Origin of the sequence: Nonomuraea aurantiaca, assembly GCF_020215705.1 — a bacterium.
Lineage (GTDB): Bacteria > Actinomycetota > Actinomycetes > Streptosporangiales > Streptosporangiaceae > Nonomuraea > Nonomuraea aurantiaca.
This window is the reverse complement of the sequence record NZ_JAIWNB010000004.1, coordinates 56,272-168,173: the sequence shown is the minus strand read 5'-3', so window position 1 is coordinate 168,173 and position 111,902 is coordinate 56,272. Positions and strand designations below refer to the sequence as shown.

Annotated in this window: 109 protein-coding genes and 5 pseudogenes (2 of these 114 only partly in view); 48 read left to right on the top strand and 66 right to left on the bottom strand. The window is 71.4% G+C overall.

Annotation, left to right across the window (positions count from 1 at the left end; translation table 11 throughout):
• The 7 genes from LDL49_RS12615 to LDL49_RS12585 all read right to left on the bottom strand — a co-directional run.
• Window positions 1-9, bottom strand: the start of a protein-coding gene (locus LDL49_RS12615) for a penicillin-binding transpeptidase domain-containing protein (RefSeq protein ID WP_225291184.1). 1,569 nt of this gene lie to the left of the window's left edge; the window shows 9 of its 1,578 coding nt (coding positions 1-9); the start codon lies at window positions 7-9; its stop codon lies beyond the left edge, outside the window.
• Between the two features lie 73 nt (window positions 10-82).
• Window positions 83-742 carry a lysophospholipid acyltransferase family protein gene (locus LDL49_RS12610; protein WP_225291183.1) on the bottom strand — a complete coding sequence of 220 codons (660 nt, stop codon included), beginning with the start codon at window positions 740-742 and terminating at the stop codon, window positions 83-85.
• Window positions 743-990: 248 nt separating this feature from the next.
• A complete protein-coding gene (locus tag LDL49_RS12605; RefSeq protein WP_225291182.1) occupies window positions 991-1,587 on the bottom strand; it encodes an NUDIX hydrolase in 597 nt (198 codons plus the stop codon).
• A 36-nt stretch (window positions 1,588-1,623) separates the two neighbouring features.
• Entirely contained in the window at window positions 1,624-2,367 is a 744-nt protein-coding gene (locus tag LDL49_RS12600; RefSeq protein ID WP_225291181.1) for a siderophore-interacting protein, read from the bottom strand.
• An 82-nt stretch (window positions 2,368-2,449) separates the two neighbouring features.
• Window positions 2,450-2,974, bottom strand: a complete 525-nt coding sequence (locus tag LDL49_RS12595) for a PadR family transcriptional regulator (RefSeq protein ID WP_225291180.1) — start codon at window positions 2,972-2,974, stop codon at window positions 2,450-2,452.
• Between the two features lie 39 nt (window positions 2,975-3,013).
• Window positions 3,014-5,170, bottom strand: coding sequence for a polysaccharide lyase family 8 super-sandwich domain-containing protein (locus LDL49_RS12590; protein WP_225291179.1), 2,157 nt, complete (start codon window positions 5,168-5,170; stop codon window positions 3,014-3,016).
• 8 nt (window positions 5,171-5,178) lie between these two features.
• Window positions 5,179-5,790 carry a TetR family transcriptional regulator gene (locus LDL49_RS12585; RefSeq protein WP_225291178.1) on the bottom strand — a complete coding sequence of 204 codons (612 nt, stop codon included), beginning with the start codon at window positions 5,788-5,790 and terminating at the stop codon, window positions 5,179-5,181.
• A 65-nt stretch (window positions 5,791-5,855) separates the two neighbouring features.
• On the opposite strand from LDL49_RS12585, the gene LDL49_RS12580 reads away from it, so the two are divergent.
• On the top strand, window positions 5,856-7,832 hold the full coding sequence (locus LDL49_RS12580) for a HelD family protein (RefSeq protein ID WP_225291177.1): 1,977 nt from the start codon (window positions 5,856-5,858) through the stop codon (window positions 7,830-7,832).
• 115 nt (window positions 7,833-7,947) lie between these two features.
• Window positions 7,948-8,301 carry a hypothetical protein gene (locus tag LDL49_RS12575; protein ID WP_225291176.1) on the top strand — a complete coding sequence of 118 codons (354 nt, stop codon included), beginning with the start codon at window positions 7,948-7,950 and terminating at the stop codon, window positions 8,299-8,301.
• A gap of 75 nt (window positions 8,302-8,376) precedes the next feature.
• Here the strand turns inward: LDL49_RS12575 and LDL49_RS12570 are convergent, their stop codons facing one another.
• Together LDL49_RS12570 and LDL49_RS12565 are read right to left on the bottom strand one after the other, a co-directional pair.
• Window positions 8,377-9,348, bottom strand: coding sequence for a tyrosine-type recombinase/integrase (locus LDL49_RS12570; protein WP_225291175.1), 972 nt, complete (start codon window positions 9,346-9,348; stop codon window positions 8,377-8,379).
• Between the two features lie 21 nt (window positions 9,349-9,369).
• Window positions 9,370-10,575 (bottom strand): cysteine desulfurase-like protein, encoded by a 1,206-nt coding sequence (locus LDL49_RS12565; protein ID WP_225291174.1) that lies wholly within the window; start codon window positions 10,573-10,575, stop codon window positions 9,370-9,372.
• A gap of 18 nt (window positions 10,576-10,593) precedes the next feature.
• Here LDL49_RS12565 and LDL49_RS12560 point away from each other — a divergent pair, with 18 nt between their 5' ends.
• The 3 genes and pseudogenes from LDL49_RS12560 to LDL49_RS12550 form a co-directional block, all read left to right on the top strand.
• Window positions 10,594-11,646 carry a winged helix DNA-binding domain-containing protein gene (locus LDL49_RS12560; RefSeq protein ID WP_225291173.1) on the top strand — a complete coding sequence of 351 codons (1,053 nt, stop codon included), beginning with the start codon at window positions 10,594-10,596 and terminating at the stop codon, window positions 11,644-11,646.
• Between the two features lie 31 nt (window positions 11,647-11,677).
• Window positions 11,678-13,102: a WS/DGAT/MGAT family O-acyltransferase gene (locus tag LDL49_RS12555; protein ID WP_225291172.1), complete on the top strand. Its 1,425-nt coding sequence runs from the start codon at window positions 11,678-11,680 to the stop codon at window positions 13,100-13,102.
• A 427-nt stretch (window positions 13,103-13,529) separates the two neighbouring features.
• Window positions 13,530-14,480, top strand: a pseudogene (locus tag LDL49_RS12550) (RNA polymerase sigma factor); the annotation flags it as partial.
• A gap of 29 nt (window positions 14,481-14,509) precedes the next feature.
• Here LDL49_RS12550 and LDL49_RS12545 read toward each other — a convergent pair.
• On the bottom strand, window positions 14,510-15,181 hold the full coding sequence (locus tag LDL49_RS12545; protein ID WP_225291171.1) for a class I SAM-dependent methyltransferase: 672 nt from the start codon (window positions 15,179-15,181) through the stop codon (window positions 14,510-14,512).
• 239 nt (window positions 15,182-15,420) lie between these two features.
• On the opposite strand from LDL49_RS12545, the gene amcB reads away from it, so the two are divergent.
• Window positions 15,421-15,675: a cispentacin biosynthesis acyl carrier protein AmcB gene (gene amcB / locus LDL49_RS12540; RefSeq protein WP_225291170.1), complete on the top strand. Its 255-nt coding sequence runs from the start codon at window positions 15,421-15,423 to the stop codon at window positions 15,673-15,675.
• A complete protein-coding gene (locus LDL49_RS12535; RefSeq protein WP_225291169.1) occupies window positions 15,672-16,595 on the top strand; it encodes an aminotransferase class III-fold pyridoxal phosphate-dependent enzyme in 924 nt (307 codons plus the stop codon). Before amcB ends, LDL49_RS12535 begins: the two co-directional genes overlap by 4 nt.
• A 25-nt stretch (window positions 16,596-16,620) precedes the next feature.
• Here the strand turns inward: LDL49_RS12535 and LDL49_RS59150 are convergent.
• Together LDL49_RS59150 and LDL49_RS12525 are read right to left on the bottom strand one after the other, a co-directional pair.
• A pseudogene (locus LDL49_RS59150) lies at window positions 16,621-16,764 on the bottom strand (hypothetical protein); the annotation flags it as partial.
• Window positions 16,765-16,867: 103 nt separating this feature from the next.
• Window positions 16,868-17,470 carry a TetR/AcrR family transcriptional regulator gene (locus tag LDL49_RS12525; RefSeq protein ID WP_225291168.1) on the bottom strand — a complete coding sequence of 201 codons (603 nt, stop codon included), beginning with the start codon at window positions 17,468-17,470 and terminating at the stop codon, window positions 16,868-16,870.
• A 79-nt stretch (window positions 17,471-17,549) separates the two neighbouring features.
• On the opposite strand from LDL49_RS12525, the gene add reads away from it, so the two are divergent.
• Window positions 17,550-18,503, top strand: a complete 954-nt coding sequence (add, locus tag LDL49_RS12520) for an adenosine deaminase (protein WP_225291167.1) — start codon at window positions 17,550-17,552, stop codon at window positions 18,501-18,503.
• 33 nt (window positions 18,504-18,536) lie between these two features.
• On the opposite strand, the gene LDL49_RS12515 is transcribed toward add, so the two are convergent.
• Complete coding sequence (locus tag LDL49_RS12515) at window positions 18,537-19,154, bottom strand: PepSY domain-containing protein (protein ID WP_225291166.1); 618 nt, start codon at window positions 19,152-19,154, stop codon at window positions 18,537-18,539.
• Window positions 19,155-19,362: 208 nt separating this feature from the next.
• On the opposite strand from LDL49_RS12515, the gene LDL49_RS12510 reads away from it, so the two are divergent.
• Window positions 19,363-19,740, top strand: a complete 378-nt coding sequence (locus LDL49_RS12510) for a DUF5335 family protein (RefSeq protein WP_225291165.1) — start codon at window positions 19,363-19,365, stop codon at window positions 19,738-19,740.
• A gap of 34 nt (window positions 19,741-19,774) precedes the next feature.
• Here the strand turns inward: LDL49_RS12510 and LDL49_RS12505 are convergent, their stop codons facing one another.
• From LDL49_RS12505 to LDL49_RS12495, 3 genes are all read right to left on the bottom strand, one after another.
• Window positions 19,775-21,613 carry an alpha/beta fold hydrolase gene (locus tag LDL49_RS12505; RefSeq protein ID WP_225291164.1) on the bottom strand — a complete coding sequence of 613 codons (1,839 nt, stop codon included), beginning with the start codon at window positions 21,611-21,613 and terminating at the stop codon, window positions 19,775-19,777.
• Window positions 21,614-21,685: 72 nt separating this feature from the next.
• Window positions 21,686-22,261, bottom strand: a complete 576-nt coding sequence (locus LDL49_RS12500) for a TetR/AcrR family transcriptional regulator (protein ID WP_225291163.1) — start codon at window positions 22,259-22,261, stop codon at window positions 21,686-21,688.
• 37 nt (window positions 22,262-22,298) lie between these two features.
• Entirely contained in the window at window positions 22,299-22,622 is a 324-nt protein-coding gene (locus tag LDL49_RS12495) for a zinc-binding dehydrogenase (protein ID WP_225291162.1), read from the bottom strand.
• 95 nt (window positions 22,623-22,717) lie between these two features.
• Between LDL49_RS12495 and LDL49_RS12490 the strand changes: the two genes are divergently transcribed.
• A complete protein-coding gene (locus LDL49_RS12490) occupies window positions 22,718-23,041 on the top strand; it encodes a FadR/GntR family transcriptional regulator (RefSeq protein ID WP_225291438.1) in 324 nt (107 codons plus the stop codon).
• 6 nt (window positions 23,042-23,047) lie between these two features.
• Here LDL49_RS12490 and LDL49_RS12485 read toward each other — a convergent pair whose 3' ends face one another.
• Window positions 23,048-23,266 (bottom strand): putative antibiotic biosynthesis monooxygenase, encoded by a 219-nt coding sequence (locus tag LDL49_RS12485; RefSeq protein WP_225291161.1) that lies wholly within the window; start codon window positions 23,264-23,266, stop codon window positions 23,048-23,050.
• 102 nt (window positions 23,267-23,368) lie between these two features.
• Here LDL49_RS12485 and LDL49_RS12480 point away from each other — a divergent pair, with 102 nt between their 5' ends.
• The 3 genes from LDL49_RS12480 to LDL49_RS12470 all read left to right on the top strand — a co-directional run bounded on the left by LDL49_RS12480 (window position 23,369) and on the right by LDL49_RS12470 (window position 25,575).
• The gene (locus tag LDL49_RS12480; protein ID WP_225291160.1) at window positions 23,369-24,283 is read left to right on the top strand and encodes a LysR family transcriptional regulator; all 915 of its coding nucleotides are present in this window, start codon (window positions 23,369-23,371) and stop codon (window positions 24,281-24,283) included.
• Window positions 24,284-24,652: 369 nt separating this feature from the next.
• The gene (locus LDL49_RS12475) at window positions 24,653-24,970 is read left to right on the top strand and encodes a hypothetical protein (RefSeq protein WP_225291159.1); all 318 of its coding nucleotides are present in this window, start codon (window positions 24,653-24,655) and stop codon (window positions 24,968-24,970) included.
• A 215-nt stretch (window positions 24,971-25,185) separates the two neighbouring features.
• A complete protein-coding gene (locus LDL49_RS12470; RefSeq protein ID WP_225291158.1) occupies window positions 25,186-25,575 on the top strand; it encodes a hypothetical protein in 390 nt (129 codons plus the stop codon).
• A gap of 240 nt (window positions 25,576-25,815) precedes the next feature.
• Here LDL49_RS12470 and LDL49_RS12465 read toward each other — a convergent pair whose 3' ends face one another.
• A complete protein-coding gene (locus LDL49_RS12465) occupies window positions 25,816-26,949 on the bottom strand; it encodes a winged helix DNA-binding domain-containing protein (RefSeq protein WP_225291157.1) in 1,134 nt (377 codons plus the stop codon).
• A gap of 54 nt (window positions 26,950-27,003) precedes the next feature.
• Window positions 27,004-27,612 carry a TetR/AcrR family transcriptional regulator gene (locus tag LDL49_RS12460; RefSeq protein ID WP_225291156.1) on the bottom strand — a complete coding sequence of 203 codons (609 nt, stop codon included), beginning with the start codon at window positions 27,610-27,612 and terminating at the stop codon, window positions 27,004-27,006.
• Between the two features lie 72 nt (window positions 27,613-27,684).
• Here LDL49_RS12460 and LDL49_RS12455 point away from each other — a divergent pair, with 72 nt between their 5' ends.
• The 4 genes and pseudogenes from LDL49_RS12455 to LDL49_RS59850 all read left to right on the top strand — a co-directional run.
• Window positions 27,685-29,169, top strand: a complete 1,485-nt coding sequence (locus LDL49_RS12455; protein WP_225291155.1) for an FAD-dependent monooxygenase — start codon at window positions 27,685-27,687, stop codon at window positions 29,167-29,169.
• 93 nt (window positions 29,170-29,262) lie between these two features.
• The gene (locus tag LDL49_RS12450) at window positions 29,263-29,847 is read left to right on the top strand and encodes an ArsR/SmtB family transcription factor (RefSeq protein WP_225291154.1); all 585 of its coding nucleotides are present in this window, start codon (window positions 29,263-29,265) and stop codon (window positions 29,845-29,847) included.
• Between the two features lies 1 nt (window position 29,848).
• Window positions 29,849-30,610 (top strand): SRPBCC family protein, encoded by a 762-nt coding sequence (locus tag LDL49_RS12445; protein ID WP_225291153.1) that lies wholly within the window; start codon window positions 29,849-29,851, stop codon window positions 30,608-30,610.
• Between the two features lie 5 nt (window positions 30,611-30,615).
• Window positions 30,616-31,200, top strand: a pseudogene (locus LDL49_RS59850) (alpha/beta fold hydrolase); the annotation flags it as partial.
• On the opposite strand, the gene LDL49_RS12435 reads toward LDL49_RS59850, so the two are convergent.
• Window positions 31,181-32,668, bottom strand: a complete 1,488-nt coding sequence (locus tag LDL49_RS12435) for an FAD-dependent monooxygenase (protein ID WP_372470356.1) — start codon at window positions 32,666-32,668, stop codon at window positions 31,181-31,183. The pseudogene LDL49_RS59850 and the gene LDL49_RS12435 sit on opposite strands and share 20 nt — an antisense overlap.
• Before the next feature lie 139 nt (window positions 32,669-32,807).
• Between LDL49_RS12435 and LDL49_RS12430 the strand changes: the two genes are divergently transcribed.
• Window positions 32,808-33,455 carry a TetR family transcriptional regulator gene (locus LDL49_RS12430; RefSeq protein ID WP_225291152.1) on the top strand — a complete coding sequence of 216 codons (648 nt, stop codon included), beginning with the start codon at window positions 32,808-32,810 and terminating at the stop codon, window positions 33,453-33,455.
• 44 nt (window positions 33,456-33,499) lie between these two features.
• Here the strand turns inward: LDL49_RS12430 and LDL49_RS12425 are convergent, their stop codons facing one another.
• A complete protein-coding gene (locus LDL49_RS12425; RefSeq protein WP_225291151.1) occupies window positions 33,500-34,300 on the bottom strand; it encodes an aminoglycoside phosphotransferase/kinase family protein in 801 nt (266 codons plus the stop codon).
• Between the two features lie 325 nt (window positions 34,301-34,625).
• Between LDL49_RS12425 and LDL49_RS12420 the strand changes: the two genes are divergently transcribed.
• Window positions 34,626-35,033 carry a PIG-L deacetylase family protein gene (locus LDL49_RS12420; RefSeq protein WP_225291150.1) on the top strand — a complete coding sequence of 136 codons (408 nt, stop codon included), beginning with the start codon at window positions 34,626-34,628 and terminating at the stop codon, window positions 35,031-35,033.
• A 44-nt stretch (window positions 35,034-35,077) separates the two neighbouring features.
• On the opposite strand, the gene LDL49_RS12415 is transcribed toward LDL49_RS12420, so the two are convergent.
• Genes LDL49_RS12415 through LDL49_RS12405 form a run of 3 tightly spaced genes read right to left on the bottom strand, consistent with a single transcriptional unit; the run spans window position 35,078 to window position 36,782 of the window.
• Window positions 35,078-35,887 (bottom strand): TetR/AcrR family transcriptional regulator, encoded by an 810-nt coding sequence (locus tag LDL49_RS12415; protein WP_225291436.1) that lies wholly within the window; start codon window positions 35,885-35,887, stop codon window positions 35,078-35,080.
• Window positions 35,888-35,933: 46 nt separating this feature from the next.
• A complete protein-coding gene (locus tag LDL49_RS12410) occupies window positions 35,934-36,158 on the bottom strand; it encodes a hypothetical protein (protein WP_225291149.1) in 225 nt (74 codons plus the stop codon).
• A gap of 36 nt (window positions 36,159-36,194) precedes the next feature.
• A complete protein-coding gene (locus LDL49_RS12405; RefSeq protein ID WP_225291148.1) occupies window positions 36,195-36,782 on the bottom strand; it encodes a winged helix-turn-helix domain-containing protein in 588 nt (195 codons plus the stop codon).
• A 297-nt stretch (window positions 36,783-37,079) separates the two neighbouring features.
• Between LDL49_RS12405 and LDL49_RS12400 the strand changes: the two genes are divergently transcribed.
• Genes LDL49_RS12400 through LDL49_RS12385 form a run of 4 tightly spaced genes read left to right on the top strand, consistent with a single transcriptional unit; the run spans window position 37,080 to window position 41,737 of the window.
• On the top strand, window positions 37,080-38,399 hold the full coding sequence (locus LDL49_RS12400; protein ID WP_225291147.1) for an NtaA/DmoA family FMN-dependent monooxygenase: 1,320 nt from the start codon (window positions 37,080-37,082) through the stop codon (window positions 38,397-38,399).
• A 43-nt stretch (window positions 38,400-38,442) separates the two neighbouring features.
• The gene (locus LDL49_RS12395; protein ID WP_225291146.1) at window positions 38,443-39,597 is read left to right on the top strand and encodes an LLM class flavin-dependent oxidoreductase; all 1,155 of its coding nucleotides are present in this window, start codon (window positions 38,443-38,445) and stop codon (window positions 39,595-39,597) included.
• Window positions 39,594-40,628 carry an LLM class flavin-dependent oxidoreductase gene (locus tag LDL49_RS12390; RefSeq protein WP_225291145.1) on the top strand — a complete coding sequence of 345 codons (1,035 nt, stop codon included), beginning with the start codon at window positions 39,594-39,596 and terminating at the stop codon, window positions 40,626-40,628. Before LDL49_RS12395 ends, LDL49_RS12390 begins: the two co-directional genes overlap by 4 nt.
• On the top strand, window positions 40,625-41,737 hold the full coding sequence (locus LDL49_RS12385) for an LLM class flavin-dependent oxidoreductase (RefSeq protein ID WP_225291144.1): 1,113 nt from the start codon (window positions 40,625-40,627) through the stop codon (window positions 41,735-41,737). Before LDL49_RS12390 ends, LDL49_RS12385 begins: the two co-directional genes overlap by 4 nt.
• 216 nt (window positions 41,738-41,953) lie before the next feature.
• On the opposite strand, the gene LDL49_RS12380 is transcribed toward LDL49_RS12385, so the two are convergent.
• Window positions 41,954-44,194, bottom strand: coding sequence for a helix-turn-helix transcriptional regulator (locus LDL49_RS12380; protein ID WP_225291143.1), 2,241 nt, complete (start codon window positions 44,192-44,194; stop codon window positions 41,954-41,956).
• Between the two features lie 187 nt (window positions 44,195-44,381).
• On the opposite strand from LDL49_RS12380, the pseudogene LDL49_RS59140 reads away from it, so the two are divergent.
• Window positions 44,382-44,810, top strand: a pseudogene (locus LDL49_RS59140) (pyridoxal-phosphate dependent enzyme); the annotation flags it as partial.
• A 177-nt stretch (window positions 44,811-44,987) separates the two neighbouring features.
• Here the strand turns inward: LDL49_RS59140 and LDL49_RS12365 are convergent.
• Window positions 44,988-45,353 (bottom strand): VOC family protein, encoded by a 366-nt coding sequence (locus LDL49_RS12365; RefSeq protein WP_225291142.1) that lies wholly within the window; start codon window positions 45,351-45,353, stop codon window positions 44,988-44,990.
• Between the two features lie 17 nt (window positions 45,354-45,370).
• Between LDL49_RS12365 and LDL49_RS12360 the strand changes: the two genes are divergently transcribed.
• Window positions 45,371-46,621 (top strand): RNA polymerase sigma factor, encoded by a 1,251-nt coding sequence (locus LDL49_RS12360; protein WP_225291141.1) that lies wholly within the window; start codon window positions 45,371-45,373, stop codon window positions 46,619-46,621.
• Between the two features lie 29 nt (window positions 46,622-46,650).
• Here the strand turns inward: LDL49_RS12360 and LDL49_RS12355 are convergent, their stop codons facing one another.
• From LDL49_RS12355 to LDL49_RS12330, 6 genes are all read right to left on the bottom strand, one after another.
• On the bottom strand, window positions 46,651-47,295 hold the full coding sequence (locus tag LDL49_RS12355; protein ID WP_225291140.1) for a response regulator: 645 nt from the start codon (window positions 47,293-47,295) through the stop codon (window positions 46,651-46,653).
• Window positions 47,286-48,398 (bottom strand): sensor histidine kinase, encoded by a 1,113-nt coding sequence (locus tag LDL49_RS12350; protein ID WP_225291139.1) that lies wholly within the window; start codon window positions 48,396-48,398, stop codon window positions 47,286-47,288. The genes LDL49_RS12355 and LDL49_RS12350 overlap by 10 nt, the downstream gene beginning before the upstream one ends.
• 70 nt (window positions 48,399-48,468) lie before the next feature.
• Window positions 48,469-48,750, bottom strand: a complete 282-nt coding sequence (locus tag LDL49_RS12345; RefSeq protein ID WP_225291138.1) for a hypothetical protein — start codon at window positions 48,748-48,750, stop codon at window positions 48,469-48,471.
• Window positions 48,681-49,517, bottom strand: coding sequence for an MFS transporter (locus tag LDL49_RS12340; protein ID WP_225291137.1), 837 nt, complete (start codon window positions 49,515-49,517; stop codon window positions 48,681-48,683). Before LDL49_RS12340 ends, LDL49_RS12345 begins: the two co-directional genes overlap by 70 nt.
• 25 nt (window positions 49,518-49,542) lie before the next feature.
• Window positions 49,543-50,073 carry a cupin domain-containing protein gene (locus tag LDL49_RS12335; RefSeq protein WP_225291136.1) on the bottom strand — a complete coding sequence of 177 codons (531 nt, stop codon included), beginning with the start codon at window positions 50,071-50,073 and terminating at the stop codon, window positions 49,543-49,545.
• Complete coding sequence (locus tag LDL49_RS12330; RefSeq protein ID WP_225291135.1) at window positions 50,070-50,954, bottom strand: NmrA/HSCARG family protein; 885 nt, start codon at window positions 50,952-50,954, stop codon at window positions 50,070-50,072. Before LDL49_RS12330 ends, LDL49_RS12335 begins: the two co-directional genes overlap by 4 nt.
• Before the next feature lie 111 nt (window positions 50,955-51,065).
• Here LDL49_RS12330 and LDL49_RS12325 point away from each other — a divergent pair, with 111 nt between their 5' ends.
• A complete protein-coding gene (locus tag LDL49_RS12325; protein ID WP_225291134.1) occupies window positions 51,066-51,974 on the top strand; it encodes a helix-turn-helix transcriptional regulator in 909 nt (302 codons plus the stop codon).
• Here the strand turns inward: LDL49_RS12325 and LDL49_RS12320 are convergent.
• Both LDL49_RS12320 and LDL49_RS12315 read right to left on the bottom strand, forming a co-directional pair.
• Window positions 51,962-53,116, bottom strand: a complete 1,155-nt coding sequence (locus tag LDL49_RS12320) for an RtcB family protein (RefSeq protein WP_225291133.1) — start codon at window positions 53,114-53,116, stop codon at window positions 51,962-51,964. The genes LDL49_RS12325 and LDL49_RS12320 overlap by 13 nt on opposite strands.
• A 94-nt stretch (window positions 53,117-53,210) precedes the next feature.
• Window positions 53,211-53,489: a pentapeptide repeat-containing protein gene (locus LDL49_RS12315; protein ID WP_225291132.1), complete on the bottom strand. Its 279-nt coding sequence runs from the start codon at window positions 53,487-53,489 to the stop codon at window positions 53,211-53,213.
• A gap of 202 nt (window positions 53,490-53,691) precedes the next feature.
• Between LDL49_RS12315 and LDL49_RS12310 the strand changes: the two genes are divergently transcribed.
• The 5 genes from LDL49_RS12310 (at window position 53,692) to LDL49_RS12290 (ending at window position 58,289) form a co-directional block, all read left to right on the top strand.
• Window positions 53,692-54,303, top strand: coding sequence for a biotin transporter BioY (locus LDL49_RS12310; RefSeq protein ID WP_225291131.1), 612 nt, complete (start codon window positions 53,692-53,694; stop codon window positions 54,301-54,303).
• A 7-nt stretch (window positions 54,304-54,310) separates the two neighbouring features.
• Window positions 54,311-55,777 carry a class I adenylate-forming enzyme family protein gene (locus LDL49_RS12305; RefSeq protein WP_225291130.1) on the top strand — a complete coding sequence of 489 codons (1,467 nt, stop codon included), beginning with the start codon at window positions 54,311-54,313 and terminating at the stop codon, window positions 55,775-55,777.
• Window positions 55,777-56,928, top strand: a complete 1,152-nt coding sequence (locus LDL49_RS12300) for a thiolase family protein (protein ID WP_225291129.1) — start codon at window positions 55,777-55,779, stop codon at window positions 56,926-56,928. The genes LDL49_RS12305 and LDL49_RS12300 overlap by 1 nt, the downstream gene beginning before the upstream one ends.
• An 84-nt stretch (window positions 56,929-57,012) precedes the next feature.
• The gene (locus tag LDL49_RS12295) at window positions 57,013-57,687 is read left to right on the top strand and encodes an energy-coupling factor ABC transporter ATP-binding protein (RefSeq protein WP_225291128.1); all 675 of its coding nucleotides are present in this window, start codon (window positions 57,013-57,015) and stop codon (window positions 57,685-57,687) included.
• The gene (locus tag LDL49_RS12290; protein WP_225291127.1) at window positions 57,684-58,289 is read left to right on the top strand and encodes an energy-coupling factor transporter transmembrane component T family protein; all 606 of its coding nucleotides are present in this window, start codon (window positions 57,684-57,686) and stop codon (window positions 58,287-58,289) included. Before LDL49_RS12295 ends, LDL49_RS12290 begins: the two co-directional genes overlap by 4 nt.
• Window positions 58,290-58,455: 166 nt before the next feature.
• On the opposite strand, the gene LDL49_RS12285 is transcribed toward LDL49_RS12290, so the two are convergent.
• The 4 genes from LDL49_RS12285 to LDL49_RS12270 all read right to left on the bottom strand — a co-directional run bounded on the left by LDL49_RS12285 (window position 58,456) and on the right by LDL49_RS12270 (window position 64,102).
• Window positions 58,456-59,514 (bottom strand): YopA family protein, encoded by a 1,059-nt coding sequence (locus LDL49_RS12285; protein WP_225291126.1) that lies wholly within the window; start codon window positions 59,512-59,514, stop codon window positions 58,456-58,458.
• A 515-nt stretch (window positions 59,515-60,029) separates the two neighbouring features.
• Window positions 60,030-60,554: an NUDIX domain-containing protein gene (locus tag LDL49_RS12280; RefSeq protein WP_225291125.1), complete on the bottom strand. Its 525-nt coding sequence runs from the start codon at window positions 60,552-60,554 to the stop codon at window positions 60,030-60,032.
• Between the two features lie 40 nt (window positions 60,555-60,594).
• Window positions 60,595-61,941, bottom strand: a complete 1,347-nt coding sequence (locus LDL49_RS12275; RefSeq protein WP_225291124.1) for an NsdA family TPR-like regulatory protein — start codon at window positions 61,939-61,941, stop codon at window positions 60,595-60,597.
• Window positions 61,942-62,953: 1,012 nt separating this feature from the next.
• Window positions 62,954-64,102 (bottom strand): PucR family transcriptional regulator, encoded by a 1,149-nt coding sequence (locus LDL49_RS12270; RefSeq protein WP_225291123.1) that lies wholly within the window; start codon window positions 64,100-64,102, stop codon window positions 62,954-62,956.
• A 217-nt stretch (window positions 64,103-64,319) separates the two neighbouring features.
• Here LDL49_RS12270 and LDL49_RS12265 point away from each other — a divergent pair, with 217 nt between their 5' ends.
• The 3 genes from LDL49_RS12265 (at window position 64,320) to LDL49_RS12255 (ending at window position 67,583) form a co-directional block, all read left to right on the top strand.
• On the top strand, window positions 64,320-64,922 hold the full coding sequence (locus LDL49_RS12265; protein ID WP_225291122.1) for a hypothetical protein: 603 nt from the start codon (window positions 64,320-64,322) through the stop codon (window positions 64,920-64,922).
• 165 nt (window positions 64,923-65,087) lie between these two features.
• Window positions 65,088-65,615, top strand: a complete 528-nt coding sequence (locus tag LDL49_RS12260; RefSeq protein ID WP_225291121.1) for an MFS transporter — start codon at window positions 65,088-65,090, stop codon at window positions 65,613-65,615.
• A 99-nt stretch (window positions 65,616-65,714) separates the two neighbouring features.
• Complete coding sequence (locus tag LDL49_RS12255) at window positions 65,715-67,583, top strand: bifunctional copper resistance protein CopD/cytochrome c oxidase assembly protein (RefSeq protein WP_225291120.1); 1,869 nt, start codon at window positions 65,715-65,717, stop codon at window positions 67,581-67,583.
• A 21-nt stretch (window positions 67,584-67,604) separates the two neighbouring features.
• Here the strand turns inward: LDL49_RS12255 and LDL49_RS12250 are convergent, their stop codons facing one another.
• Entirely contained in the window at window positions 67,605-69,905 is a 2,301-nt protein-coding gene (locus LDL49_RS12250; RefSeq protein WP_225291119.1) for a beta-xylosidase/alpha-l-arabinosidase, read from the bottom strand.
• A gap of 234 nt (window positions 69,906-70,139) precedes the next feature.
• On the opposite strand from LDL49_RS12250, the gene LDL49_RS12245 reads away from it, so the two are divergent.
• Window positions 70,140-71,150 (top strand): LacI family DNA-binding transcriptional regulator, encoded by a 1,011-nt coding sequence (locus tag LDL49_RS12245; protein ID WP_225291118.1) that lies wholly within the window; start codon window positions 70,140-70,142, stop codon window positions 71,148-71,150.
• Window positions 71,151-71,162: 12 nt separating this feature from the next.
• Here LDL49_RS12245 and LDL49_RS12240 read toward each other — a convergent pair whose 3' ends face one another.
• Window positions 71,163-71,900, bottom strand: coding sequence for a phytanoyl-CoA dioxygenase family protein (locus tag LDL49_RS12240; protein ID WP_225291117.1), 738 nt, complete (start codon window positions 71,898-71,900; stop codon window positions 71,163-71,165).
• A gap of 93 nt (window positions 71,901-71,993) precedes the next feature.
• Here LDL49_RS12240 and LDL49_RS12235 point away from each other — a divergent pair, with 93 nt between their 5' ends.
• Window positions 71,994-72,899, top strand: a complete 906-nt coding sequence (locus tag LDL49_RS12235) for a helix-turn-helix transcriptional regulator (RefSeq protein WP_225291116.1) — start codon at window positions 71,994-71,996, stop codon at window positions 72,897-72,899.
• On the opposite strand, the gene LDL49_RS12230 is transcribed toward LDL49_RS12235, so the two are convergent.
• The 3 genes from LDL49_RS12230 to LDL49_RS12220 form a co-directional block, all read right to left on the bottom strand.
• Window positions 72,871-74,952, bottom strand: coding sequence for an alpha-galactosidase (locus LDL49_RS12230; protein WP_225291115.1), 2,082 nt, complete (start codon window positions 74,950-74,952; stop codon window positions 72,871-72,873). The two genes, LDL49_RS12235 and LDL49_RS12230, sit on opposite strands and share 29 nt — an antisense overlap.
• A 172-nt stretch (window positions 74,953-75,124) precedes the next feature.
• Entirely contained in the window at window positions 75,125-75,775 is a 651-nt protein-coding gene (locus tag LDL49_RS12225) for a TetR/AcrR family transcriptional regulator (protein ID WP_225291114.1), read from the bottom strand.
• 99 nt (window positions 75,776-75,874) lie between these two features.
• Window positions 75,875-77,089, bottom strand: coding sequence for an MFS transporter (locus LDL49_RS12220; protein WP_225291113.1), 1,215 nt, complete (start codon window positions 77,087-77,089; stop codon window positions 75,875-75,877).
• A gap of 136 nt (window positions 77,090-77,225) precedes the next feature.
• Between LDL49_RS12220 and LDL49_RS12215 the strand changes: the two genes are divergently transcribed.
• The gene (locus LDL49_RS12215) at window positions 77,226-77,711 is read left to right on the top strand and encodes an RDD family protein (protein WP_225291112.1); all 486 of its coding nucleotides are present in this window, start codon (window positions 77,226-77,228) and stop codon (window positions 77,709-77,711) included.
• A 48-nt stretch (window positions 77,712-77,759) separates the two neighbouring features.
• Here LDL49_RS12215 and LDL49_RS56865 read toward each other — a convergent pair.
• Together LDL49_RS56865 and LDL49_RS12200 are read right to left on the bottom strand one after the other, a co-directional pair.
• Window positions 77,760-78,306 (bottom strand): annotated as a pseudogene (locus LDL49_RS56865) (alpha/beta fold hydrolase).
• A complete protein-coding gene (locus tag LDL49_RS12200) occupies window positions 78,297-79,499 on the bottom strand; it encodes an MFS transporter (protein ID WP_225291111.1) in 1,203 nt (400 codons plus the stop codon). The pseudogene LDL49_RS56865 and the gene LDL49_RS12200 overlap by 10 nt, the downstream one beginning before the upstream one ends.
• A gap of 80 nt (window positions 79,500-79,579) precedes the next feature.
• Here LDL49_RS12200 and LDL49_RS12195 point away from each other — a divergent pair, with 80 nt between their 5' ends.
• Window positions 79,580-80,446 (top strand): LysR family transcriptional regulator, encoded by an 867-nt coding sequence (locus tag LDL49_RS12195; protein WP_225291110.1) that lies wholly within the window; start codon window positions 79,580-79,582, stop codon window positions 80,444-80,446.
• Between the two features lie 31 nt (window positions 80,447-80,477).
• On the opposite strand, the gene LDL49_RS12190 is transcribed toward LDL49_RS12195, so the two are convergent.
• Window positions 80,478-80,951 carry a hemerythrin domain-containing protein gene (locus tag LDL49_RS12190; RefSeq protein WP_225291109.1) on the bottom strand — a complete coding sequence of 158 codons (474 nt, stop codon included), beginning with the start codon at window positions 80,949-80,951 and terminating at the stop codon, window positions 80,478-80,480.
• A gap of 87 nt (window positions 80,952-81,038) precedes the next feature.
• On the opposite strand from LDL49_RS12190, the gene LDL49_RS12185 reads away from it, so the two are divergent.
• Window positions 81,039-81,581, top strand: a complete 543-nt coding sequence (locus LDL49_RS12185) for a cysteine hydrolase family protein (RefSeq protein ID WP_225291108.1) — start codon at window positions 81,039-81,041, stop codon at window positions 81,579-81,581.
• Window positions 81,582-81,584: 3 nt separating this feature from the next.
• Here LDL49_RS12185 and LDL49_RS12180 read toward each other — a convergent pair whose 3' ends face one another.
• Complete coding sequence (locus tag LDL49_RS12180; RefSeq protein WP_225291107.1) at window positions 81,585-82,616, bottom strand: helix-turn-helix transcriptional regulator; 1,032 nt, start codon at window positions 82,614-82,616, stop codon at window positions 81,585-81,587.
• Between the two features lie 77 nt (window positions 82,617-82,693).
• Window positions 82,694-83,680, bottom strand: coding sequence for a LuxR C-terminal-related transcriptional regulator (locus LDL49_RS12175; RefSeq protein ID WP_225291106.1), 987 nt, complete (start codon window positions 83,678-83,680; stop codon window positions 82,694-82,696).
• A 148-nt stretch (window positions 83,681-83,828) separates the two neighbouring features.
• Here LDL49_RS12175 and LDL49_RS12170 point away from each other — a divergent pair, with 148 nt between their 5' ends.
• A complete protein-coding gene (locus LDL49_RS12170) occupies window positions 83,829-87,800 on the top strand; it encodes a S8 family peptidase (protein ID WP_225291105.1) in 3,972 nt (1,323 codons plus the stop codon).
• 60 nt (window positions 87,801-87,860) lie between these two features.
• Here LDL49_RS12170 and LDL49_RS12165 read toward each other — a convergent pair whose 3' ends face one another.
• From LDL49_RS12165 to LDL49_RS12135, 7 genes are all read right to left on the bottom strand, one after another.
• Window positions 87,861-88,802, bottom strand: a complete 942-nt coding sequence (locus tag LDL49_RS12165) for an esterase/lipase family protein (RefSeq protein WP_225291104.1) — start codon at window positions 88,800-88,802, stop codon at window positions 87,861-87,863.
• 116 nt (window positions 88,803-88,918) lie between these two features.
• On the bottom strand, window positions 88,919-91,969 hold the full coding sequence (locus LDL49_RS12160; RefSeq protein WP_225291103.1) for an ATP-binding protein: 3,051 nt from the start codon (window positions 91,967-91,969) through the stop codon (window positions 88,919-88,921).
• An 81-nt stretch (window positions 91,970-92,050) separates the two neighbouring features.
• A complete protein-coding gene (locus LDL49_RS12155) occupies window positions 92,051-92,527 on the bottom strand; it encodes a hypothetical protein (protein WP_225291102.1) in 477 nt (158 codons plus the stop codon).
• A gap of 329 nt (window positions 92,528-92,856) precedes the next feature.
• Window positions 92,857-93,492: an SRPBCC family protein gene (locus LDL49_RS12150; RefSeq protein WP_225291101.1), complete on the bottom strand. Its 636-nt coding sequence runs from the start codon at window positions 93,490-93,492 to the stop codon at window positions 92,857-92,859.
• A gap of 66 nt (window positions 93,493-93,558) precedes the next feature.
• The gene (locus LDL49_RS12145; protein ID WP_225291100.1) at window positions 93,559-94,455 is read right to left on the bottom strand and encodes an AEC family transporter; all 897 of its coding nucleotides are present in this window, start codon (window positions 94,453-94,455) and stop codon (window positions 93,559-93,561) included.
• A gap of 162 nt (window positions 94,456-94,617) precedes the next feature.
• Window positions 94,618-95,523 (bottom strand): CHRD domain-containing protein, encoded by a 906-nt coding sequence (locus LDL49_RS12140; protein WP_225291099.1) that lies wholly within the window; start codon window positions 95,521-95,523, stop codon window positions 94,618-94,620.
• A 195-nt stretch (window positions 95,524-95,718) separates the two neighbouring features.
• On the bottom strand, window positions 95,719-96,081 hold the full coding sequence (locus tag LDL49_RS12135; RefSeq protein ID WP_225291098.1) for a nuclear transport factor 2 family protein: 363 nt from the start codon (window positions 96,079-96,081) through the stop codon (window positions 95,719-95,721).
• 173 nt (window positions 96,082-96,254) lie between these two features.
• Here LDL49_RS12135 and LDL49_RS12130 point away from each other — a divergent pair, with 173 nt between their 5' ends.
• Together LDL49_RS12130 and LDL49_RS12125 are read left to right on the top strand one after the other, a co-directional pair.
• The gene (locus tag LDL49_RS12130; RefSeq protein WP_225291097.1) at window positions 96,255-96,800 is read left to right on the top strand and encodes a hypothetical protein; all 546 of its coding nucleotides are present in this window, start codon (window positions 96,255-96,257) and stop codon (window positions 96,798-96,800) included.
• Window positions 96,801-96,862: 62 nt separating this feature from the next.
• On the top strand, window positions 96,863-97,492 hold the full coding sequence (locus tag LDL49_RS12125; RefSeq protein ID WP_225291096.1) for a TetR/AcrR family transcriptional regulator: 630 nt from the start codon (window positions 96,863-96,865) through the stop codon (window positions 97,490-97,492).
• 69 nt (window positions 97,493-97,561) lie between these two features.
• On the opposite strand, the gene LDL49_RS12120 is transcribed toward LDL49_RS12125, so the two are convergent.
• From LDL49_RS12120 to paaA, 8 genes are all read right to left on the bottom strand, one after another.
• Window positions 97,562-98,413: a 3-hydroxyacyl-CoA dehydrogenase family protein gene (locus tag LDL49_RS12120; protein ID WP_225291095.1), complete on the bottom strand. Its 852-nt coding sequence runs from the start codon at window positions 98,411-98,413 to the stop codon at window positions 97,562-97,564.
• A complete protein-coding gene (locus LDL49_RS12115) occupies window positions 98,410-99,150 on the bottom strand; it encodes an enoyl-CoA hydratase/isomerase family protein (RefSeq protein WP_225291094.1) in 741 nt (246 codons plus the stop codon). Before LDL49_RS12115 ends, LDL49_RS12120 begins: the two co-directional genes overlap by 4 nt.
• On the bottom strand, window positions 99,147-99,296 hold the full coding sequence (locus tag LDL49_RS12110; RefSeq protein WP_225291093.1) for a hypothetical protein: 150 nt from the start codon (window positions 99,294-99,296) through the stop codon (window positions 99,147-99,149). Before LDL49_RS12110 ends, LDL49_RS12115 begins: the two co-directional genes overlap by 4 nt.
• A 71-nt stretch (window positions 99,297-99,367) precedes the next feature.
• Entirely contained in the window at window positions 99,368-100,459 is a 1,092-nt protein-coding gene (gene paaE, locus LDL49_RS12105; RefSeq protein WP_225291092.1) for a 1,2-phenylacetyl-CoA epoxidase subunit PaaE, read from the bottom strand.
• 1 nt (window position 100,460) lies between these two features.
• Window positions 100,461-100,973, bottom strand: a complete 513-nt coding sequence (paaD, locus tag LDL49_RS12100; protein WP_225291091.1) for a 1,2-phenylacetyl-CoA epoxidase subunit PaaD — start codon at window positions 100,971-100,973, stop codon at window positions 100,461-100,463.
• Window positions 100,970-101,887, bottom strand: a complete 918-nt coding sequence (paaC, locus tag LDL49_RS12095) for a 1,2-phenylacetyl-CoA epoxidase subunit PaaC (RefSeq protein WP_225291090.1) — start codon at window positions 101,885-101,887, stop codon at window positions 100,970-100,972. The genes paaD and paaC overlap by 4 nt, the downstream gene beginning before the upstream one ends.
• Window positions 101,888-101,945: 58 nt before the next feature.
• Complete coding sequence (paaB, locus tag LDL49_RS12090) at window positions 101,946-102,239, bottom strand: 1,2-phenylacetyl-CoA epoxidase subunit PaaB (protein WP_225291089.1); 294 nt, start codon at window positions 102,237-102,239, stop codon at window positions 101,946-101,948.
• Window positions 102,236-103,234 carry a 1,2-phenylacetyl-CoA epoxidase subunit PaaA gene (paaA, locus tag LDL49_RS12085; protein ID WP_225291088.1) on the bottom strand — a complete coding sequence of 333 codons (999 nt, stop codon included), beginning with the start codon at window positions 103,232-103,234 and terminating at the stop codon, window positions 102,236-102,238. The genes paaB and paaA overlap by 4 nt, the downstream gene beginning before the upstream one ends.
• 174 nt (window positions 103,235-103,408) lie before the next feature.
• Here paaA and paaZ point away from each other — a divergent pair, with 174 nt between their 5' ends.
• Together paaZ and LDL49_RS12075 are read left to right on the top strand one after the other, a co-directional pair.
• Window positions 103,409-105,463 (top strand): phenylacetic acid degradation bifunctional protein PaaZ, encoded by a 2,055-nt coding sequence (gene paaZ / locus LDL49_RS12080; RefSeq protein ID WP_225291087.1) that lies wholly within the window; start codon window positions 103,409-103,411, stop codon window positions 105,461-105,463.
• Window position 105,464: 1 nt separating this feature from the next.
• Complete coding sequence (locus LDL49_RS12075; protein ID WP_225291086.1) at window positions 105,465-106,298, top strand: enoyl-CoA hydratase/isomerase family protein; 834 nt, start codon at window positions 105,465-105,467, stop codon at window positions 106,296-106,298.
• 123 nt (window positions 106,299-106,421) lie between these two features.
• Here the strand turns inward: LDL49_RS12075 and LDL49_RS12070 are convergent, their stop codons facing one another.
• Entirely contained in the window at window positions 106,422-106,832 is a 411-nt protein-coding gene (locus LDL49_RS12070) for a zinc-binding metallopeptidase family protein (protein ID WP_225291085.1), read from the bottom strand.
• A gap of 449 nt (window positions 106,833-107,281) precedes the next feature.
• Window positions 107,282-107,806, bottom strand: a complete 525-nt coding sequence (locus LDL49_RS12065) for an aldehyde dehydrogenase family protein (RefSeq protein WP_225291435.1) — start codon at window positions 107,804-107,806, stop codon at window positions 107,282-107,284.
• Between the two features lie 57 nt (window positions 107,807-107,863).
• On the opposite strand from LDL49_RS12065, the gene LDL49_RS12060 reads away from it, so the two are divergent.
• Window positions 107,864-108,361, top strand: coding sequence for a GbsR/MarR family transcriptional regulator (locus tag LDL49_RS12060; protein ID WP_225291084.1), 498 nt, complete (start codon window positions 107,864-107,866; stop codon window positions 108,359-108,361).
• A gap of 1 nt (window position 108,362) precedes the next feature.
• Here LDL49_RS12060 and LDL49_RS12055 read toward each other — a convergent pair whose 3' ends face one another.
• Window positions 108,363-108,872: an Lrp/AsnC family transcriptional regulator gene (locus LDL49_RS12055; RefSeq protein WP_225291083.1), complete on the bottom strand. Its 510-nt coding sequence runs from the start codon at window positions 108,870-108,872 to the stop codon at window positions 108,363-108,365.
• Window positions 108,873-108,992: 120 nt separating this feature from the next.
• Between LDL49_RS12055 and pdhA the strand changes: the two genes are divergently transcribed.
• The 3 genes in view from pdhA to LDL49_RS12040 are tightly spaced (at most 1 nt apart) and all read left to right on the top strand, a layout consistent with a single transcriptional unit that may run on beyond the window.
• Window positions 108,993-110,099 (top strand): pyruvate dehydrogenase (acetyl-transferring) E1 component subunit alpha, encoded by a 1,107-nt coding sequence (gene pdhA, locus LDL49_RS12050; protein WP_225291082.1) that lies wholly within the window; start codon window positions 108,993-108,995, stop codon window positions 110,097-110,099.
• Between the two features lies 1 nt (window position 110,100).
• Window positions 110,101-111,117 (top strand): alpha-ketoacid dehydrogenase subunit beta, encoded by a 1,017-nt coding sequence (locus tag LDL49_RS12045; protein ID WP_225291081.1) that lies wholly within the window; start codon window positions 110,101-110,103, stop codon window positions 111,115-111,117.
• Window positions 111,114-111,902, top strand: partial view of a dihydrolipoamide acetyltransferase family protein gene (locus LDL49_RS12040; RefSeq protein WP_225291080.1) — the start only. 804 nt of this gene lie beyond the right edge of the window; the window shows 789 of its 1,593 coding nt (coding positions 1-789); its start codon is at window positions 111,114-111,116; the stop codon falls past the right edge of the window. The genes LDL49_RS12045 and LDL49_RS12040 overlap by 4 nt, the downstream gene beginning before the upstream one ends.

Sequence of the window (111,902 nt, the reverse complement as noted above, 5' to 3'; positions counted from 1 at the left end):
GCAGGACACGATCGCGATGGTGCGGCCACGCGCCACTGGTCAGCCCCCAGGTCATCGACAGGTTGCAGAGCTTAGCGACAAATTAGGACATATTGCTGGCAGCTTTGAAGCTCGACGCATAGGTCGGCACGTATTCCTGGCCGGACAGTTCCCGGATCGCGGCCATGATCTCGTCGGTCACCCGGCGCCGGTCGCGGGCCTTGGTGTGGTCGCCCTCGAACCGCATCGGCGCGCCGATCGTGATGCCGATCCTGGCCGGACGCGGCACCTTGGCGCCGACCGGCAGCACGCGTTCGGTGCCGCTGAGGGCCACCGGCAGCACGGGCGCGCCCGTCTTGAGCGCCAGCCAGGCCACACCGATCTTGCCGCGGTAGAGGCGGCCGTCGGGGGAGCGGGTGCCCTCGGGGTGGATGCCGAACAGTTCGCCGCGGTCCAGCAGGTCGGCGGCGGCGTCGAGCATCTCCTGCGCGGCGTGCGCGCTGTCGCGGTCGGTGGGCAGGCTGCCACCCAGGCGCATGAACCAGCCGGAGACCGGGTTGCCGGAGAAGTACTCCTTCTTGGCGGCGAACGTCACGTGCCGCGGCAGCAGCGCGGGCAGCAGGTAGGAGTCGAGCACCGACAAGTGGTTGGCGGCCAGAATCGCCGGTCCCGTCCTCGGCACGTGCGCCGCGCCGGAGATGTGCGGGCGGCACATCGCATGGGCGATCGGCGTAGCGGCGAACTTGACCACTTGATACAGCAACGGGCTCTCCTGGATGATCGGCGGTCCGGCCACCCACCCTAGAGCAGGCGCCCCGGCCGGAGCCGGGGCGCCTGAAAAGCCTAAGGCCGATGTGGCGGTCGCCTCCTCGGCGAGATGCACAACACGGCTCCAGCCGAACGGTATTCCGTGAAGGCGGTAATTTGCGGCCCGGGGGACACAGACCACATCGGCCATTCGATGCTAACGGACATCCGGCGGCACGTATTCCACCGGGCCAAAAGAATCGGTCAGGTTCTGGTCCAGTGTGGCTGGGCGACGTCGAAGACCCGCAGCTCACGGCCACGCAGGGCGACCTCCGCGAACTGCCACAAAATCGCCCCCGTCGGCGCGTGAACGACGATCGAGGGCCCGAGCGGCATCTGCAGCAGCCCGCCGCGCCAGCGCGGCACCCCCGGCGCCAGGAACCGCTCCAGGGGCACCGCGTGCACCGAGGCCACCTCGTGCGCGTCGGCGACCGGCCGCTGCTCCCCGCCGAAGGCCACCACCGGCGTGATGACGAACCCCGAGTCGGTGACGAAGTCGTCGAGCAGCCCGGCCACCTCGACGCCGGTGACGGCCGTCTCCTCGGCCAGCTCCCGCAGCGCCGCCTCGACCGGCTGCTCGCCGTCGTCGAGCCGCCCGCCCGGCAGCGCCCACTGCCCGGGATTGCGCCCGCGCGGCGCCCGCCTGATGAGGACCGTGTACGGCAGGCCGGCCGGGTCCCTGAGCACGCACACCGTCACGGCGGCCCGGCGCACCCCCTCGGCCGGAGGCACCTCCCGGCGGTCGAAGTCGGTCAGGCGGGTGGTGACCAGCTCACGCAACTCATCGATCGGAGGAAGCACCAGCCCAGGATCTCACGCCCGCTGTATACACCTATGTCAGTCGAGGCCGCGCTTGCCGGGCGTCCAGAAGGGCTTCGTCCGGACGTCCCCGCGCTGCCAGCCCCGTTCGCGTACGAGATGCGCGCGGACGGCCTGAATCGTCCTGGCCTCCCCGGCGAGGTAGGCCACCCCGGGCTCGTCCGGCAGGTCGAGCTTCCTGACGGCCTCCACCAGCAGTTCGGAGCCCGCGGCGGACGCTCCGTCGCGGCAGACCCGGGTGAGCTCGCGCGGCAGGTCCAGGTGGTCACCGGGCCCATCGGCCTCCACGGCCCCGAACACCGTCTCGCCCAGCGGCAGCGCGCGCAGCATCGCGCCGAACGCGACCGACGCCGTCTCCTCCCCGGCGAACAGATGGTAGGGCGCGGGGCGTACCACAAGGCTGCCTTCCGGCTTGGTGAAGGCGATCTCCTGGCCGGGGCGGGCGTTCCTGATCCAAGTGGTGCCAGGTCCGTCGCCGCCGTGGTCGAAGCCGATCAGCTCGATGGTCTGCCAGCTGGGGTCGTGGTGCCAGACGGAGTACGTACGCAGGGCGTCGGTGATCTCGCCGCGTAACCACGTACGGGCGGCGAAGATGTCGTTGATCGCCAGCCGGACGTGCTGCCCCGGGGTCCACTTCAGCCCGTCCAGGGCCTCGCCGCCGATCCTGATCTTCCGCATGCGCGGCGTCACCTGCTCGGTCTCCAACACCTCCCCGACGACGAACAGCCGGTCGCGCAGCGCGCGGGTGATGGTCGTCTTCATGTCAACTCCTGTCTGAGCGCGGACGCGGGCTGAGCTCGTACGGGCTGAGCGAGAACGTGCGGACGGGTTCGAGCGCGGACGGTCAGCGGCGGCGGGGGTCCAGTTGCTCGATCCGGCGGCGGGCCTCGATGAAGATCGTCTGGATCTCGTCGACCACCCGGGGGTCGCCGTGCGCGTGGGCGAGCGTCTTGACCGCGGCCTTCACCAGGCGCAGGGCCGGGCCGATGATCTCGGCCGCCTCGGGCTCGCGGAACATCCCCCACTCGCCCCGGCTGGCCGCCCGCGCCCAGAGCCGGTCGATCTCCTCGGCCTGCTCGCCGACCACGCTCTGGCCCGCCTCGGTGATGTGGTGCACCTTGCGTCCCTCGGCCGCCTCGACCCGGACGAGGCCCTCGTCCTCCAGCAGTTGCAGCGTCGGGTAGATGGAGCCCGCGCTGGGCTCGTACGTCCCGTTGAACCGGTCGGCGAGGCGGTTCATCACCTGATAACCGTGGCCGGGCTGCTCGGCGAGCAGGGCCAGGATCGCCAGGCGCAGCTCACCGGGCCCGAAGAAGCGCCCGGTCGGCCCGAGACCGCCCCCGCCGGGGGCGCGCCGTGCGTTCATCATGGCTCGGATGCTATATCGAACGATATAACGAAGTAAACATCAACTCCGCGTGAAGGCCAGCCCTCGGGCGTCGTGGCGGGCGGTGAGGGTCACGCCGCTGCGGTCGCAGCGGACCGCCTGCAGCAGCGGAGTGTTGGCCAGCACGGTGACACCGGGGTCTGCCCAGCGCGCGGCCGTGTCCGCCGCGTCGGCGCCGGGCAGGACCAGGCACGCGTACGTGGCGCCGGTCGGCCGCGGGCCGTGGTCGAAGCCGACGGTGAACACCTCGGCGGCCAGCGTCTCGGTGGACCCCGTCGCGGTGATGTCCGACCAGCTGCCGCTCCGGCGCTCGACTCGCGCCGACAGGGATTCCCGGCCGGACAGCGGCAGGTAACCGATCCGCCCCTGATGCACGAAGTGCCCGGTGGTCAACGGCCCGGTCGTCAAGGGGCCGGTCGCCAGGCGTTGGTCGATCGTCGTCACCACCGGGTACGCGGCCGACGGCGCGGTGATCCCGGCCCCGAGCGCGACGAAGACGTCATCGAAGCAGAACCACGCCTTCCAGCCGTCCGCGATCCGGTCGGTCCCCGCCAGGCGCATCACGGCGATGCCGTGGCGGCCGTCCGTCCAGCCGCCGACGTCCGGCGACGCGCCGTGCTGACCGTTGGGACGCGGGAGGGGCGCCGCCGGGTCCGGGTGCTGCTCGGCGGTCACGCCGGGCAGCCGCGCCCAGTCCCACAGCGGGATGACGGCCCGGTAGCCGTCCTCCGGCCCGTCACCGACCCGGATGGGGGCGACGCCGTCGCCGAGGTGGCGGCCACGCAGGTTCTCGCCGTTCATGCTCTCGGTGGGCGCGGTACGGGTGGACGACATACGCACGGACACCGACCAGCCGGGCCGCCGATGGACGAGGTAGTCGGAACGCGGGTAATAACGACATCCAACGGGCCCGGCAGCGGGCCGTGCGGTCCTGGTCGTGGCAGTGGGCCGTGCGCCTCCGGCCCCGGTAGTGAGCCGTGCCGCCTTGGACCCAGCAGCGGCCCCCGGAGCGGACCTGGGAGCGGTTCCGGCAGCCGTTCCGGCAGCGGTCCTGGTAGCGGACCCGAGAGCGGTCCCGGCAGCGAGTTCCGCAGCGGACCCGGCAGTGGGTCCCGCAGTCGGCCGCTCGGCCTTGGTCAAGTGCTGTTCGAACGCCGCCAGCTCGGCCTGCCGAGGCGCTCCAGCCGCGCGCAGGCGGCGGATCGCGGTCCGCAGATCGGGAGTAGGGCGGTGGGCGTCCGCGCGGGTGATGTTGCGGCCCATGGCGGTGAAGTCGAAGGCGCCCCCATGGATCGCCCACCGCAGGCCGTCCAGCAGGAAATCGGTGAAGAAGCCCACCTCGGCCGCGCCGAACGCCCACGGCGTCCCGTACACCACATAGATCCACAAGCCCAGGTCGGCGGCCAGCGCGAAGCCGTAGCCGCCGGAGTAGAGCTGCGCGCCGTGCTGGTGGAAGCTGAAGTCGTCCTGGATCCCCTCGCCGCGGGTCGGCCGCAGGGTCGTCGCCATCCGTGCGACCGCCGAGGCGACCAGGCCGGCGTCGTCCACCAGCAGGCCGTGGCGCAGGACGACCGCCTGGGTCCAGACGAGGTTCTGGCCGGTCATCTCCGCGGGGCCCGCGCAGCCCGCGAGCCAGGCGCCCCAGGCCGCGCGCTCGGCCGGGCCGAGTCGGTCGGCGAGCAGCAGGAGGGCGTCTCCGGCCAGCTGGGGTGCGGCGATCTCGTTGTACCACCAGTTGGCGCTGCGCGGCCCGCGGCGGCGCCAGGCTTCGAGGGCGGTGAGCGCGGTGGGCCGGTGCTGCGTTGAGAGCGCCAGGGTGAGGGTCCTGGACAGGTGTTCCAGCGGCGCCCAGTTCCGGCCGTCGCCCCGGTCGGCGTAGTCGAGGTCCGGCCATGTGCCATCGGAGCCGGGCCGGTCGTCGCGATCCGCCAGGTCGTGGGGGTCAGTCGAGACGTCGGGACCGGTCGGGAGGGCGGCCCTGGTCAGGAGGCCGGGGTCGGTCAGGCCGGTGGCCGCGCCGACGGCGGTGGTGCCGGAGGCCGTGTCCAGCAGCTCGTGCCGCAGCCGGGCCCTGGCCGTTTCGAGGGCCGTTTCGAGGGCCGTTTCGAGGGCCGTTTCGAGGTCTGTTTCGGGGTCTGTTTCGGGGTCTGTTTCGGGGTCTGTTTCGGGGTCTGGCATGTCGCTCCTCAATCGTGGCGCAGCAGGGCGAAGGCGCGGTCGGCGCGGCGTACGGCCTCCGGCTCGACCTCCGCCAGCGCGCGCCCGTCGGCCAGGGCCTGCCAGTTGTGCTTGGCCAGTACCCGGTGCACGGCCAGCACCTGCGCCGCCAGCAGCGAGGCGGTCAGGGCGTCGGGGATCTCCGGAGCCTCCGCGAGCGCGTCGGTCAGGGCGTCCTCGTCCATCGACATGTGGTGCAGCAGGCGGGCGGCCACGCTGGGCGTGCCGAACACCATGCGGCGAAAGGCCACCACCTCCGGCTGGTCGTTCAGCCCGGTGACCGGGTCGTGCCGGGCCAGGGCGTCGAGGAAGTGCCGGTGCAGCGCCGTCAGCGGGTGCTCGCCGGCGGCGCGCTGCCGCACCACCCGCGCGAACTCGCCCTGGTGGTCGCTGATGCGGTGCAGGACGAGGTCCTCCTTGGCCGGGAAGTACTTGAACAGCGTCGGCTTCGACACCCGCGCGGCGGCGGCGATCTCGGTGACGGGAACCTCGTCGAAACCACGCGCCAGGAAGAGCGAGATGGCCGCCGTAGAGATGGCCTCGCGCACGTGTTCCCTCTGCAACTGCCGAAGTCCTGTCATGAGCCCCACTCTACCAAGGTGTTAACCTGGTAAAGATATTAACCGAGTTAACGCTGGAGGCGGGGATGGCCACGCTCGACGAGGAGAGACGGTACGTCGAACAGTGCGGAGCCGGGCTGCGCAGGATGCTCGACGCGGCACGGGACAACGTGATCGTCGGCGAGAGCGTGGCGGGCGACCGCTACAGCGCCGAACGGCTCGGCCGCCACCTCAAGAGCCTGGCCAAGGAGCTGAGTGAGGAGCCGGAGGGCCCGCCGTTCTTCGGACGGCTCGACTTCGGCGGCGACTCCGCCGAACACCGGGGGCGCAGCTACCACATCGGCAGGCGGCACATCACCGGCGAGCACGGTGGCCCGCCGGTCGTCATCGACTGGCGGGCGCCCGTCTCGCGGGCCTTCTACCGGGCCAGCGCCCGTGACCCGCTGGGCGTCGAGGTACGCCGCCGATTCGGCTGGGCCGGCACCACGCTGACCTCGTTCGAGGACGAACGGCTCGCCCAGGGCCAGGAGACCGAGAGCCGGATCCTGGCCGCCGAGATCGAACGGCCCCGCGTCGGCCCCATGCGCGACATCGTCGCCACCATCCAGCCCGAGCAGGACGACCTGGTCCGTGCCGGGCTGGAGGAGTCGATCTGCGTGCAGGGCGCGCCCGGCACCGGCAAGACGGCCGTCGGCCTGCACAGGGCGGCGTTCCTGCTGTACGCGCACCGGCAGCGGCTGGAGCGCTCGGGGGTGCTGGTGCTGGGGCCGAACCGGGCCTTCCTCGGATACATCTCGGCGGTGCTGCCCGCGCTGGGCGAGGTCGACGTCGAGCAGACCACGCTGGAGCGGCTGCTGGGCAGGGTCGCGGTCACGGCCACGGACAGCCCGGCCGCCGCGCTGGTCAAGCATGACGCGCGGATGGCCGAGGTCCTGCGCAAGGCCCTGTACGGGCGCATCGGCAAGCCGGTCGAGCCCGTCTCCGTCGCCGACGGCTCCTACCGGTGGCGGGTCGGTGAGGACGAGCTGCGCCGCATCGTCGACGACACGCGGCGCGAGGCCATGCCGTACGCGATCGGGCGTGAACGGGTGCGCGCGAGGATCACCGAGCTGATGCGGCGCCAGGCCGAGCTGCGCGGCCACACGGGCAACGCCGTCTGGACGCGCAAGATCGGCAAGGCGCTCACGCCGTTCCTGGACGAGATCTGGCCGGCCGTACGCCCTGAGGAGCTCCTGTGCGCTCTGCTGAGCGACCCGAGTCCGGCCGCCCCCATCCTGACGGCCGACGAGCGGACGGCCATCACCTGGGCCCGGCCGCCGCGCGGCTACAAGAGCGCCAAGTGGTCCGAGGCCGACCTGGTGCTGCTCGACGAGATCGCCGGGCTGCTGGAACGGCCGCGCGGCTACGGCCACGTCATCGTGGACGAGGCGCAGGACCTGTCGCCGATGCAGTGCAGGGCGGTGGCCAGGCGCAGCGAGCACGGCTCGATCACCGTGCTCGGCGACCTGGCCCAGGGCACCACGCCATGGGCGGCCGCGTCCTGGCCGCGACACCTGGAACTGCTCGGCAAACCGGAGGCCGGGATCGTCGCGCTGACGACCGGGTTCCGGGTGCCTGCGGTGGTGGTCGGCCCGGCCAACCGGCTGCTGGCGGCGCTCGACGTGGACGTGCCCGCCACCACGTCGTACCGCACCGACGGCAGGCTGCTCCTCACCCAGGTGACCGAGCTGGAGAAGGGGGTCGTCGCGGCCGCACGTGAGGCGCTGACCTTCGAGGGGTCGATCGGCGTGATCGCGGCCGACGCCGCCGCCGGCCCGCTCACCGACGCCCTCTGGAACGGCGGCCTCGACATCGGCGAGCGGCTGAGCGTGGTGCCCGCCTCGATGGCCAAGGGCCTGGAGTACGACCACGTCGTGCTGGCCGAGCCCGCCGCCATCGTCGAGGCTGAGGCACGCGGCCTCAACCGCCTGTACGTCGCGCTCACCCGCGCGGTCTCCCGGCTGGACGTGGTGCACTCCCGGCCGCTACCTCTTGATGTCTTTGCAGCCGCCGAAATCGCCTGAGTCACCAGATGTCGTAGCCTGATCCGCTCGACAGGACGACCGGCTTCGGTGTGTGATGTCCTCACGTCAGGAACGGGCCGCCGACTTGGTTGTGTTCTCGAGAGGAGCCCAGATCGTGACCTCCCCCCAGGATCCGCCCCCCGGCGACGATCCGTCCCGCCGTGAGGCCCAGTGGGCGTCGCAGCAGCCGCCCCCCGGGCCTCCGCTTCCACCTCCCTACGAACAGGCGCCGTACGCGCAATCCGGTCAGAAGCCGGCCGGGCAGTTGCTGTCGATCATCGCGTTCGTCTGCGCGGCGATATCCCTGCTCTTCATTCCCATTCTGTTCGGCCTGGCCGGGATCGGGCTGGGCATCGCGGGCCACACGCGCGGCGAGACGCTGGGCAAGTGGGCCGCGATCACCTCGGGTGTGACGATGATCCTCGGCATGGTCATCGGCTTCATCGTGGTGTCCAACATGAACGCCTGACCCCGCCGTCCCCTGCCTGCCGCCCGGTCATCGGACGGCAGGCAGGGACAGCGGAAGACGCGCCACCACGAAGGCTCAGCGGAGCGGCCGCGCGGCGGGCAGGCGGAGCCGGTCGACGGCCTCGCGGCGGGTCTTCTCCGGGCGGCGGTCATAGCGGGCCGTGGTGGCCGGTGACGAGTGGCCGACCAGCGCCTGGGCGGTGGCCAGGTCGACGCCCGCGTCCAGCAGCTCACCGATGAAGGTGCGGCGGAAGTCGTGCGCCGTACGCCGGGACGCCCCCGCCTCGCCCAGCCGCCTGGCCAGGATGTCGGCGATGCCCTGCCCGGTCAGCCCGACGGGGCGGCCCTCGCGCAGCCGTACGCGGCCCATCCTGCTGATCGGGCTGAACAACGCGCCCGCCTCGTCGCCCCGCACCGCCAGCCACCGCTCGACCAGCCCGATCGCGTCGGTCGTCAGGTAGACCATCCGCTCCTTGTCGCGCTTGCCGCGGACCCGGAGCGAGCGGGCGCCCGGGTCGTAGTCCGACAACGACAGCCCGCCGATCTCGGCGCGGCGGCAGCCGGTGGAGTAGAGCACCGCGATCAGCGCCGCGTCGCGGATCCCGGCAGGGGAGTCGTCGCACGCCGACAGGGCCGCCCCCACGACCTCGGGCGGCACGTGGTGACCGGTGGGCAGGCGGCTCTGGCGTACCGGAGCCAGGTCGGAGGCGCGCGCGTAGTCCTCCGCGCTGCTCTGCCCGAGCCGCCACGCCTCTTTCAGCACCCGGCGCAGCGCCACCAGGTGCTTGTTGACGTAGGCCGCCGACCACCCCTGATCGGTCAGCAGGGTGCGAATGCGCACCGTGTGCTCGTAACGCAGCAGATGCCACGGCTGGCCCGCGCCGCTGGCCGTCTCGTCACCGGTGAGCAGGCGGGCCAGCCGGTCGAGGCAGCCGCGCATCGTACGGCGCGACTCGGGGCTGGTCAGCGAGTCGAGATAGACATGATAGGGATCGCGGGCCGGCTCGACGAGCGTGGTCGGCAGGCCCGGCACGGCGGGCAGGCTCACCCGGCGATCTTAGCCCCGCGCTCAGTTCTCGAGGCGGGTCACGGCCTTCAGCAGGCGGTCGACGTCCGAATGGTCGTTGTAGTGCACCAGCCCGACCCGCACCGCGCCGCCGGAGTCGCGGATGCCCAGCGCGCCGGTCAGCTCCCAGGCGTAGTTGTGACCGTTCCACACGTTCACGCGACGCGCGGCCAGCGCCTCCGCGACCTCGCGGGGAGTACGCCCGGCGACAGTGAAGTAGGCGGTGGCCGTACGCCTGGCGGGCTTGCCGTACAGCGTCACGTGCGGCATTGCCTCCAGGCCCGCGATCAGCACGCCGAACAGCTCCTGCTCGTACGCCTCGGCCGCGGACAGCGAGGTGAGCAGCCGCTCCCTGCGCGTTCCGGTGCCGGGGACCATGGTGGCCAGGTGGTTCACCGCGGCCGTCACGCCGGCCAGGTCGGCGAAGGGGGAGGTGCCCCTCTCGAAGCGCTCCGGCACCGTGTCGGGCGAGGAGGCCAGCTTGTCCGGCCGGATGGTCTCCAGCAGCGCCGGATCGGCGACGACCGCGCCGATGTGCGGGCCCGACCACTTGTAGGCGCTGGTGGCGTAGAAGTCGGCGCCCAGCTCCGCGATGTCCACCGGGCCGTGCGCGGTGGCGTGCACCCCGTCCACGTAGGTCAGCGCCCCCGCCGCGTGCGCCAGCGCGGCGATCGCGGCCACGTCCGGGCGGGTGCCCAGCACGTTGCTCGCGGCGCTCACCGCCACCAGCCGGGTGCGCTCGCCGATCAGGTTCGCGTACTGCTCCACCGGCAGCTCCCCGGTCGCCGGATCCACCTCGGCCCAGCGGACCGTCGCCCCGGCCCGCGTCGCGAGCTGTATCCAGGGCCGTACGTTGGCGTCGTGGTCGAGCCGCGAGACCACCACCTCGTCGCCGGGACCCCAGCTCTGGGCCAGCGCCCCGGCCAGGTGATAGGTCAGCGTCGTCATGTTCGGTCCGAGGATCACGCCGTCCGGCCGGCCGCCGAGCAGGTCGGCCACGGCCGCGCGGCAGGCCGCCACGATCTCGTCGGTGCGGTGGCTGGCCTCGAAGGCGCCGCCCGCGTTGCCGATGCCCGTACGGTAAGCGCCCACGATGGCGTCGATCACCGATTGCGGGGTCTGGGTGCCCGCGGCGCCGTCCAGGTAGGCGTAGCCGTCGTCCAGCGCGGGATAGGTCGCGCGCACCGACTGAACTGGAAATTTAGTCACAAAGGGCATGATGTGTTCATGCTCACCCTGAGAGAGCTCAACCGGGCCACCCTGGCGCGGCAGCATCTTCTTCGCCGCCACCAGGGCGGCGTGGCCGCCGTCGCGCACCGCCTGGCCGGGCTGCAGGCGCAGGAGCCGCGCCCGCCGTACCTGGGACTGTGGACCCGGCTCGACGGGTTCGCCCGCGGCGACCTGCACGCGGCGCTGCGCTCACGGACGCTCGTGCGCGCCACCATGATGCGTGCCACCCTGCATCTGGTGACGGCGGCGGACTTCGCCGAGTTCCGGCCCCTGTTGCAGCCGCTGCTCGCCGCCGCGGCGCGGCGCTTCCCGGAGGTCGACTTCGCCGCCGTCGCGGCGGCGGCGGAGCGGTTGCTGGCCGAGGGACCGCACACGTTCAACGAGCTGCGGCCGAGGCTGGAGAGGGAGTTCCCGGGCGCCTACGACCGGGCACTGGGCTACGCGGTGCGCATGATGGTCCCGTTGATCATGGTGCCGACCGAGGACCGGTGGAGCTTCCCGCGCGAATCCGCCTTCGCCCTGCCGGGTATCCAGCTCGCCGCGGAGCCGGACATGGGGACGCTCGTCGAGCGGTACCTGGCCGCGTTCGGGCCGGCCACCGCCGCCGACATGCAGACGTGGTCGGGGCTGAGCGGGCTCAAGGCCGTGCTGAACGGCATGCGCGACCGGCTGGAGGTGCTGGTGGACGAGCGCGGCCGGGAGCTGTACGACCTGCCCGAGGCGCCCAGGCCGGAGGGGGACGTGCCGGTGCCGGTCAGGTTCCTGCCCGACTTCGACAACCTGATGCTCGGCCACGCCGACCGCACCCGCGTGCTGGCCGAGAAGCATCGCGGCGAGGTCGTCACCAAGAACCTGCGCGTGCGCGCCACCTACCTGGTCGACGGCTTCGTGGCCGGGACCTGGCAGATCAGGCGCACGGGCAAGCAGGCCAAACTGCTTCTCACACCCTTCACCCCGGTCTTGCCCGAGGCGCTGGAGGAGGAGGCGATGGCCCTGCTGGCCTTCGCCGAGCCGGACGCGGAGGCCTGCTCACTTGAAGTAATAGGCTGAGTCTGATTTGTTCAGGGCGGAGGTGTGAGCCATGCCGCAGCTGACCGCCCTGGATGCCCAGTTTCTCCATTTCGAGACGGCGACGAACATCGCCAACATCGCCGGCCTGGCCATCCTGGACGGCGATCTCAACCGCGCCGACCTCCAGGCTCTGCTGGAACGGCGCCTGCCGTACGTGCCCGCGTTGCGGCGCAAGCTCGCCTTCGTGCCCCTCGGGCTGGACCACCCCTACTGGGTGCAGGAGGACGACCTCGACCTCGACTATCACGTACGGGAGATCGGGCTGCCGCCGCCCGGCGACGACCGGCAGCTGGCCGACCAGGTGTCCCGGCTGCACGCCCGCCGCCTGGACCGCCGCCGGCCGCTGTGGGAGATCTACCTGATCCACGGCCTGTCCGGCGGCCGCATGGGGCTCTACACCAAGATCCACCACGCGGCCGTGGACGGCATCGGCGGCGCCGACGTCCTGGCCGCGCTCCTCGACGTGGGTCCCATACCCGCGCCGTCGCCCGCGGTCGCGCCCGAGCGCGACTCGGAGCCGCCGGGAGCGGCCGAGATGGTCCTGCGCGGGCTCGCCAGGTTGGCCGGCAATCCGGCGCAGGCGGTGCGGTTCGCCGCCCGGGCGATGCCGCACCTGGACGAGATCCCCGTCGTGTCGTCGCTGCCGGGCAGCCGGATGGTGTCGGGGCTGGCCCGCCGGGTCGCCGGCTCCGGGCAGGCTCCGGAGCTGCCGTCGCTGCCCGCGCCCAAGACGCCGTTCAGCGGGCCGGTCTCCGAGCACCGGCGTTTCGCGTTCGTCTCGCTGCCGCTGGAGGAGATCAAGCAGGTGCGCAAGGCGTTCGGGGTGACGGTCAACGATGTGGTGATGGCCGTGTGCGCGGGCGCGCTGCGCCGGTGGCTGGCCGCGCACGGGGGCGTCCCGCGTCAGCCGCTGATCGCCGGGGTGCCGTTCTCGCTGCGGGAGGCGGGGACGGGCGGCAACCAGGTGACGTTCATGACGGCGCCGCTGGCCGTCCACCTCGAGGATCCCGTGGCGCGGCTGCAGCAGGTGCGGCTGGCCATGCAGCGGATCAAGGACAGGTTCTCGCTGGCGCCCGCGCGGTGGCTGCGCGAGCTGAGCGAGTCGATGCCCGCCGCCCTCATGGGGCTGGCGTCCAGATCGGCGTTCGGCCTGGTCGGGCAGACCGCGCCGCCCATCAACGTGGCCATCTCGAACGTGCCGGGCCCGCAGTTCCCCCTGTACGTGTGCGGCGCCCGCCTGCTCACCCACTACCCGGTCTCGGTGATCACCAACGTGAGCGGCGGGGTGAACATCACCGCCTTCTCCTACGACGGCTCGCTGGACATCGGCGTGGTCACCGACCGGGAGATGGTGCCCGACGCGTGGGAGCTGGCCGACGATCTGCGCGGGGCGCTGGACGAGCTGCTCAACGCGGAAAGGAACCTGCCGCAATAGCGCGTCGCACGCTGACCCGCTCTTCACCGGCGGCATTTACCGGCCGCCGGGCGGGCGCCGAGCATGGCCGGGCAGCGGGTAGCGTGGATGACGATGGTGGGATCGAGGCCGGACACGCGTCTCGTCGCCTTAACGACTATGGCGGCGAGTTCACTCTCGCCCTGCCCCGCGCAGCCACGGCGAACCTCTTACGACGGACAGGTGCCGAACCACCCGCGCGCGGGAAGTAACAGATGATGGCCATCTTCGCCCCCCGGGCCGCGGTCGTCCAGCCGGACCCCCGCATCAGGAGCAGCCGGACAGCGTGGTCGGCGACGACCCGCCCCGTCTCCCGCTTCCTCGCCCCCGAGGGTCTTCTTGGTCCGAGATCGATATTCGCCAGTCGAACGACCCGAGCGAGGAGAGTGTCTTGTCCCAAGCAGCAGAGGTTCTCGAGCTAGACGAAAACATCGCCGACGGCGCATCAGTCGTCGGCGCTGACTCGGTCAAGGCGTACCTCAAGGAGATCGGGCGGGTGCCGCTGCTCAACGCCGAGCAGGAGATCGACCTCGCCAAGCGGATCGAGGCCGGACTGTTCGCCGCGGAGCGCCTCAGCACGGAGCCCGATCTGCCCGGTCAGCTCCGCGCCGACCTCGAATGGATCGCCGGCGACGGCCTGCGGGCCAAGGAGCGCATGCTGGAGGCCAACCTGCGCCTGGTGGTGTCGATCGCCAAGCGCTACACCGGCCGCGGCATGCTCTTCCTCGACCTGATCCAGGAGGGCAACCTGGGGCTGATCCGGACGATCGAGAAGTTCGACTACCGGCTCGGGTTCAAGTTCTCCACCTACGCCACGTGGTGGATCAAGCAGGCCATCACTCGGGCGATGGCCGACCAGGCGCGGACGATCCGCATCCCGGTCCACATGGTCGAGATGATCAACAAGGTGGCGCGGGCGCAGCGGCGGCTGTCCGGCGAGCTCGGTCGCGAGCCCACGCCCGAGGAGATCGCCGTCGAGACCGAGCTGCCCATAGACCGGGTCGCCGAGGTGCAGGGTTACGGCCGCGAGCCGATCTCCCTGCACACGCCGCTCGGTGAGGAGGGCGACAGCGAGTTCGGCGACCTCATCGAGGACACCGAGGCCGTCTCCCCGGCCGACGCGGTCTCGTTCACCCTGCTGCAGCAGCAACTGCGGGCCCTGCTCGACGAGCTGTCCGAGCGTGAGGCGGGCGTCATCTCCATGCGGTACGGCCTGAACGACGGCAAGCCGATGACCCTCGACGAGATCGGCAGGATCTACGGGGTGACGCGCGAGCGGATCCGGCAGATCGAGGCCAAGACCATGTCCAAGCTCCGCCACCCGTCGAGGGCTCTGGCACTGCGCGAATACCTCAGCTAGGACGTGCGGCTCAGCTGGGGGCGGGCGGCTCAGCTGGGACGGGCGGTCAGCCACGTCCGGTCGGGGGTCAGGAAGCGGTCCACGACCAGCCCGGACTCGGCCAGAGCCGTGGTGAGCTGGTCGTCGCTGAGCGGCCGCTCGACGATCGACTGGGTCCAGACGCGGCCGTCCGTCTCGTACCTCAGGGTGAGGTTCACCAGGCCCCGCCCTGACGGGGCGAACTCGGTGATCGTGGTGGTGAACCCGGACCGCCCGAAGGTCGTCCCCACTGACCAGGTGGCGCGTACGTCCAGCGGAATCCACTGGATCACCACCACACCGTCGTCGCGCACGTGGCGGCGGCAGCAGTCGAGGAAGCGCCGCCTGGTCGAGACCGGCGGCACGTGTACGAGCAGCGAGGCCAGCAGCACGGCGTCGAAACGGCGCCCGAGCGCGAGGTCCTCGATCCGCGCCTGGACCCGCTCCGCGCCCTCGACCCTGGCCAGCATCTCGGCCGACTCATCGACGGCCACCACGTCGTAGCCGAGGGCGATGAGGGCGTGCGTCACCCGGCCCGCCCCCGCGCCCAGTTCGAGGATCGACCCGCCCGCGGGCACGCCCCGCTGAATGATCTCCGGTTCGCCCGCGGCGTCGATCGCGGCATAGAACTCCACCGGTGAGCCGTCGGCGGTGAACACACCCGGTCCAGTGCCCGTGTTCATATGCGTCACTGTAGATCGGAAAGGCGGCTCGCCGGGGTAATTCCCATTTCCGCTTCGCCCGCTGGAATTCCTGTGAACTCCGTGACGCCGGATGCAATTGACGAACAACATCGGTTGGTTCATGCTGGGCGGTGTTGGCGGCCCACGGCCCCGAGAGTTCGCGGCCGACCTGCTATTCCGTGACGAAGCTGCCACGTCCTGTGCTGTTCTCTTTACCATACGCTTTGTCCGGAGGTGTAATGGAAATCGAGGGCACGATAAAGAAGATTCTGGCGACCGAATTGTTCGTCGAGACGCCGGCCGAGGAAATCAGCGACCAGGAGAGCCTGCGCGACATCTATGGGCTCGATTCTCTGGGATTCACCGAACTCCGCGTGCAATGTGAGGACATCTTCGACGTCCGCGTCTCCGACGAGGACTTCGTACCCGAGAACTTCCGTACCATCGCCGCCCTGGCCGCGCTCATCCGGCGTCTGCAGGGCGGCGGGACATGAGCCACGCGGGCCTGACCGCCGCCTCGCCGTCCCACGGCCTCGACGGAGATCTGCATCTGGATCACTACGGCGGCGGCCGGCTTCCGTTCGTCTCGCTCGGCGGCAGGGGCGTGCGGCTGCGGCTGGCCGAGCGCGGCGGCGCGGGGGAGCCGTTCGAGGTCATCGACGCCTCCGGCGGTTACGCCAGCGCCTGCCTCGGGGCCGGGCACCCGGCCGTGCTGCGCGCGTTGACGCGCGCGGCGACGGATCTCGGGTACGCGACGGACGAGATCGAGGTCGCCGAACGCACCCGCCTCCTCGCCGCGACGCTCGGCCCCGGCGGGCTGTGGTGCGACCACTTCCCGCCGGGCGACTACCACGCGGCCGGCCGCAACTCCGGCTCCGAGGGCATGGAGCTGGCCTTGCGGCTGGTCCTGGAGTCGAGATACGACCACCGCCGGATGCGGCCCGACCCGGATCGGGGCGGCCGCGACCTCGTGCTCGCCTTCCAGGGCGCGTGGCACGGATGGACGGGCGCGCTCACGCCGCTGCTCAACCGGCGCCACTTCCGCGTCGGGCTCCCGGGGACGGCCGCCGACGGCCCGTACGGGCTGGCGGTGGAGCACATCCCGTTCGGCGTCCCGGAGCCGTTGCGCGAGTTCTTCGACCGCCACGGAGAGTGCCTGCTGGCCGTCGTCGTCGAGCCGGTCCAGGGTGACGCCGGCCTGCTGGTCCCCCCGCCCGGCTACCTGCGGACCCTGGCCGCGCTCGCCGCCGAGCACGGGGCGTTGCTGGTGGCCGACGAGGTCCTCACGTTCGCCAAGACGAGTTCTCCCACGAGGTCGGTCGCCGCCCCCCCGAGCCGAGATCGGTGCAGGGCAGCTCGACGTCGAAGGGGGTGCCGCTCACCACCGCGCGGGCCACCCCACCGTCGGCGGTGAACCTCATGCGTAACGCGACGTGCCGGTCGGCCAGCGCGCCGAGGGCCCGGCGCAGCGCCGCCACGTCCAGCGGCCCGCGCGGCTCGTAGCCCCGGAAGACGTTGTACTGCGGCGAATCCGGCGCGAGCTGCTGGAGAAACCACAGCCGTTGCTGTGCGGGCGAGGGCATCGGCTCGTGTTCTTCCGGCATCGTCTCCTCACCTGTGAGAGAGGCGAAGTGGCTGGTGTACCGGAGATCTCTGCAAGGAGGCTCTATCAGCCCTCCGGGCTTGTCAAGCGGCCGGTCGGCGCAGCCCCTCCAGGCAGATCTGGATGATCGGCTCGGCCAGCTCCGCCGCCGGTAGCCCGGGATCCACCAGGCACTGCAGCAGGCAGCCCTCGATGGCCCCCACGATGACGGTCGCGTGGTGCTCGCTCAGGCCCTCACGCAGCACGCCTTCCTTCCCGGCCTGGCGCAGGAGCTCGGTGATCGCGGCCCGCGCGTCGCCGTAGACGGCCGCCATGTCCACCGGCGATCCCGCCGCGTCACGGGAGGCCGCCCACAGGTCGACCATGATCCGGGCGGGCTCGCGCCGCGCGACCAGCACGCCGAGCACCTCGCGTACCATCTCGGCCAGCCGCTCCAGCGCGGGCCCGCGCCCGTTGACCGCCCGGTCCAAGATGGCGTCCGACATGGTCCGGTAGCCTTCGAAGGCGGCTTCCAGCAGCGCGTCCCTGCTGTCGTAGTAGAGATAGACGCTGCCCTTGGCGATGCCCGCCTCGGCGGCGATGTCGTCGATGCGGGTGGCGGCGAAGCCCTTGCGGGCGAACACCCGCACCGCCGCGGTGAGGATCTCTTTGCGTCGTGCGGCCTTGTCGACCGTCCTGGGGGACATATGATCATTATGACTGACCAGTCAGTCAATATCCAAATCGAGATGCGGTCTGTCCGGTTCCCTGTCTAGGGTGCTGACAGTGAGAGACGTACGCCGGCTGCCCAAAGCCCACCTGCACGTTCACCTGGAGAGCACGGTACGCTCCGAGACCTCGCGCGAGTTCGGCGGGCCGGCCGGGCGGGGCGGGCCCTTCGCCACGTTCCGGGAGTTCGCCGACCATCGGGCGCTGGTGCGCGGGCGGCTGCTCAAGGCCGAGCACTTCCGTCGGGTGGCGCTGGAGTTCTGCGAGGACGAGGCGGCCCAGGGCACCCGCTACGCGGAGGTGTCCTTCACCGCGGCCGCGCACGGCGAGCGGCTCGGGGCGCCGGAGATGCCGCTGGAGGCGGTGCTGGACGGGCTGGCCGAGGGATCGCGCCGCTACGGGATCGAGTGCCGGGTGCTGCTCGACCACTCGCGGCGGCGCTCCGTCGACCGGCTCTGGCGGACGTTGCGGCTGGCCACCCGTTACGAGGCGGTCGTCGGCATCGGGCTGGCGGGCGACGAGAGCCACCCGGTGGCGCCGTTCGCGGAGGTGCTCGACGCGGCCCGGGACGCCGGGGTGCGCCTGGTGCACCACGCGGGGGAGTTCGGCGGGCCGGAGAGCATCCGCGAAGCGCTCGCGATCGGGCACGCCGAGCGGATCGGACACGGCGTCCGCGTCCTGGAGGACGAGGCGGTGGTCGCCGAGGTGCGGGAGCGCGGGGTGCCGCTGGAGGTCTGTCCCACGTCGAACGTCCTGCTCGGCGTCGTACCCAGCCTGGCCGAGCACCCGCTGCGGCGGCTGAGCGCGGCGGGGCTGGCGGTCACGCTCAACACCGACGGCGAGACCGACCTGGCCGGCGAGTACACGCGGGCGCGGGAGGTCTTCGGGTACGGCGACGCGGAGCTGGCCGGGTTCGCCCGGGCCTCGATCGACGCCTCGTTCGCCGGGGAGGAGCTCAAGGCGGAGTTGCGGGCGGGGGTGGACGCCTGGCTGGCGGAGGGGGTGCGCTGACCGTCGGGGTGCGGTCAGCGCTCGCGCCCCCGATCAGTCCGAGTGGCTGTCCTTGGTCACCGCGCCGTCGGTGGCGTCAACCGTCATGTCCTGCTTGGACCCGTTGGACGGAACCACGTCCACCTCCCAGACGATCTTGTCCCGGTGGCTGTCCAGGTTGATCTCGGTGATGCGGCCACCCGGCACGGCCGCGAGCACCTTGGCCGCCGCCTGCGTGTAGTCGAGCTTGGCGGACTTGATGCGGTCGAGGTAGCGGGCCTTGTCGTCGGTGTTCTCGTCGTCCTCCGCCCGTGGGCCGCTGACCACCTTGGCGGTGTCCGATTCGACGTCCATCTGGTGTTCGATGCCCTTGTCGTCGACGACCTGCACCTCCCAGAGGCCGCCGTTCTCCTCGGTCTCCATCGAGACGAGCGTCGAGCCGGGCACGGCCTTCATCGCGGCCTGCCCCACCTCCTCCAGCTTCTTCACCGCCGTGCGCTTCTGTGAGTCGGCTGGGGAGCCGTCCGGGTTCATGGGCGACCCGGTGGCGGCGATGTACGGCGTGGGAGAAGCGCCGAACTGCTCGCTCATTTGACGGGCGTCGCCCCCGCAGGCGGTCGCCGCAAGCAGCGCCGCGCCCGCCAGAGCGCCCCCGATGATCGTTTTAGTCATATGGCGACACTTATCATTTCCGCAGGTAGAACGGTGCGAACGACATGACCGACCCGTCATGTCCGCCACGGCACGGACTTGGCTTTCCGGTGCGCCTTGTCCGGCAGTGGGCGCCATGGCTGAAGGAGGACCTACCCGACCGTGTGATGTGCGCGCGCGTACGGTCCGGCCAGCATGGAGGGGATCGCGCATGGGAAGGAGCCGTCAGATGACCGAGGAGCGACCCGAGCTGCCGCGCGAGAAATGGCGCCAGTTCTTCGACGACCTGTCAAGGCAGTACGAGGGCTCGGACGTGACCGTCGAGGTGCTGAGCCGGACGTTCGGCGATCTCATGCAGGCCGAGAAGCTCCCTCTGGCCTATCTCGAGTACGACGACAAGGACGACATCTTCACCGTGGCGGTGGGCGGGCGGGACGGGCGGTATCCGGTGGTGCTCGCTCACCTCATCCAGCGGCCGCGGACGATACTCGCCGACACCGTGGCACCGGACACGCCCCGGGCCTTCGACATCGTGGACGCGGAGGGCACCCAGACGATCATCATGCTCCATGAGCCCGCGGTGTGGAGCGGCGCGCCGACCTTGTGACCCCTCGCCCAGACGCCTCTGCGACCTTGTGACCTCAGCCCGGTGCCCCGGCGGCGCATCGCATGATCGAGGCGATGGCGGCGGGGTGCGTGAGGTGCGGGTGGTGACCGGTGGCGGGGATGGTCGTGACGGTGGCCGGGCCGGGATCGGCGATCAGCGGATCCAACTGCCCGGCAACGAGGTGGACCGAGACCGCCTCGCTGAGCAGGGCTTGGAGGGCGGCGCGTTCGGCGGGGCGGTTCGCGTCCCGGAGCAGGCGGGCCGTACGGTGGGCGACGCCAGGCCGGTGCAGCTGGGCGGCGGCGCTCGCGACGGCCCGGCGGGCCTCCTCCGAGGGAACGCCGTCGCCGAGGAGTGAGGTCGCGAGACGGTCGGCGGAGATCCTCTTGAGGAGTGGCGTGGCGAGCGCCGGTGTGCGGAGCAGTCGCGGGGCCGCCTCCTGGAGGAAATAGGGGGAGACGAGCACCAGCGCACTGAGGCGATCGGGATGGGCGGTGGCGAAGCGGAGCGCCGGTGCGGCCGCCGCGGAGTGGGCGACGATCACGGGCCGGGTTCGTACGGGCGCCAGCAGATCGGTGAGCCAGGCCAGCGGAGTGGCCGAGGTGGGGGCCGAGCGGCCGAGCCCCGGCAGGTCGGCGACGAGGGCGGGTGCTCCGTCCAGTTCGCCGAGCACTCCCTGCCAGGACTCGCCGTCGAGGGGGAGCCCGTGCAGGAGCACGAAGCCGGGCGAGGTCCTGTCCCCGGCGACGTAGGTGCGGGATCCGCCGACGTCGTGGAAGCCGCCGGGAAGCACGGCCGGGGCCGTCCCGAACCTGTCCGCCACCAGCCGATCGGCCCAGCGGCGCAGCGCGGTCTCGACGGGAGGCTGCCGGAGCCCCGCCGCCTTTGCGACCCGCTCGGCCGAGGCGGTGTCGTAGCGGTCCTCGGTCAGGAAGGCCAGGGTCTCGGGATTGGCTCCGGTCAGCGCGGCCGGGAGGCGGCGGATCAAGGCCACCGGCACGAGGGTTTTCGGCGCCCGTACACCCAGGTGGGCAGCGAGCAGCCGTACCAGGTCGGGCAGGTTCGGGGTGTTCGCGTCGAGCACCCAGTGCAGGCCGCCGGGCTCCGGGTCGTGCTCGGGGATCGCGGCCATGAACGTCGCGAAATGATCCACGGTCTCCACGGGCACGAACGTACGGGCGGTTCCCGGCAGCGCCGGAAGGCGGCCGGTCCACAGGTCGCGGACCACTTCGGACAGGCCGATGTACTGGCCGGCCTCGCCTGTGGTCGAGTGGCCGATCACGGTGCTCGGGTTCACCACGGTCAACGGGACCTCCAGCTGCTGCGCGACGACCCGTACGGCGGCGTCCGCCTCGGACTTGGAGCCTTCATAAGCCCCTTGGCCTCGGTAGAGCTCCGCCAGCTCGGCCTCCGGGAGCGGATACCGCTCTGCCGGGCCCAGCCCGACCCGGTAGCCCGACACGTGGATCAGCCTGCGCAGGCCGGTCCGGGTCGCGGCCCAGCGCAGCACGTTGAGTGCGCCCTCGACGTTGACCGTCCTGGCCTCCTCGCGCCGCAGCCCGAAGCGGTAGACGGCGGCGGCGTTGACGACATCCCGTACCCCGGCGAGCCGCTCGTCGTCCGCCGCGCTCAGCCCCAGGCCCGGACCGGCCGTGAGATCACCGGCCACGACCGTCAGCCGCTCGGCACCCGCGCCATGACCGTGCAGCCAGGCGCGCAACTCGCCCCCGCCCGTCCGGCCCCGCGCCGGGTCGCGGATGACGGCCGCGACCGGGCGGCCTTGTTCCAGCAGGCGCAGCACCGTCCACCTGCCGATGAAGCCGGTCGCGCCGAACACCACGGCATCCGGCCCACCCCTCGAAGTCTCGTCCATCCTGCGTTCCTCTCTAGACCGATCTACATAATCTGTGGACAGCAAAAGGCCCGACCCCGAAACAGAAAGGTGTCAGTCGGTGCCGAGCAGCTTGGCGATGCGCCGACTGGTCTGCTCGATGGGGGTCCGGCTACGACCGGCGCGGGCCAGCACCAGCGCGCCCTCGATCAGGGCGAGCACCGTCGCCGCGAGCTCGTCCGCCTCGGCCGCGTCATGACCGTCGGCCCGGAGGGCGTCGGCCAGCGCCCGCTGCCAGCCCGCGTAGATGTCCCCGCAAATCGGCTGCAGGGCGTCGTTGGTCGCGGCGACCTCCAGGGCCACGGTCGCCACCGGGCACCCCTTGGCGTAGCCGGCGGCCACCATCCTGTCGGCCAGCGCGGCCAGCAGCGCCTTGACGAGCTCGCGGGAGCTGGGCGCCGTCTCGGCCAGCTCGACCACGATGCCGTCGACCTCTCGACCGGCGGCGGCGAGGGCCTCGCTGACCAGCTGGTCCTTGCCACCGGGGAAGTGGTGATAGAGCGACCCACGAGGGGCTCCCGCCACCGCGAGCACCTCATTGAGCCCGGTGCCGTGGTAGCCCTTCGCCTCTACCAGCGTCCGAGCCGCCTCGATCAGCCGCGCCCGCGTCTCATCACCCTTGACCGCCACGCCACTGAGAATAGACCGATCTGCATAATGTGCAAGTTCAGGAGACGACGTCGACGATGGTCTTCACGATGTCGGGCGGCGGGTCGGCCAGCCCGCGTGACACGGCCTGGGACAGCGGCACGGTCCGCGTGGGCGGCCGATCGACGCGGATCCGCCCGCCGTGCAGCAGGGCGACCGCGGCCCGCAGGTCGGTGTCCCACCGGTGGGAGGCCGACCCCACGACCCGCTTCTCTCCCAGCACCACGTCCAGCGTGGGAAAGGTAGCGGGCTCCGGCGACACGCCGAGCAGGACCACGCTCCCGCCGCGCCGGCACAGCGACAGCGCGCTCTCCACCGCGGCCGCCGGCCCCGCGCTCTCCACCTGATGCGGCCGATGAACCTCGCGGCCCGCGCGGCGGGCGTCACCGCCCGGCAGCTCATGCGGGCCCGCGTCATGCTGGAGACCGAGGCCGCCGCCTGGCCGCGACCAACGCCACCAAGCAGGACCGGACCGACCTGCTGCGGATCCACCAGCTGTTCGCCCAGCCGGGCAACGTGCACGCCAGGGCGCGCGTCGACCTCACCTTCCACGAGACCATCGCGCGGGCCTCCGGCAACCCGGTGATCCACAGGATGTTCACCGCGATCCAGGACCTCACCTACGCCCTGATGCTGCGCAGCCTCAGCGACCGCGAGGTCCGCGCCGCCGGCGAACCCGTGCACACCGTGATCCTGGAACACATCCTCGACCGCGATCCCGACAGGGCGCGCGAGGCGATGCGACGGCACCTCGAGGGCTGACCGGGTTCACTCGCCGGCCGCCCGTTTCTTGAACAGCCGCGCGCGCAGCCGCTGCAGTCGCGGCAGCAGTCCGTAGACGACGATGGGCACCACCAGCGTGGCGACGATCGGCGGCCGCAGGTACGGCGGCACCGCCTCCAGTAGGCCGCCGAGCACGAGCTGCACGACGGTGAGGGTGGGCAGGACGGCGATCCAGACCATTAGTGCTTGGTGGTGACGGGACATGAGCTGTCCTCCTTCAGGGGCCGGACGTGCAAGCCTCAGCCTGTCGCCGCGCGTTCCAGAAGTCCAAGATATGATCCATAGGCAGCCTGATAAGGAGAACTTATGGAGCTTCGCCAGCTGCGCTACACCCTGGCCGTGGCGGAAGCGGGCAGCTTCACCCGTGCCGCGGCCCGCGTCCACGTCGCCCAGCCCGCCGTCAGTCAGCAGATCGCCCAGCTCGAACGCGAACTCGGCGAGAAGCTCTTCGACCGGACCGAGCGCCGGGTCCGGCTCACCGCCGCCGGGCAGGCCTTCCTGCCCCACGCCCGTGCCGCCCTCCAGGCGGCCGCCACCGGCCGTGACGCGGTCACCGCGCTGCGGGGCGTCCTGACGGGACACCTGGCCGTGGGCACCGTCCCGGCGCCCCCAGCGACGCTGCTCGACCGGCTCGCGCACTTCCAGCGCCGCCACCCCCAGGTGCGCTTCACCGTGCGCACCGGCGACCCGGAGCAACTCGTCCAGCAGGTGGTCGCCGGCGACCTCGACACCGCCCTAATCGGCACCGCGGGCTCTCGGCTGCCCGCCGGCCCGGCCGGGCAGCGACTGCCCGTTACGCTGGCCACCCGCGACTTCGGCCACGAGCCTCTCGTGATCGTCGCCGCCGACGGACACCCGCTCGCCGCCAACGCCGACGCCGCTCTCGCCGACCTGCACGAGCAGCCGCTCGTCACGCTCACTCCCGGTACGGGACTGCGCGCCGCGCTGGAGCATGCCTGCGCCGAAGCGGGCCTGGCCCCCGACGTACGCGCCGAGACCGACGACCTGGCCCTGCTGGCCGAATTGGTCGAGCACGGCTTCGGCATCGCCGTCATGCCGCGCTCGGCCGCCCGGCGTCTGGGCCCGCGTCTGGTCACGCTCCCCCTGCGCCACCCCGCCCTGGGCCGCCCTCTGACGCTGATCTGGCGCCGGGACCACGTCACCGCCCAAGCCCGGGCGTTCCTCGATGATATGGTCCCTCCGGCCGCACCTCCACCCTGACGGCTCCGTCCGATGGCGCCATCAGCGACAGCCGGTTCTCATCGGCATCGATGGTTTTGCCCGCCCAGTCCATCTCCTCCGGACTCGGCGAGTACGCCTCGCGCAACTCCTGCTCTGAGCCACCCGCGCGGGACAACAACTGCTGCCCAGCCGGCCGGACGATCGCCTCCTCCTGGAAGGGCCTCCCGTCACCGGCCATCGGTAGGGCAGACCGGCCGCCGCGCGGCCCAGTACGCCCCGGTGCCTGTACGGGCTTGTACGGATGATTCGGCCAGGGCTTCACCGGCCACCGCGTTCTCGTCAGCGTGGTTCCGGCAACCACCCGTCGCGGAGCGCATGGGCTTCGCGCGAGTAGAGAGGGGAACCCCGTTGTCCAGACTCGTCAAGGTCGCGTCCGCCGCGGCGGCGCTGTCCGGAGTTCTCGCGCTGACGGTCACGGCGGCCCAGGCCGTGGCCAGCTCCCAAACAGGCACACAGACCAGCGCGCAGTATTTCACCGGCGAGAGCGGCCCCTGGACCGCCCAGACCATCGGCGCCTGGGGGAACATCCCGACGGCGTCCGTCAACATCACCGTGCCCACGGGGACGACGCGGTTCGTCGACGCCCGCTTCACCGCCGAGTCCGTCTGGACGGCCCGGATCGGCGTTGGCGGACTCGGACACACGGCCTCCTCTGCAGTCGTGTGAGCTACGCGCCATCGGCCGGCGCCCCCTGTATGTCGCTGACTGATCACAACTGGTTACAGCCGCCCTGTACGGGCTGTACGGATGATTCGGCGGCCGTTGCGGAGCGGGGGCATGACGCCTCACGGTCGGCATATCGGCGGCCGGTATCCGGAGCCGACCACCCTCACTCCTGGTCCCGGACAAGTCAGTCGAACATTCACGGAGGGTCCACGCCAATGACAGCATCGACTTCCGCTCACAGCCGGCTCGACGTGCGGCGAATACGGCGTATACGGCGGCGAGCGGCAGCGTTCATCGCATCCGCGCTGATCGTCGCGGCTGTTCTCCCCGCCGACGCGGCCCGCGCCTTCGCGGACGTCGCCGTGAACCTGCAACTGCGCGGCGCCTACGGCTCTGTGAGCATCCGCGTCAACGGATCACCGACCGGCACCTGCTCCGTCTCGAACTGCCTGTACATGGTGCCCGTTGGATCAACCGTGCGATTGACCCCCGACGGAGACATCACTTCCTGGGGTCCCGGGCCCTGCCAGTACGTGTTCGGCACCCAGCCCTGCGGCTTCGCGGCGCTGTCGAACACCAGCTTCCAGGTGGTCTTCCTCGGCTAGGACGTTCCCTTCCCGGCCTTTTCGCAGTCCACCTTTCGATGGATCCTCACGCGAGCACGTGGCGATCACCTCGAAAAGGGGACGGGTTCACGCGGGACAGGGCGTGCTGGGTGGCCGCGCGGCGGCGCTGCTGTTCGGCGCGGTCACGGGTAGCCCCGTGGGCGCGCCTGTGATGGCCACTGCGTGATCGGCCGGCTGTCGGCCTCAGCGTGACACCGACGGCGATGAGATCGGTCAACGTCAAGCGTGGCCGCCCACGGTGATCGGGCCGAGCGTCAGCTGCGGTTCGCCCTCCAGGATCTGTCCGGTGAGCGCCACCTGCTCGTCGAGTTCGCGCAGCTGGGCGGGGGTGAGCTCGCGCAGCGACTCCACCGTGACGGCCAACCGGCGGCCGGACCGCCGCTGGTGCCACACCCCCGCCACCTGCCCGTCCACGAGCAGTACCGGGAAGTTGCCCGCCTGGCCGCCGTTCAGCGCCCGCGCGGCGGCCGGGCCCGGGTACAGCAGCTCGCGCGGCCTCCCGGCCACGACATAGGCGTCGAAGTACGGCAGCAGCCGTACGCCCCTCGGCGGCTCGTCCGGCACCTCGGTGTCACCGGCCGCCACCCAGGCCGGGACGCCCTCGAACAGCACCTGCTCCGGCTCGGCCGCCGCGAAGCCCGCTGCCGCCCACTTGACCGGCGCCCCGATCCACTTGGCGAACTGCTCGGGCGTGGCGGGACCGTACGCCCTCAGATAGGCGTTGACCAGCTCAACCAGACAGTCGTTGACGGGCTTGGCGCGTCCTGCGGGCGGGGCGGTATAGGTGACCTTGCGCCCCTTCGCCGGGCCGAACACGAACGCCCCCCGGTGCGCCGCCGTCGCCATGGCCTGCCGCCAGCGCGGCCACATGGTCTGGAAGGCGGGCATGACGAGATCACCGGCCCACGGCCCCGTGGCGGCCACGACCGCGTCGCTCAGCTCGTCGATCGTCAGGGCGGCTCCGGTCAGCACCTCGCGGATCGCCTCCACGACCTGGTCGGTCTGGGCGGCCGTCATGCGTACGTCCTGGGCGGCAACGGAGTTCACGATCGGCAGCGTCGACAGGGCGCCCACCCACATCGGCAGGTCGCGGGCGGGCAGCAGGTGTACGGTGCCGCGCGGGCCGTGCGTCTTGACCAAGGTGCGCTCGCCCCACAGCGCCTCGCGCACTCCGGTGCGGGTGACGCCGTCGAGGCGGAGGCCGATCGACAGCTCGGCCGCCGACATCACCTGGGCATGGGCGCCGCACATGGCGGTGACCATGTCCGCCGGGGTGGCGTCCTTCGCGGGGGCGGCCAGGCCGTGTCGTGCCAAACGCCTGGCGCTGACCTGGGACCACGACATTCTCATCATGAGACTCACCGTAGGGAGTAATGCGGCAAGGATCGTTCCGCATTGCGGGTGGATTCAGGGCCGGTGGGCGCGGACGATGAGGTCGGCGGCTTCGACGGCGATGGCGTGCCGTCGTGCGGGTGGCAGGGGCAGCATGCCGTACGCCGTCTCGATCCGCGCTTCGGTGATCACCAGGTGCAGGAACTGGCGGGCCGCCTTGACCGGGTCCGGCACCCGCAGTCTGCCGTCACTGTCGCAGGCGCGCAGGTAGTCCGCCACGCCGCTGTCCACCGACGAGGCACTCGCCCGCCAGGTGCGCTGCAACTCCGGATGGTGACCCACCTCCGCGATGGTCAGCCGGTGCAGCGCCGCCACCCGCGGCGAAAGCGCGACGTCCAGCGTCCGCTCACCGAGCACGGTCAGGTCCGCGCCCGGATCGCCGGTGAGGGCGAGGGTCTGGCTCGGCGTGTCTGCCATCCCTGACCTGGCCTCCTGGATCGCGGCGAGGAAGAGCTGTTCCTTGTCGCCGAAGTGGCCGTAGACGGTCTGTTTGCCCACCCCCGCCGCCGCGGCGATCGCGTCGACGCTCGCGCGGGCGTAGCCCAGGTCGGTGAAGACCCGGCTGGCGGCGTCGAGGATGGCCCGGCGCTTGGCCGGTGAGCGTCGCGGGCCGTGGTCGGCCATGGTTTGTCCCCACTTTCTCGGAATGGGGACTAGTATACGAGACTAGACGGTCTAGTCTAGTTTGGAGGGCGTATGAACGCCGATGTTGTGGTGGTCGGGGCCGGACCTGTGGGTTTGCTGCTCGCCGCCGAGTTACGGCTGGCCGGGGTCACGCCGCTGGTGCTGGACCGGCTCGCCCGGCCGACGAGCGAGCCGAAGGCGCGCGGGATCGGGCCGCTGGCCGTGGAGGCGCTGCGCCGCCGCGGGCTGGGGGAGGATCTGGCGAAGTTCCACGAACAGGGGCTCGCCGACAAAACACGCGACCACGGAAGCGAGAAGGGGCACTTCGCCCAGATCTACAAGATCGACCCCGACCTCCAGGAGGAACCCGAGCGGACCGGCGCCCTGATCTGGCAGCCGGACCTGGAACGGATCCTCGCTGAGCACCTGGCCTCGCTCGGCGTCCCGGTCCTGCGCGAACACGAGGTGACGGCCCTGGCCCAGGACGACTCCGGCGTCACCTTGACCGTACGGACCCCGGAGGGGGAGCGGCGCGTCCACGCGGCGTACGTGGCCGGCTGTGACGGCGGCCGATCGACCGTACGGAAGCTGGCCGGGTTCGACTTCCCCGGCACCGCCCCCACGAGCGTCGTCCGGCGGCTGATCGGCGACATCTCGGGCATGGAGCGGCTGCCCGCGCCGGGCTGGCAGCCGGCGGGGATGGTGATGCACGCGCCCGGCATGGTGGCGACGGTCGAGCACGACGGCTTCCCCGAGGACCGCGACGTGCCGCTGACCGGGGAGGAGATGCGAGACAGCGTGCTCAGGGTGACGGGCGTGGAGGTCGAGGTGACCGCGGTCCGCGACACCCTGCGCTTCACCGATGTCGCCCGCCAGGCGACCACCTACCGGCTCGGCCGCGTCCTGCTCGCGGGCGACGCCGCGCACGTCCACTCTCCCAACGGCGGCCAGGGGCTGAACCTGGGGCTGATGGACGCGGTCAACCTGGGCTGGAAACTGGCGGCCACGGTCACCGGGCGGGCGCCGGACGGCCTGCTCGACACCTACACCGCCGAACGCCACCCCGTGGGCGCCGCCGTCCTGCACAACACCCGCGCCCAGTCGGCGCTGCTGCGGCCCGGCGCGCACGAGGCGGCCATGCGCGACATCGTGTCGGACCTGCTCGACCTGCCGGAGGCCAACCGCTACTTCGGGCGGCTGCTGAACGGGCTCGGCACCCGCTACGACCTCCCGTACCCGGCCGCCCACCCCCTGGCCGGCCGCCCCTGCCCCGACCTGCGGCTCACGCTGCCTTCCGGCGGCACGCGGACCCTCGCGGAGCTCGCCGCGTCCGGCCGGCCGCTGCTCGTCCACGCGCCGTCACAACCCGAGACGGCGCAGGCGGCGGCGGCCTGGCGGGACGCACTGGACGTCGTCGAGGCGACCATCGAGGACCGTGACGGCCTGACGGCCGCCTTCGTCCGGCCTGACGGTACGGTCGCCTGGGCGTCCGGCCCCGGCCCGGCCGATACCACCACCCTGACGGCGGCCCTTCACGCATGGCTGCCGCTCGCGTGACACCTTCTGCTCGGCAGTCGGCCTAGGGCATGATCGGCCGCCGAGCAGGCTGGCTTTCTTGACAATAACTTTTTTCGGTGCCATCGTTTCACCATGTACGAAGTGGCGGTGATCGAAGACCCCGCGGCAGCCGAGGCGTCGCTCGACCCGATGCGGTCCAAGTTGCTGGCCGAGCTGGTCGAGCCCGGCTCGGCCACGTCGCTGGCGGCCAGGGTCGGCCTGGCCAGGCAGAAGGTCAACTACCATCTGCGCACGCTGGAGCGGCACGGGCTGGTCGAGCTGGTGGAGGAGCGCAAGAAGGGCAACGTCACCGAGCGGGTGATGCAGGCCACGGCCGCGTCCTTCGTGATCTCCCCGGTCGCGCTGGCCGCGGTGCAGCCCGACCCCGGGAAGGCACCCGATCGGCTGTCGGCCCGCTGGCTGCTCGCCGTCGCCGCCCAGCTCGTCCGCGACGTCGGGACGCTGATCACCGGCGCCACCGAGGCCCGCAAGCGGGTGGCGACGTTCGCGATCGACGGCGAGGTGCGCTTCGCCTCGGCGGCCGACCGCGCGGCCTTCGCCGAGGAGCTGGCCGACGCCGTGACCGCGCTGGTGAGCAAATACCACGACGAGACAGCCGAGGGCGGTCGCGACCACCGGCTGGTCGTCGCCGTGCACCCGTCGCTGAAGGAGCACTGAGGTGGGACATTCCTTCGAGCTTCCCCAGGAGGCCGAGGTCGGGGCGACCCCCGAGGAGGTGTGGGCGGCCATCGCCACCGGCCCCGGCATCGACTCGTGGTTCATGGGCCGCAACGAGGTGGCCGACGGCGTGGTGCGCACCGCTTTCGGCCAGTACACCCCCGAATCCACCGTGACCGCAGCCGAGCCGCCCGCCCGGTTCGCGCACGCAAGCTCGACGGCGGAGGACGGCCGGTTCGTCGCCTACGAGTTCCTCGTCGAGGGGCGCGACCAGGGCAGCACCACGCTGCGCATGGTGACCAGCGGCTTCCTGCCGGGCGACGACTGGGAGGCCGAGTTCGAGGCCATGTCCAGGGGGCTGGAGATGTTCTTCGCCACCCTGGTCACCTACCTGACGTACTTCCCCGGCCGGACCGCCACGCCCGTCACCGAGTTCGGGCCGCCCGTCGCCGACTGGTCGCGCGCCTGGGAGATCCTTTACGGCGCGCTCGGCACCCCGGGCCACGCCAAGCCGGGCGACACCGTACGGTTCGCGCCCGCCGGGCTCGCCCCGATCGAAGGCGTCGTCTACTACGCCAACGCCCACACGCTCGGCGTGCGGACGCCGGACGCGCTCTACCGGTTCCTGCAAGGGTTCGGCGGCTCGATGGTCGCCGCGCACCACCTTTTCGGCGGCACCGGCGCCGCCTACCACCCTCTCGACGGCACCGGCGACCAAGGCCCGGCCTGGCGCGCCTGGCTCGATCATCTTTTCGCGGAGTGAGAACCATGGACCAGGCCATCTCCAAGGACGGCACCGCCATCGCCTACGACCGGTTCGGCGACGGGCCCGCGCTGATCCTCGTGGGCGGGGCGATGAGTTACCGTTCCTTCCCCACGTTCATCCAGCTGGCGGAGCTGCTCGCGGACCGGTTCAGCGTGATCACCTACGACCGGCGCGGCCGGGGTGACAGTGGCGACACCGCGCCCTACGCGGTCGAGCGGGAGGTCGAGGACCTCGCGGCGGTCATCGAGGCGGCCGGCGGCTCGGCGCACGTATGGGGCCTGTCGTCGGGCGCCGCCCTGGCCCTGCGCGCGGCGGCGGACGGTCTGCCGATCGAGCGTCTGGCGTTGTACGAGCCGCCGTTCATGGTGGGGGAGGGCGGTCACCGGCCGCCGGCCGACTACCAGGAGCGGCTGACCGCGCTGGCCGCCGCCGGGCGGCGTGGTGAGACGGTGTCGTACTTCCTCACCAAGGTCAAACGTGTCGATGAAGGTCCTCGCCCCGGTGCTCCGGGAGTTCTTCGCGGCGCGCTGATCGGCACGCAGGCCACCCACTGCGCTCGCGCGGTGCTCAGTCCGCTACGGCCACGTGCTCGGCCAGCGCGGCCGCCAGGGTCCGCTCGCAGGTGGCGGCGTCGTCGGCGGCCCAGCACACGTAGCCGTCGGGCCGCAGCAGCAGGGCCGCCGCGCCCAGGTCCTCCCCGCACTTGGCCCGTACGAGATCGACCCGCGCGGGCAGCCGGAACTCGGCGGGGACGATCCCGGCCAGGTCGAGCAGGACCGCGTGCCCGGCGCCGAACAGCCCGGACAGCCGGGTCGCCGCCGAGCCGACGAGCAGGTCGGCGTCCGGCACCCGCGGCCCGGCCAGCGGATGCTCGCCGCCGAGGTCGTAGGCCAGCGACAGGCCGGACATCAGGCCCGCCATGTGGCGGTTGGCGTCCGGCAGCCGCAGCAGGTCGCTGAAGATGTCGCGCAGCGCGGCCACGTCCGCGCTGGGCCGAGGCGCGCCCAGCACGCGCTGCGCGGACGTGTGGTGCAGCACCTGGGCGGCCACCGGATGCCGTTCGGCCTGGTAGCGGTCCAGGAGGCCCTCGGGCGCCCGGCCCTGGAGGGTCGCGGCCAGCCGCCAGCCGAGGTTGATCGAGTCCTGCACGCCGAGGTTCAGGCCCTGCCCGCCGAACGGCGGGTGGATGTGCGCGGCGTCGCCCGCGAACAGCACCCGGGCCGCCCGGTAGTCCGCCAGCTGCCGCGTCGCGTCGGTGAAGCGCGAGGAGTTGTCCACCGCGCGCAGCACGGTCTCCTCGCCGTAGACGGCCCGCAGCGCGGCGGTGACCTCCTCCTCCGTGACCGGCGCGTCGCGGTCGAAGTCCGCCTGCTCCTCGCTGCCGAACGTCAGCCGGTAACGCTCGCCGCCGATGGGAACCAGCATCGCCCAGTAACCGCCGCCCTCGCGGACCAGGCTGCTCATGTGGCCCATCGCCTGGGGGACCGACGCGGACGTGGCGGACAGCCGGACGTCGGCCAGCACCGCCACGAACGTCCCGTCGCGGCCGGGGAAGGGCATGCCCAGCAGCTTGCGTACGGTGCTCCGCCCACCGTCGCACGCCACCAGGTAGTCGGCCCGGAACCGGCGCTCACCGGCGCTCACCGTCACCCCGTCGGCGTCCTGCTCGACGGCCGTGATCGCCGCGTCGCGCAGGAGGCGCGCGCCTCGGGCGGTCGCGGCCTCCTCCAGGACCGCCTCGATCTCCCACTGCGGAACCGCGACCGGGTACGGATGCCGGGTCCGCCACGGCTCGCAGTCCAGCGGCACCGGCAGAGCCGCGAAATGGCCGCCGACCGGTTCGCGGTTCAGCGCCCGGCCCAGCAGCGGCTCCAGCAGCCCGCGCAGCTCCAGCAGCTCCAGCGTGCGGGGCTGGAGAGCGCCGCCCTTCATCTGCTCGATGCGCTTGGGCAGCTTCTCCAGCACCAGCGCGTCGACCCCGGCCAGTGCCAGCTCGTACGCCAGCATCAGGCCGGTCGGCCCGGCACCCGCGATGACCACCTGGAAATCCCTCATGAGCCGGTCCCTCTTTCTGTCGCCTGAGTGCTTCTATCGCCTGAGTGCTTCTATCGCCTGAGTGCTTCTGTCGTCTCAGTGCGAATATATACCCAGTGCAGAAAAAGTCCAAGTGCAGGTTTCTGGTAGGGTGACGAGCGTGACGAACGAGCCCGGACTGCGCGAGCGCAAGAAGCAGCGGACGCACGCCGCGATCTCCGAGGCGGCGATCGAGCTGTTCCTGCGGCACGGGTACGACCAGGTGTCGGTGGCCCAGGTGGCGGAGGCGGCCGAGGTGTCCAGGCGCACGCTGTTCGCCTACTTCCCGGCCAAGGAAGATCTCGTGGTGCAACGGTTCGCCGACCACGAGACGGAGAACGCCCGGGTGGTCGAGTCCCGAGCGGCGGACGTCACGCCGCTGGAGGCGCTGCGGGTGCACTACCTCGACGCGCTGGCCAGGCGCGATCCGGCCACCGGGCTCAACGACATACCCGCGATCGTGGCGCTCTACCGGATGGTCTATGGGACCGCCTCGCTGGCCGCCCGGATGCACCGGTTCCAGGCGGCGGCCGAGGAGGCGCTCGCCGGTGCGCTGCGGGAGACGGCGGGCGTCGATGAGTTCGGCGCTCGCATGGCCGCCACCCAGATCCAGGCGGTCCACTGGACGCTGACGATGGACAATGCCATGCGGCTGGCGGGCGGCGAGAGCGCGGACGAGCGCTACCCGGGCGCGGTGAGCGACGCCGAACGGGCCTACGCCCTGCTGGCCAACGGGCTGGGCCACCTGGGCGCGCCGGACCCTCGGTGAACCGGGTGGCTGCCGTTTGGTGAGCGGCAGCCACCGTTGTTCGGCTACGCCGTGAGGACGTTCTCCAGGAGTGGCCGGTGGCGCAGCATCCACGCCGCCGCCCGCGCCTGCCAGGCCAAGGCCCACAGCGGGTCCGGGTCCGTACTCTCGGGCGTGATCCGTGACCTGACCGCCACGGACGCGCAGTCACGGATGGCGAACTCGATCATCCGCGTGACGAAGCCGCCGCGTTCGGCGGCGGACAGCCCGTAGCCGTCGAGGAAGCGGCGCAGCTGACCCGCGCGCGCCTCCGCGCCGGGCAGGCCGTGCCGTTCGGCGACGTCGTCGTCGTGCAGCTGGGCGTTCCACCACGCGGCACCCGCCACGTCGTCCAGCCGGTCGATCGGACCGGCGCTGGTCCAGTCGATGTAGGCGACCGGCAGGCCGTCGCGGGCCACGGTGTGCCACGGTCCCGTGTCCCGATGGCTGATGATCGCATCGGGCGCGGAGCTGTGGAACGGCCACGGCTGCCACACCGCGCCCGGCGGCGGCCGGAACCCGGCCGTCGCGTCGTGGAGCTCGCGCAGCAGGCGGCCCGCCTGCCACACGCCCTCGTCGGACCAGGCGTGCGGGTGGACGAAGTCGCCGTCGATGTAGGTCACGGCGTCTCGTCCCTCCTCGTCGTAACCGTCGCCGACCAGGCGTGGGCTCCCGGTGAAGCCCGCGTTCTCCAGGTGCAGCAGCAGCGCGTGGACGCTGTCCGTCCATGGCTCGGCCGGGCGCAGCACGACGCCGCCGTGCCGGACCACCGGCGTGGGATTGCCCTCGGCCCCCAGCAGGGGCTCGAAGGATGGTGGGGAAGACACTCTCGCTCCTCGTGATCGTGATGGAAGATCACTCCAACGCGAGGAGCCCGGTACGCCTCAGGCGACCTCTCGCGTCGAAGTGCGAGCCGAGACTTCGCCGAGGACCTTGGTGGCCATGTGCCACACCTCCTGCTGGATCGCGGGGTACCGTCCCGGCCGACGCTGCCACAGCAGGGGAAGGCTGAGCAACGCATTTGCCCGCCGGTGAGGAGAAGCCCGACGGGCGAGGCCTCTTGGGATGGGCTGGTGGTGTGCTTTCCGGGCCGGTATCGGGGCTTGGGCCGGTATCGTCGTCAGGCGTCGGACCGATGATCTAGGGGGATCCGTGACCGAGCCGAGCCTGCTGTGCGTGCACGCGCATCCGGACGACGAGGCGTTGTGGACCGGTGGAACGCTCGCCCGCTTCGCCGACGCGGGCGCCAGGACAGGCGTCGTCACCTGTACGTGGACGGAGGGCACGCGCCGGGTCGCCGAGCTGGCGCGTTCGCTGGACATCCTCGGCGCGGGCGAGCCGCGACTGCTGGGGTACGCCGACGGCAACGCCGGACTGTCGGCGCCGGGCGCCGCCCGCTTCGTCGACGCGCCGCTGGACGAGGCGGTCGGGCGGCTGGTCGGGCACATCCGGGAGGCCGTGGGTGGGGCGCAAGTGGGCGGCGGTGCGGGCGCACGAGTCGGAGATCGAGCGCGGCTCCACGATGGGGCTGCTGGACGCGGTTCCCGAGGCGACACGTGACCGGCTGCTCGCCACCGAGTGGTACACCGGCGGCGACCCGAAACTCAGCCTGCTGGTCTGACGCCCGCGCGGGCGATGGCCGCCTCGATCCCGTCGAGCACCACGGTGAGCCCGGCGGCGAAGGCCGGTCGTGCCTTGTCTTCCAGGTATGTCGTGGCCTGCCCGGACTGCGGGGGAGGCGGGTCGTCGGTCTCGATCCAGGCGACCATCGGGAAACGTTCGGCGAAACCGGGGGCGACCTCTTCGAGCAGGGCCGACCGGGCGTACCACCACTCCTCGTCGGACACCCCGGTCGCCGCCGGCGCCTGCCGTGACTCCGCGACCGTCCTGGCCGCGCCCCGGACGAAGTCGGTCAGCAGCGAGACGACACCCCGCAGCGGTCCGCCGCGCAGCCCCGTCGCGCGCAGGACGCCCACCATCGTCTCCATCATCGCGAACTCGTTGGGCCCCAGCACCGGCCGCGCCTGCGACACCTGCAACACCCACGGATGGCGTACGTAGAACGCCCGGACGTCCTCGGCCCACGACGTCACGGCCGCCTGCCAGCCCGGTCCGAGGTCGTAGCCGGTGGGCAACTCGGCCAGGGCGCGGTCGTGCATCAGGTCGATCAGCTCGCTCTTGCTGGGCACGTACGTGTAGAGGGCCATCGCCGTACGGCCGAGGCGTTCGCCCACCGCGCGCATGGACAGGGCCGCCATGCCCTGCTCGTCGGCGACCGCGATCGCGGCGTCCACGATCATGTCCACGCTCAGCCCCGGCTTGGGGCCCGGACCGGTGCGCGGCCCTGGCCCCGTCGCGCGCCACAGCAGGGCCATCGAGCGGCGCGCGTCTCCCTGGCCGGCGAAGACCACCACCTGACAACCCCCCACGGACGCGATAATCCCTTACGCCATAAGGATATCAGTGGTGATCACCGAAGCGCGGGACGGTGCCCGATGGCCGCTGGGGCAGGCTGATCAGGCGCAGGCCGGCCGACACCATGGTCCAGCCGAGCGCCGTCACGCCGGCCGCCCACCTGGGCGGGAGCTCGCGCCGGCGGTCGCGGAGCAGGCGCCACCTGGTGGCCTCGGCCCGTAACTCGGCGGCTCTGTGGCGTTCGGTGTAGAGGTACATGTCGGCGTGCATGTGCCGACCTCCTGGCAGTCTCGGGGGCCATGACGCTCAGGCCCGGAACGGGAATCCGAAGAACTGCAGGGCGACGTGCTCGCGCCCCTCGGTGTCGCCCGCCGCCTCGGCGGCTTTGCCGCGCGCCCACCACTTCTCGACGACCGCGTCGAGCTCCTGGCCGACCAGTCGCAGCTCCTCGGCGGTGAGCGAGGTCAGGTATTCGCTGGCGAACGCGGCGCCGCGCCACTCGGCGGGCCATGCGGGCTGCTCGTCGAGGTAGCGCTGGTACATCTCGTCTTGCACTCGGGAGGCCACGCGGGACAAGGCGGTGCGGGCGGCGACGATCTCCGGGCCGTCCTCCGGGGACGGTGCCCTGGCGCTGACGTGGTGCGAGGTGATCTGCCACCAGCGCTCCCTGCCGTCGCCGGTCTGCGGCACGGCCTCTTCGATGAGGCCGTGCGCGGCGAGTTTGCGCAGGTGGTAGCTGACCAGGGAGACGGCCTCGTCGACCTGGTCGGCCAGCTGGGAGGCGGTCGCCGTGTCCGCCACGATCAGAGCCCGGTAGAGCTTCAACCGCAGTGGGTGCGTGAACGCCTTGAGCTCGTCGAGATCGCTGAGCCGGCGGGTCTCATGCGCGGCCATGGCTCCACCATAGATGCGAAAGGAAAATTGCGCAAATAAAGTTGCACATATCCAGGACCATCGTCCATCGGCTGGCCGCCGGCCTGTCGCCGGACGACGCGACCGAGCTCACCCGCGTCCTGCGCGGCCTGCTGACCCCACCCGGCTGAAGCCGTCGCGGCCGCGCCCGGATAAAGCCGCCTGCCGGCCCCGCCTTCCCTCGTGGCCATTGACATAAAAACCCTCTTTTCCTACTTTTTATGTAGGCATTCAAGGAGGCGCGATGTCCCACTCCACTCACACGAACCTCCGCGACCAGTGACGCGCAAGCGGATCCATCTCGCGGCCCACTTCCCCGGCGTGAACAACACCACGGTCTGGGCCGACCCCCGCTCCGGCAGCCAGATCGACTTCGCCTCGTTCGCCCATCTGGCCAGGACGGCCGAGCGGGGCAAGTTCGACTTCTTCTTCCTGGCCGAAGGGCTGCGGCTGCGCGAGCTCAAAGGCCGCATCCACGACCTCGACGTGGTCGGCCGCCCCGAGGCGCTCACCGTGCTGAGCGCGCTGGCCGCCGTCACCGAGCGCCTCGGGCTCGCGGGCACCGTCAACGCCACCTTCAACGAGCCGTACGAACTGGCCAGGCGCCTGTCCACGCTGGACCACCTCAGCGACGGCCGGGCCGCCTGGAACGTGGTGACCACCTCCGACGCCTTCACCGGCGAGAACTTCCGGCGCGGCGGCTACCTCGACCGCGCCGACCGCTACACCCGCGCCGCCGAGTTCGTCCGCCTCTCGCGCGAGCTCTGGGACTCCTGGCAGCCGGGCGCGCACCTCGCCGACAAGAGCCGAGCCCAGTTCGTACGCCCCGCCGCCATCGGGACCGTCCACCACGAGGGCCCGCATTTCGCCGTCGAAGGTGAGTTCACCCTGCCGCGCAGCCCGCAAGGGCATCCCGTCATCATTCAGGCCGGGGACTCCGACGAGGGCAGGGAGTTCGCCGCCGCCACGGCCGACGTGATCTTCAGCCGCCACGGCACGCTGGAGGATGGCCGGGCCTTCTACGCCGACGTCAAAAGCCGCCTGGCGCGTTACCACCGCGAGCCGGACCAGTTGAAGATCATGCCCGCGGCCACGTACGCGCTGGGCGACACCGAGGAGGAGGCCGCCGAGAACGCGGCCGCCATCCGCCGTCAGCAGGTCGGCCCGCAGACCGCGACCGCCTTCATCGAGCAGGTGTGGGGTCGTGACATGTCGGCCTACGACCCGGACGGGCCGCTGCCGGACGTCGAGCCCGACCTGTCGGAGGGCGTCTCGCAGGGGCGGGTGCCGTTCGGCGACCGGGCGGCGGTGGCCGCGAAATGGCGGGCGCTGGCCGAGGAGAAGAAGCTGACGATCCGCGAGCTGGTGATCGAGGTGACCGGGCGGCAGACGTTCGTCGGGACCCCGGCGGGCGTGGCCCGGCAGATCGACGAGCACGTGCAGGCGGACGCGGCGGACGGGTTCATCCTGGTGCCGCATCTGACGCCAGGCGGGCTCGACGAGTTCGTGGACCGCGTGGTGCCGCTGCTACAGGAACGCGGTGCCTTCCGTGCCGACTACACCGGCACCACCCTGCGCGAGCACCTGGAGCTGTCATGACAGCGAGCACCGTAACGATGCCCACCAGAAGGATGGTGCCCTAGTGACCCTGCATCTCGCCGTCGCGCTGGACGGCGCCGGCTGGCATCCCGCCGCCTGGCGCGAGGCGTCCGCGCGGCCTGAGGCGATCTTCTCGGCCCGCTACTGGGCGGAGCTCGTGGCCGAGGCCGAGCGGGGACTGCTCGACTTCGTCACGATCGAGGACTCGCTCAGCCTCCAGTCCACGCTGCTGGACGGGCCCGACGGTCGGGCCGACCAGGTGCGCGGGCGCTTCGATGCGGTACTGCTGGCCGCCCGGCTGGCGCCGCTCACCAGCCGGATCGGGCTGGTGCCGACGGCCACGACCACGCACACCGAGCCGTTCCACGTGGCGATCGGCATCGCCACACTCGACCACGTCAGCGGCGGGCGAGCCGGGTGGCGGCCGCAGATCTCGGCCAGGAGCACCGAGGCGGCGCATTTCGGGCGCCGCCCGTTCCCCCGGCTGGACGGGTCTTTCTCGATCGATGACGAGCACGTCCGAGCGCTGTTCGCGGAGGCCGCCGACGCGGTCGAGGTCGTGCGGCGGCTCTGGGACAGCTGGGAGGACGACGCGGAGATCCGCGACCTGGCGACCGGCCGTTTCATCGACCGGGACAAGCTTCACTACATCGACTTCGCCGGGCGGTTCTTCTCGGTGCGGGGGCCGTCGATCACGCCTCGGTCGCCGCAGGGCCAGCCAGTGGTCACGGCGCTCGCCCACGCGCGCCTGCCGTACGAGTTCGCCGCGGGCGGCGCCGACATCGTGTACGTCACGCCGCACTCCGCCGACCAGGCACGCGCCATCGTCGAGGAGGTCAGGCAGCTGTCGGCGGAGCTGCGGGTCTTCGCCGACCTGGTCGTGTTCCTGGGTGACGACGCGGCGGAGCGCAAGGCCCGGCTCGACAGGCTCGACGGGGCCGAGCTGCGCTCCGACGCCGCGATCTTCACCGGCACCCCGGAGGAGCTGGCGGAGCTGCTGCTCACGTGGCGGCGGGCCGGGATCGAGGGGTACCGGCTGCGTCCAGGCGCGCTGCCGTACGACCTGGAGGCGATCACCCGGGGGCTGACGGCGGAGCTGCGCGGGCGCGGGGCGTTCAGGCGCTCGTACGAGGCCATGACGCTGCGCGGGCTGCTCGGCCTGCCGCGCCCGGCCAGCCGCTATGCGGAGGTGTCATGAAATTTCTGGCCATCACGTTAATCGTCCATAACGACCAGCGGTCGCACACCGAGCGGTTCCGCGAGGTCGTCGACAACGCGGTGCTGGCCGAGGAGCTGGGCTTCGACGGGTTCGGGGTGGGGGAGCGGCACGAGCGGCCGTTCATCTCCTCCTCGCCACCGGTGGTGCTGAGCCACATCGCGGCCAAGACGTCCAGGATCCGGCTGTTCACCGCGGTCACCACGCTGAGCCTGCTCGATCCCGTACGCGCCTTCGAGGACTATGCCACGCTCGACCACCTCTCGGAGGGCAGGCTGGAGCTGATCATCGGCAAGGGGAACGGGGCGGCGCAGGCCCGGCTCTTCCACGTCACCGCCGAGGACCAGTGGGACCGCAACCGCGAGGGGTACGACCTGTTCCGGCGCCTCTGGCGGGAGGACAAGGTCACCTGGGCGGGCCGGTTCCGTCCCGCGCTGACCGAGGCCGAGACCTGGCCCCGGCCGCTCCAGCGGCCGATCAGGGTCTGGCACGGCAGCGCCACCAGCAAGGAGTCGGTGGACCTGGCCGCCTACTACGGCGACCCGCTGTTCTCCGCGAACGTCACCAACCCCATCGAGCCGTACGCCGACCTGATCGACTACTACCGAAAACAGTGGGTCCGCTACGGGCACGACCCGGCCGACGCGCTGGTCGGGGCGGGGACGGCCGGCTACTACGCGGCCCGGACCTCGCAGGAGGCGATCGAGACCTACCGGCCGATCTTCGACGCCCGGCTGGCGCTGTTCGCCAAGCTCGGGATCGAGCCGGTCTTCGCCACGCTGGAGGACGCCATCGAACGCAGCTCGATCCTGGTCGGCAGCCCGCAGCAGATCATCGACAAGGTGCTGCGCTATCACCAGCGGTTCGGGCATGAGGTCATGCACCTGCACGCCGACGCCGACGGGCTCACGCCCAAGCAGCACAGGGACGCGCTGGAGCTGTTCCAGGCGGAGATCGCGCCCGTACTGCGCCAGGAGATCCCCAGCAGGCCGTTCCCCGGAGGTGCCGCGTGACGCTGTCCATCCTCGACCTCGCCCCCATCCCCTCCGGCGGCACCGCGCGTGACGCGCTGCTCAACACCATCGACCTGGCCCGGCGGGCCGAGTCGTTCGGCTATCGCCGCTACTGGGTGGCCGAGCACCATTTCGCCCCAGGCGTGGCCAGCTCGGCTCCGGCCGTGCTCATCGGCCTGGTGGCGGCGGCCACCGGCGGGATCAGGGTCGGATCGGGAGCCGTGCAGCTCGGGCACCAGACGCCGCTGTCGGTGGTGGAGCAGTTCGGGCTGATCGACGCGCTGTATCCGGGCCGGATCGACCTCGGCATCGGCCGCTCCGGCCAACGCCGCGCCGAACTCGCCGCCGCGGCCGCTCCGGCGAAGCCCCCGCTCAGCGTGGCGGCGGCGGGACGGGTCGTCGACGGGCTGCTCATTCCGCCGCCGTTCGACTGGTCCAGGCTCGCCGCCCACCCGCAGCTGGCCTTCCACGCCTCGCTGCTCCAGCAGCCCGGCGCTCAGACGCCCGACTTCGCCGCGCAGATCGACGACGTCATCTCGTTCCTGAACGGCGACCACCAAGCGCACGCTGTTCCCGGCGAGGGGGCGGAGGTGGAGCTGTGGATCCTCGGCAGCAGCGGCGGCCAGAGCGCCCAGGTGGCGGGCGAACGCGGGCTGCCGTTCGCGGCCAACTACCACGTCAGCCCCTCCAGCGTCCTGGAAGCCGTCGAGGGCTACCGGAAGGCGTTCAAGCCGTCGAAGGCCCTGGCCGAGCCCTACGTGATCGTCTCGGCCGACGTCGTCGTGGCCGATGACGACGAGACCGCGCGGGAGCTGGCCAAGCCGTACGGGCTGTGGGTACGCAGCATCAGGACCGGGGCGGGCGCCAGGACGTACCCGACACCCGAGGAAGCCGACGCGCACGTCTGGAGTGCCGAGGACCTGGCGCTGGTGAAGGACCGGATCGACACGCGGTTCGTCGGCACGCCCGAGGCCGTCGCCGAGCGGCTGCGCGTGCTGCGGCGGGTGACGGGCGCCGACGAACTGCTGGTCACGACCATCACCCACGACCACGCCGACCGCGTACGCTCCTACGAGCTGCTGGCCGAGGCCTGGGACGGCCGCTCATGAAGCGGACCCTGGTCGTGCTCATGCTCACCCTGGCCGCCTGCGGTTCCCAGTCGTCCGCCCAGCAGGCCCAGAGCACCACCCTGACCTGGGCGATCGAGACGCAGCCCATCACTCGGGGGCGTATGGGCGGTCACCAAGGCGGTGGAAAGCTTCGGTGGGTTCGCTGGCATGCCGGACAGCCTGCGGGCCGGTACGCGTGGAGCAGCGGACGCCGTCTCAGATCTGCGCGCCCAAGCCGGACAGGGTGCCTTCGACCACGTTGCGGAGCTGTGACCGGGCGGTGATGCCCAGTTTGGGGAAGACCCGGTATAGGTGGGAGCCGACCGTGCGCGGCGAGAGGAAGAGTCTCTCTCCGATCTCACGGTTCGTCAGGCCGCGAGCGGCGAGCTGGACGATCTGCTGCTGCTGGGGACTGAGTTCAGTGAAGGCACTGGGCACCACGCTGTCGGCGGCCTCGATGCCCGCAGCGCGCAGTTCGGCCTTCGCCCGCTCGATCCATGGTTGCGCGCCGAGCCGTTGGAAGGTGTCGAGTGCCGTGGTCAGCAGTGGGCGGGCCTCGGCGATACGACGCTGCCTCCTGAGCCACTCACCGTAGTCGAGCCGTGTCTGAGCCCGCTCGAACGGCCGCTGCTCGCCCATTTCGTCGGCCAGTGCCGCCTGGAAGTACGGTTCCGCGTGCTCCGGTTCGGCGAGCAAGGCGCGCCCTCGGTCGAGCAGTGCGGTGATCCGTGCCGACATGCCTCCACCCAAGCGCAGCGCCGACCGTTCCAGCAGTTCGGCGGCCTCCTGCTGTCGCCCCCGGCGGACGGCCGCCGCGGCGAGTTCGGCGAGGACCATGTAGGAGACGTGGTAGTGCACCGGATCGCCGCCGTCGGTGAAAGCGGAGCGGAATCGCGCATACGCGGTGTCGTAGTCGCCCTCGGCCACCGCCGCCAGGCCCAGGGCACGATGCGCGAAGACCGCGACGGAGCGGCTTTCCAGCGGGTCGACGAGGGCCAGCGCCTGCTCGGCCATCCGACGCGCGTCGGCCGACTCGCCAAGCAGCGCGAGAACCGTCGCGTCGAGAGCGCGCGCACACGCCTCGGCGTGGTCCAGTCCAGCCGTCGACGCCACGCCCGCGATCTCGGCGGCCACCGAGCGGGCCTCGGCCCACCGGCCCTGCTCCAGGTAGGCCCAGCCGGCGGCACATCCCAGGCCCTCCGGCAGCGAACCCCGGGCCTGCCACCGGCCGAACGCCGCGTCGAAGGTCCGGGCGGCGAGGGCGGTCCGGTCCAGGAGCCAGGCCACGATGGCGAGCGCGGTCAGACTGCCGGCGTCGTCCTTGGCCTCGGCGATCAGCCCAGGAAGCGCAGGGGCGAGAGAGGCTCCCGCGCCGTTGGGGTCGGAGACGGCCAGCACCCAGGCGCGCAGGGCGCCCCCGACGCTGGAGTCCTGTATGGCGGGCAGCAGGTCCTCGATCCGCTGTTGCTGGGACTCCTCGCCCGAGTAGTAGCGGACCACCGCCGCCGCGGCGAGCGCGTCGAGCACGCGGGGCGAGTGGGCGGCTGCCGCCTCGTCGGCGATATGGGTCAGCAGGGCGAAGGCCGCCGCGTGGTTCGGGCGCAGGGTCATGAGCTGCCCGGTGGCCAGCGAGGCCCTGCCGATCAGGGCCGGGTCGTCACTGCGCCCCCGGACCTCGGCGGCCAGGTGTTCCACCCAGCCGAGCTGACCGGTGAAGACGGCCATGGTGGCGGCTTCGCTCAGCAGTCTCGCCTGCTTCTCGCGGCGCGGGCTCAGTTCCGCGGCGCGTTGCAGAGCAGCGGCAGCGGCCGCGTAGCCGCCCCGGCGCCGGGCCCGGTCGGCCGTCTCCTGCAGAGCAGCCGACACGTCTTCGTCGGGACGCATGGTCGCGGCGGCGAGGTGCCAGGCTCGGCGGTCGGGTTCCTCGCTCAGCAGCTCCGCGAGAGCGAGATGTGCTTGCCTGCGTTCCTCGAAGGACGCGGCATGGTAGATGGCCGAGCGGATGAGCGGGTGGCGGAAGGAGATCTGAGGGCCGTCCTGGCGTACGAGACCGGCCCGCTCCGCGGGTGCCCACGCCCTGTCGTCAGTCTCAGGCAGGCCCCGAGAGGCCGTCGGCGCGTCCGTGGCATCAGCGGCCGCGAGAAGCAGCAGGGGCCGGCGGGTTGCCTCCGGCAGGAACTTCGCGTGTTCCGCAAAGATCCGCTCCAATCGGTCGGTGACGGGCAGCGGGCCCTCCACGCTGCTGCCGTCGGACTGCCGGGTGGCGGTGGCGCGGGCGAGTTCGACCAGGGCCAACGGATTTCCGGCTGCCTGCTGAAGGATTCGTACGCGGGTTCGGCCGGTGGGTGGCGTCGGTTGCTGGTCGAGCAGCCGGTTCGCCGCCTCACTGCTCAGGGGACCGATCTCCAGGAGCTGGTATCCCTTGTCGAAGCCGGGCAGCGTAGCCGCGGCGCGCACCCAGGCGTGCTCGAGCCGGGCGATGTGTGCGCGGCCACGGACGTGCGCGCGGGCCTCTTGAACGCATGAGCGTATCCGCCTCGGCCGACCTGCCCAACACGGTCACCTCGTCGCGTGCCACGCCTGACGATACGACCGACATGTCCATCCTCTCTCAGAGGTCTTCCGGCTCCCTTGGACACCGCCCATGAATGCACAGCCCGTCAACGTCCCCTCCTCGAACGACATCGCGTGTGCAGCCAGACGGATCCGCAACGTAGTGCGCCGCACACCCGTGATACAGGTGGCGGCCGGGGAACTGGACGTGCCCATCCCCGTCAATTTGAAGCTGGAATTCCTCCAGCACACCGGCTCCTTCAAAGTCCGCGGCGCATCCAACGCGCTGGCCCTCCTGCGCGCCACGGAACGCGGCGCCCCGACCGCTGGCGTTTCCTGCGCGTCGGGAGGCAACCACGGGGCCGCCGTGGCCTGGGCGGCGCGCGAAACGGGCCTGCCCGCCACCGTGTTCGTGCCTGACTTCTCGCCCAAGGCCAAGACCGACGTCATCGAATCTCTTGGCGCACGCCTGCGCCGCGTGGATGGCTTCTACGCCGACGCACTGGCAGCCAGCCAGGACCATGCCCGGCACGAGGCCCGTCCTTCCGCGACGCGGGCATCCGCGCCGCGCTGGCGATCCGGCGCGCGCACCCCGGCCTGCCGGTGCTGGTTCTGTCGCCAAGCTCGGCCTGCCTCAGGCCGACGGCGGTCATCGCCGGGTGCCGGCCGTACTGGCGTACCTGAACGGTTCGTGAGCTCAGTCCAGCTGGATCACCGACAGCCAGTTGCCCGCCGGGTCCTTGAACCAGGCGATCAGCGGGCCGCTCACGCGGTTGACGCCCTTGTCGTCGGTGCCCTCCAGCCGCTCGAAGACGACCCCGCGCGCCACCAGCTCGTCCACCGCCTTGTCGATGTCGCTGACCGGGAAGTTCAGTATGGTGAACCTCGCCGGTGTGTGATCCTTCTTCGGGTAGACGATCGTGTCGCGGTCGCCCGCGATGTGCAGCGTGAGGATCCCGTGCTCCTCGGAGACGCGCAGGCCGAGCGTCTCGCCGTAGAACCGCTTGGCGGCTGGGATGTCGTCGGTGGAGAAGCCGCTGAAGGCTCTGGTGTTCTCGAACATGATGGTTTCCTTCCGTCATGGGGGACGTAGAACCCGGGCGGCCGAATTCGACACTTTTCGAGGGGAAAACTTTGGAAGGGCTGCTGAGAGAGCTGGCGCCGCAGGTCCTCGGCGCGGTCGTCCGGCGCTACGGCGACTTCGACCTGTGCGAGGACGCCGTGCAGGAGGCCCTGCTGGCGGCCGCCCTCCAGTGGCCCGAGGAGGGCGTGCCCGCCAATCCCAAGGGCTGGCTGATCACTGTGGCGGCCCGCAGGCGGATCGAGCTGTGGCGCAGCGAGTCCGCCCGGCGGCGCAGGGAGGAGTCCGCCGCCGCGCTGGCGCCGCCGGAGCCGGATCCGGCGCCCGCCGTGGACGACACGCTCACGCTGCTGCTGCTCTGCTGCCATCCCGCGCTCACCACGGTCTCCCAGGTGGCGCTGACGCTACGCGCCGTGGGCGGGCTGACCACCGCCGAGATCGCCCGCGCGCTGCTGGTGCCCGAGCCGACGGTGGCGCAGCGCATCAGCCGCGCCAAGCAGCGCATCAAGAGCAGCGGCGCCGAGTTCACGCTGCCTCCGGAGGCCGAGCAGGCCGAGCGGATGGCCGCGGTGCTGCAGGTGCTGTACCTGATCTTCAACGAGGGCTACACCGCCAGCTCCGGCGGCACGTTGCACCGCGTGGAGCTGTCCAGCGAGGCCATCCGCCTGACCCGGCAGCTCCACGACCGCCTGCCCGGCGACGGCGAGGTGGCCGCGCTGCTCGCCCTGATGCTGCTCACCGACGCCCGCCGCCCGGCCCGTACCCGGCCCGACGGCGGGCTGGTGCCGCTGGCCGAGCAGGACCGCGGCAAATGGGACGCCGAGGCCATCGACGAAGGCGTCCAGCTGATCACCAGGACGCTGGCCGCCGCGCCGCTCGGCCCCTACCAGGTGCAGGCGGCGATCGCGGCCGTGCACGACGAGGCGCCGCGGGCCGAGGACACCGACTGGCGGCAGATCCTCGCCCTGTACGACCTGCTCGACGGCATCGCGCCGGGGCCTATGGTCACGCTCAACCGGATCGTCGCCGTCGCCATGGTCCACGGGCCGCTCGCCGGGCTGGAGGGGCTGGCGAAGGCGGAGACCGATCCCGCGCTCGCCGGCCATCACCGGGTGCTGGCCGTACGCGCGCATCTGCTCGACCTCGCGGGCGAGCGGGAGGCGGCGCGCACCCAGTACGAGCTGGCCGCCCGCCGCACGCTCAGCCTCCCCGAGCAGCGCTATCTGGAGTCGCGCGCCGCCCGGCTCTGACCCTCGAGGTGACGATGACCGCCCTCGCCTCAGCCGTCGAGGTGGCGCAGGATGGCCAGCACCCGTCTGCTGTAGGCGGGGGTCACGGGCAGGTCGAGCTTGTCGAAGATGGCGTTGACGTGCTTCTCCACCGTGCTCAGGGAGACGTGGAGGTTCGTGGCGATCCCGGCGTTGGTGAAGCCCTCGGCGAGTTGCCGCAGCACCTGCGACTCGCGTTCGCTGAGCGTACGCAGCGGGTCCACGCGGGTGGTGCGGGCGAGCAGCTGCCTGACCACTTCCGGGTCGATGACGGTCCCGCCCGCGCGGATCCGCTCCAGGGAGCCCAGGAAGTGCGCCACCTCCGACACCCGGTCCTTCAGCAGATAGCCCATGCCCTCGGTGGCCTCGGAGAGCAGTTTGGCCGCGTACGTCTTCTCCACGTACTGCGACAGGACCAGCACACCCACCGCGGGCCAGCGCGCGCGGATCTCCAGTGCCGCGCGCAGCCCCTCGTCGGAGTGGGTGGGCGGCATCCGGACGTCGACCACCGCGACCTCCGGCCGGTGTTCGGCGACCGCCTCGATCAGGGACTCCGCGTCGCCTATCGCGGCCACGACCTCGTGCCCGGCCTCCTCCAGCAGCCTGATCAGGCCCTCACGCAGCAGTACGGCGTCGTCGGCGAGGATCAGCCGCACGGCGCCCCCTTCGGCAGGGTCGCGCAGACCCTGGTGCCGCCGCCGGGCGGGCTGTCGACCTCGAACCGGCCGTCGAGCGCCATCACCCGCCTGGCCAGCCCCGACAGTCCGCCGCCCGCCGGGTCGGCGCCGCCCCGGCCGTCGTCGGAGATGACCACGCGTACCGACCGCTCGTCCTCGCTCAAGGCGACCCGGATGTCCCGCGCCCGCGCGTGCTTGACCGCGTTGGTGATCGCCTCCCTGGCCACGAAGTACAGGGCGGTCTCCACCTCCGAGACGGGCCGCCCGGCCAGCCCGTAGTCGACGGTCACCGGCACGCACGAACGTTCGGCGACACCGGCCAGCGCCGTGCGCAGGCCCAGCTCGTCGAGCGCGGTCGGGTAGATCCGCCACGCCACGCTGCGCAGCTCGTCGAGCAGTTGCCGGGACTCGGCGTAGGCCTGGTCCACCAGCTCGGCCGCTCCGGCGGGGCTGTGCCGGGCCCGCCCGAGCAGCATGGCCAGGGCCACGCCGCGCTGCTGCACGCCGTCGTGCAGGTCCCGCTCGATCCTGCGCCGCTCGTCGTCGACCACCCGCACGATGCCGGACCGGCTGACGGTCAGCTCGGCGATGCGCCGCCGCATCAGCTCCTGCGGCCCGGGACCGAGGAAGCGTACGGCCAGCCGCCGCTCGGTCGCCACCAGCAGGCGGCACCAGAACGCGCCCAGGGCCAGCATCAGCACCCCGCAGGCCAGGCCGACCGCCCAGCTGTGCATCGACAGCTTGATGCCCGGCAGGTCCAGCGCCACCGGCGCGTAGTCGCCGGAGAACAGCACCCACATGCTGCCGCCCAGGAACAGCAGGGCCAGGAACAGCAGCGCCAGCGCGAGATAGCCGCCGAACACGCCGACCAGGGCACGCAGCGCGAGATAGCCGTGACCGGACGCGGCCCCGTCGGTCTCCTGCCCGAACCAGGCGGCCAGCCGGGCCCGTTCGAGCGCCACCATCCCCGGCGCCCACCTGCTCCGGTACGGCCAGGCGAAGGTCCACAGGGCGAGGGCGGCGGCTCCGGTGACCAGCCCGGCCAGCACTCCGGTGAGCTGCCTGAAAACACTGCCTGCCACGGTTGCGAATTCTAGGCGGCGCGGCGGCGCGGCGGTGTGGCCCGCCCGCCGGCCAGGTGCGGGGCGCCGGTCAGGAGTCGACGGGCAGGCGGCGGGCGGCCACGCCCGCCCAGCCGAGGCCCAGCGCGGTGATCAGGAGTACTCCAGCGGCTCCCGCGCCCGCCGCCACCAGCCCGGCCGCGCCCGGGATGAGGATCTGCCCGGTACGGTTGCCCGCCAGCCGGAGCGACATCGCCCGCCCCCGCAGACCGGCGGGCGCCGACTCGGCGAGCCACGACATGGTCATCGGCTGTCCCACCCCCAGCCCGAACCCCAGGACGAGCAGCACGCAGGCCAGCAGCCACAGCGGCATCGGCAGCGGCGTGACCCCATGGAGGCCACGCCGCGGACCGCCAGCAGGACGCCCACCACACCCGAAGCGAGCCCTTGCTCAGTGCCCAGCGCCGGCAGGTAGACGAGCGTGATGTCGACCGCGGCCAGCACCACGCAGCTGGTCACGAGCGCGTGCGCGAGACCCGGCAGCCGCAGCAGCGAGCGCACGCCCGTCGCCTCGCCGCCGGCCCGCGCGGTGGCCCGCGGGCTGCCGGTCAGCAGTGCCGACAGTACGACGAGCACGGTGGCGAGCCCGCAGGTCCACAGGTAGATCCGGCCGGTGTCCGGGATGGCCAGGGCGCCGCCGAACACGATGATCAGGAGGGGGCCCGCGGCCTGCCCGAGCGAGGCGGTGAACGTGTAGTGCCCGAAGGCGGTGTCGTGGCGGCCGCGCTCGGTCACGTTGGCCACCAGCGCCTGCTGGGCGATGACACAGCCGAGATGCCCGGTGCCGAGCAGGACGCCGCCGGCGATCAGCCCGGGGATCGTGTGGCCGAACGCGAGGAAGGCGGCGCAGGCGGCCGTGAGCAGGATCGCGCCCGCCACGGCCATGCGCCGTTCGCCGTACCGGTCGGCAGCCTGACCGGCGGGGATGGCCAGGACGAGCGGCGCGACGGCGAAGCTGGCGCCCAGCACGCCCAGCCACGCCGCTGAAACGTGCAGCTCGATCGCCCCGTACGACATGGTCGGCCGCAGCACGAACGTCACCACCTGCGTTCCCACGGAGTGGGCCAGCAGCAGGGCCATCCGATGGCCGGGCCGTGGTCTACCGCTACGTCAAGGGGCGGTTCATGAGGGAGGTCAGCTGGTGAATGTCGTGGCGGGCCCGCAGGGCCGCGATCGCCTCCTGATCGGGTGGCTGGGTGGCGGCCAGCAGCTCGGCGAGTTCGCGGAGGTAGTGCTCGTGGCCGGACGGGGAGACGAGGAAGAGCATTCGCGCAGGTTTGGGGCCGGGGTTGAAGAAGGCGTGCGGGCAGCCGGCGGGTACGAACATGACGCTCCCCGGACCGCCTCTGAACACCGGCGTGCCGGTGCCCGACTCCCACGTCCGCCAGTCGCCGTCGGCCTTCTCGCGTGGATGGAAGGCGAGCAGGTCGAGCTCCCCGTCGAGGATGTAGAAGACCTCCTCGGCCGCATGATGCAGATGCGCCCCGACGTCGAATCCCGGTGCGACGTCCGCCTCGAACATGGACCAGCCGGCCGACCGCTCCGCACCCAGCTTGACCGTCATGCTGGCGGTCTGGATCCGGTGTCCGGCGCCAGGCCCGAGCAGCAGTCCATCGGTCGGGTTCGCATCGTTCATGGCTTCCATCCGGTTGCCTCCAGCCAGTTCTCCAGCGTCATCAGGCCCGGGTGGGCGGCCCGCAGCGCCGGGAAGTCGGGTTCGTTGTCGTCGCGGTCGCCGAGCCAGGCGAACATCCCGGCCACCTGCTCGTCGAAGGCCCGCACCTGCTCGATGGGCACCTGATGGAAGCGGCTGGGCAGGCCGCCGGCCCGGCCGAAGGCCTCGGCGATCGCCTGAGCGGACAGGCAGTCCCCGGCGATCTCGAGTTTCCGGTCGATGAACTCGCCGGGCCGGTCGAACGCGATCGCGGCGAAAGCCCCGATGTCCTGCGTCGCGATCAGCCGTACCCGCGTCTCCGGCCGTACAGCGAGGTTGACCACCAGCTCGTCGCCGTCCACGACCGGGCGGGTGAGGGAGGTGAAGTTCTCCATGAACATGACAGGCCGCAGCACGGTGGCCGGCAGCCCGAGCGAGTCGACGCGTTCCTCGATGCGGGCCTTGCTGTCGTAGTAAGGGATGCCGCTCACCAGGCCGGCGCCGCTGATCGAGCTGTAGACGAGATGCCCGATGCCGGACTCCTTGGCGATCTCCGCCACCGCCTTGCCGCGCCGTTCCTCGGCGATCACTCCTTCAGGGGTCACCTTGGGCCCGGTGAGCATGGTCAGCACCAGGAAGACGCCGTACGCGCCGTCCATCGCCGCCCGAAGCGACGCCGCGTCGTCCAGGTCGCCGGTGACGAGGGTGGCTCCCGCCGCCTGCAGCGTTTCAGCGCCCGGCGAGCCGGGATTCCGTACCAGGGCGCGCACCTCCCAGCCACGATCGAGCAGCTGGCGCGCGGCCGCGCCACCCTGCTGGCCGGTGGCCCCGATCACCAGCACCGGCCCCTTCTGCTGTGCCATATGCCCTCCTTCGCCCGACAGTGACAATGATCAGGCTAACGACGAAGAGGCGGCCGATCCTGGTACAGATACTGCTAACCTGCCGGTCGGTTCACCGTCCACGGGAGCTGTGTGGAAAGCGGCCACGACAACGGACAGGCGGCGCGGCGCGCCGAGCTGGGTGCCTTTCTGCGCGCCCGGCGAGCCCGGCTGCGGCCGGGAGACGTGGGGCTGCCGGAAGACGGCATACCGGGGCGACGCCGGACCGCCGGCCTCCGGCGCGAAGAGATCGCCGAGTTGTCCGGCGTCGGTGTCACCTGGTACACCTGGCTGGAGCAGGGCCGGAACATCTCCACGTCGGCCCAGGTGATCGACGCGCTGGCCCGCGCGCTCCTGCTCGGCCCGGACCACCACCGGCACCTTCGGTACCTCGCCGGTCTCGCCGCCCCGGACCGGGAAACCCCCTCCGATGACGTACGTCCGCGACTGCGACGCTTGGTCGACGCCGTGGCTCCGAACATTGCATCCATTTATGACGGCCATTTCGACTACCTGGCGTGGAACCGGGCGTACGCGCTAGTCCGCCACGATCCAGACAGGTTACCCGCCGATCGGCGAAACCTGGTGTGGATGATGTTCACCGACGAGGAGAACCGGGCCCGCATGACCCGATGGGAGCCGGCGGCGCGGGCCGTTCTCAGCCAATTCCGGGCCATGGCGGGGCAGCGTCCGGACGACCCACGGTTCGCCGACATCGTGGCCGGGTTGACCGCGGCGAGTTCGGAGTTCCGGGAATGGTGGAACGAATACCCGATCCGCTCCTTCAGACCCGCGACGATCGAACTCGATCACCCCGAGGCCGGGCGGATCGAACTGGAGATGTTCCAGGCCCGCTTGGTCGAGCGCCCCGACCTGGTGATGGTCGTACAGGTGCCGGCGAATCACGCGGCGCTCCAGCGGATCACCTCCATGCTCGAAAAACCGCATGATCCCCGACACCCCCGAGTGGCGGGCGTCGAGGAACGGGATCAGCCCTTGTAGTTGAAGATCTGGCGCAGCGTGTGTTGCACGGTGACCAGGTCCTTCTGGTCTTCCATGACCTGGTCGATCGACTTGTACGCTTCCGGGTGCTCGTCCACCAGCGCCCCGGCGCGGTCGGCGTTCCAGACGCGGTTGCCCATCGCCTCGGCGAGCGAGGCGGCGGTGAGCTTCTTGCGTGCCTCGGTGCGGGACATGCGCCGTCCCGCACCATGGGAGCAGGAGTTGTAGGAAGCGGTGCTGCCCAGGCCGGTCACGATGTAGGAGCGGGTGCCCATGGAGCCGGGGATGATTCCCTCGTCGCCGCTGGCCGCCTTGATCGCTCCCTTTCGGGTGATCCACATGTCACGGCCGTGGTGGCGTTCCATCTGGGTGAAGTTGTGATGGGCGTTGATCGTGCGCAGCGCGGCACCGTGGCCGACGACCTGGAACAGGGAGGCGACCAGCACCTCGGCCATGCGGGCGCGTGAGGCCATGGCGTAGCGCTGGGCCCACAGCATGTCCTCGATGTAGGCGGTGAACTGCGGTGTGCCCTGCACGAGGTAGGCCAGGTCCGGGTCGTCCAGCTCGATGAACCACTGCTTCATCAGCTTCTTCGCCTGGCTGATGTGCATGGTGGCGAGCTGGTTGCCGATGCCGCGCGAGCCGGAGTGCAGCACCGTCCACACGTGGTCGCGCTCGTCCAGGCAGACTTCGACGAAGTGGTTGCCGGAGCCGAGCGTCCCGAACTGCGCGATGACCGTGTGCTCCTGCTTGCCCGTCAGTGAGGTGCCGGGTGTGCCGATCGCGTTGAGCGAGGCGTCGGTGGACGGGTCGTCATGGCCCTGGCCGACGCCGGCCGGGATGCGCTGCTCGATGAGCGGCATGAGCGCGGCCAGGGTGTCGGGCAGGTCGGCGGCGGTCAGGTCGGTTTCGGTGGCGACCATGCCGCAGCCGATGTCCACGCCCACGGCCGAGGGGATGATGGCGCCCTGGGTCGGGATGACGGAGCCGACGGTGGCGCCCATCCCGACGTGGGCGTCCGGCATCAGCGCGACGTGGCTGGGGACGAAGGGCAGGCGAGCGGCGCGGGCGGCTTGTTCGATGGCGTCCGGCTCGATGTCGCTCGCCCAAGAGATGAGTCCGGGTGCTACCCGCTGCGGCATGAGGGGCTGCCTTCCTGGTTGATGATCTCGTAGCAGCGTATTCGACGGGAGTGCGGTGATCGCTACTGGTTTGTTTGGGGTGGCGCAGGAGGGGTCACGGCCACTTCGTCTGGGGGTCCCAGTGGACGATCTTCTTGAGCTGGGCGGTGGGCGGTAACCCTATGGCGCCGGTCAGGTCAGCGTTGTCGAAATCGGCGCCTCTCAAGGTGGCGCCCGTCAGGATGGCTCCCCTCAGGTCCGCGGAGAGAAAGACGGCGTCGGTCAGGTCGGCATTGTCCAGCTTGGCTTTGGTCAGGTCGGCGAGGTTGAAGTTGGCGTGAGTGAGGTTGGCGCTCGTCAGGATGGAGCGGTCGCCCGTTCTTCGGGGCGCCAACGGAACCACGTCATGGGCGGATCGTGCGCTCGGGCCGGCCCGTTGGCGAGAGTAGGCCCCTACTCAAGTTGAGCGGTGACGACGCTCGCGGGCGAATGTTGTGGCATCCCTCCATGCGTGTCCCGGGACGTTGTGGTGTGTGATCGGATCCTCACCTACGAGACGTCTATGAGAAGCACCTACGAGAAGTGGAGGCGGCGACATGCCGAGGCTCACCGGGGGAAAGGGTTTCCCCACCGGCGACATCGCCCGGATCAGCGTCTTCGCGGCGCTGATCGCCGCGCTCGGCCTGCCGGGCACCCTGAACCTGTTCGGCAACACGGTCCCTATCACGCTGCAGACGTTCGGCGTCATGCTGGCGGGTACGATCCTGGGCTCGTGGCGGGCCGCCCTGGCCGTCGCCGTACTGCTCGTGCTGGTGGCCGCGGGCCTGCCGTTGCTGGCCGGGGGGCGGGGCGGGCTGGGCGTGTTCGCGGGGGCGTCGGCCGGATACCTGATCGGCTGGCTGCCCGGCGCGGCCGTGACCGGCTGGATCGTCGAGCGCGGCGGCCATCACCCGGGCATCGTACGGCTGGCGGTGGCCTGTGTGGTCGGTGGCATCGGGGTGATCTACCTGGTCGGCCTGCCCGTGCAGGCGGCGGTCACCGGCGTCCCGCTGGGCCGGACGGTGCTGCTCAGCGCCACGTTGTTCCTGCCCGGTGACCTGATCAAGGCGGTGCTCGCCGCGATTGTGACGAAAGGTACTCAACGGGCATACCCTGACGCGGTCCCGGCCGTGCATCGCGAACGGCTCCGCGCCAGCAAGGAGGGCTGAACCGGTCATGCCGGTCGCCGCACAGGTACTGCGCCACGCTTCCGACCACCCGCACCGTCTCGCGGTGTGCGGCCCGGCGGGCGAACTGAGCTACGCCGACCTCGCCCGGCGGATCCGTGACACCGCGGCGCACCTGGCCACGCCGGGAGCGGGCGGCGGGGCACCGGCCGAGCCGAGGCTGGGCCGTGAGGCGCTGGTCGCGTCGGGACCGGCTCGCGGGGCGCTGGTCGCGATCAGCCTGGCCGACCCGGTGGACCAGCTCATCGCCGCACTGGCGACGGACCTGGCAGGGGGTACGCCGCTGCTGTGCGACCCCACCTGGGACGAACGCGTACGGGCCGCGATCCCCGCGGACCGTCACCTCGACAGCCTCCCCGGCGAGGACCAGTCAGCCGCCGAGGCAGGCACGGGATCCCTAGAGGTGAGCCCACGCGCGGCGGCGTGGCCGCAGCCGGAGGCCGGCGATCGGGCCTGGGCGTGTTTCAGCTCCGGGAGCACCGGCCGTCCCCGGGCCGTGGTCCGCACGCGCGCGTCCTGGACCGCGTCCTTCCCGTGGGTGAGCGAGCTGGCCGGGATCGGGCCCGCCGACGTCGTCCTGGTGCCCGGACCCCTGGGCTCGTCCCTGTACGGCTTCGCGGCCGTGCACGCGCTGGCCGTCGGCGCCACGGCCCTGGTGCCGGGCCGCTGGTCGCCCGGCTCCCTGGGCGACCATCTCGGCCGGGCGACCGTGGCCCACCTGGTGCCGCACTGCCTGCCGGCCGTACTGGACGCACTGGAGGAGGGCGCTCCGCTGCGGACCGTCGTGATCGGCGGGGCGGCGCTGCCGGCCGGGCCGCGGGAGCGGGCGGCGGGCGCCGGCGTACGGGTGGTGTCCTACTACGGCGCCACCGAGCTGTCCTTCGTGGCCGCCGACGCCGACGGCGCGGGGCTGCGCCCTTTTCCGGGTGTCGAACTCCAGGTCAGGACCCTGCCGGGCCAGAGGCTCGGCGAGGTGTGGGCGCGGTCGCCCTGGCTGGCCGAGGGCTATCTGGCCGGCGCGGCGGGCCCGCTGCGGGTGGACGGCGACGGGTGGATGAGTGTGGGCGATGTGGCGGAACCGTACCTGCCGGGTGAGGTCCTGCGGCTGCGCGGCCGAGGGGACGGCGCGATTCAGACCGGCGGCGCCACGGTCGTACCGGAGGACGTCGAAGAGGTGCTCAGGAGCGTGCGGGGGGTGGGCGACGTCGTGGTGGTCGGCTCGCCGCACCCGGACCTGGGCGCGGTGGTCACGGCGATCGTCGAGGTGGGAGCCGGGACGCCGCCCTCGCGGGCCTCGCTCGAGGCCGTGGCCCGCGGCGGGCTGGCCGCGGCGCAGCGGCCCCGCCGCTGGTACGCGGTGGACAGCCTGCCCCGCACCTCGGCGGGCAAGCCGGCCCGCGGCCTCCTCACCGCCCGCCTGGCCGGCGGCGACCCTGACCTGTGGCGGCTCACCTGATGCGGCCGGACCTCGCGCCGGTCATCGTGGCCGCGCGCCGTACGGCGATCGGGACCGCCGGGCACGCCTTCAAGGAGGTGACCGCCGACATGCTGGCCTCGCCCGTCATCGAGGCGCTGGCCCGTGACGTCGCCGGCCTCGGCGTGCCGATCGAGGACGTGGTGCTCGGCAACTGCATGGGTCCGGGCGGGAACCTGGCTCGCGTGTCGGCGCTGGGGGCGGGGCTGGGCGCGGCCGTTCCCGGCGCCACGGTGGATCGGCAGTGCGGCAGCGGGCTGGCCGCGATCCTGATGGCGGGTCAGGCCGTGACCAGCGAGGAGATGGAGCTGGTCATCGCCGGTGGGGTCGAGAGCGCCTCCACCGCGCCGTTGCGGGCGCACCGGGGCAGCCCCGCCGTGCCGTACGAGCGGGCGCCCTTCACCCCGGCCGGCCACCCGGACCCGGACATGGGCGCCGCGGCCGAGGCGCTCGCCGCGGCGCGCGGCGTGGATCGGGCCCGCCAGGACGACTACGCGCGTGCGAGCAATGCCAAGGCGGTGGCCGCGCGGGAGGCGGGACGGTTCGCGGCGGAGATCGTCGAGGTCAAGGGGCGGACGGAGGACCAGCGGCCCCGGGTGTTGCGGCCGGAGTCGATGGCGCGGCTGCCCGCGGCGTTCGTCCCCGGAGGGTCGGTGACGGCCGGGAACTCCTCGCCGGTCAGCGACGGGGCGGCGGCGGTCGCCCTCACCACGGAACGCCTGCGCGCCGGGGCCGGGCTGCCGGGCCTCCGGCTGCGGGGCGGGGCCGTCGTCGGCTGTGATCCCGCCCTGCCCGGCTGGGGTCCGGTGCCCGCCGTACGACGGCTGCTCGGCCGTACCGGAGTCAGCATGGAACAGATCGCGGCGGTGGAGATCGTGGAGGCGTTCGCGGCACAGACGCTGGCCGTCACCGACGCGCTCGGGCTCGACCCGCTCGGCACCGACCGGCACCGGGTCTGCGCCGACGGCGGCGCGCTGGCGCTCGGCCATCCGTGGGGGGCCACCGGAGCCGTCGTGGTCACCCGGCTGTTCACCCGGCTCGTGCGGTCGGGCGCGCCGGCGGGGACGCTGGGGCTGGCGACGGCGGCGGTCGGGGGCGGCCTCGGCGTCGCCGCCCTGTTCGAGGTGGTGTGAGCCCAATGAGCGAGCGGGTCAAGTGCGTGCGTGGTGTGAGCCGATGAGCAAGCCGGTTGAGGGTGAGATGCGTAGGTGGTGCGGGTGATCGAGCTGGACGACGTGCGGGTCCGGCTCGGGCAGCGTGAGGTGCTGTGCGGCGTCACGGCCCGCCTGCCCGAGCGGCGGATCGGCGTGATCGGGGCCAACGGGTCGGGCAAGAGCACGCTGGCCCGGCTGCTGAACGGCCTGGTCCTGCCGACTTCCGGCACCGTCACCGTCCTCGGCGACGACACCCGCCGCCACGCGGCCAGGATCAGGCGGCGCGTCGGGTTCCTGTTCACCGACCCGGACGCGCAGATCGTGATGCCGACTGTGGCCGAGGACGTCGCGTTCTCCCTGCGCCGGCACAAACTGCCGCGCGAGGAGGTCCAGCGCCGGGTCACGGACGTGCTGGACAGGTACGGCCTGGCGGGCCACGCCGACCACCCCGCCCACCAGCTGTCCGGCGGCCAGAAACAGCTGCTCGCCCTCTGCTCGGTCCTGGTGCTCGAACCCGAGATCCTCGTCATGGACGAGCCCACGACCCTGCTGGACCTGCGCCACTCCCGGCTGGTCGCCGACGTGCTGCGCGAACTGCCGCAGCAGGTGGTCGTGATCAGCCACGATCTGGCGCTGCTGGCGGACTTCGACCGCCTGCTGGTGATGGACGAGGGACGGATCGTGGCCGACGCCCCGCCGCCGGCGGCCATCGGCCACTACCGGAAGCTCATGTCGTGAACGGGCTCACCGGCGCCTACGTCCCAGGCGGCTCGCCGCTGCACCGCCTGCCCGCGGGGGCCAAGCTCGCGGGCCTGGCGGCGTGCTGCACGGTGCTCGTCCTGCTGCGCGCGCCGGTGTCGATGGCGGTCGCCGCGCTGGTGGTGGGGGTGCTGTTCGCCGTCTCGGGGGTGGGTGTGGCGGCGGCCTGGGCGCAGGTGCGGCCGGTCCGCTGGTTCGCGGTGGCGCTGTTCGCCATGCAGGTGGTGTTCGCGGACCTGCCGTCGGCGATCACCTCGGTGTCCCGGGTCGTCCTGGCCGTCGCCCTGGCCGGGCTGGTCACGCTGACGACGCGGACGGAGGCCATGATGGCGTTCCTGGAGCGCTGCCTGTCGCCGGCGCGGTGGGTGGGGCTGGATCCGTTCCGGCTGTCGTTGCTGCTGTCCCTCACGATCCGCAGCGTGCCGGTCATGGCGGACCTGGCGACCCGCGTACGGGAGGCCCAGCGCGCCAGGGGAGTGGAGTGGAGCGTGCGGGCCTTCGCCGTGCCGCTGGTGGTGAGCGCGTTGCGGCACGCGGACGCGCTGGGCGAGGCCCTCAGCGCCCGCGGCCTGGACGACTGATGGGGCTCACACGGGCCCGCAGGTCCATAGGTGAGAAGATCAGCAACAAGCTGTTCTTGGCGAAGGCCGAACGATTGGAAGCGAAAATCCCCCGGCTGGCCAGTGAACGTGAAAGCCACTCAGCGTGAACGGCCCAGTGCGTATATGGCAGAACGTTCTGACTTTGTCACCAGGGGGTCGTTATAGTATCGCTTCCCCATCGGTTAAGATCTGACGTATCGATGACCTCTCCGCGATAGTCAACCCACGCAAGGATCAGAAGGCTGAGCCAGTGCGAGGTCAGCAGCCATGCCTCTCTCAGAAGTCCCACTTGAGCATACAAGGCGTGTGGGTCTTTGGGATGTGTTAGAGCATGGCGAAGTTCTGTCACCGCTTTTGCGGAATCCATATTTGTAGTGGCAGCATATGCCTTCAGCGTTGGTAGGTGGGCTGGGGGTGTCGTAGGAATCTGGAAATCTGTCAGCATCCTTCGAATTCGCCATTCAGCGCCCTTGCTATCGATCTTCTGTGGATTCTTTCCCTGCTCATGTACTAGCCTGATCCAGGCTAAGTGCTCTATTGCCGCGAAGGCTAGCAGGAGCCGTTGCTCCAATAGAGCAGAACCATTCGCTCCAAGGTGGGCCTGAATGAGAAACGCCAGAGTAGGGCGACGGGCGGCATTCAGGAAGGCTTTGATGAGAGGGGCGGCCATGAGTTCGATCGACTGTCCTCTATGTCCACTCCACAGCTCTTGATGTCCATGGGTGAGCTGATCCACTTTAGGGGTAGCCCATTCTTGCCATGCTCTTTCCCCGTTTGCTCGGATGCCTTCGAATTGGGGAGCGGTAAAGCGTCCGGCAAGGAATCCAAGCGCGAGATGTATTGCTTCCATCGCCGCTTCAGCATCGACCGCCATGAACTGCGCCCCGTCGACCGTAGATATGCGTAGAGCGTGTGTGCGGGAATATCCTCCATTGTCACGAATGCGCCTGAGGGTGGAGCCTGCTCCTGGATGGGCATCGAGAATGATTTCCCAGCCCTCAACGACCCATCTGTTCCGGCCGAGCCAATCCCACTCAACGCCCTCTATTGCCCCTTTGAGGGGAGATCCATTGGCCTCGATGAAGTTTACGAGGGATCCCGAAACCAATTTAATGGGAGCGGCTGCGTCTCCGGTTAGGGTTCTTTCTGCAAGCCATGCCGTCGCCTTGTCCCAAGATGACTTGCGATGATAAGCTTCGACCAAGTTATTCGGTCCAGCTAGGTTGTCAAGATGGACATGAAATGGCTTATGCTTGTTTAGGTGCAGCTAATTAACTGGAGCGTCTACGGTCGATGACAGAAGGAGGCGGACTTCATGGCGAGGTAGCCATTGTAGATCAACAGTTACTTCGCAGGGAACATCCATTTCTATAATGCGCCCCCTCCCTTGGTAGAGGATTGTTTCGGCCGTCTCCCAATCGGGTTCTAGTAGGCTTGGGAGTGGCTCCATTGTATCCATGCTGCAAGTATCGCCAATATGCGAATAGGCTGCGACGTGGGATGACGAGTAGTGATGCAATCGAGACGATCGCGTTTTGAGGGCTACCCCATATGCATCCTCGCCTATGGGCATATAACGAAGGCGCGAGGCGGGACTTCCCGTGAAAGACCGACATGCAAGTAGCGCAGGACCTGCGTGGCCTGAGCGCTTCTGGCGCCATCAGAGCACCAGAAGAACCGCGAAGCGGTGAGGGCTGGCGGCACCACAGCCGCGAGTCGCTACACCCCCGCGAGGACGTAGAGCAGAGCGTTCATGCTGGTGCCGCTGATGATGTCGCGCTTGTCGATCAGGCGGCGGATGTCCGTCAGGGGGACCCATTCGATGCGCTCCGCCTCCCATCCTTCGGTGGGCGGCCCGATGTGCTGGGCGCTGTCGGCGCGGAAGATGTGGTGCTCGGAGTCGGAGATGCCGTTGGTCGGCTGGGTGTAGAGCAGTGGCGACAAGGAGCCAGGTCGCCAGCCGGTCTCTTCTTCGACCTCGCGGGCGGCGGCGGCGATCGGTTCCTCGCCCTCCTCGATCTTGCCGATCGGGATCTCCCAACCCCAGGTGTCGGTGATGAAGCGGTGCCGCCAGATGAGCAGTACGCGGTTCCGCTCGTCAGTGACGACTGCACCGGCTCCGGGCGCGGTGCGGATGAGCCGATGATCAAGATGCCGTCCGTCTGGCAGTTCCACATCGGCCACGCGGACGTCGAGCCAGCGGTCAGTGTAGAGCGGTTCTTCCGAGTGGACCTGCCAGCGCATGCGGCTGCTCCCCTGGGTGGATGCCTGGACCGGCACCACGTTACAAGGGGATGCCCGCCTGCTGCCTGGCCCGAGCGACAAACGCCTTGACCGGTTGCGTGTCGTGGGCGCTCAGGGCTGTCATCACCGCTTCGATGCGCTCGGCAAGGCGCTCGGACTCCATGCCCTCGGTGCAGTCGAGCATGCTTTCCGCGGTGGAGACGGCCTGTTCCAGCTCGCCGCGTTCGGCCAGGATCAAGGCGAGAGTCGCCTGCCGGTGAGCCTGCCCCCGTAGATGGCAGGTGCTGGCCGAACGCAGAGCCTCCTCTGCGTACTCTTGGGCAGGTGTCAGGTCGCCGAGACGCCGCAGGGCCTCGGCGTGCTGGCACTCAAGCAGACCCGGTTGTACATAGCCGGTCTCCGGAGGCTCCTCTCCTTGCCGGATCTGCCCTGCCGTGGCCTCCGACAGGCGCATGTGCGCGTGGCAACTCGCCCGATCGCCGACACGTGCGTACGCCTTCGCCTGGAGAATGTGCAGGTCCGTCGCGAGGGCGGGACTCAGGTAACCCCGCGCTGCGCGCAGAGCTGTCTCGCAATACTGGAGGACGCGCCGGTACTTCGCCTGGGCCATCGCCTGGTTCGCCAGCAACGCGATCACGTAGCCGCCGAAGGCCAGGTTGCTCGACGCTTTGGCCATCCTGAGCGCGTGGAACAGGTAGCGCTGCGACAGCGCCTGCCTGTCGGAGTCGTACGCGCATATGCCCGCGAGCGCGATCAGCCCACCAGCCGCCCGGAACAGTCGCCTGCCGATCTCGTCGTCATGGCTACCTCTGAGCAACGGCGTCACGCCGGTGTTGAGGAAGGCCACGAGGCGCGGCCGTACCGGGATGCCGCCTACCCTGCGGTACATCTGCTCATAGCGGCCACGCGCGTCCTTGAGCACCTGGACGTCGTCCATCGACAGTGGGCGCGGACCTCGCTGCGAGACGTCGATCTCGTACGGCGGGTTCTCCCACTCGAAGACCGGTGCGATGGCGGCCGAGCCCTCGATCAACGATGCGCCCACCGGAAAGACCTTGTTCCCCAGGTCTCCTCGCCACAGGGCGACGGCCTGGTCAACAACCTTGGGCAACTCCATCTCACAGGCGTCACCCGCCGTTCTCGCCATCCCGATATCTGACAGTGCGAGGACCCGCCCGACCTTGGGCCCGATGATCTCGCAGATGATCTCCGGAACGTCACCCCTTGGGATGGCGTGATCTCTGACCCATCGCGCTACGGCCGTGTGGTCGTAGCGCGTGGGGCGACGGGCGGTCGCGGTGGCCTTGTTGATTCGTGCGGCCATTCCCGCGTGCGAGATGCCCGCCTCCGCAAGCAAGGCATCCAGCAGGATGTTCGGCTCACTCACTTCAGCCCCTCCGTCGAGCGACGCCATATCCGGAGTGTAAGCAGAAAGTTACAGAACGAACAGGCAGGTTGACAGGCGAGCGCATCACAGCTTTATCGCATTCACACAGGGCGTGAACCGACTCCCACCACCCGTCGCGATCACGCGCTTATGAGAGCGATCCCGCGCCGAGTCCACTGGCTCCATGACCCGGAACCAACCAGAAATCACTCGCCCACCTCACCCCTTGCATGCCCCGCCCGCGACATAGGCCAAGCCCTTGTCGCACTCGGCGTCCCTGCCGACATCCACGATGAATACGGGCTGGCCCTGGTGTCGGTTTGGGTGGGCCTGGTGGTCTGGTGCGATGGCGACCGCTACTGGTGGCGTACCGGCTGGGACCCGCACCGCAAACGGGTCATCTACGCCTACCATCCCGCGCTCGATCCCGAGCGGGCTGCCCGTCGCGTCGCCTCCCGCTACGCGGACCTCCGCAGAAGCCATCCCCTACCCCAGCCGATATACGTGCAGGCGGCACCTTCGGGGCCAGTCAGTTGAGCATCGATACGCGACAAGTGGGAAGCCGCGTCACGATCACGGAACTTCTGCACAGCCACGCACGAACCCGCGCTCACCGTGCCAGGCTCATCGGGCGTAGCGGCACAGTGATCAGCATCCTCACCCACGGAACCAACGCCTTGATCCGGCTTGACGGGGATCACTTCGACCTGCCCGCCGGCATTCGCCGTTGGCCTGTCCATTGGGATGACCTCACCATCGAACCCGTTGCCGATGCGGGAACAGCACCCCCGCGCGAGTACCGGACGGGCGTCTTGGGAAGCGGGCAGGACGCCGTACTACACGCCGTGCTCCCCGGCACATCCACCGGCCTGTGCGCGGAGCCGGTCGGCCCTCTGCCGATCTGCGGCTGGTCTCTGCCGTTCGCGCCGACCTCGCGCCGCGCCTGCGTCCGATGCGTGGCCTTGCAGGCATCTCTATCTTGACCGCCGCACATGGCCGTGCCCCAACCGCCTCACCGGGCCAGCAGGCGCGCCACCGCCGTGCTGAGCATCCGTACGCCGAGGGTCGACCCGGGCTCGAGGCCGGTCACCTTGCGGGCGCGCTGCAGCCGGTAGTCCAGGGTGCGCGGATGGATGCGCAACGCTGCCGACGCCGCCGCGCGGTTCATGTCGTGGCTGTAGTAGGCGTGCAGGGTCGACACGAGGTCCGGCCCCTTGGACAGCCGCCGGGCGAAGGCGCGCAGCCAGGCGTCGATTTCCGGCGTGTTCGCCACGGCCATCTCGACGAACAGGTCGGCGAGGACGTACAGGCGCGCCGGCCGGTCCTCCGTCGGCGCCACCCGGCTGGCCTCCCGCGCCCAGGTGAGGGATTCGGCGAGCTGACCGGTCACGCCCTCCACGGAGGCGACCTGGCAGGCCCGCCCGAGCAGCGCCACCGCCGACCGCACATGGTGCAGCGCCACCGTACGATCCACGGTGCCGGGAGTCAGGAGGACCAGCTCGCCACAGCTCAGCCAGGCGACCAGCGAGCCGGTGGCGAGCGCGCTCACCACGGTGGAGCGCTCCCGCTCGGGTACGGCGGGGGCGGGGACGCGCACCACTGACACCGCGTAGCGGGAGGCCACCAAGGGCCGCAGCGGGTCGGCCAGTCGCGGCTCCACCGGCTCGTCCGCGAGCAATGTGCGCGCGAGCAGCTCGTTGCGGGTCGCCAGCGACCGTGACCGGCCCACCCCGTCGGTGTACCCGTGCAGGTACGCGCTTCTGGCCCGGACGCTCTGCGAGCCGATCCAGCCGAGCATCCGCAGCAGGTCGTCGCCGTCCTCCGGACCGGCCACCTGGTGGATCTCCTGGAGTGTGAGATGCGTGTGCAGCCCGAGTACCCGCTGCTGCGACAGTACGGACAGCCCCAGCTCGGCACGCTGGCGGCCCACCGACGAGATCGTCGACAGGTCATCGTCGTTGAGCGGCAGCCGCGCCGGTGCCAGGTCGAGCCTGCGGGACCGGATGAAGACGGCGAAACCGTACATGCTCGCCTGGTGGTCGCGCTCGCCGCCGATGCTCGGGATGTCTCGATACTCGGGGATCTCGCGCCGATACGCCGACACGGCGTTGCGCGCGTTGTCCTCCACATGCTCACGTAACGACTCGAACAGTCCGCCCACGTTCCGTTCCCCCCTCAACAGTCAGGTTCGGTGCTTGCCCCCCGGCGTATTCGTCGTCCCGCTCGTCGTGGATCAATGCTCCTTACGCGAACGCGTAACAGCGCGTGGAACGTTGTGTCGCCGCCACGAAGACCTGTTCGGCGGGCGGATTTGATACTTGGCAGGCCGCAGCGTGGTTCGGCTGCGGCGCCATCGACCGCTCGACGAAGGGATCGGTATGCGACTGCGTCATCTCGTCCTGACCGTGCTGCTGGCGTGCCTGGGCGCGACCTGGCTGGGCGCCGCACCCGCCCAAGCCGCACCGCTCACAGTCCAATCGGTCGACGCCTATCTGGGCGGCGTGGACCTCAACGGTTACTGCAGGTCGATCGGGTACGACGGCGCCAAGAAGGTGGCCAACCATTTCGATGGCTGGCGGTGCGTCATCGGCACCACCGAAGTCGGCCTTTCGGTGGTCAGCGCCTGTCAGTGGCAGTTCAGCCCGCTCGTGGCCGCCGGCTATCCGGTCACCGCGTCGACCAACGGCAACAGCGCCGGCGAGTGGAAATGCCATGCCACGCCGGGAGCGACCGAATTCTACAAGGGCATGAACCTCGCCGGCTTCTGCCAGTCGATCGGCTACAACGGCGCGAAGCACTTGGGCGACAACGTGACCGGCTGGGTCTGCACCAGGAACGACGGTGCCCAGATCCGCCTCGACCTGCATGCGGCCTGCACCTGGCAGCACGCTGACAAGGTCGCCCAGGGATGGACCTTGGTAGGGGTCTGGGAAGGCTACGGCGACTCGTTCAAGATCAACTGTCGGGGCGTGCATGCCTGACGATCGCGCATGATCAGCGCGCCGGTGCCCCCGAAAACGGGCGCTCCGGCGCGCGTCACATGTTTATAAGCCTAGAAAAACTGAAATTTCGGATAAAACGCCATAGGTGGGAACGAGCCTCACGGCGGGCTGCTGGTGTGGGAGCATTTGGGCACCATGCGAGCCATGCTGCCGTTGCGATTAGCGCGGTCGGCCCTCTTCGCGGCCGTCTGTGTGACGCTGGCCGCCCTGGCCCACTGGTTCGCCGACGGCACTCTGCCGGGCCCCGGTCGTCTCGCGCTCGGCGCCGGGCTGGGGACGGCGGGCGCCGGCGCGCTGGCCGGCCGGGAGCGCGAACCGGTCGCGATCGCCATCCTGCTCGGTTCGGCGCAAATCCTCCTGCACGGGCTCTTCTCGTGGCACGCCGCTCCCGCACCCATGCTGCCCGGACACGGACCGGCCACCGACATGGGCATGGTGCTCTGCCACCTCACCGCCGCTCTGGTGACCGGATGGTGGGTGGCCAGGGGCGAGACCGCGCTGTGGGCGGTGCTGCGGCGGCTGGCCGTACGTCTGCTCCTGGTCCTGGCGCCGTGCCCCGCATACCCACTCACTCCACCGGCGCCCGCCTATCGCTCACCCGGCGGACCGTACGAAAGCGTCCTGCGTCACGCGGTCGTCCGGCGTGGACCTCCGCTCGCGGCTGCCTTCTGACCCCCGTCCCGCAGCCACGTGGAGATCACCATGCCGTCAACCCCCTATGCCGTCAACCTCCGATGCCGTCGAGCCCTGCCCGCCGGCACCTGAGCAGCCGTGTCCACTTTCCGAGGCGGGGCGACGCCGGCCCGCCGATACGCCGTCGTCACCGTGGCCGCCGGAGTCCTGGTGCTGGTCGCGGCCCTGCTGTTCGGCGGAAGCGTGCCGCAGCCGTCGATCCCGGGCCTGCCCAAGGCGGGACCGTTCACCGACTGGGGGATGCCCCTGGCCCGGTTCACCTATGACCTGTGCGCCTTCGCCACCGTCGGAACGCTGGTGGCCGCCGTGATCCTGGCGCCGCGCGGCACGCCGCAGGCCGCCGCCTGCCTGCGCGCCGCCGGCCGCTGGGGGCTGGGCTGGGCCGCCGCCGCGGTGGTGACGTACCTGCTGACGATCTCGGAGGTCGTCGGCCTGCCGCTCACCGACCTGTTCGAGAGCCCGTCGATCCTGTCGTTCGGCATGACCGTCCCGCAGACCCAGGCGCTGCTCATCGTGGCCGCGGCGGCGGGGGTGGTGGCGATCGGCACCAGCCTGTGGCGTTCGCCGTGGTGGAACGCCTTCCTGCTGGTGGTCGCCGTCTTCGCGATCCTGCCGCCCGCCTACGTCGGCCACGCCGCCTCGGCGGGCGACCACGACATCGCGATCTCCGCGCTGATGGCGCACCTGGCGGCGGTGGCGGTGTGGGTGGGCGGCCTGGCCGCCGTCCTGGTCCACTTCCGGCGCTCGGACCGGCTCGCGGAGGTGGTGCCCAGGTTCAGCACGCTGGCCCTGGCCTGCTTCGGCGCGGTGGCCGTGTCGGGCGTGGCGAGCGCCTGGGTGCGCCTCGACGCCGTCGCTCAGCTGTGGCAGACCCGGTACGGCCTGCTCATCCTGGCCAAGGCGGCCGCGCTGGTGGCCCTGGGCGTCTTCGGCCACAACCATCGCCGCCGGACCGTCGCGGGCCTGGCCGAACGCCCGGTGCGGCACACGTTCGTCCGCCTGGCCACCGGTGAGGCGATCGTCATGGCGGCGGCCGTCGGGCTCGCGGTCGCCCTGTCACGCACCCCGCCGCCGCTCTCCGAGGGCGGCGGCGGTCATGAGCACCTCCTGCTGGAGTACGACCTGCCGCCCTTCTCGATCGGCGGCCTGATCACCGAGATCCGGCTGGACCCGCTGATCCTGCTCCTGCTGGCCGGCCCCGCGATCGGCTACCTCATCGGGTTGCGCCGCCTGGCCCGCGACGGGATCGTGTGGCCGCCGGGCCGTACCGCCGCGTGGCTCGCCGGGCTTGCGGTGCTGGCGTTCGCCCTGCTCAGCGGGGTGGGCGGCTATGCCCGCGCGATGCTGTCCGCGCAGGCGCTGCAGTACGGCCTGGTCGCGCTCGTGGCGCCGCTGCTGCTGGCGCTCGGCGCGCCGCTGACGCTCGCCGCCCAGACCACCACGGACCGGTCCCAGTACGGCGACGTGACCCGCGCGGTCCTGGACAGCCGCCTGGCCGCGCGGCTCACCCATCCGGTGACCGTCGCCGCCGCGCAGATCGTGCCGGTGGCGGTGCTGTACGGGACGGGCTGGCTGGGGCAGTCGTTGTACAGCTACGCGCTCCATCTGCTCACCCTGGCGCTGCTCTTCTGCGCCGGGGCGTTGTGCTTCTGGGTGCTGGCCGGCGTGGACCCGCTGCCGCGCCCGGTCACCTGGGTGGCGCGGGTGCGGCTGCTCGCGGTGGTCGCCGTGGCGCAGCTCGCGCTCGGGCTGGCCCTGCGATTCGGGCCGGGGGTGGGCGTGGACTGGTTCACGCTGGTGTCGCCGCCGGGGGTGTCGGACCTGTCCGCCGACCAGCGGGCCGCCGGGCTGACGGTGCTGGTCGTCGGGGTCGTGGTGCTGGTGGCGCCGGTGGCACGGCTGGCGTCATGGCGGCGGGCCGCTCAGTGGAGGAGGACGCTCGTCTGATCGACCGTGGTCAGGTGCCGCTCAGTGGAGGAGGACGCTCGTCTGATCGACCGTGGTCAGCCGCCGTTCGGCGCCGGTGATCTCGTACACCGGCCCGGTCAGCGTCACCGGCCTCTCGGCGACGACGTCGGTGACAGAGCGGCGGACGGACACCGTCACCTCGCCGGGTTCGACGACGCGCCGGCCGTCGCGCCCGGTGAAGGCCAGCAGCCGCGTCGGCACCTCGAAGCCGACCGACGCCCGCTCACCGGGCGCGAGCTCGACGCGCGCGTAGCCGACCAGCTGGGCGAGGGGCCGGGTGACCGAGGCGACCACGTCCGAGGCGTAGACCTGGACGATCTCCGCGCCCGCCCGCTCACCCGCGTTGCGGACGACGACCGAGCAGCGGATCGACCCGTCCGCCGCCGGGGCGGTCTCGGCCACGGACAACTCGTCGTAGGCGAAGCGCGTGTAGCTCAGCCCGTGACCGAACCCCAGCTCCGGAGCGGGGTCGATGTTGCTCACCGAGCTGGCCGCGCCGAGCCGGGGATGCAGGTAGCTGTACGGCTGGCCGGCGGCCGAGCCGGGCATGCTCATCGGCAGCCGCCCCGAAGGGTTGACCGCTCCGCTGATCACCCGGGCGATGGCCCCCGCGCCCTCCTCACCGGGAAAGAACGCCTGCACCACGGCGGCGGCCTCGCGGAGGATGCCCGGCACGGCGTAGGCCCGGCCGGTCAGCAGAACCGCCACCACCGGAGTGCCGGTGGCGAGGACCGCGTCGGCCAGCGCCTGCTGGGCGCCGGGGAGGTCGAGGGTGTCCACGTCGCAGCCCTCACCGGAGGTGCCCCGGCCGAACAGGCCGGACCGGTCGCCGAGCACGAGGATCACCACGTCGGAGGCGGCCGCCAGGTCCACGGCCGCGCCGAACCCCGCGCGGTCGCCGTCGTCGACACCCGTGCCGTGCGCGACCCGCAGCAGCGCGTCCGGGAACTCCGCCCGCAGGGCGTCGAGCAGCGTGGGCGACTCGATGCCCGGCTCGACCTCGGGGAAGTGCGGCAGGACGTGGTTGACGAAGGAGTAGCAGCCGAACAGCGCGGTGACGCTGTCGGCGTTCGGGCCTATGACGGCCACGCGCCGTCCCGCGCCGTCGCCGAGGGGCAGCAGGCCGTTGTTCGTCAGCAGCACGATGGACTCCTCCGCCAGCCCCCGCGCCAGCGCCCGTGACTCGGCGCCGTCCAGGTCGACGGGCCCCGAAGCGGCCGGCTCGTAGTCGTCGTCGAGCAGCCCGAGCTTCGCCTTCTGCAGCAGCACCCGGCTCAACGCCCGGTCGATCAGCGATTCGGCGATCCGCCCGCTCGACACGGCCTGCTTCAACGGCGCCAGATAGGCCACCCCGGTGGGGAGCTCGACGTCGATCCCCGCCGTGAGTGCCTGCACGGCGGCGTCCTCGGCGTCCGTGGCGACGGCGTGCAGCGTGTGCAGGAAGGCGACCGCGAAGTAGTCGGCGACGACGGTGCCGTCGAAACCCCACTCGTCACGCAGGATCCGGGTGAGGTAGTGGTCGTCCGCGGCGACCGGGATCCCGTCGATCTCCGCGTAGGAGTTCATCACCGAACCCGCACCCGCGTCCCGGATCGCGACCTCGAAGGGGAACAGCAGCACGTCGGCCACCTCCCGCGGCCCCGCGTGGACCGGGGCCAGATTCCGCCCGGCGCGGGAGTTCGAATAGCCGACGAAATGCTTGAACGTGGCGATCACGCCCGCGGACTGGAGCCCCCGCACGTACGCCGCCCCGATCGTCGCGACCTCGTACGGATCCTCCGACACGCACTCCTCGACCCGCCCCCACCGCTGGCCGCGGATCACGTCGAGCACCGGAGCGAGACCCTGGTGAATGCCGAGCGCGGCCATGCTCGACCCGATCTGCCGGCCCATCCGCTCGACCAGCTCGGGGTCGAACGACGCGCCCCAGGCCGGCGGGACCGGATAGGTCGTGGCCTGCCAGGCCGCCAGGCCGGTGAGGCATTCCTCGTGTGCCAGCGCCGGGATGCCGAGGCGGGTGTGGTCGAGCAGCCACCGCTGCCGCGCGGCCAGCAGGGTGCTCGCCCACTCCGGATCGACGGGCCGGGTCCCGTAGTGCCGGGTGATCTGCCCGAGTCCGTCGCGGGCGAACTCCTCGAACGCGACGTCCTCTCCCTGCATCGCGTCCTGAAGCGGCGCGACGACACCCTCCTCGCGATTGACGTTCAGCCACACGCCCACGAGCTGCGCGAGCTTCTCGTCGAGTGACATGTCGGCCAGCAGGTCGCCGACACGTCGCGCCCGACGCTCATCGATCGTCATGCACGCACCCTCACTGTTGATCTGGCACTCGAGGCGCCCGGTTCGGCGCGGGCCTCCGCCATTGCGTCGGAAACTTTCTGGAGAGTTTCCGAAAAGATGCCGTGACATTGCCGTTCCGTTACGGTAGATTCCGGCTTGTCGTCGTGTCAACACTTGCCGCATATGCCCCATCTGCCCAGGTCATAAGGGGCTACAGGCCGAAAGGTCGCCGAAAGCCGGCAAACGGGAGGTACAGTGCCCCGACCCACGCTCTCCGATGTCGCGGCGGCGGCCGGGGTGTCGGTCCCGACCGTCTCGAAAGTATTGAGCGGCAAGAAGCACGTCTCCGCCGCCACCCGCGGCAAGGTGCTCGAAGCGGTCCGGGCCTCCGGATACAAAGCGCTCCGCCCGCCCAGCGCCCCGCAGGTCGGCCTCGTCGACCTGCTCATCGACGGGCTCGGCTCGCCCTGGGCCGAGGTCCTGGTCAAGGGCGCGGAGCAGGCGGCCGCGCGCTGGGGATTCTCACTCGTCGTGACCTCGTCCGCGCGCGCCGACTTCGACCTGCGGCGCTGGATCGGGATGGTGCGCAAGCGCGGCACCGACGGCATTGTCCTAGTGCTCTCGCGCGCCAACCAGGACGAGATCGCGGCGGTCGAAGAGCTGCTGCGGGTCCCGCTGGTGCTCCTGGATCCGGTCGGCAAGCGCGATCCCCGGCTCTCGACCGTGGGCGCGACGAACTGGTCGGGCGGGGTGATGGCCACGACCCATCTCCTGGAGCTGGGGCACGAGCGGATCGGCTTCATCGGCGGCCCGCTCGACACGCAGTGCACCCTCGACCGCTACGAGGGCTACCTGGCCGCGCACCGCACCTTCGGCGTCGAGCCGCAGGCGCACCTCACGCGGTTCGGCGACTTCCAGGTTTCCGGCGGCAAGACGTTCGGCGCCGAGCTGCTCGATCACCCCGACCGGCCCACGGCCATCTTCGCAGGCTCCGACCTGCAGGCCGCGGGCGTCTACCAGGCGGCGACCGAGCGCGGCATCCGCATCCCCGAAGAGGTGTCCGTGGTCGGCTTCGACGACTCCCCTCTGTGCGAGATGCTGTCCCCGCCGCTCACCACGGTCCGCCAGCCGCTCGACGACATGGCCAACGAGGCGGTCCGGCTGATCACCGAAGAGCTGGCCCACCGCAGGGGCTCGGCCGGCACCCGGATCGAGCTCGCCACGACCCTCATCGTCAGAGGCAGCGCGACGCGCCGACCCGGGTGACGTCGGGGCCGATCAGCGGGCGAAGCTGGGGAAGTGCTCGTCGGGCAGGGGCAGGCCGGGGGTGAGGCCGAGGGGATCGGTCAGCACGTGCGCCGGTTCGGCGGCGAAGACCGCCTCGGCGTCCATGTAGATGACCACGTGCGCGATGCGCGGGTCGTCGGTGAAGTTGGGCGTGGCGCAGTGCGCCAGGTACGAGTTGTGGAAGGTGCAGTCGCCCGCCTTCAACGGGACGGTCACCCGCTGCCGCCACCGCAGCTCGGGCGCGATCCGGAAGAGGTCCTGGCCGTCCGTCAAGTCCTGGGCGCGCAGGTCCTGGAGATCCTGCGAGCCGGGCACGAACGTCATGCAGCCCCGCTCGACGGGCACGTCGACCAGCGCGATCCAGGCCGACAGGGCGTGCCGCGAGCCGGCGTGCGGCCAGTACGGCTGGTCCTGGTGGAACTCGGTGGCCGCGCCGTTGTGCGGCTTCTTGATCAGCAACTGGTCGTGCCAGAGCCGCAGCGGCACGCCCGCCAGGCGGGTCGCGAGCGCGGCGAGCCCCGGGTGCAGGGTGAGCTCGCGCAGCGTCTCGTCGTGCTGCCAGAGCTGCAGCAGCTGGACGAAGATGTCGCCCTCCCGGTTGTCCCGCACGGTCTCCTGCGCGGCCAGCGCCGCCTTGGCGTAGCGGGCGGCGTCCGCGCGCGAGATCACCTGGGGCAGGTGGATGAAACCGTCACGTCGGTAGGCGGACACCTGCGCGTCGTCAAGCATGTGTTTCTCCCTTGTCGGTGGTGCCTCCACTCTTGCCGGGCGGTGCCGGGACGGGCTAGGACGGGGGTTGCTCGCATGTAGCACAATCCTGATGTGCACCGTGTACGACGCGACGACGTCTTCACCCCCGACCGGCCGCCCGTGGTGGCGGAGCGGCACGAGCTGGCCGCCGACAACAGCGCGCACAGCCACGACTTCCTGGAGCTGGCCGTGGTCACCAGGGGCACGGCCACGCACGTCTCGGCCATCGGTGACCAGGGGCTGAGCCGCGGCTCGGTCACGCTGCTGCGGCCGGGTGACTGGCACGGTTACCGCGACTGCCGCCGGCTGGTGGTGCACAACGTGTACGTCGGTCCGGAGGTGTTCCAGCGGGAGCTGGCCTGGCTGCGGGCCGAACCGCACATCGGCAGGCTGCTGCACCGCTCGGGGCACGTGTCGCGGCTGGACGACGGGGCGCTCGCGGTGGTGGAGGCCGCGCTTCCGGCGGCGGTGGGCGGGCACATCACGCGGGTGGGAGCGCTGCTGTGCCTGCTGGGCGGGGCGGCGGCCTCGCTGGCCACGCTGGCCTCGCTCGGCGAGCCCGCCGCCGGGAACGCGGGGACGCACCCCGCGGTGCTGCTGGCCGTACGGGAGCTGGAGGGCGACCCGCGGCGGGACTGGTCGGTGGACGACCTGGCGGCGCTCGCGCGGGTCTCGGCCGCGCACCTGGCCAGGACGTTCACCGCCCAGCTCGGCATCTCCCCGATGGCGTACCTGAACCGGCTGCGTGCCGAGCGGGCGGCGGCGTTGCTCATCGAGACGGACCTGCCGGTCGCGGCGATCGGCAGGCAGGTGGGGTGGAGCGACCCCAACTACGCCAGCCGCCGCTTCCGGCAGTTCTTCGCGATGAGCCCGTCCGCTTACCGGTCCCGGTTCAGCGCACCTGCTATCCCTGGACGGCCTATCCCTGGACGGCCTATCCCTGGACGGCCTATCCCTGGACGGCCTCCAGCTCGATGACCAGCGCGGTCCCGGACTTCAGCGCCGGGGACGGCAGCCCGAGCCCGGCCAGGACCGAGCCCCGTAGGCGTACCGGGGCGGCCGTCCACTCCGGCAGCCCGACGCCCGTGGGCAGGCGGCCCGCCACCCGCACCTCGTAGACGGTCTCGGGGTCCAGTCCGGGCAGGCGCAGCGGGGCCGGACCTATGGCCACCCGGGAGGCGAGTTGGACGCAGGCGAACACCGCGTGCCCGTCCCGGACCACGCCGTGCAGCAGCACCGCCGGGTCGGGATGGTCGGCGCGGACCACGGTCCCGCCGTGCAGCGTCGGCCGCAGCCGCTTGTGCAGGGCGATCCATTCCGCGAGCTCCTCGCGTTCGGCCTCACTCGCCGACGTCAGGTCCCACTCGACGCCCATGTGCCCGAACAGCGCGGTGGCGCACCGGAACGACAGCGCCAGCGACCGGCCGGTGATGTGATCGCGCGGCGCGCCGACGTGGCTGCCCATCAGCTCCGGCGGCACGAGCAGGCCGGTCCAGCGCTGGATCGCCTGCCGGTCGAGCGCGTCGTTGCTGTCGGAGGTCCAGACCCGGTCGGTACGGGCCAGGATGCCGTAGTCGATCCGCGCGCCGCCGGACGAGCACGACTCGATCTCCAGCCCGGGATGGCGCCGGCGCAGCTCGTCGATCAGCCGGTACGCGGCCACGGTCTGCGCGTGCACACCCGCCACGCCGTCGTGGACGGGCTCGGCGATGTCGCGGTTGTGGTCCCACTTGAGGTAGTCCAGCTCGTACTCGCCCACCAGCGCGCTGATCCGTTCCAGCAGGTAGTCGAAGACCTCCGGCCGGGCCAGGTCGAGCACGTGCTGGTTGCGCTGCGGCGGCGGGAGCCGGTCGGCGCGGCCGAGCACCCATTCGGGGTGTTCGCGGGCGAGGTCGGAGTCGAGATTGATCATCTCCGGCTCGAACCAGAGCCCGAACTGCATACCGAGCTTGCGTACGTGCCCGGCCAGCGGGTGCAGGCCGTCGGGCCACACCCCCTCGTCCACGTACCAGTCGCCGAGGCCGGCATGGTCGTCGCGGCGGTGCCGGAACCAGCCGTCGTCGAGGACGAACCGCTCGATCCCCACCTCCGCCGCCCGGTCGGCCAGCGCCAGCAGCCGGTCGAGGCCGTGGTCGAAGTAGGTGGCCTCCCAGTTGTTCAGGGTGACCGGGCGGGCCGGGCGCGGGCCGCGCGAGCGCAGGTGACCGTGCAGCCGCCCGGCCGCCGCGTCCAGCCCGGAGTCGGACCAGGTGAAATAGACCAGCGGGGTCTCGTACGTCTCGCCCTCGCCCAGGGTGATCTCGCCGGGCGCCAGCAGTTCGCCGGCCGCCAGCAGCGTCACGCCCTCCGGCAACCGCTCGACGTAGTGGACGTGGTCGCCGCTCCATCCGGCGTGCGCCGCCCACACCTCGCCGTGCCGGAACCCGAACCCGCCCGTCCCCGCCACCAGCAGGCCCGTGCCGTCGTGCCCGGTGCGTCCGCGCCGGTTCTCCCGCGACCAGACGCCGTAGGCCAGCGGCCGGCGCTGCGGCACCTTCTCCAGCGCCCACCGCCCGGTGAAGTCGAGCAGCTCGTCCGCCCGCGCGGGCAGCGGCAGCGCGCAGGTCAGCTCCTCCACGCGGTACGGGTCGGCGGCGGTGTTGGTCAGCGCGTGCCGCATCGTGACCACGCCATTGGCGTCCATGGCCAGCTCGCTCACCAGCCGGAGCCCGGCGTGATCATCGGTGGCGGTGATGGTCACGCTGCCGCCCGCGCCGGGCACGGCCCGCGTCTCGACCGGGCCGTAGAGGCTCCACCTGACCGGCCGATGCGCGGACGTACGGGCTCCTGACAGGCCCGGCCGGCCGTACCAGCTGTCGCCCTGGAGCGGCACCAGCGGCGGCGCGGGAGTCAGCGACGCCAGCGCGGGCAGCAGGTGCGGCTCGGCGACCGCGCCCAGGTCGGCGCCGAAGTAACGCACGCGCGGCAGGCCGGAGCCCGCGACGTCGAGAACGAGACAGGCGCCTGCGGCGGACAGGATCACGGGTGACACGTCGGGGGGCTCCTCACATTCGGACCGGCGCCGGGCCGTCTCGCCCGCCGCTTCCGTGTAAGAGATTCGCATGCCGCGCCGGCCGCGTATTGCGCAGGGGTACGCCGCTACGCCCGCCCGCCTCCGGGCAGCGGTGCGCCGCTGCGCTCGGCCGTCGGGGGAGGGGGCGTGGTCAGACGTGGGCGGCCAGGTCGAGGACGTGCCGGGCCGTGGCGTCCAGGAGGTCGGGGCCGGGCGGGCCGCCGTGGACGAGCGCCTGGTAGTAGAGCGGGCCGAGCAGCACGCTCAGCAGGGTGTCCACGGTCGGCTCGGTCACCGGGCGGCCGGTGTGGCGTTCGAGCACGGCGCGCAGTCCCGCGAGGTCGCGCTCGCGCTGCTCGCGCAGGAACCCCTCGCGCAGCGCCTCGGCGGTGGCCTGGTCGGTCTGGGCGTGGCCGAGCAGCGCCCGCAGGACCTGGCCCGACGGCTCCTCGAAGAACCCGGCGATCCGGCGGAGCTGGGCTTTCAGCTCCTCCTCGGCGACCGCATCGCCGCCCGGCCAGGCCAGGGCCTCGCGGGCGTCGTCGGCGAGGGTGTCGAGGAGGATGTCGACCTTGGACTTCCACCAGCGGTAGACGGTCTGCTTGGCGACACCGGCCCGAGCGGCGATGCCCTCGATGGTCACCCCGTTGAACCCCCGCTCGACCAGGAGATCGTCGGCGGCGTTGAGCACCGCGAGCCGGATGCTCTCGCTGCGCTTGGGGCCCGTCCGGCTCACCACGGCCGTCCGTCCTCCGGCGGGCCCGGCGTTTCGGTCGGCGTTTCGGTCGGCGGGGATGGTCATCGTCCTCTCGAGGTACGTTCCGGCAGCTCGATTCTGGCATGCCGGAGGATGTACTCGGCCCTTCTTCCGTGCGCCGATCCGGCGGGCCGGCGAACGCGATCAGCCCTTCTTCCGCCAGCCCTTCTTCCGCGCGCCGAGCAGGCTCAGCAGCACCGCGACGGCCAGCAGGGCGACCGCGCCGCTGAAGACCTCTCCGGCCGGGCGCAGGCTCGACACGTGGATCAGCACGCCCACTCCGATGGCCGGTACGGCGAGCATCGCGTACAGGATCGCGAAAAAGGCTGACACCGACGCGCCTCGATGGTGCGGAGCGCCGCGGGTGACGATGCCCGCGAGACCGTGCCCGATGGCGACACCGGTGGCCAGGCCGTTGATCACGGCGCCGAGCAGGAGGGGGACGAGCCAGGCCGTGGCGAGAGCGGTGCCGATCAGCGCGGCGGCGGCGATCAGGCCCAGACAGGCGGCGGGCAGGGCGACGGCCGCGCTGAGCACGCGGTTCAGCAACTGGCCCAGGGCCGTGCCCGCGAACGCGACGAACACCACCAGCCCGGTCAGCGCGTGGCTCGACTGGTGCGCCAGCGTGCCCAGGAACAGACCGATCACCGCGGTCAGAACGCCCAGGACGGCGAAGCCCGCCCCGGCAGCCATCGCCGAACGCAGGAAGTCCGCCCGGATCTCGCCCGGCACGCGCAGCGGCTCCAGGCGCGGGGTGAAGCCGGAGCGGTGCGCGGCGCTCTCCCGCGTCGCCGCCACGCCGAGCAGACCCAGAACCGCGAGAGCGCCGACGACGACCCAGGGGGTGCGCAGCGGGGCGGGCGCCAGGTCGGCCAGGATCCCTGCGAGCAGGGTTCCGCAGGCCAGGCCGCCCATGTTGGCGAACAACGCCATCGTGGCCGGCCGGACCCGCGAGCCGGGCCCGATCAGCTCGGTGAGCGCGGCCGTGGCGGCACCGGTGACCAGGGCCGCCGACAGCCCCGACACGACGCGGGCGGCGAGCAGCACCGCGACGTTCTGCGCGACGAAGAAGACCGCGGCCGCGGTCACCGACAGCGCGGTCGCGATCATCAGGGTCGGCCGTCGGCCGATCTGGTCGGACAGGCGCCCGAACAGCAGCAGCCCGGCGACGACTCCGATGGCGTACACGGCGAACACCACGGTGATGGTGAACGGCGAGAAGGCGAAGGCGCGCTCGTAGAGCGGATATAACGGCGTCGGCGCGGTGGTCCCCGCCATGGTGATCCAGAAGGCGAAGGTCACCGCCGCGGCGGCACCGGTACGGCGCCGGGGTGGTGTGGTGATCGTGGTGCTGAGCATGAACCGACCTCTCAGATCCAGGGAGTCACTGACGTCCCGCACACTAGACTAGACGTTGCGTCTATTCAACCTGTGGAACGAGATGGAACGCCTCTTCGGTGAGAGCCCGCTCCTCAATACCGCCGGAGTTGTGTCTATGTCCGAAACGCTGTGGCGCGACGGCCCGCCCTACGGCCGGCTCGCGCAGGAGTTGCTCGCGGGACGCGGGCGACGGCTGTTCGCCGGTCTTTCCGATGCCGTCATCCTGGGCCTGCTCACCTGGCCCCTCCTGGCGCGGGCCGGCGTCTTCGAGCCGATGGACCCCGCGAAGGACTTCGCCGACTTCGTCTTCCACCTGGACTGGCGGTGGCTGATCGCCGGGGCGTTCGTGTGGTACGCCAGCCACTGGCTGCTGGTCGCCTTCTGGAACGGACAGACCATCGGCAAGAAGGCGTTCGGCATCCGCGTGGTGCGCGAGAACGGCGCCCGGCTCACCCCCGCCATGGCGGCGGTACGCGCGCTGATGACCGGCTTCTTCGCCGCGCTCGGCCTCACCGTGCTCGACCTCGTCTGGATCGTCTTCACCCGCCGCAGGCACGCGCTGCACGACCTGGCCGCCAGCACGGTGGTCATGATCGACTGATCAGCGACCCGCCAGGAAGCCCAGGACCGTGAGGCCCGCGACCTCTGATCAGCGACCCGCCAGGAAGCCCAGGACCGTGAGGCCCGCGACCTCGCGGAACTCCTCGAAGTAGGCGTGCCGGGCACCGGCGATGAGACGCGTCCGCGCACCGGGAATGCGGCCCGCGAGCAGGGGCGCGTTGGCCGCGGGGCTGAAGACGTCGTCCGTGCCGTGGAGGACCAGCGTGGGCGCGGTGATGCCGGGCAGCGCGTCCCAGGCGTCGTGTCCCGCGCTGGCGGCCAGGTGCCGCCCACTGGGCCACCCGCCCGCCCATCGACGTGCCGTACACGTGGGCCCGGTCGGCGCCCAGGTCGTCGAGGACGGTGACCACGTCGGCCGCGAAGCCGCGGGTGGTGTAGGGGATGTCGGGCTTGTCGCTGTCCCCGGTGCCGCCGTAGTCGAGGGTGACGGTGGTGTGGCGGTCCTCGAAGTCGGCCCTGACGCCGTCCCACCAGTGGTGGTCGTTGGCCTGCCCGGCCAGCAGGACGAGGGGTTCGCCCCGGCCGCGGACCTGGTAGGAGACGGCCACGCCGTCCCCGGTGACGGCTACCGGCATGATCGTGTGTCGAAGCGGCGGGCCAGGTCCAGCAGGAACCCGGCGCCGACGAGCAGCCCGACGGAGACGGTGATCACGCTCGGCCAGCCGCCCGTCTCCCACCGGTAGGCGGCCAGCGAGCCGAAGACCGAGCTGCCGGCGTAGTAGGCCAGCAGGTACAGCCCCGCCGCCTGGCCCACGCCGACGCCGACCCGGTGGGCGCGGTCGGAGACCCAGCCGCTGACCAGGGAGTGCGTACCCAGAAAGGCGAAGGTGACCATGGCCAGCCCGATCACGATGGCCGGCAGCTGGGGCGCGGCGGTGAGCAGCGTCCCGATCACCAGGAGCGCGACACCGAGCAGGGCGGCCAGGCCGAGCCCGCGCCGCAGCGCCAGCCGCCCGGCGGCCAGCGGCCCCGGCACGCCCACCGGGTAGGCCAGGAACACCAGCGCGCCCGCCCCGCCCAGCAGGTACGGCGCCGCCTCCAGGCGGAAGGTCAGCGCGTTGCACAGCCCGACGAACGCCCCCATCGTCGCCGCGCCGACCAGGCACAGCGCCACCAGGGACGGGTCCCGCAAGGTGAGCGCGGTGTTGCGCAGCAGGTCGCCCAGCCGCGGGCTGGACCGTTCGAAGTGCCGCGACGGCGGCAGCAGGACCCACAAGCCGATCGCGCAGAGCAGCGTGACGACCCCCACGACGGCGCTGGCACCGCTCCAGCCCCACACCGCCTGGACCGGGCCGGGCAGCAACCGCCCCGCCGCCCCGCCGAGGGCCGTGCCGGTGATGTAGGTGGCGTTGGCCCGTACGTGGGACCCTTCGGGCATCTCCTCACGCAGGTAGGCGAGCGCCACGGCGGGCAGCCCGGCCAGCGCGACGCCCTGCAGCCCGCGCAGGACCAGCAGCGCGTGCCAGGTGGGCGCGAACGCGGCGGCGATGCCCAGGACCGCGCAGCCGGTCAGCGACCACCGCATGATCACCACCCGGCCCACCACGTCGGAGATCGGGCCGACGAACAGCAGCGCGACCGCCATCGTGATCGTGGCCAGCGACAGCACCGCCGTCGACTCCGGTGCGGAGACCCCGAAATGGTCGGCGACGCCGGGCAGCAACGGCTGGACATAGTAGAGCGCCAGGAAGTTGGCCAGGCCGCCGAACATCAGCCCGTACCTGATCCGGAGGGAGGCGCGATCCCCTGACACGAGAGTCGAGAGCACCCGTCGAGCGTGACCGATCAGCGCTGATGCGCAAAATGCAGAATTTGACGGAGCTGATGCGATATGAGCATCATCGCAGGATGGAGCTGCAGACCCTCCGCTGGTTCCTGACGCTGTGTGACACGGAGAACATGCGCGACACCGCGGCGATGGAGCGGATCAACCAGTCCACGCTGTCGCGGGCGCTCGCCCGGCTGGAGGCCGACCTGGGGGTCGAGCTGTTCCACCGGCACGGACGCCGGCTCGCGCTCAACCGGTTCGGCCTGCTGTTCCGCGAGCACGCCGCCCGCGCCGTGGACGAGCTCGAGGGCGCGCGCCGTCGCATCGACGCCCTGACCAACCCGGACACCGGCCTGATCCGGCTGGGCTTCCTGCACTCGGTGGGCCGCTGGCTGGTGCCGGAGATCCTGCGCGACATCCGGGCGGGCACGCCCGGCATCCGCTTCGAGCTGCACCAGGGCTTCGCCAGGGAGCTGTTCACCTGGCTGGCCCAGGGCGACATCGACGCCGCCCTGGTCACCCCGCCACCGGAAGGCAACCCCGCGCGCTGGCACCCGCTACGCGAGCAGCGGCTCTGCCTCGCCCTGCCCGTCGAGCACCCGCTCGCCGCCGTCCCGGGACTGACGCTCGCCGGTGTGCGCGACGAGCCGTTCGTCGCCTTCGCCCCGACCACGGACCTGCGCCGGGTGATCGACCGATTGTGCGAGGAGGCCGGGTTCGAGCCGGTCATCGCGTTCGAGAGCGAGGAGATCGCCACCGTACGCGGCCTCATCGGCGCCGGGCTCGGCGTGGGCGTCCTGCCGCTGCCCGCCTCGCTGGAACACGACGACCCCACCTACCGTCCGCTCGTCCCGGCCCAGCACCGCCCCATCGGCCTGGCCTGGAACCCGCTGCCCGCCCCGACCGCGGCGGCGGCCCTGTTCGTCGACCACCTGACGACCGGCTGAGGCGTGGCGCGGTCTCCTGCGTGGCGCGGGCCTACTGTGAGGCGCTCTTGACGGCGAGCGGCTCGGCGGGGGCCTCGGCCTTGGCGGCTTCCATGCGCTCACCGAGCTCCTGCAGCTCCTTGCGCCCCATCGCGGCGCGGACCTGCGGGAACCAGTCCTTCTCCTCCTCCTCGACGTGGTGCCGGACGTTCTCGATCAGCACCGTGACCTTCGCGTCGAAGCGCTCGTCCTTCGGGTCGAGGTCCTTCAGCTCGGACAGCAGCCACACCACGACGTGGTGCTCCTCGACGCTCTCCAGCACGTGGTCGCTCGTCTCCGGCACCTTGGCGCGGGCGGCCGGGTAGAAGTACTCCTCCTCGATGTAGGCGTGCGTGACCAGTTCCTTGGTGATCTGGTCCACGAGGCGGCGCTTCTCGGCGTAGGCCCGCTCGCCGGCCTTCTCGAACTTCTTGAACAGTCCCTCGACCGTCTTGTGGTCGTCCTTTAGCAGCACGATGGCGTCCATCGAGTCTCCTTCGCTCCTCGTCCGGGGTGCAGGCCGTCTGCCCGGGGCCGCCCGGCTAAAACCGCACGTCGTGGACAGTAAGAAGGGATGGCAAGAACCGCGCTGGTCATCATCGACATGCTGAATCCGTACGAGCACGACGACGCCGAACCCTTGTGCCGCAACGTCGCGAAGATCATCGAACCGATGGCGAAGCTGGTGGCGCAGGCGCGTACCCGCGACGAGGTCGAGCTGGTGTACGTCAACGACAACTACGGCGACTTCACCCGAGATCGGCGGGAGATCGAGACCGAGGCCCTCAACGGTCGCCGCCCGGACCTGGTGGAGCCGATCCTGCCGCCGCCGGACTGCGCGTTCCTGACCAAGGTGCGCCACAGCGCCTTCTACGGCACCTCGCTGGAGTACCTGCTGGGCCGCACCGACGTCGACACCGTCGTCCTGGCCGGCCAGGTGACCGAGCAGTGCGTGCTCTACAGCGCGCTGGACGCCTACGTACGTCACTACGCCCTGAGGGTGCCGCCCGACTGCGTCGCCTCCATCCACCACGACCTCGGCGAGGCGGCCCTGCGCATGATGGAGCGCAACATGTCCGCCCACCTCGCCCTCTCGGCCGAGTGCCTGGACCGCTGAGCCTCACTCTTCCGGCGGCGGAGGGTGACGGAAGGCGGCCTGGACGCCGGCCTGGAAACGGGTGTGGGCGCCGAGCCTGCTCATCAGGTTCGCGATGCGCCGCTCGGCCGTACGGTAGCCGACGCCGAGCTGCCGGGCGATGGCCTCGTCGGTCAGCCCGGCCACCAGGAGCGCGATCAGCCGCTCGTCGTCGTGCGCGGAGGCACGCGCCCGCGCGGGTGGCGCCGCGCCGGGCGCCGGAGGCCGCAGGCGCAGCGGCAGCGCCCGCTGCCACAGTCCTTCGAACAGCCGGCTCAGCGCCTCCAGCAGCCCGGACGGGTGGACCACCAGGGCGGCGTCGGCGTCGGGCTCGTCCGGGTGGTGCCGGAGCAGCAGCAGGGCGAACCGGTCGTCCATGAGATAGAGCTTCATGGGCAGGCTGGGCAGCACCCGCGCCTGCTGGCCTGCCCCGACCATCGTCTCGATCTGGCGCAGCGCCCCGATCCGGTCGACGAACCCCCGCTCGTAGATCATGCGGCTCGTGACACCCCGGTCGAGGAGCTCGCGCTGGGCCGCCACGCTGCCCGGCGGGTCGAAGTAGGGCGGCTTGGAGAAGCAGCGCAGCTGGTGCCAGGCGGCCCGCTGGATCTGGGCGTGCCGCTGCTGGACCGCCCGCTGCCCGGTCACCACCTCGACGACCGCCGGCGGCGTCTCCCCGGCCGCCCGGCGGCGCTGGAAGGCCTGGTCGAGCTCGCCCGCGCGCTCGCGGGCGCGCAGCAGCTCCCGCTCCGCGGTGACCAGGAGCACGTCGAGCGCGGCCTCCGGGGCGACGGCGGCGTAGTGGGCGCCGGATCGGGTGACCAGCCCCTTGGCCTCCAGCGCGGCGAGCACGGCGGGCAGCTGGTCGGCGCGGAGCCCGGCCGGCGCGCCCAACGACGCGATCCGGGCGGTGGTGGCCGGCGAGCCGTCGATGAGCAGCTCGTACACCGCCTCCTCGTCCGGGGTGAGCCCGGCCGCGCCGAGCGCGCCCGCGCCGTCCCTGTCACTCCGGGTCATCGTCGCTCCGGATCACGTCACTCCGGGCCACGTCACTCCGGGTCACGTCATTCCGGGTCACGTCATTCCGGGTCACGTCATTCCGGGTCATCGTGTACGCCCTTCTCGTCGGCCAGCCAGCCGCGCAGGACGGCCTGGTAACCGGCCTGGAAGCGGGTCTGGGCGTCCAGCTGGATCATCATGGCGTGCACGTGACGGCGTACCGTGCGGTCGCTCCAGCCGAGGTGGGCCGCGATGGCCTTGTCCGTCTGGCCCGCCACCAGCCGGGCCAGCAGGTCGCGCTGCGCGTCGGTCGGGCTCCTGGTCTCCGGCAGCCGGGCGCGCCCGTGGCTGACGTGCAGCGGCACGGCGCGTTCCCAGTACATCTCGAACAGCGCCGCCAGGGCGTCGAGCAGCGTCGAGTCGTGCACGACCAGGGCCGACTCGACCATCTGCAGATCGTGCCGGAGCGGTACCAGGGCCATGGGGTAGTCGCTGAGCACCAGCTTCATCGGCACGTCGCCGACGCGCACCTGCTCGCCGGCGGCGATGTAGTCCACGATGGTCTTCAGCGTGCCGCGCATCTCGATGGCCCGCCGGTCATAGACCACCCGGTAGTCCACGCCGCGGCTCAGCAGGTCGAACTCCTGGGTGTTGCCGCCCACCACGCCCGCGTACGGCGGCGCGTCGAACATCCGGATCTCGCGCCGGGTGCCGCGCTGCAGCTGCTCGAACCGGCGCAGCACCGCCTCCCGCCCGATCACCACCTCCACCAGCCCGCCCGACTCCTGGGCGGGCGTGGTGAGGTGATAGCGCGCGGACAGCTGGGCCACCCGCAGCCGGGCGTCGGCCAGAGCGCGGGCCCGCTCGCGGATGAGCGCGTCCAGCCCCATCTCCGGCGGTACGACGACGAACCGCGGCGGATCCTCGGGCAGGCGGGCGATCAGCCCCAGCTCCTCCAGCCCGACGGCCAGGCCGGGAGTACCGGCCAGCCGGTCCAGCTCGTCGAGGGTGACGGGGGAGTGCTCGACCAGGGCCTCGTAGAGGGCCTGCTCCGCCGCTGACAGGCCGAGGATGCGCAGCATCCCAACATGATCACCCATAACCCCCTGCCGCAGCTGTCCTTTTCCCGTCATTGGCGGGAAAAGGACGTCAAGTCATCTTTTCAGGATATTTCTTGACATGTCATGGTTCGGGAGAGTCGATCATGCCTGCTATTCCGCGAGGAGAACCATGACTCGTCCACGATGGCGTAACCCGTCCATCGGGCTTTTAGCGCTGGGGCTGATGCTGACGACCGGCATGGCCGTAGAGCCGCCGGCTTCGGTCACCCCCGCACCCGCCCTTTCCGGCCAGAGCGCCGCCGCCGTCGAGTCGTCCGGAACACCGGCCAAGGACGCGCCGAAGATCACGCTGATCACCGGTGACGTGGTCGCCTACGACACCGGCCCCGGCGGCACCCCGCGCCACCAGGTCACCCCCGCCAAGCGGCCCGACGGCGCCCCGGTGAACTTCATCTCCGTCCGCGATCGGGACTCCTACTACGTCTTCCCCTCCGACGTGATGGACCTGGTGTCGTCGGGCCGGATGGACAAGGGCCTGTTCGACGTCGCCTACCTGGCCAAGAACGGCTACACCGACAAGGAGAGCGCCGGCCTGCCGCTGATCGTCCAGTACGGTCCGGCCAAGCAGCCGGCCAACACCCTGTCGGCGCAGGCCGACGCCCTGCCCGCCACCTCCGCGCCGCGCGGGCTGCCCAGCGTGGGCGGCGCGGCGATCCGGGTGGACAAGAAGGCGGTCCAGCAGTTCTGGACCGCAGTCGATCCCCCCGTGACCGACAAGAACGCCGCGGCCAAGCTCGACCGGGGCGTCTCGGCCATCTGGCTCGACCGCAAGGTGCAGGCCGTACTCGACAAGAGCGTGCCGCAGATCGGCGCGCCGGAGGCGTGGGCCGCCGGGCTGAAGGGCGACGGCGTCAAGGTCGCGGTCCTCGACACCGGCATCGACCTCGGCCACCCCGACGTCGCCGGCCGCGTCGCGGCGAGCGCGAACTTCACCGACGAGGCGGACGTCCAGGACGGCCACGGGCACGGCACCCACGTCGCCTCCACGATCGCGGGCAACGGCGCCGCCTCCGACGGCAAGTACACCGGCGTCGCGCCCAAGGCGTCGCTGCTCGTCGGCAAGGTCATCGACAAGAGCGGCAACGGCGACGAGTCGGACATCATCGCCGGCATGGAGTGGGCGGTCGGCCAGCAGGCCAGAGTGATCAGCATGAGCCTCGGCGGCTGCTGCTACACCGGGCCCGACCCGATGAGCCAGGCGGTCGAGAACCTCAGCGCCCAGTCGACGTCGCTGTTCGTCATCGCGGCGGGCAACGACTATCTCAACCGGAAGATCGCCTCACCGGGCTCGGCGCCGTCGGCGCTGACCGTCGCCGCGGTGGACGGGTCGGAGAAGCTCGCCGAGTTCTCCAGCAGGGGTCCGGTGCTGGCCGACTACAGCCTCAAGCCGGACATCGCCGCCCCCGGCGTCGGCATCGTGGCCGCGCGGGCCGCGGGCACCACGATGGGCACGCCGGTGAACGACCGCTACACCGGCGCGTCGGGCACCTCGATGGCCACCCCGCACGTCGCGGGCGCGGCCGCGCTCCTGGCTCAGAAGCATCCCGACTGGACCGGCGCCCAGCTCAAGAACGCGCTCACCAGCACCGCCCGCGACGACGGCTACGGCTCGTACGAGCAGGGCGCGGGACGGGTGGACGTGGCGCGCGCCGTGAAGCAGGCGGTCACCGCCTCGGGCAGCATCGACTTCGGCCTCATGGCCTACCCCCACCCCGCTCCCGTCACCAAGACGCTCACCTACACCAACGACGGCGACCAGCCGGTGACGCTGAGCCTGAAATCCGGCGTCTCGGCCCACAAGGGCGGCACCGCGCCCGCGCGTACGCTCACCCTGGACCACGACACGGTCACCGTCCCCGCGCACGGCACCGCGCCCGTCGCCGTCACCTTCGACCCGTCGGGACCGGATACCTGGTACGAGGGCTTCGTGCACGCCACCGACGCGAGCGGCGTGAGCGTCAACACGGCCGTCGGCGCGTTCGTGGAGCCCAAGAAGGTCACCATCAAGACCCGGATGGTGCTGCCCGACGGCGCGACCGACGTGCAGGCCATCCCCTGGGCGATCCTGCGTACCGACGACCGCGACGACCTCGACGTCGAGTGGTACCCCGGCACCGGCACCGAGACCGAGACGCAGGTGTACGCGGGCACCTACAGCGCGAACGCCGGCATCAGCTGGCGGGGGAGCGACGGGCAGTGGAACATCGGCCTGCCGTCGCAGCCGGAGTTCGAGGCCACCAAGGACACCACGATCACCCTCGACATGCGCAAGGCCCGCCAGGTCACCCAGAAGACCTCGAACCCCACCGAGGTCTACAACTCGCAGTACGCCTCCGAGCGCGAGGCGGCCAACGGCATCGGGTACACCCGCTTCGAGTCCGCGTCCCCCACCTACGGGCTGCACAACTACTGGCTGCTGCCCACCCGCTCGATCACCCAGGGCACCTTCGACGTCGCGGGACAGATCCTGCGCGGCGCCCCCGTGATCAGCATGAAGGCCGACAGGCTCACCCTGAGCCCCCGCTACCAGAGCCTGGCGGAGAACGTTCCCAAGCTGAACGGCCGCAACACGCTCACCCTGGTGTCCGGGGGCCGCGGACAGGCCGCCGACCTCGCCGGAGCCGGCGTACGCGGCAAGCTCGTCCTGCTCGACCTGTCCGACCTGTGCCCGGCCACCGGCTGCACGGGCAACGCGCTCGACCGGGTCAAGGCCGCGGCCGACGCCGGCGCCGCGGGGGTGCTCGGCTATGGGGCGGTCAACCGGGCCTTCCTTGAACTGACCAAGGGCTGGCCGATCTACCCGATCCCGACCATGAGCCTGCCCGCCGACGAGGGCCGCGCGCTGGCCAAGCTGCTCGCCAGGCGGCCGGTGAGCATCCAGGCCGAGGGCATCACCGCCACCCCGTACATCTACTCGCTGCTCCTCCACGAGCGCGGCCGCGTCCCGGCCAAGCTCGACTACGAGCTCGGCAAGCGCGACCTCTACGAGATCAAGAACCGCCTGCACGCCGACCGGCCCGCCGTCGCCTCCATCAACTGGTCGGCGACCGTGGTCACCCACCCCGGCTGGCTGCTCGGCCCTCGGTTCGGCTACTCCTGGCCCGCGCAGAGCACCGTGACCGAGTACGTCGGGCCGGTCTCGCGGGACGTGTCGTGGGCTCGCGAGACCCAGCTGGCCTACCCAGAAGGCACCGACTACCGGCAGACCACCGGCATGTGGGCGAGCGCCACGGACGTCTACCCGACGGCCGGCGGGAAGACCGAGGAGTGGGGCGCCCAGCCGCGCGTGCCCGGCACCCCGGTGTTCTCCGACCTGACCCGCTCCGCCGGGACCACGACGTGCTTCCCCTGCCGCAACGGCGACACCTTCTTGGCGGCCCTGCCGATCCTGGGCCCGGAGCCGAACCACCAGGAGGCGTTCACCTGGAACGCGCGCTTCGACGAGGAACGCGGCGGCAAGGACGAGCTGCACCTCTACCGTGACGGCCAGGAGATCCCCATGGTCGAATCGGGCACCAGCGGCCCGGTCCTGATCCAGATGCCGAGGTACGAGCTGCCGGAGGGCGAGGCCCGCTATCGCCTCACCGACAAGTTCCACACTCCGCAACCGCTGCAGAAGTACGCGACCGACGTGGCGACGGAGTGGACGTTCCGCTCGAAGCGCCCGACCGGCGGGCTGCAGACGCTCGACGACGGCCTGTGCGTCGGCTGGTTCTTCGCCAGCACCCTCGCCCCGTGCGAGCCGGTCCGCCGGCTCAACCTCCGCTACGACCTCGACCTCGACCTCGACAACACGACCGCGGCGGCCCGGCCGCACAAGATCACGATCACCGGCTATCAGGGCTCCTACGACGTGCCCGACGCGCGCCTCGGCAGCCTGAAGCTCTGGATCACCTACGACGACGGCGCCCACTGGAAGCCCGTCACCACCAACAAGAAGAACGCCACCTCCTACAGCGCGACCATCGCCCACCCCGCCCTGTCGGCCACCAACGGCACCGTGGGCATCCGCGCCCAGGGTGTGGACGCCGAGGGCAACACCATCGACCAGACGATCACCCGGGCCTACGGCCTGAAGTAGCGGGCGCAACGGATCGGCACGCCCGGCGTGCCGATCCGTTCCGCTTTTTCGCTAATCGCTCTATTCGCTCTGCTGGTTGTACAGGCCGTCCATGGTCTGGAGGAGCGGCGCGGGGTACGAGCCCGACCCCGCGTCGCCGCGCTGTCCGCCCCACGATGCCTGCCACGCGCCGGTCGAGGTCGTCCGCATCGCGGTGTGGCTCAGCGTCCCGCCTTCCGCGTTCTTGTCATAGACCGCCCAATGATGGGCAGTGCGCTTGTTGGTCGCCGAATCGACGCTGACCGTGTCGTCGTGGCTCGAGGCGAGGAAGGTGTAGTCCGTGCCCATCTGGGAGAGTGGCTGCTTCGACAGCCAGCTCAGGAAGCCGCTGCCCGGCCGCATGTCGCTGCACTGCTCGTGGGTGATGGCGCAGGCGGTCACCAGCGCGCTGCCGATGCCCTGGTGCGGCGTGGAGAGCGTGACCATGTCCTCGATGTACAGGTACGGGGGCCAGCCGCTGGGCCACCCGGCCGCGCCGATGTTGTTCAGATCGACGGTCAGCCCGCTCAGGTCGGGCGGCGTCTTGCCCACGCCGTACCTGTTGACGCCCTCGATCGCGGCCTTGGCCACCAGGCCGCCCATGGAGTGCGCCACGACGTCGATCGCCGTGTCATGGCTGGAGTAGAAGTAGTAGACGGTCCACGCGAACTGACGGCCGATCTCCTGGATGCGGGAGTCGGTGGTGCCCTGATATCTGATCTCGCAGTTGGTGGCCTTGTTGTAGTAGCCGAACGTACGGACCTCGCCCCAGCCGTTGGCGTTCAGCAGGTCCTTGGCGTCCTTCCAGCTGCTGGCGCAGTTGGTGTCGGCCTCACGGTCGAAGCCGTGGACCAGGAGGGTGACCCGGTGCCCGTCACCGCGCGCGGGCGCGGCCGAGGCGGCCGGTGCGGTGGCGATGAGGGCGGCCGCGACCAGGATCCCGACCAGGGGCAGGGATAAGCCGGATCTGACTAATCTGTGCATCCACGCGCTCCGTTTCCGTGAGGTCGGAAGCACGGTAAAGCGCGGACGATCATCCGCGAATCGGTCGGCGCGCGGCACCTCGCCGGTCACGCCGGCTCGCGACTAAGTAGCCGCGGTCACTCACTTAGGTCGAGGTCGCCGAGCTGGGCTCGGGAAGCCACACCGAGCTTGGGAAACGCCTTGTACAGATGATGTCCCACCGTACGCGGACTGAGGAACAGCCGCGCGCCGATCTGCCGATTGGACAGCCCGGCCGCCGCCAGCCGTACCACCTGACGCTCTTGCGGCGTCAGCCGGTCGAGCGGGCCGCCGCTCCTGGACACGGCGGCCGCGCCGGCCGCCTCCAGCTCGCCGTGGGCGCGGCGGGCCCAGGGCGCGGCGCCGAGCGCCTCGAACGCCTCGAAGGCGGCGCGCAGCCGCCGCCGCGCGTCCGAACGGCGGTGCGCGCGCCTGAGCCACTCGCCGTACAGCAGCTCGTTGCGCGCCTGCTGGAACGGCTGATCGGCGGGTACGGCCACAGCCCGCGCGAAGTGCCCGCCCGCCTCGTCACCCTCGGCCAGCAGCCCCCTGAGCCGGGCGGCGATCGCGTTCGCCCACGGGCGCTCCACGACGGCCGCCCAGCCCTCGAACCTGGCCGCCGCCTTCTCCGCCAGGTCCACCCGCCCGGCGCGGACCGCCGCCTCGACCAGGTCGGGCGCCGCGCAGAGCGCGACCACGGGATGGCGCTGACCCGCCGCCTGGAGGTGGTCGAGAGCGGCCCCGGCCCTGCCCCGGCCCAGCTGGGACAGACCGAGCGCCCAGGCGGCGAGCGCCCTGGTGGCCTCGACGTCGCCGTCCGCCTCCGCGGCCAGCTCCAGGCAGCGCTCCTCCTCGCCACCGACCGCGGCCAGCCAGGCCAGCAGGCCGTGCAGGTGGCCGGCCCGGTGGGCCTGGTGGACGTCGGAGGCGACGATCAGCGCCTCGGAGGCGGCGGCCGACGCCTCGCGATGCCTGCCGCGCAGCATCTGGGCCTGCGCGAGCAGCCCCAGCGCGTGGGGGAGCAGGCCGATCAGGCCGTGCTCGCGACAGCGCGCGACCAGCGACTCGGCCAGCCCGTGGGCCGTCACTTCGTCACCCGAGACGATGCTCAGGGAGGCGGCGAGGGGCAGCAGGTCGGGGGAGTCGCGGGCGAGGCGGGCGGCGGCGCGGACGGGGGAGAGGTCCGCCACGGCCTGGCCCTCCACGAGCCGCGCCATGACCGCCATCCCGGCGGCAAGCACGCCGGGCCCTTGGGACTGCGGTGGTTGCGGCTCTGCCGGTTGCGGCGGTTGCGGACCTGCTGGCAGCGGAAGCGGCAGTGACACCGGCGGCGCGAGCGCGCTGAGTCGGTGGTTGGCGTCGTGGGCGAGCTCGGGGTCGGCGGCGAAGGAGGCGTAATGGATCGCCTCGGCCAGCATGCGGGCCGCGAGCGCGGGGTCGGTGGTCAGCACGTGCTCAGCGCCCTCGGCCAGAATCCGGCCCGCAGCGCTCGGCGAGCCCTGCTCCACCTCCACGCAGGCACGTACCTGGGCGAGCCAGGCGCGCTCGGCCGGCGTGGTGGCGAGCGGCGCCGCCCGGTCGGCCACCCCGCCGGCCCGCTTCAGCTGACCCGCCTGGACCGCCAGCTCCGCCGCCGCGATCAGCCTGCGCGCCGTGCGGGCGGGGTCGGCGGTGAGATCGGCGGCCCGCTCGTACGCCACGGACGCGGCGGCTGTCCCCTGCCGGTCGCGCGCCCGTAAGGCGGCGCGCTCCAGATCCCCGGCGACCCTCTCGTCTGGGCCGGTCGCGGCGGCGGCCCGATGCCAGGCCCGCCGATCGGCCCGCGCTTGGCCATCGAGGGATTCGGCCGCCTGATCCTCCAGAGACGCGGCCGTCCAGTTGTTCTGGGACGCAGTTGTTCGGCCGGGCAGGGGCGCGGCTGTTCGGCCGGGCAGAGGCGTGGTTGTCCGGCCGGGCGGTGACCCGGTTGTTCGGCCGTCCAGGGGTTTGCCCATGGGGTCACCCAGACACCTGGCCGTCTGGTCGCTCAGCGACTCTGCGAGCGCCAGGTGGGCCGCGACCCGGCGGAAGTATGGCGCGCCACGGTAGGCCGCGCTCCTGATCAGCGGGTGCCGGAACGACAGCCCGGCCGCCGAGAGCTCGATCAGCTCTTCGCGTTCGGCGAGCGTCAGGTCCGCGACCGTCGCGCCGAGACGGGCGGCGGCCCGCAGGATCAGGTCCAGATCCCCGGTGTCGTCGGCCGCCGCCACGAGCAACGCCGCCCTGGCCGACTCGGGGAAACGGTTGATGTAAGCCTCGAACGTGGTCCGCACCCGGTGCGACAGCGGCCCCGACTCGCCCGCGAACGGCAGCGGGCTCATCCGTCCCGCCCGCTGCTCAGGGGTCAGAACGGCGGCGAACTCGATCAGCGCCAGCGGATTGCCCGCCGCCTCGTCGAGGACCCGGCGCCGCACCTGCGGCGCCAGGTCGCGGGCCCGATCGGCCAGAAACTCCTCGGCCACCGCCGCCTCCAGCCTGCCCAGCCGCAGCTCGGCCACCCCAGGCGTGGCCAGGGGCTCCGGCCGCGGCGGTATCACTCGGGGCGTGGCCAGGGATTCCGGCCGCAGCGGTATCACTCCGGGTGTGGCCATCGCCCCTGGGCGCGGGATGGCCGCGCCGTCCCGGAGGGCGAACAGCATGACCACGCCCTCGGCGTCGAGCCGCCTGGCCGCGAACAGCAGCGCGTCGGCTGAGGCGTCGTCGAGCCACTGCGCGTCGTCCACCAGGCACAGGATCGGCTCGTCGCCCGCCAGATCGGACAGCAGCGTGAGCGCGGCCAGCCCGACGAGGAACCGGTCGGCCACCTCGGCGGGCGCCGCCCCGATCGCACCGCGCAATGCCGCCGCCTGGCCGGGCGGCAACCGCTCGGCGTACCCCAGTACCGGCCGCAGGAGCAGGTGGAGAGCGGCGAACGGCAGCTCGGTCTCCGACTCCACCCCCAGCGTGCGCAGCACCGGCCAGCCGGCGGCCCGCCCGGCGGCGTAGCCGAGGAGCGCCGACTTGCCGATGCCGGTCTCGCCCTTGACGACGACCGCGCCGCTGCGTCCGGCCCGGGCGGCCTCGAGCAGCGCGTCGATCTCGGCCTGCTCGGCCCCGCGTCCGTACAACATCCGGCCTCCCGACGATCATGTCAGGGAGTCAGTATGAAACCTCGACAAGTCAGGGGTAAGACGGAGGCGCCATCGCGGACGCTATCCGCAGTTGTCCCACTTCGCACGGCCCCCGCTGGCGACGGCCGGGTCGTGGCCGAGCGGCTTGATCGTGCCCCAGAACTTCACGCACCTGCCCTGGGCCCAGTACTTCACCGGTCCCGCGTAGGACTTGAAGTTGCCGCGGTCGGAACGCACGATCGGGCTCTGCTTCGTGTCCTTGATCGGCTTGGCCATGATCGTGAGCTCGGCGGTGACCGGGGTCTTCGTGCCGACGAAGCTCGACTTGATCGTCACCACGCAGTTGTAGCCGTTGCCGCGGTTGTAGAGCAGGTAGACCGTGCCGTACCGGCGGCCGCTCGAGGTCTTGACCGGCTGGGTGCCGCCGGTGATGCGCCCGTAACCGGAGCCGCAGATGCTCTCCGGGCTCGCGGCCGCGGCGGCGTTCGCCGGGCTCGCTATGACACCGCTGAGGCAGAGTGCCGCCGTAAAGATTGCCGCCTTTGTCGGCATTCTCACCTGATTGTCCCTTCATAGGCCACTTGACTGATGATCTCGACAAGCATGCCCGAAATTTGGTTATCGGTCCAGGTTTTAGGAGTTAACAGCAGGGGAGCCCTACCGGCCCGTGCGCAGCCGGTCATGGGCGAGGATGAGCCGGCTCAGTCGCCTTGCTGTTCGTGGGCTGCCTGGGCGGCGAGGATGGCGTTCGCGTGATCCCGGATCCAGTCCGACAGCGCCTGGAGGGGCTCGGTGATCATCCCCGTGGACGCCGGCTACCGCATCCTGCCCGGCTGAGGGCAGGACGCGGTAAGGGCATCACCTCTCGAACGTGACCGCCCGGCCTGTCACAGTCGGCCGCTCTCGATGGCCTCCTTCAGCGCCACCTGGGTCTGCTGGTGGGAGGAGACGCCGTTGGTCACGGTGAAGTCGATGAGCAGGACGTTCGCCTCGAACGTCAGGTGCTCGGTCACCCGGGTCTGGCCGCCGCCCAGGTCGGTGAAGTCGATCCGCTGGTGGGTGACGACGTTCGGCATGGTCCAGGTGTCGGTCTCGTAGAAGTACTCCGCGGCGTGGATGCGCTGCTGGGCGTGCGTGTTGGCGGTGACGGGCACCCCATCGGTGACCGGGACGTCCTCGACGGCCGTGAAGTTGATGTACCGCAGGCCGTCCTGGACGTAGTCGGCGTGGGTGGCGACGCGCTTCAGGAAGGGGTGCAGCCCGATGTGGTGGTTGATGTCGGAGTACGCCGCGAAGACGTGGTCAAGGGGGGCGGCGATGTCGATCGAGAGGTCACGGGTGACCGCGGTCCGGCCGTCCAGGGGGAGGGGGCCGGCCAGGTGCTCGTAGAACCGGTAGGTGTCCCAGGCGAGCTGCCACTGGGTGGCGAGCAGCGGGTCGCTGTCGGCGCGGGCGGGGGTGCCGCTCAGGACGAGGGTCACGATGAGCAGGGGGGCGGTTAATAGGCGCAGAAGTTTCGGCACGGGTACCTCATGGAGCTGAGTTCGATGATACGAGTACCTTCTACCGGAAAGATGTCCGGTTAGCGATCATTTGGGGGCGAGCGCGCCCGCGCCCCCGGCCAGCACGGCGATCACCGACAGGGTGGCCAGCGACAGGACGCTCGAGACCAGGATGGTGTCGCGGGGCAGCTCGGTGGGCCGCCCGTACTCGGCGGCGTAGACGTAGGTGTTCTGCGCGGTGGGCAGCCCGGCGAACAGGACGGCCGCGAACAGCGCATGGCCGTCGAGATGGAGCAGGAACCGCCCGGCAAGGAACGCCACCAGCGGCTGGACCAGCAGCTTGAGCGTCACCACCGGAGCGACCCGGCGCCAGGCGACGGCCGAGCCGTTCAGCGACATGCCCAGCGCGAACAGCGCCAGCGGCACCGCCGCGCCACCGAGCAGGTCCAGCGGCCGCATCACGGGCTCGGGCAGACGCCAGCCGAAGGCGGACATGCCCAGGCCGAGCACCGATGCCACCACGATCGGCATCCGCAGCGGGGCCAGCAGGGAGGAGCGTTCGACGCCCAGGCCCAGGAAGATCAGCGGAGACATCACCAGCACCTGGAAGATCAGCACCGACACCACGAAGGTCGCGTCGTGCAGGACGTACAGGCCGATGGGGATGCCGAGGTTGCCGGCGTTGACGTAGGCCGACGACATCGCCCCGATCACCCGGTCGGGCAGCTTGCCGCGCAGCGTCACGAGCGCGAGCACGCCGACCACGACGGTGCTGATCGCGAAGGCGAGCAGCGGTCGCGGCTGGATCTGGCTGAGCGGCGTACGGCTGAGCGTGGTGAACAGTACGGCGGGCATGGCGATGGTGAAGGTGAACCCCGTGAGCGCCTGCTGGAACTGCCCGCTCGCCACCCGGAAACGCCCGGTCAGCCACCCGAGGGCGCCGATGATCCAGATGGGGGTGAACGCCGTCACTACCGTAAGCATTGGACACACCGTACCCATCGCCGGAACGCGCGCCGAGGGCGGGTCGTCGTGGAGAGTGCTGGTCGCGTGCGGTTCGGCGGTCCTTTTCGAGGCCGGTCGGGGTCGGCCGAGACGCACGGCGCGGGCCGGCCTGATCGGCCGGCCCGCGCGGTATCGGGGGTCTTACCAGCCGCCGCCGTGGAGCTGGCCGCGCACCGCGCCGCCGGGGAACTCGCCGGTGTGCAGGTTGACGTACCAGTTCTTCGGGTTGTGCCTGATCCCGCCGGCGACCTTGGCGGAGGTGCTCGCCGTGCCCGCGATGCCGTTGATCCCGGCGGGCAGGCCGTTGGCGTCACTGAAGAAGTTCACGACCACGGGGCCGTTCTTGCCCTTCTTGCCGCGGTGGATGTGCCCGTTCGTCGGCGCGGCGATCTTCTTCCAGATGGTGGCGAAGTGCACCTGGGTGCCCTTGACCCAGACGAGCCATGCGGCCCGCCCGTCCTTGTCGCCCACCTTCGTCCCGGGCGCCGGGACCTCCTGGTGGCCGTCGGCCGAGGCGGTCAGTGTGGAGCGCGAGCCGTTCGCCAGCACCGACTCGAGCGCCACTGGGCGGATCTTGTAGAGCTGGCCGCGGACGGCACCGCCGGGGAACTCGCCGGTGTGCAGGTTGGCGTACCACTTCTTGGGATTGTTCTTGATCCGGTTGAGCAGGCCGGAGTCGCTGACCTTGACGGTCCCCTTCACGGCGCTCAGGCTGCCGGGCAGCGCCTCGCCGAAGAACGGGATCTTGACGTCGCCGTTCTTGCCCGCCTTGCCTTGGTGGATGTGGAACGCGGTCGGGGCGGCGATGTTCTGCCAGCGAATGGCGTAATCGACCTGGTTTCCATGGATATGGAATACGGCGACCGCGCTGCCGTTCTTGTCGCCGACCTTCGCGCCCGCCGCGGGCACCTCGTTCTTGCCCAGCAGCGAGGCGGCCAGGTAGACATCGGAGCTCGTGCTCGCCTGCGCCGCGGCGGGCGCGAGGCCACCCGCGACCAGAGCGGTGGCGAGAACCAGGCCGGGGACGGTGAGGATGCGCTTCGTCATGATGAACCTTTCGGGCGCCTCGAGGGTGAGGCTCATAGCTGGGTTGACGCACGGTTGTACGGGGTGCGGCAGCAGCCGGGTTCAACGGCGGAACGTGTAGAAATACGCACAGGAAAAAGCGCGTCAGATATGGATTTACCTTGTAAAGGCGCGCGCCGCTTAAAGCGATCTTGCAAGGCGAGACATCCGACCTGACTAAGCCGCGTAGACGGGCGCGAGATCGATGAAGATGCGGTAGTCCGAGATCAGACCGTCCTCGCGGGTACGCCAGATGGACACGGCCGCGACGCTGGCATCCTTGCCGTCGAGCCGCCGGTAGGTGACCTCGGTCTCGGCGATGGTGTCGGCGTCCACCTGCCAGCTCCGGACGATCCGGTGCCGCAGGCCGCCGATGGTGGAGAAGAACGTCCGCAGCCCGGCGGCGATGGCCTCGCGGCCCACCGTCGGCTCGGCGTTGCCGAACACCAACGTGGCGTCCTCGGCCAGCAACTGGGCGAACTTGTCGGGGTCGAACAAATCGACCACCTGGAAAACGCGTCGTGCCACATCGTCGGACATGCCGATCATTCCTTACGTGGTCGTCGGGGCCGCTGATGGGGACGATACGGAATCAAGCGCCATGCGCAACTGTCGCGAAGGTGGTTCCCGCATCCTTGTGAATAACGGATAGGCGATCAGAGCGGGTTCTTCTATGTTTGGTCTGATCGGCGACCCTCAAGGAGATGTGCACTGTGAAGAGCATTATCGAAGGAACCCCATTACGCACCGGCGTCGTCGCGGCCGTCGCGCTGGCCGGTGGCCTGCTGACCGCTTCGCCGGCCGGCGCCGTCGTGGCCGGCGAGCGTACCGCCGCTTCGGCGGTTTCCCCGGCGGCCGACTCTGCCGCCGCCGCGCGCCCGCGTAATGGCAAGATCCTCTACGACCGCGTCAGCGGCGGCCAGGGCACCCTCAAGATCAAGAACGGGACCTCCAGGGACGGCGTCGTCACTCTGGTCAAGGGCAGGACCAAGGCGATCAGCATCTACGTTCGCGCCCGGTCCTCCGCCAGCGTGAGGGACGTCAGGGACGGGACGTACCGGGTCTACTTCACCACCGGCTCCCGGTTCAGGACGTCGAAGGGCAGGTTCAGCCAGAGCGCCGTGTACCAGCGGTTCAACGATCGGCTGAAGTTCACCACGACCGCCACCTCAAGGAGCGTCTGGACCCTGACCCTCAACCCGATCAGAGGCGGCAACGCGCGGACCACCTCGATCAACCCCAAGGACTTCCCGGCCTGAGCAAGGCGAGCACGGGGCGCGGGGACGCCGGGGCGCCTGAGCTGCCGTGAGATCCTTCATGCGTGACGACGACCGAGCCCGCCGAGCCGACTCCGCGCCGTGGTCGTGGCCGTCCCGGCTACGACCAGGCCGCGATCCTGCGCACCGCCGTGGAGCTGTTCAACCGCAAGGGGTACGACGCCACGAGCATGGGAGACCTGGCCAAGGAGCTCGGACTGACGAAGCCGGCCATCTACCACCACGTCACGAGCAAGGAGCAACTGCTCAGCCAGGCGTTGGACGACGCTCTCGACGAGCTCACCGCCGTCGTGACCGCGGCCTCTGGCGATCGGGCCGGCGCGACGGCGTACGAACGCCTGCGTGAGGTGCTGCGGCGCAGCGTCGAGGTTCTCGTGGCACACCAGCCCTCCGTCACGCTCCTGCTCCGGGTGCGCGGCAACAGCGGGATCGAACTGGCCGCCCTGGAGCGGCGGCGCTGGCTCGACGACCGCCTCGCCGCGCTCGTCGCGGACGCCGTCGCGGAGGGCTCCCTGCGCGACGACGTGCCGCCGACGCTCGTGAGCCGGCTGCTGTTCGGCATGGTGAACTCGCTGGTCGAGTGGTATCGACCGGACGGCGTGTACGACGCGGCGGCGGTCGCCGACGCCATCACCGTCATCGCCTTCGACGGCTTGGCCCGACACCACGCCTGAACCCCGCGCGCCCGCGTCAGGCCCGGAACCTCAACCCGCGCGACCGCGCCCGCCTCAGGGCCTGCGTGCTCACCACGTGTAGAAGCCCTGGCCCGTCTTGCGGCCCAGGTGCCCGGCGGTGACGAGGTCGCGCAGGATCCGCGGCGGCTCGAAACGGGGTCCCAGCTCGCGCGCCAGGTGTTCGGCGATCGCGAGCCGCACGTCGAGTCCGACCACGTCGGTGGTCCGCAGCGGTCCCATCGGGTGCCGGTAGCCGAGCGTCATCGCCGTGTCGATGTCGGCCGCGCTCGCGACGCCCTCCTCCAGCATCCGCATCGCCTCCAGCGCCAGGCAGACGCCGAGGCGGCTGCTCGCGAAACCTGGCGAGTCCGCGACGGTGATCGGGGTCTTGCCGAGGGCCGTGACCCACTCCTGTGCCCGCGTCACGAGTGCCGGCTCGGTGCGGGGCCCGGTGACGATCTCGACGAGGTCGCTGACCGGGACGGGGTTGAAGAAGTGCAGCCCGAGGAAGCGGCCCGGCGAGGCCAGATCGGCGGCGAGCCCGCCGATCGACAGGCTGCTGGTGTTCGAGGCGAGCACCGCGTCCGGCGCCCGCTGCTCGACCAGGGCGAGCACCTCGGCCTTGAGCGCCGCGTCCTCCGGGACCGCCTCGACGACGAGCTCGCACGAGGCCAGCTCGCCCGGATCGGTCGTGGTCCGCAGCCGGGCCAGGACGTCCGGGAGCGGGACGCCGAGCCTGCCTTTCGCATGGGCCTTGGCCAGGCTGTCGCCCACCCGTGCCTTGGCCTGGTCGGCCGCCTCGGGGCCGTTCTCCACGACGATCACGTGACTGCCCGAGGCGAGGAACGCGTGCGCGATCCCGGACCCCATCCGCCCGCCGCCGAAGACCCCCACCGTCCGTGGCAGAGCACCGCCGGTCATGAGCTTCGCTCCTGTCGCCGGTTCAGGAATGCCGTCATGCGGGCGTGTTTCTCCTCCGTCTCGAACAGGACCGCCTGTGCGAGATCGTCGACGAACGGGTGCGCGGCCCGCGGGGCGTGGAAGACGGCCTTGGTCAGCCGCGTCGCCAGCGGTGCCCGCGCGGTGATGCGGTCGGCGAGCCGATGTCCCGCGGCCAGCAGGTCTTCGGGCTCCACGACGTCGTTGAGCAGGTATACGGCCCGCGCCTCCTCAGCCGTGAGGACACGGCCCGCGAGGAGGATCTCCTTGGCCAGGGGTTCCCCGACGAGCTCGGCGAGGCGCCAGGCCGCGCCGGCCGCCGCGACGATGCCGAGGTCCGTCTCCGGGTTGCCGATCCGCGCCCGCGGCGTGCCGATCCGGAAGTCGCAGGCATACGCGAGCTCGGCCCCGCCGCCCAGGGCGTACCCGTCGATGAGGGCCACGGTCGGCATCGGCAGCCGGTGGATCCGGTCGAAGATCTTCGAGTTGATGCCCCGCAGCGCGTCGTCCCGGTTGCGCTCGCGGAGCTGGGCGATGTCCGCTCCGGCCGCGAAGGCCGGCCCCTCGCCGGTCAGGAGTACGACGCGCGGCTCCTCTTCGACGGCGGCGCACGCCTGGTGGAGCGCGGCGACCAGCTCGCGGTCGATCGCGTTGCGGACCTCGGGTCTGTTGAGCCGCCACACGACCCGGTCGGCGCCTTCCTCGACGATCAGCGTCATGACCGCTCCACCAGGAGAGCGCTGCCCTGGCCGACGCCGACGCACATGGTCGCCGGCCCGCGCCGGCCTCCGGAGCGTTCGAGCCGGCCGAGCAGGGTGACGAGGATCGGCGTCCGTACGCCGGAGACGACGAAGGCTTCGGTCACGAAGAGCTCCTGTGGTCGGAAAACGAACAGAACATCGGCCGACGAAAGCAACGTCGGGCGGCGAAAGATGGTCAGGCGTCGTAGTCGACCGTGACGTTCTGGCTCACCGGAAACGTCTGGCAGGTGAGGACGAACCCGGCCGCCACCTCGGACTCTTCCAGGGCGTAGTTACGGCGCATGTCCACCTCCCCCTCGCGGACGACGGCGCGGCACGTCCCGCAGACCCCGCCCTTGCAGGCGAACGGCAGGTCGGCCCGCGTCTCCTGGGCGCCGTCGAGGAGCGTCGTCTCCCGGGAGACGGTCGACGTCGTACGCAGGCCGTCGAGCACGGTCGTCAGCACGCTGCTCGCGCCGGTCGTCATCCTGTCGGCCCGCCGCGGCGGTGGCGGGGGCGCGTCGGCATAGAAGAGCTCGACGTGGACGTTCCGTGCGGGGACGGCGAGTTCGGTGAGTACGGCCCGCGCGTCCTCGACCATGCGCAGCGGTCCGCACAGCCAGACGTGATCGAACGCCTCGACCGGAACCAGCTGGGTGAGCAGGCGACGCAGCCGGTCGCCGTCGAGCCGCCCCGAGAACAGCTCGACCTCACGTGGCTCGCGCGACAGCACGTGGACGACCTGAAGCCGCGGACCGTACCGGTTCTTCAGGTCGCCGAGTTCCTCCGTGAACATCACGGTACGGCTCGTCCGGTTGCCGTACAGGAGCGACACCTGGGCACCGGGATGGGCCAGCACCGTGGAGGCGACCGACAGCATCGGGGTGATGCCCGACCCGGCGGCGACGCACAGGTGCCGTTCTCCCAGCGCCGGGTCGGCCCGCCAGGAGCCGGTAGGAGCCTGCACCTCGATCCGCGTTCCCGGCACCACCTCGTGGACGAGCCAGGAGGAGAACAGCCCGTCCGGTATCTCGCGGACCCCGATACGCGGCGGGGCGCCGGCCGGTGCGCAGATCGAGTAGGACCGCCGGTGCTCCTGGCCGGCCACGAAGCGGCGGAGGGTGAGCGACTGCCCGGCCCGGAAGTCGTACACCTCGCGCAACTCCTCGGGCACCGCGAACGTGATCGCCACGGCGTCCTCGCACAGACGGTCCACCGCCGCCACGGTCAGCAGGTGGAAAGCGGCGGACGCCCGGGTCGTCGCGCGGCCGGGCGCGAGCGTGCTCATCTCATATCTCCTTGACATGCTCGAACGGCTCAAGGCAGTCGGTACAGCTGTAGAGGGCCTTGCAGGCGGTGGCGCCGAATTCGGAGACCAGGCGGGTGGCCGTCGAACCGCAGCGCGGGCAGGCCGGGGCGAGCCGTGGCGGGCCGAGCGTGAGCGCCACCGGCCCGGCCGGCCGGCGGGCGGGGCCGGGGGCCGACAGCCCGGCCTCCCGCAGGGCGGTCCGGCCGCGCTCGGAGATCCAGTCGCTCGACCAGGGCGGGTCGAGCACGACGCGCACCTCGACGCGGGGGAATCCCGCGTCGTTCAACCGGTGAACCAGGTCGTCGCGCATGGTGCCCATGGCCGGGCAGCCGGTGTAGGTAGGGGTGATCGAGGCGACGACGATCTCCTCGCCGTCCGTCGTCCGCTCGACGTCGACCCCGCGCAGCACACCGAGGTCGGCGAGGGTGAGCATCGGCATCTCGGGATCACGCACCTGCCCGGCGACCTCGACGGCCCGGTCGCGGGGGCTCACCAGCGCCCGCTCGGGTGTGCGCGTGCGACCACCTGCATCTCGGCGAGCAAGCCGCTGAGGGCCTCGGTGTGCGTGCCGTGCCGGCCCGTCCGTCCGCCCTCGCCCTCCAGGGGTGGACGGTCCGGGCGGGCGACGCCGCTCATGGCGAACACCTGGTCGAGGATGCCGTCCACCTCAGCGCGGGTGGTAGCGGGGTCGACGCCGACCCCGGCCCGCGCGAGCGAGAGCTCGACGGGGTGTGTGGCGACCAGTTCGGGCTGGTACGGCCACAGGTCGCCGAGGGCGGTGACGAGCCTGCGGCGCGACTCTTCGGTGCCCCCCGCCAGGGTGAGGAACCAGCGGGCCGCCCAGTCCCGGTGATAGGTGAGCTCCTTGACGCCCTTGGCCGCCACGTGGGCCAGCACCGTGTCGATGCTCGCGCGCAGCCGTTCCAGCAGCGCGAGCCGGGACACCGAGAACAGCAGCAGACGGACGATGACGTGCGCGAAGTCGCCGTTCGCCACCTCGGCGAGGCGCACGTTGCCGAACTGCCCGGCGTCACGGAAGAACGCCAGCGCGTCCTCCGCGGGCACCGGCGAGCCCTCCGGGAGGGCGGGCACCACAACGGGGTCCGCGGCGGCCGCCCGCGCCAGGAGCAGGCGGGCCTGGCCGAGCAGGTCGAGGGCGATGTTCGCCAGGGCGATGTCCTCTTCGAGGTCCGGCGCCCGGCTGCACCACTCGGACAGGCGCTGCGACATGATCAGCGCGTCGTCGCCGAGCATGAGGCAGTACGCGGCGAGCTCGGCGTGGTCGACGCCGTCGGGCACCGTCGTGTCGACGCCGGCCAGCGGGTCCTCGAAATCGGTGCCGAACGCCCACTGCGCGGAATCCCCGCCGATCAGGCCGTCGAAGACGCTGCCGTGGTCGTCGTTCATGGTGGTCCGCCTTCCGGACGTGTCGGTGGACTGGATGGATCGCGGTGGGTCGGCCAGGTCACATGTGCGGCACGTTCTCGGGGATCTCGTAGAACGTCGGGTGCCGGTAGACCTTGTCGCCGTTCGGCGCGAACAGCGGGTCCTTCTCGTCCGGGCTGGAGGCCGTGATGGCGTCGGTCCGTACGACCCAGATGCTCACACCCTCGTTGCGCCGCGTATAGACGTCGCGCGCGTGCCGCAGGGCCATCGCGTCGTCCGGAGCGTGCAGCGACCCGACATGGACGTGGTTGAGCCCGCGCTTGCCGCGGACGAACACCTCGTAGAGCGGCCATTCCCGCCGGTCCGCGCTCATCGGGCACCGGCCCCGCCGGACGGGCCCGCCGACGCCGAGGCGGCGACCTCGGCGGATCGGCTCGCGAATGCCGACGCCGCCTCGCGTACCCAGGCGCCGTCCTCGTGGGCCGTCCGGCGGTGGCGCAGGCGTTCGGCGTTGCACGGTCCGTCGCCGCGGATGACCGCGGCGAGCTCCGCCCAGTCCGGGTCGCCGAAGTCGTGGTGCCCGCGCTCCTCGTTCCACCGCAGGTCGGGGTCAGGCAGCGTCACCCCGAGCGCGTCGGCCTGCGGGACCGTCATGTCGACGAAGCGTTGGCGCAGCTCGTCGTTGGAGTTGCGCTTGACGCCCCACGCCATCGAGCGCGCGCTGTTGGGGGACTCGCCGTCCGGCGGGCCGAACATCATGAGCGACGGCCACCAGAACCGGTCGACCGACTCCTGGACCATGGCGCGCTGGGCGTCGGTGCCGCGCATCATCGTCATGAGCAGCTCATAGCCCTGCCGCTGATGGAAGGACTCCTCCTTGCAGATGCGGATCATGGCGCGCCCGTACGGTCCATAAGAGGTGCGGCAGAGCGGCACCTGGTTGCAGATCGCGGCTCCGTCGACGAGCCAGCCGATCGTGCCGACGTCGGCGTAGGACAGCGTCGGGTAGTTGAAGATCGAGGAGTACTTCTGCCGGCCGGCCAGCAGCAGCTCGGTCAGCTCGATGCGGGAGACGCCGAGGGTCTCGCACGCCGAGTACAGGTAGAGGCCGTGCCCGGCCTCGTCCTGCACCTTGGCCAGGAGGATCGCCTTGCGGCGCAGGGATGGGGCGCGGCCGATCCAGGCACCCTCGGGCTGCATGCCGATGATCTCGGAGTGCGCGTGCTGGGCGATCTGGCGTACCAGCGTCCTGCGGTAGTCGTCCGGCATCCAGTCGCGGGGCTCGATCCGGTCGTTACGCGCGATGGTCGCGTCGAACCCGGCCTGCAGCCGCTCCTGCAGTTCCGGCTCCGCCGGAGTCGTGGTCATCTCTCCTCCGAGACATCGGTCTTATTTACTTATCGCTCGGTCAGTAATACCATCGCATGAGTCCGGGGTCCCGCGCAACAGGCCGCCGTGACGGGGAATGTTCCAGAGGACGGATGCCCGCCCACCGCAGAACCGCAGCCCTGCAGACCTGCGGAACCGTAGAGAGGAGACAGCGTGAGCGCGCTGCTGGAGAGCTACGCCGCCGGACGATGGTTCCGGGCGGCGGATGACGGGCAACCCCTGCTCGACGCCGCCACGGGTGAGGAGGTCGCGCGAATCTCGAGCCGTGGGCTGGACGTCGCCGCGATGGTCCGGCACGCCCGGGACACCGGCGGCCCCGCGCTGCGATCCCTGACCTTCCACGAGCGGGCGGCCCTGCTCAAGGCACTGGCCAAGCACCTGTCCGGGCGGAAGGAGGAGCTCTACGCCCTGTCCGTACGGACCGGAGCCACCTCGCGGGACACGATGGTCGACGTGGACGGCGGCATCGGCACCCTGTTCAGCTACGCGAGCAAAGGGGTCCGCGAGCTGCCGAACGACACGGTGTTCCTCGACGGCGGCCTCGAACGCCTGGGCAAGGGCGGCACCTTCGTCGGCCAGCACCTCTACACCTCGCGACCGGGTGTCGCGGTGCAGATCAACGCCTTCAACTTCCCGGTCTGGGGCATGCTCGAGAAGCTGGCCCCGGCCTTCCTCGCCGGGCTGCCGTCGATCGTCAAGCCCGGGAGCCAGACCGCGTACCTCACCGAACTCGCCGTCCGGCTGATCATCGAGGCGGGGATCCTGCCCGAGGGCACGCTCCAGCTCGTCGCCGGCGGCGCGGGCGGGCTGCTCGACGAGCTGACGGTCCAGGACTCCGTCGCCTTCACCGGCTCGGCGCACACGGCGGGCGTCCTGCGCCGCCACCCGAACGTGCTCGACGGCGGCGTCCTGCTCGGCGTCGAGGCAGACTCGCTCAACTGCTCGATCCTCGGGCCGGATGTACAGCCGGACGATCCGGAGTTCGACCTGTTCGTCAAGGGCGTCGTCACCGAGATGACGGTCAAGGCGGGGCAGAAGTGCACGGCCATCCGCCGGGTGCTCGTCCCCGAGGCGATGGCCGACCAGGTGGTCGACGCGCTCGCCGCCCGCCTGGCGAAGGTGACCGTCGGCGACCCGCGCAACCCGGACGTGCGGATGGGCCCGCTCGCCGGCCTCGGCCAGCGCGACGAGGTGCGCAAGGCCGTCGAGGCGCTCAGGGCGGGTGCCGAGGTGATCTTCGGCGACCTGGAGGGCGCGGCCCTGCTCGACGGCGATGCCGAGCGCGGCGCCTTCATGACCCCGCTCGTGCTGCGCGCGCGCCCCGGCGCCGGCGAGCCGCACGACGTGGAGCCGTTCGGCCCGGTGAGCACCGTGCTCACCTACGACGGCGTCGAGGCGGCGGTCGCCCTCGCCGCTCGGGGCAAGGGGAGCCTCGTCGCCTCCGTCGTCACCCATGACCCGGAGATCGCGCGGTCCGTCGTGCTCGGGCTGGCGCCGTGGCACGGCCGGGTCCTCGTCCTGGACAGGGACGACGCCGGGGAGTCCACCGGGCACGGCTCGCCGCTGCCCGTCCTCGTCCACGGCGGCCCTGGCCGGGCCGGGAGCGGTGAGGAGCTCGGCGGTGTCCGCGGGGTTCTGCATCACATGCAGCGCACCGCCGTACAGGGTTCCCCGGCCCAGCTCACCGCGATCACCGGACGGTGGACGACGGGTGCCGCGCGCGTCGACTCCGGCGTCCACCCCTTCCGGAAGTCCTTGGCGGAGCTGCGCGTGGGCGACACGATCGCCTCCGCGCCGCGGACGGTGACGCTCGCGGACATCGAGCACTTCGCCGAGTTCACCGGGGACACCTTCTACGCGCACACCGACGCCGATGCCGCCGCCCGGAACCCGCTGTTCGGCGGCATCGTCGCCCACGGGTACCTCGTCGTGTCCCTCGCCGCCGGACTCTTCGTCGACCCCGCGCCCGGACCGGTCCTGGCGAACTTCGGCGTCGACGGACTGCGCTTCCTCACCCCGGTCAAGCCCGGCGACGCGATCGACGTGGCGCTGACCGTCAAGCAGATCACCCCGCGCGTCGGCGCGGACTACGGCGAGGTCCGCTGGGACGCCGTCGTGACCAACCAGGACGGCCAGGCGGTCGCCACCTACGACGTGCTGACCCTGGTGGCCAAGACCTGGCCGGCGACGTCCGCGCCGGAGGCCTGACATGCCCGGACCGAGCCAGGACGCGACGCCGGTCGTCCTTGAGCATGCCGAGAGTCCGATCGTCCTCGATCGTGACGGCGCCGTGGCCGTTCTCATCCTGAACCGCCCGGATCGCCGCAACGCGCTGGACGCCGGCATGAAGACGGCGTTGCGCCGGTCGCTCGAAGAGGCCGCGTCCGACGACGCCGTCCGCGCCGTACTGCTGACCGGCGCGGGCAACGCCTTCTGCGTCGGTCAGGACCTCGCCGAGCACGCGGCCGCCCTCCGTACCGACGCGGAGCACGCGTTCGACACTGTCGAGGAGGACTACGCGCCGATCGTCCGGCTCGTGGCCACGATGGGCAAGCCGGTGGTCGCGGCCGTCAACGGTACGTGCGTCGGCGCGGGGCTGGCCCTCGCGCTGGCCTGCGACCTGCGTGTCCTCGCCGAGGAGGCCGTCTTCGCGACGGCGTTCACCGGGATCGGGCTGACGTGCGACTCCGGGCTGTCCACGACGCTCACCCGGGCGGTCGGCGAGGCCCGGGCCAAGGAGCTCGTCCTGCTCGGCGAGTCCTTCACCGCTCAGCAGGCCGTCGCGTGGGGGATCTCGGGCCGCGTGGTCCCACGCGCGGACGTCGGTGCGGCGGGCCGTGAGCTCGCGGCCCGGCTCGCGACCGGGCCGACCGCCGCGTATGCCGCGTCCAAGCGGCTGATCGCGCAGTCCTGGGAGCGGGACCTCGGGACGGTACTCGCGGCAGAGGCGCGCGCCCAGGCGCAGTTGGGCCGGACCGCCGACCACGCCGGAGCGGTGGAGGCGTTCCTCGCCAAGCGCAAGCCCGTCTTCGAGGGGCACTGAACCACCGCCCCTGGGGTCCGAGCTCACCCCCTTCGGACATCGAGGGAGGCGCTGAGCTCGCGCCTCTCCGGTACGGCCTTCGCCCCGGTCACCGGTGAGGTGACCGGGGCGAACGCGGACTCCTTAACCGGGGCTCTGAGCGGATGCGGCGCGGGTGAGGTCGATGGCGGTCCACGCCATGGCGGTGGCGCCGTCCAATACCGCTCTGTCGGCGGCCGGAGTGGCGCAGGCCGCGGCGAACTCGGGCTGATGGTTGACCGCGGGCAGGCCGGTGCCGGCCTGGGTGACGATGCCGTGGACACGGTCACCGGCGCCCGTCTGCTGGCGCAGCAGCCCGATCGCCACCTGCGCGACGGTCATCGCGTCGGCCGCGTTGACGCCCAGCTCAGGGTAGGCGCCCGCATGGGCGGGTTTCCCGCGGTAGGAGATGTCGAACTGGGCGACGGCCGAGCCGGGCATCGCGTCCATCTCGACCGCGGCGGGATGGACCATCATCGCCGCGTCGAGCCCCGCGAACGCGCCCCGCTCCAGCATGAGGATCTTGCCGCCGCCGCCTTTCTTCCGCCGGAGTGCCGAGGACGGTCACCGTCAGCCCGAGATCGTCGGCGAGCCCGGCCAGTCCGGCCGCGGCGCCGACCGCGGCGGCGGCGATGATGTTGTGCCCGCAGGCGTGCCCGATCTGCGGCAGGGCATCGTATTCGGCGCAGATCCCGACGTGCAGCGGACCCGTTCCCACGGTCGCCCGGACGGCGGTGGGCAGGTCGTAGCAGCCGTGCCGGACGTCGAAACCGGCGGCGCTGAGCGCGTCCGCCACCCACGCGCTGGCCCGCGTCTCCTCGAAGGCCGGCTCGGGGTGGGAGTGGATGCGATGGGACAGCTCGACCAGGCGGCTGCTCCAGGCACCGACGGCGTCCGCGGCATGCCGCTTGGCGCCGGCCGCCACCTCACCTTTCACCACGCCCACTCCGCTCCCCTTGGGGTCGTCACGCGGACGGGGCGGTGTGGATCGAGACGGGGCGGGTGGCCGCGTCGTAGGCGGCCCGGGATCCGGTCGCCCCCATGCCGCTGTCACCCGCCGGCTCGTACAGCCGCTCGGGCCCGCCGCCCTGCCACTGGTTGACCCATACGACCCCGGCGGGGATGTCGCGAGCCGCGGCCATGTGCGCCGGATCATTGGTGTAGACGCTGGCGGCGAGGCCGAAACGCGTGCCGGCCGCCTTCTCCAGCCCCTCCTCGAAGGAGGAGACGACCTCGACCGGGGCGAGCGGGCCGAAGGTCTCCTCGGTCATGACCAGCATGGAGTCGTCCACGCCGGTGAGCACGGTGGCGGGGTAGAAGAAGCCCCTGCCCTCGGGCACGGTCCCGCCCGTGCGGACGGTGGCGCCGCGTTCGACCGCGTCGGTGACGTGCCGGTCCACGATGTCGCGCTGGCGCCGGTCGACCAGCGGGCCCAGCACTGTGCCCTCGTCGCGCCCCGAACCGCTGTTAGCCGGTAGACTGCCCTCCAGCGGAAAGTTCAGTCAATAGTGAAAGTTCATTTTTTTCTGAGCGATTGGAGTCCGGTGGTGTCCAGCCCCGTCGGCGACGATGGTTCCGGCGCTGAGAATCCCCTGATCGACGACTTCGGCCTGCACATCGGCCGGGCGATGGGCTGGCCGCCGATGGCCGGACGGGCCGCGGGCGTCCTCATGCTCAGGGAGGCGCCCATGACGATGGCGGAGCTGCAGGACGCCCTGAACGCGAGCAAGGGCTCGGTGTCGGAGACCACGCGCCTGCTGATGCTCAGCGGAACCGTGCGGCGCTTCAAGGAGCCGGGTTCCCGGCAGTACGTCTACGAATGGCGCGACGACGCCTGGAGCGGCTGCCTGCAGCACCAGCTGGAGCAGACGACCGAGTTGCTGACCCTGGCCGAGAGCGCGCGGCGGCGCGCGGCCGACCTGCCCGAGCGGCAGGGCACGCGCCTGCGGGAGATGCACGAGTACTACACCTTCATGGTGCGCAGCCTCGACGCGCTCCTGGAGGAGTACCAGGCCTTCCGGGGCGCGCGCGAGTCCGCGAAGTAGCTCAGCCCTCCCGCGCTCCCCAGTCCGCGCCCCGGCCGCGCGCCTCGTCGAACACCAGCCAGGTGCGCGTGGCCCGGACGCCGGGGATGTCCTGGATGCGTTCCAGCACCACCTGCCTGAGCGCCGCGTTGTCCGGCGTCCTGACCAGGGCCAGGACGTCGTAGTCGCCGCCGACCATCGCGAAGTGCTCGACGTACGGGATGCCCCGGAGCCTGGCCGAGACCGTGCGCCAGGAGTTCTGCTCGATGGTGACCGAGACGTACGCGCTGGTGCCCAGGCCCGCCTTGTGCGGGGCGAGTTCGGCCGTGAAGCCGGTGATCACCCCGTCGTCCATCAGCCGCGTGAGGCGGGCGTAGGCGTTGGCGCGGGAGATGTGGACGCGCTCGGCGAGGGTCCGCATCGACATCCGGCCGTCGCGCAGCAGCTCAGCGATGATCGCGCGGTCCACCCCGTCTAGCTTGCTGGCCGAATGTCCCGGCCAGACCCCCTCGACGCCCTCGTCGGCTGACATTTGGCTCTCCCCACGTCCCGATTAAACCCATTTGTCGCTCATCATGCCTGATGTCTTGAACAGATGGCCCAGGAGGCAGACGCTTTCCCTGTCAAATGTCCAGAGAAAGTGAGCGTCGCGATGTCCGTGCGGACGAGCCGCCAAGCGGTCGACGGCCTTCTCCCCTCACCCGAGCCGGTGCGCTTCATCGCCGAGGACGGTACGGCCGTTCCGGCGCCCGCCGGTTACCCGGCGCCCGCGGACGAGCAGCTGCTGGAGGCGTACCGCCGGATGGTCCTGGGCCGCCGCTTCGACCGTCAGGCCACCGCGCTGACCAAGCAGGGTCGGCTCGCCGTCTACCCGTCCAGCCGCGGGCAGGAGGCCTGCCAGATCGCCGGTGTGCTCGCGCTGCGCGAGGACGACTGGCTGTTCCCCACCTACCGGGACTGCGTGGCCCTGGTCTCCCGCGGCATGGACCCCGTCGAGGTGCTCACCCTGCTGAGGGGCGGCTGGCACTGCGGGTACGACCCCGCCGCCACGCGGGTCGCGCCGCAGTGCACGCCGCTGGCCACCCAGACCGTGCACGCGGTCGGCATGGCCGAGGCCCTGCGCCGCAAGGGCGAGGACGGCGTCGTCATGGCCTTCATCGGCGACGGCGGCACCAGCGAGGGCGACTTCCACGAGGCGCTCAACTACGCCGCGGTCCTCCACGCCCCCGTCGTGTTCTTCGTGCAGAACAACAAGTACGCGATCTCGGTACCCCTGGCCAGGCAGACCGCGGCTCCCGCGCTGGCGTACAAGGGGATCGGCTACGGCATCCCGTCCGAGCAGGTGGACGGCAACGACCTCGTCGCGGTGCTGTCCGTCCTGACCGAGGCGGTGCGACGGGCGCGGAGCGGCGGCGGCCCCTTCCTGGTCGAGGCGCACACCTACCGCATGGACGCCCACACCAACGCCGACGACGCCACCCGGTACCGGGAGACGGAAGAAGTCGAGCGGTGGGAGTCGGCCGATCCCCTCGCCCGCCTGGAGACCTATCTGCGCGGCCGGGGCCTCCTGGACGACGAGGCCGTCGCCGCCGCGCACTCGGCCGCCGAGGAGTACGCCGCCCGCCTGCGCGACGAGATGAACGCCGACCCGGAGACGGACCCGTTCGAGCTGTTCGACCACGTCTTCGCCGAGCCCACACCCCAGCTGCGCGAGCAGCGGGCACTGCTGGCGGCCGAGCTGACCGCCCCGGAGGACTGACATGACCACGATGACGATGGCGCAGGCGCTGAACGCCGCGCTGCGGGACGCGCTGCGCGAAGACGAGCGGGTGCTCGTCTTCGGCGAGGACGTGGGCCCGCTGGGCGGCGTCTTCCGCGTCACCGACGGGCTGACCAAGGAGTTCGGCGAGGATCGGTGCTTCGACACCCCGCTGGCCGAAGCGGGGATCGTGGGCCTGGCCGTGGGCATGGCCATGGGTGGGTTCCGCCCGGCGGTCGAGATGCAGTTCGACGCCTTCGCCTACCCGGCCTTCGAACAGATCGCCTCCCACGTGGCCAAACTGCGCAACCGCACGCGCGGGCGGCTGTCGCTGCCGATGGTGATCCGGATCCCGTACGCGGGCGGCATCGGCGGTGTCGAGCACCACTGCGACTCCAGCGAGGCCTACTACGCGCACACGCCGGGGCTGAAGGTCGTGACCCCCGCGACCCCGGACGACGCGTACTGGCTGCTGCGCGACGCCATCGCCGACCCCGACCCGGTGGTCTTCATGGAGCCCAAGCGGCTGTACTGGTCCAAGGGCGAGATCACGCCCGCCGACCGGCGCGCCGGGGGGTTCGGGCAGGCGGTGGTACGGCGCGCGGGACGCGACGCGACACTGGTCGCCTATGGGCCGAGCGTCCCCGTGGCCCTCCAGGCCGCCGAATCCGCTGCCCAGGACGGCATCTCCCTGGAGGTGGTGGACCTGCGGACGATCGTCCCGTTCGACGACGAGACCGTCGTGGCCTCGGTACGCAAGACGGGCCGCTGCGTGGTGGTCCAGGAAGCCCAGGGGTTCGCCGGGGTGGGGGCGGAGATCGCGGCCCGCGTACAGGAGCGCTGCTTCCACTCCCTGGCCGCCCCCGTGCTACGCGTGGCGGGATTCGACATCCCTTACCCGCCTCCCATACTCGAGCACGCGCATCTGCCCGACGTCGACCGGATCCTCGACACGGTCGACCGGCTCCAGTTCGGCGACGAGCCCGATCTCCTTCACCTGGCCAGGGAGGTGTCATGACGACCACTGCGGCGCGGCAGGTGTTCCGCCTGCCCGACCTCGGCGAGGGCCTGACGGAAGCCGAGATCGTCGTATGGAAGGTCGCCGTCGGCGACACGGTCGAGATCGACGAGATCGTGGTGGAGGTCGAGACCGCCAAGGCGGCCGTGGAGGTGCCGGTCCCCTTCGCCGGGACCGTCCTGCGGCTCCACGCGCAGGCGGGCACGGTCCTGACGGTGGGCGAACCGCTCATCGAGGTCGGCCCCGCCGTCGACCAGGACACGGATCCCGCAGTGGCTCGCTACCGCGAAGAGGAACAGGCCGGTTCCGGCAATGTCCTGATCGGGTACGGCACCGGCCGCACGTCCGGCACGCGCCGTCGGCGCGGCGGCTCCCGCCGCGCCGACCGGAAGACTCCCGAAGCCGCACCGGCAGCATCCGCCTCCCCTCTTGCCGCCGAACCCGAGCTTTCGGCCGAACCGGAGCTTGCGCCGGGGCACGCACCAGAGCGCGCACCCCAGCACGTATCGGGACAGGCGCCGCAGCGCGCATCGGGGCAGGCGCTCCAGCACGTACCGGGGCAGGCGCCGCGCGTGGTCTCTCCGCTCGTCCGCCGGATCGCCCGCGAGCACGGACTGGATCTCGCGGGCATCACCCCCACCGGACCTCGCGGAGTGATCCTGCGCCGCGACGTCGAGCAGGCAATCGCCGACGCCGGCAAAGCGCCCGCGAACTCCGTGGCATCGCCCGCGCCTCCGCTCTCAACGACCGCAACGGCGCCCGCGTCCGCACTCTCCGCGACGGGA

Coding starts and splice junctions, on each gene's coding strand:
- LDL49_RS12600 (WP_225291181.1), bottom strand. CDS start 2,367: ATGAAGACGACCATCACCCGCGCGCTGCGCGACCGGCTGTTCGTCGTC.
- LDL49_RS12595 (WP_225291180.1), bottom strand. CDS start 2,974: ATGATGAACGCACGGCGCGCCCCCGGCGGGGGCGGTCTCGGGCCGACC.
- LDL49_RS12590 (WP_225291179.1), bottom strand. CDS start 5,170: ATGCCAGACCCCGAAACAGACCCCGAAACAGACCCCGAAACAGACCCC.
- LDL49_RS12585 (WP_225291178.1), bottom strand. CDS start 5,790: ATGACAGGACTTCGGCAGTTGCAGAGGGAACACGTGCGCGAGGCCATC.
- LDL49_RS12580 (WP_225291177.1), top strand. CDS start 5,856: ATGGCCACGCTCGACGAGGAGAGACGGTACGTCGAACAGTGCGGAGCC.
- LDL49_RS12560 (WP_225291173.1), top strand. CDS start 10,594: ATGCTCACCCTGAGAGAGCTCAACCGGGCCACCCTGGCGCGGCAGCAT.
- LDL49_RS12555 (WP_225291172.1), top strand. CDS start 11,678: ATGCCGCAGCTGACCGCCCTGGATGCCCAGTTTCTCCATTTCGAGACG.
- LDL49_RS12545 (WP_225291171.1), bottom strand. CDS start 15,181: ATGAACACGGGCACTGGACCGGGTGTGTTCACCGCCGACGGCTCACCG.
- amcB (WP_225291170.1), top strand. CDS start 15,421: ATGGAAATCGAGGGCACGATAAAGAAGATTCTGGCGACCGAATTGTTC.
- LDL49_RS12535 (WP_225291169.1), top strand. CDS start 15,672: ATGAGCCACGCGGGCCTGACCGCCGCCTCGCCGTCCCACGGCCTCGAC.
- LDL49_RS12525 (WP_225291168.1), bottom strand. CDS start 17,470: ATGTCCCCCAGGACGGTCGACAAGGCCGCACGACGCAAAGAGATCCTC.
- LDL49_RS12515 (WP_225291166.1), bottom strand. CDS start 19,154: ATGACTAAAACGATCATCGGGGGCGCTCTGGCGGGCGCGGCGCTGCTT.
- LDL49_RS12510 (WP_225291165.1), top strand. CDS start 19,363: ATGACCGAGGAGCGACCCGAGCTGCCGCGCGAGAAATGGCGCCAGTTC.
- LDL49_RS12505 (WP_225291164.1), bottom strand. CDS start 21,613: ATGGACGAGACTTCGAGGGGTGGGCCGGATGCCGTGGTGTTCGGCGCG.
- LDL49_RS12485 (WP_225291161.1), bottom strand. CDS start 23,266: ATGTCCCGTCACCACCAAGCACTAATGGTCTGGATCGCCGTCCTGCCC.
- LDL49_RS12480 (WP_225291160.1), top strand. CDS start 23,369: ATGGAGCTTCGCCAGCTGCGCTACACCCTGGCCGTGGCGGAAGCGGGC.
- LDL49_RS12470 (WP_225291158.1), top strand. CDS start 25,186: ATGACAGCATCGACTTCCGCTCACAGCCGGCTCGACGTGCGGCGAATA.
- LDL49_RS12465 (WP_225291157.1), bottom strand. CDS start 26,949: ATGATGAGAATGTCGTGGTCCCAGGTCAGCGCCAGGCGTTTGGCACGA.
- LDL49_RS12460 (WP_225291156.1), bottom strand. CDS start 27,612: ATGGCCGACCACGGCCCGCGACGCTCACCGGCCAAGCGCCGGGCCATC.
- LDL49_RS12455 (WP_225291155.1), top strand. CDS start 27,685: ATGAACGCCGATGTTGTGGTGGTCGGGGCCGGACCTGTGGGTTTGCTG.
- LDL49_RS12450 (WP_225291154.1), top strand. CDS start 29,263: ATGTACGAAGTGGCGGTGATCGAAGACCCCGCGGCAGCCGAGGCGTCG.
- LDL49_RS12435 (WP_372470356.1), bottom strand. CDS start 32,668: ATGAGGGATTTCCAGGTGGTCATCGCGGGTGCCGGGCCGACCGGCCTG.
- LDL49_RS12410 (WP_225291149.1), bottom strand. CDS start 36,158: ATGCACGCCGACATGTACCTCTACACCGAACGCCACAGAGCCGCCGAG.
- LDL49_RS12405 (WP_225291148.1), bottom strand. CDS start 36,782: ATGGCCGCGCATGAGACCCGCCGGCTCAGCGATCTCGACGAGCTCAAG.
- LDL49_RS12390 (WP_225291145.1), top strand. CDS start 39,594: ATGAAATTTCTGGCCATCACGTTAATCGTCCATAACGACCAGCGGTCG.
- LDL49_RS12365 (WP_225291142.1), bottom strand. CDS start 45,353: ATGTTCGAGAACACCAGAGCCTTCAGCGGCTTCTCCACCGACGACATC.
- LDL49_RS12360 (WP_225291141.1), top strand. CDS start 45,371: ATGGGGGACGTAGAACCCGGGCGGCCGAATTCGACACTTTTCGAGGGG.
- LDL49_RS12345 (WP_225291138.1), bottom strand. CDS start 48,750: ATGCCGCTGTGGCTGCTGGCCTGCGTGCTGCTCGTCCTGGGGTTCGGG.
- LDL49_RS12340 (WP_225291137.1), bottom strand. CDS start 49,517: ATGGCCCTGCTGCTGGCCCACTCCGTGGGAACGCAGGTGGTGACGTTC.
- LDL49_RS12335 (WP_225291136.1), bottom strand. CDS start 50,073: ATGAACGATGCGAACCCGACCGATGGACTGCTGCTCGGGCCTGGCGCC.
- LDL49_RS12330 (WP_225291135.1), bottom strand. CDS start 50,954: ATGGCACAGCAGAAGGGGCCGGTGCTGGTGATCGGGGCCACCGGCCAG.
- LDL49_RS12320 (WP_225291133.1), bottom strand. CDS start 53,116: ATGCCGCAGCGGGTAGCACCCGGACTCATCTCTTGGGCGAGCGACATC.
- LDL49_RS12310 (WP_225291131.1), top strand. CDS start 53,692: ATGCCGAGGCTCACCGGGGGAAAGGGTTTCCCCACCGGCGACATCGCC.
- LDL49_RS12305 (WP_225291130.1), top strand. CDS start 54,311: ATGCCGGTCGCCGCACAGGTACTGCGCCACGCTTCCGACCACCCGCAC.
- LDL49_RS12300 (WP_225291129.1), top strand. CDS start 55,777: ATGCGGCCGGACCTCGCGCCGGTCATCGTGGCCGCGCGCCGTACGGCG.
- LDL49_RS12280 (WP_225291125.1), bottom strand. CDS start 60,554: ATGCGCTGGCAGGTCCACTCGGAAGAACCGCTCTACACTGACCGCTGG.
- LDL49_RS12265 (WP_225291122.1), top strand. CDS start 64,320: ATGCGACTGCGTCATCTCGTCCTGACCGTGCTGCTGGCGTGCCTGGGC.
- LDL49_RS12260 (WP_225291121.1), top strand. CDS start 65,088: ATGCTGCCGTTGCGATTAGCGCGGTCGGCCCTCTTCGCGGCCGTCTGT.
- LDL49_RS12250 (WP_225291119.1), bottom strand. CDS start 69,905: ATGACGATCGATGAGCGTCGGGCGCGACGTGTCGGCGACCTGCTGGCC.
- LDL49_RS12240 (WP_225291117.1), bottom strand. CDS start 71,900: ATGCTTGACGACGCGCAGGTGTCCGCCTACCGACGTGACGGTTTCATC.
- LDL49_RS12225 (WP_225291114.1), bottom strand. CDS start 75,775: ATGACCATCCCCGCCGACCGAAACGCCGACCGAAACGCCGGGCCCGCC.
- LDL49_RS12220 (WP_225291113.1), bottom strand. CDS start 77,089: ATGCTCAGCACCACGATCACCACACCACCCCGGCGCCGTACCGGTGCC.
- LDL49_RS12215 (WP_225291112.1), top strand. CDS start 77,226: ATGTCCGAAACGCTGTGGCGCGACGGCCCGCCCTACGGCCGGCTCGCG.
- LDL49_RS12195 (WP_225291110.1), top strand. CDS start 79,580: ATGGAGCTGCAGACCCTCCGCTGGTTCCTGACGCTGTGTGACACGGAG.
- LDL49_RS12190 (WP_225291109.1), bottom strand. CDS start 80,951: ATGGACGCCATCGTGCTGCTAAAGGACGACCACAAGACGGTCGAGGGA.
- LDL49_RS12185 (WP_225291108.1), top strand. CDS start 81,039: ATGGCAAGAACCGCGCTGGTCATCATCGACATGCTGAATCCGTACGAG.
- LDL49_RS12180 (WP_225291107.1), bottom strand. CDS start 82,616: ATGACCCGGAGTGACAGGGACGGCGCGGGCGCGCTCGGCGCGGCCGGG.
- LDL49_RS12175 (WP_225291106.1), bottom strand. CDS start 83,680: ATGCTGCGCATCCTCGGCCTGTCAGCGGCGGAGCAGGCCCTCTACGAG.
- LDL49_RS12170 (WP_225291105.1), top strand. CDS start 83,829: ATGACTCGTCCACGATGGCGTAACCCGTCCATCGGGCTTTTAGCGCTG.
- LDL49_RS12165 (WP_225291104.1), bottom strand. CDS start 88,802: ATGCACAGATTAGTCAGATCCGGCTTATCCCTGCCCCTGGTCGGGATC.
- LDL49_RS12160 (WP_225291103.1), bottom strand. CDS start 91,969: ATGTTGTACGGACGCGGGGCCGAGCAGGCCGAGATCGACGCGCTGCTC.
- LDL49_RS12145 (WP_225291100.1), bottom strand. CDS start 94,455: ATGCTTACGGTAGTGACGGCGTTCACCCCCATCTGGATCATCGGCGCC.
- LDL49_RS12140 (WP_225291099.1), bottom strand. CDS start 95,523: ATGACGAAGCGCATCCTCACCGTCCCCGGCCTGGTTCTCGCCACCGCT.
- LDL49_RS12135 (WP_225291098.1), bottom strand. CDS start 96,081: ATGTCCGACGATGTGGCACGACGCGTTTTCCAGGTGGTCGATTTGTTC.
- LDL49_RS12120 (WP_225291095.1), bottom strand. CDS start 98,413: ATGACCGGCGGTGCTCTGCCACGGACGGTGGGGGTCTTCGGCGGCGGG.
- LDL49_RS12115 (WP_225291094.1), bottom strand. CDS start 99,150: ATGACGCTGATCGTCGAGGAAGGCGCCGACCGGGTCGTGTGGCGGCTC.
- paaE (WP_225291092.1), bottom strand. CDS start 100,459: ATGAGCACGCTCGCGCCCGGCCGCGCGACGACCCGGGCGTCCGCCGCT.
- paaC (WP_225291090.1), bottom strand. CDS start 101,887: ATGAACGACGACCACGGCAGCGTCTTCGACGGCCTGATCGGCGGGGAT.
- paaB (WP_225291089.1), bottom strand. CDS start 102,239: ATGAGCGCGGACCGGCGGGAATGGCCGCTCTACGAGGTGTTCGTCCGC.
- paaA (WP_225291088.1), bottom strand. CDS start 103,234: ATGACCACGACTCCGGCGGAGCCGGAACTGCAGGAGCGGCTGCAGGCC.
- LDL49_RS12075 (WP_225291086.1), top strand. CDS start 105,465: ATGCCCGGACCGAGCCAGGACGCGACGCCGGTCGTCCTTGAGCATGCC.
- LDL49_RS12070 (WP_225291085.1), bottom strand. CDS start 106,832: ATGCTGGAGCGGGGCGCGTTCGCGGGGCTCGACGCGGCGATGATGGTC.
- LDL49_RS12055 (WP_225291083.1), bottom strand. CDS start 108,872: ATGTCAGCCGACGAGGGCGTCGAGGGGGTCTGGCCGGGACATTCGGCC.
- pdhA (WP_225291082.1), top strand. CDS start 108,993: ATGTCCGTGCGGACGAGCCGCCAAGCGGTCGACGGCCTTCTCCCCTCA.
- LDL49_RS12045 (WP_225291081.1), top strand. CDS start 110,101: ATGACCACGATGACGATGGCGCAGGCGCTGAACGCCGCGCTGCGGGAC.